Source organism: Cyclobacterium salsum, from assembly GCF_010119245.1.
GTDB lineage: Bacteria > Bacteroidota > Bacteroidia > Cytophagales > Cyclobacteriaceae > Cyclobacterium > Cyclobacterium salsum.
In genome coordinates, this window is sequence record NZ_WNKG01000003.1 from 57672 (window position 1) to 173014 (window position 115343).

71 protein-coding genes (2 of these 71 cut by a window edge) are annotated in these 115343 nt (G+C 45.4%); 52 read left to right on the plus strand and 19 right to left on the minus strand.

The features are described from left to right. From GJS45_RS05800 to GJS45_RS05930, 27 genes are all read left to right on the plus strand, one after another. A protein-coding gene (locus tag GJS45_RS05800; protein ID WP_162340536.1) for an RNA polymerase sigma factor crosses the window boundary here: on the plus strand, window positions 1-126 show its end. It extends 495 nt beyond the left edge of the window; the window shows 126 of its 621 coding nt (coding positions 496-621); the start codon falls outside the window, past its left edge; it ends in the stop codon at window positions 124-126. 75 nt (window positions 127-201) lie between these two features. Next, complete coding sequence (locus GJS45_RS05805) at window positions 202-1290, plus strand: FecR family protein (protein ID WP_162340537.1); 1089 nt, start codon at window positions 202-204, stop codon at window positions 1288-1290. A 174-nt stretch (window positions 1291-1464) separates the two neighbouring features. Next, window positions 1465-4896 carry a SusC/RagA family TonB-linked outer membrane protein gene (locus GJS45_RS05810; protein ID WP_162340538.1) on the plus strand — a complete coding sequence of 1144 codons (3432 nt, stop codon included), beginning with the start codon at window positions 1465-1467 and terminating at the stop codon, window positions 4894-4896. 18 nt (window positions 4897-4914) lie between these two features. Beyond that, window positions 4915-6363 carry a RagB/SusD family nutrient uptake outer membrane protein gene (locus GJS45_RS05815; protein ID WP_162340539.1) on the plus strand — a complete coding sequence of 483 codons (1449 nt, stop codon included), beginning with the start codon at window positions 4915-4917 and terminating at the stop codon, window positions 6361-6363. A 209-nt stretch (window positions 6364-6572) separates the two neighbouring features. After that, complete coding sequence (locus tag GJS45_RS05820; RefSeq protein ID WP_162340540.1) at window positions 6573-7997, plus strand: sulfatase-like hydrolase/transferase; 1425 nt, start codon at window positions 6573-6575, stop codon at window positions 7995-7997. 20 nt (window positions 7998-8017) lie between these two features. Next, the gene (locus tag GJS45_RS05825) at window positions 8018-9439 is read left to right on the plus strand and encodes a sulfatase-like hydrolase/transferase (protein ID WP_162340541.1); all 1422 of its coding nucleotides are present in this window, start codon (window positions 8018-8020) and stop codon (window positions 9437-9439) included. Between the two features lie 103 nt (window positions 9440-9542). Then, the gene (locus GJS45_RS05830; RefSeq protein ID WP_162340542.1) at window positions 9543-12368 is read left to right on the plus strand and encodes a hypothetical protein; all 2826 of its coding nucleotides are present in this window, start codon (window positions 9543-9545) and stop codon (window positions 12366-12368) included. Between the two features lie 23 nt (window positions 12369-12391). Continuing rightward, on the plus strand, window positions 12392-13993 hold the full coding sequence (locus tag GJS45_RS05835; RefSeq protein ID WP_162340543.1) for a sulfatase: 1602 nt from the start codon (window positions 12392-12394) through the stop codon (window positions 13991-13993). Further along, the gene (locus tag GJS45_RS05840) at window positions 13971-14171 is read left to right on the plus strand and encodes a hypothetical protein (protein ID WP_202928041.1); all 201 of its coding nucleotides are present in this window, start codon (window positions 13971-13973) and stop codon (window positions 14169-14171) included. The genes GJS45_RS05835 and GJS45_RS05840 overlap by 23 nt, the downstream gene beginning before the upstream one ends. 301 nt (window positions 14172-14472) lie before the next feature. After that, window positions 14473-15057, plus strand: coding sequence for an RNA polymerase sigma factor (locus GJS45_RS05845; protein ID WP_235954627.1), 585 nt, complete (start codon window positions 14473-14475; stop codon window positions 15055-15057). A 178-nt stretch (window positions 15058-15235) separates the two neighbouring features. Next, window positions 15236-16225 (plus strand): FecR family protein, encoded by a 990-nt coding sequence (locus GJS45_RS05850; RefSeq protein ID WP_235954629.1) that lies wholly within the window; start codon window positions 15236-15238, stop codon window positions 16223-16225. A gap of 106 nt (window positions 16226-16331) precedes the next feature. Next, window positions 16332-19721, plus strand: a complete 3390-nt coding sequence (locus tag GJS45_RS05855) for a SusC/RagA family TonB-linked outer membrane protein (RefSeq protein ID WP_162340545.1) — start codon at window positions 16332-16334, stop codon at window positions 19719-19721. Between the two features lie 12 nt (window positions 19722-19733). Further along, window positions 19734-21167 (plus strand): RagB/SusD family nutrient uptake outer membrane protein, encoded by a 1434-nt coding sequence (locus GJS45_RS05860; protein ID WP_162340546.1) that lies wholly within the window; start codon window positions 19734-19736, stop codon window positions 21165-21167. Between the two features lie 71 nt (window positions 21168-21238). Continuing rightward, window positions 21239-22825 (plus strand): sulfatase, encoded by a 1587-nt coding sequence (locus GJS45_RS05865; protein WP_162340547.1) that lies wholly within the window; start codon window positions 21239-21241, stop codon window positions 22823-22825. 203 nt (window positions 22826-23028) lie between these two features. Beyond that, window positions 23029-24018, plus strand: coding sequence for a FecR family protein (locus GJS45_RS05870; RefSeq protein WP_162340548.1), 990 nt, complete (start codon window positions 23029-23031; stop codon window positions 24016-24018). A 106-nt stretch (window positions 24019-24124) separates the two neighbouring features. Next, on the plus strand, window positions 24125-27505 hold the full coding sequence (locus GJS45_RS05875) for a SusC/RagA family TonB-linked outer membrane protein (RefSeq protein ID WP_235954630.1): 3381 nt from the start codon (window positions 24125-24127) through the stop codon (window positions 27503-27505). A gap of 36 nt (window positions 27506-27541) precedes the next feature. After that, window positions 27542-29179 carry a RagB/SusD family nutrient uptake outer membrane protein gene (locus GJS45_RS05880; protein ID WP_162340549.1) on the plus strand — a complete coding sequence of 546 codons (1638 nt, stop codon included), beginning with the start codon at window positions 27542-27544 and terminating at the stop codon, window positions 29177-29179. Between the two features lie 5 nt (window positions 29180-29184). Continuing rightward, window positions 29185-31800 carry an alkaline phosphatase D family protein gene (locus GJS45_RS05885; protein ID WP_162340550.1) on the plus strand — a complete coding sequence of 872 codons (2616 nt, stop codon included), beginning with the start codon at window positions 29185-29187 and terminating at the stop codon, window positions 31798-31800. A gap of 35 nt (window positions 31801-31835) precedes the next feature. Further along, window positions 31836-33371: an arylsulfatase gene (locus GJS45_RS05890; RefSeq protein WP_162340551.1), complete on the plus strand. Its 1536-nt coding sequence runs from the start codon at window positions 31836-31838 to the stop codon at window positions 33369-33371. A 156-nt stretch (window positions 33372-33527) separates the two neighbouring features. Then, entirely contained in the window at window positions 33528-35849 is a 2322-nt protein-coding gene (locus GJS45_RS05895; protein WP_162340552.1) for a PSD1 and planctomycete cytochrome C domain-containing protein, read from the plus strand. 1257 nt (window positions 35850-37106) lie between these two features. After that, the gene (locus GJS45_RS05900) at window positions 37107-40244 is read left to right on the plus strand and encodes a SusC/RagA family TonB-linked outer membrane protein (protein ID WP_202928049.1); all 3138 of its coding nucleotides are present in this window, start codon (window positions 37107-37109) and stop codon (window positions 40242-40244) included. A gap of 85 nt (window positions 40245-40329) precedes the next feature. Then, complete coding sequence (locus GJS45_RS05905) at window positions 40330-41832, plus strand: RagB/SusD family nutrient uptake outer membrane protein (protein WP_394366575.1); 1503 nt, start codon at window positions 40330-40332, stop codon at window positions 41830-41832. A 104-nt stretch (window positions 41833-41936) separates the two neighbouring features. Further along, a complete protein-coding gene (locus GJS45_RS05910; protein ID WP_162340555.1) occupies window positions 41937-43298 on the plus strand; it encodes a Gfo/Idh/MocA family oxidoreductase in 1362 nt (453 codons plus the stop codon). Between the two features lie 230 nt (window positions 43299-43528). Continuing rightward, entirely contained in the window at window positions 43529-44881 is a 1353-nt protein-coding gene (locus tag GJS45_RS05915; RefSeq protein ID WP_162340556.1) for a sulfatase family protein, read from the plus strand. Window positions 44882-44916: 35 nt separating this feature from the next. Further along, window positions 44917-46356, plus strand: a complete 1440-nt coding sequence (locus GJS45_RS05920) for a sulfatase family protein (protein WP_162340557.1) — start codon at window positions 44917-44919, stop codon at window positions 46354-46356. A gap of 75 nt (window positions 46357-46431) precedes the next feature. Beyond that, on the plus strand, window positions 46432-48201 hold the full coding sequence (locus GJS45_RS05925) for an arylsulfatase (RefSeq protein WP_235954632.1): 1770 nt from the start codon (window positions 46432-46434) through the stop codon (window positions 48199-48201). 695 nt (window positions 48202-48896) lie between these two features. After that, a complete protein-coding gene (locus GJS45_RS05930; protein WP_162340559.1) occupies window positions 48897-49139 on the plus strand; it encodes a hypothetical protein in 243 nt (80 codons plus the stop codon). 70 nt (window positions 49140-49209) lie between these two features. On the opposite strand, the gene tnpA is transcribed toward GJS45_RS05930, so the two are convergent. The 5 genes from tnpA to GJS45_RS05955 form a co-directional block, all read right to left on the minus strand. Then, the gene (gene tnpA, locus GJS45_RS05935) at window positions 49210-49659 is read right to left on the minus strand and encodes an IS200/IS605 family transposase (RefSeq protein WP_162340560.1); all 450 of its coding nucleotides are present in this window, start codon (window positions 49657-49659) and stop codon (window positions 49210-49212) included. Between the two features lie 835 nt (window positions 49660-50494). Continuing rightward, the gene (locus tag GJS45_RS05940; protein ID WP_162340561.1) at window positions 50495-51631 is read right to left on the minus strand and encodes a DUF4221 family protein; all 1137 of its coding nucleotides are present in this window, start codon (window positions 51629-51631) and stop codon (window positions 50495-50497) included. Between the two features lie 462 nt (window positions 51632-52093). After that, on the minus strand, window positions 52094-52339 hold the full coding sequence (locus GJS45_RS05945; RefSeq protein ID WP_092176156.1) for a ribbon-helix-helix domain-containing protein: 246 nt from the start codon (window positions 52337-52339) through the stop codon (window positions 52094-52096). Between the two features lie 451 nt (window positions 52340-52790). Beyond that, window positions 52791-53471, minus strand: coding sequence for a porin family protein (locus tag GJS45_RS05950; protein WP_162340562.1), 681 nt, complete (start codon window positions 53469-53471; stop codon window positions 52791-52793). A 311-nt stretch (window positions 53472-53782) separates the two neighbouring features. Continuing rightward, window positions 53783-55117, minus strand: coding sequence for a sulfatase-like hydrolase/transferase (locus GJS45_RS05955; RefSeq protein ID WP_162340563.1), 1335 nt, complete (start codon window positions 55115-55117; stop codon window positions 53783-53785). Window positions 55118-55742: 625 nt separating this feature from the next. Between GJS45_RS05955 and GJS45_RS05960 the strand changes: the two genes are divergently transcribed. Genes GJS45_RS05960 through GJS45_RS05970 form a run of 3 tightly spaced genes read left to right on the plus strand, consistent with a single transcriptional unit; the run spans window position 55743 to window position 60687 of the window. Beyond that, a complete protein-coding gene (locus tag GJS45_RS05960; protein ID WP_162340564.1) occupies window positions 55743-58844 on the plus strand; it encodes a SusC/RagA family TonB-linked outer membrane protein in 3102 nt (1033 codons plus the stop codon). Window positions 58845-58852: 8 nt separating this feature from the next. Next, a complete protein-coding gene (locus GJS45_RS05965; RefSeq protein WP_162340565.1) occupies window positions 58853-60286 on the plus strand; it encodes a RagB/SusD family nutrient uptake outer membrane protein in 1434 nt (477 codons plus the stop codon). Continuing rightward, window positions 60286-60687: a glycoside hydrolase family 25 domain-containing protein gene (locus GJS45_RS05970; protein ID WP_235954633.1), complete on the plus strand. Its 402-nt coding sequence runs from the start codon at window positions 60286-60288 to the stop codon at window positions 60685-60687. The genes GJS45_RS05965 and GJS45_RS05970 overlap by 1 nt, the downstream gene beginning before the upstream one ends. On the opposite strand, the gene GJS45_RS05975 is transcribed toward GJS45_RS05970, so the two are convergent. Continuing rightward, window positions 60666-64163 (minus strand): VCBS repeat-containing protein, encoded by a 3498-nt coding sequence (locus tag GJS45_RS05975; protein WP_162340566.1) that lies wholly within the window; start codon window positions 64161-64163, stop codon window positions 60666-60668. The genes GJS45_RS05970 and GJS45_RS05975 overlap by 22 nt on opposite strands. A gap of 403 nt (window positions 64164-64566) precedes the next feature. On the opposite strand from GJS45_RS05975, the gene GJS45_RS05980 reads away from it, so the two are divergent. Together GJS45_RS05980 and GJS45_RS24070 are read left to right on the plus strand one after the other, a co-directional pair. Then, window positions 64567-65703, plus strand: coding sequence for a DUF4221 family protein (locus tag GJS45_RS05980; protein WP_162340567.1), 1137 nt, complete (start codon window positions 64567-64569; stop codon window positions 65701-65703). A gap of 999 nt (window positions 65704-66702) precedes the next feature. Then, window positions 66703-66852 carry a GNAT family N-acetyltransferase gene (locus GJS45_RS24070; protein ID WP_394366576.1) on the plus strand — a complete coding sequence of 50 codons (150 nt, stop codon included), beginning with the start codon at window positions 66703-66705 and terminating at the stop codon, window positions 66850-66852. A 333-nt stretch (window positions 66853-67185) separates the two neighbouring features. Here the strand turns inward: GJS45_RS24070 and GJS45_RS05985 are convergent, their stop codons facing one another. Next, window positions 67186-67425: a hypothetical protein gene (locus GJS45_RS05985; RefSeq protein WP_162340568.1), complete on the minus strand. Its 240-nt coding sequence runs from the start codon at window positions 67423-67425 to the stop codon at window positions 67186-67188. A gap of 339 nt (window positions 67426-67764) precedes the next feature. Here GJS45_RS05985 and GJS45_RS05990 point away from each other — a divergent pair, with 339 nt between their 5' ends. Both GJS45_RS05990 and GJS45_RS05995 read left to right on the plus strand, forming a co-directional pair. Continuing rightward, window positions 67765-68637, plus strand: a complete 873-nt coding sequence (locus GJS45_RS05990) for a hypothetical protein (RefSeq protein WP_162340569.1) — start codon at window positions 67765-67767, stop codon at window positions 68635-68637. 598 nt (window positions 68638-69235) lie between these two features. Continuing rightward, entirely contained in the window at window positions 69236-70243 is a 1008-nt protein-coding gene (locus GJS45_RS05995) for a family 43 glycosylhydrolase (RefSeq protein WP_162340570.1), read from the plus strand. Here the strand turns inward: GJS45_RS05995 and GJS45_RS24075 are convergent, their stop codons facing one another. After that, complete coding sequence (locus GJS45_RS24075; protein WP_394366577.1) at window positions 70244-70594, minus strand: RES family NAD+ phosphorylase; 351 nt, start codon at window positions 70592-70594, stop codon at window positions 70244-70246. Window positions 70595-70714: 120 nt separating this feature from the next. On the opposite strand from GJS45_RS24075, the gene GJS45_RS06000 reads away from it, so the two are divergent. The 5 genes from GJS45_RS06000 to GJS45_RS06020 all read left to right on the plus strand — a co-directional run bounded on the left by GJS45_RS06000 (window position 70715) and on the right by GJS45_RS06020 (window position 79935). Continuing rightward, window positions 70715-72037: a PQQ-dependent sugar dehydrogenase gene (locus GJS45_RS06000; RefSeq protein WP_162340571.1), complete on the plus strand. Its 1323-nt coding sequence runs from the start codon at window positions 70715-70717 to the stop codon at window positions 72035-72037. A 491-nt stretch (window positions 72038-72528) separates the two neighbouring features. After that, entirely contained in the window at window positions 72529-73761 is a 1233-nt protein-coding gene (locus tag GJS45_RS06005; RefSeq protein ID WP_162340572.1) for a hypothetical protein, read from the plus strand. Continuing rightward, window positions 73758-75845 (plus strand): Kelch repeat-containing protein, encoded by a 2088-nt coding sequence (locus tag GJS45_RS06010; RefSeq protein WP_162340573.1) that lies wholly within the window; start codon window positions 73758-73760, stop codon window positions 75843-75845. Before GJS45_RS06005 ends, GJS45_RS06010 begins: the two co-directional genes overlap by 4 nt. Window positions 75846-76363: 518 nt before the next feature. Beyond that, on the plus strand, window positions 76364-78565 hold the full coding sequence (locus tag GJS45_RS06015; RefSeq protein ID WP_162340574.1) for a DUF5916 domain-containing protein: 2202 nt from the start codon (window positions 76364-76366) through the stop codon (window positions 78563-78565). 170 nt (window positions 78566-78735) lie between these two features. Continuing rightward, on the plus strand, window positions 78736-79935 hold the full coding sequence (locus tag GJS45_RS06020) for a PQQ-dependent sugar dehydrogenase (RefSeq protein WP_162340575.1): 1200 nt from the start codon (window positions 78736-78738) through the stop codon (window positions 79933-79935). A 129-nt stretch (window positions 79936-80064) separates the two neighbouring features. Here the strand turns inward: GJS45_RS06020 and GJS45_RS06025 are convergent, their stop codons facing one another. From GJS45_RS06025 to GJS45_RS06060, 8 genes are all read right to left on the minus strand, one after another. Continuing rightward, window positions 80065-80850, minus strand: a complete 786-nt coding sequence (locus tag GJS45_RS06025) for a PP2C family protein-serine/threonine phosphatase (RefSeq protein WP_162340576.1) — start codon at window positions 80848-80850, stop codon at window positions 80065-80067. Next, entirely contained in the window at window positions 80840-82171 is a 1332-nt protein-coding gene (locus tag GJS45_RS06030; protein WP_162340577.1) for a TolC family protein, read from the minus strand. Before GJS45_RS06030 ends, GJS45_RS06025 begins: the two co-directional genes overlap by 11 nt. Next, window positions 82168-83394, minus strand: a complete 1227-nt coding sequence (locus GJS45_RS06035) for an HlyD family secretion protein (protein ID WP_162340578.1) — start codon at window positions 83392-83394, stop codon at window positions 82168-82170. Before GJS45_RS06035 ends, GJS45_RS06030 begins: the two co-directional genes overlap by 4 nt. Continuing rightward, on the minus strand, window positions 83351-85777 hold the full coding sequence (locus GJS45_RS06040; protein WP_162340579.1) for an ABC transporter transmembrane domain-containing protein: 2427 nt from the start codon (window positions 85775-85777) through the stop codon (window positions 83351-83353). The genes GJS45_RS06035 and GJS45_RS06040 overlap by 44 nt, the downstream gene beginning before the upstream one ends. Beyond that, window positions 85761-86996, minus strand: a complete 1236-nt coding sequence (locus GJS45_RS06045) for a serine/threonine protein kinase (RefSeq protein ID WP_162340580.1) — start codon at window positions 86994-86996, stop codon at window positions 85761-85763. The genes GJS45_RS06040 and GJS45_RS06045 overlap by 17 nt, the downstream gene beginning before the upstream one ends. A gap of 116 nt (window positions 86997-87112) precedes the next feature. Continuing rightward, window positions 87113-87271, minus strand: coding sequence for a hypothetical protein (locus GJS45_RS06050; protein WP_162340581.1), 159 nt, complete (start codon window positions 87269-87271; stop codon window positions 87113-87115). A 413-nt stretch (window positions 87272-87684) separates the two neighbouring features. After that, complete coding sequence (locus tag GJS45_RS06055; RefSeq protein WP_162340582.1) at window positions 87685-88404, minus strand: outer membrane beta-barrel protein; 720 nt, start codon at window positions 88402-88404, stop codon at window positions 87685-87687. 463 nt (window positions 88405-88867) lie between these two features. Next, window positions 88868-90283: a sulfatase-like hydrolase/transferase gene (locus GJS45_RS06060; RefSeq protein WP_162340583.1), complete on the minus strand. Its 1416-nt coding sequence runs from the start codon at window positions 90281-90283 to the stop codon at window positions 88868-88870. Between the two features lie 479 nt (window positions 90284-90762). Here GJS45_RS06060 and GJS45_RS06065 point away from each other — a divergent pair, with 479 nt between their 5' ends. From GJS45_RS06065 to GJS45_RS06110, 10 genes are all read left to right on the plus strand, one after another. Then, window positions 90763-94149: a SusC/RagA family TonB-linked outer membrane protein gene (locus tag GJS45_RS06065; RefSeq protein ID WP_162340584.1), complete on the plus strand. Its 3387-nt coding sequence runs from the start codon at window positions 90763-90765 to the stop codon at window positions 94147-94149. Window positions 94150-94179: 30 nt separating this feature from the next. Then, window positions 94180-95760 carry a SusD/RagB family nutrient-binding outer membrane lipoprotein gene (locus tag GJS45_RS06070; protein ID WP_162340585.1) on the plus strand — a complete coding sequence of 527 codons (1581 nt, stop codon included), beginning with the start codon at window positions 94180-94182 and terminating at the stop codon, window positions 95758-95760. A gap of 157 nt (window positions 95761-95917) precedes the next feature. Further along, a complete protein-coding gene (locus GJS45_RS06075) occupies window positions 95918-97474 on the plus strand; it encodes a sulfatase family protein (protein ID WP_162340586.1) in 1557 nt (518 codons plus the stop codon). Between the two features lie 72 nt (window positions 97475-97546). Continuing rightward, a complete protein-coding gene (locus tag GJS45_RS06080; protein ID WP_162340587.1) occupies window positions 97547-98896 on the plus strand; it encodes a nucleoside hydrolase-like domain-containing protein in 1350 nt (449 codons plus the stop codon). Continuing rightward, window positions 98893-100299: a putative collagen-binding domain-containing protein gene (locus tag GJS45_RS06085; protein ID WP_162340588.1), complete on the plus strand. Its 1407-nt coding sequence runs from the start codon at window positions 98893-98895 to the stop codon at window positions 100297-100299. The genes GJS45_RS06080 and GJS45_RS06085 overlap by 4 nt, the downstream gene beginning before the upstream one ends. Before the next feature lie 131 nt (window positions 100300-100430). Then, entirely contained in the window at window positions 100431-102347 is a 1917-nt protein-coding gene (locus GJS45_RS06090) for a sulfatase-like hydrolase/transferase (protein WP_235954635.1), read from the plus strand. A gap of 397 nt (window positions 102348-102744) precedes the next feature. Further along, window positions 102745-103845 (plus strand): PAS domain-containing sensor histidine kinase, encoded by a 1101-nt coding sequence (locus tag GJS45_RS06095; RefSeq protein WP_162340589.1) that lies wholly within the window; start codon window positions 102745-102747, stop codon window positions 103843-103845. A 290-nt stretch (window positions 103846-104135) separates the two neighbouring features. Beyond that, window positions 104136-105914, plus strand: coding sequence for a sodium:solute symporter family protein (locus GJS45_RS06100; protein ID WP_162340808.1), 1779 nt, complete (start codon window positions 104136-104138; stop codon window positions 105912-105914). Between the two features lie 323 nt (window positions 105915-106237). Next, entirely contained in the window at window positions 106238-108586 is a 2349-nt protein-coding gene (locus tag GJS45_RS06105; protein ID WP_162340590.1) for a TonB-dependent receptor, read from the plus strand. Between the two features lie 5 nt (window positions 108587-108591). Then, window positions 108592-109509, plus strand: a complete 918-nt coding sequence (locus GJS45_RS06110; protein ID WP_162340591.1) for a DUF4249 domain-containing protein — start codon at window positions 108592-108594, stop codon at window positions 109507-109509. A gap of 494 nt (window positions 109510-110003) precedes the next feature. On the opposite strand, the gene GJS45_RS06115 is transcribed toward GJS45_RS06110, so the two are convergent. Next, window positions 110004-110618 (minus strand): DUF4230 domain-containing protein, encoded by a 615-nt coding sequence (locus GJS45_RS06115; protein WP_162340592.1) that lies wholly within the window; start codon window positions 110616-110618, stop codon window positions 110004-110006. A gap of 202 nt (window positions 110619-110820) precedes the next feature. Between GJS45_RS06115 and GJS45_RS06120 the strand changes: the two genes are divergently transcribed. Continuing rightward, a complete protein-coding gene (locus GJS45_RS06120; protein ID WP_162340593.1) occupies window positions 110821-112503 on the plus strand; it encodes an AMP-binding protein in 1683 nt (560 codons plus the stop codon). On the opposite strand, the gene GJS45_RS06125 is transcribed toward GJS45_RS06120, so the two are convergent. Together GJS45_RS06125 and GJS45_RS06130 are read right to left on the minus strand one after the other, a co-directional pair. Then, on the minus strand, window positions 112500-113075 hold the full coding sequence (locus tag GJS45_RS06125; protein WP_162340594.1) for a sugar O-acetyltransferase: 576 nt from the start codon (window positions 113073-113075) through the stop codon (window positions 112500-112502). The genes GJS45_RS06120 and GJS45_RS06125 overlap by 4 nt on opposite strands. Beyond that, the gene (locus tag GJS45_RS06130; protein ID WP_162340595.1) at window positions 113076-113615 is read right to left on the minus strand and encodes a DinB family protein; all 540 of its coding nucleotides are present in this window, start codon (window positions 113613-113615) and stop codon (window positions 113076-113078) included. Between the two features lie 172 nt (window positions 113616-113787). On the opposite strand from GJS45_RS06130, the gene GJS45_RS06135 reads away from it, so the two are divergent. Next, window positions 113788-115161, plus strand: coding sequence for an exonuclease domain-containing protein (locus GJS45_RS06135; RefSeq protein WP_162340596.1), 1374 nt, complete (start codon window positions 113788-113790; stop codon window positions 115159-115161). Between the two features lie 46 nt (window positions 115162-115207). Then, window positions 115208-115343, plus strand: partial view of an L-glyceraldehyde 3-phosphate reductase gene (mgrA, locus tag GJS45_RS06140; protein ID WP_162340597.1) — the beginning only. Its footprint extends 884 nt past the window's final position; the window shows 136 of its 1020 coding nt (coding positions 1-136); the start codon lies at window positions 115208-115210; its stop codon lies beyond the right edge, outside the window.

Sequence of the window (115343 nt, forward strand, 5' to 3'; positions counted from 1 at the left end):
GCCAAATTGATGGGGATCAATGTTCAGTCTGTCTATACATTGAGCTGGAAGGCCCTATGCAAGTTAAGAAAACTTTATATCCTCTTTATTTCGCTTTATTTTTCCCTTTTAAGCTACTTCAGTTAATTTTTTTGAAAATAGTCCAAAAATAAAGGATAGATTTTTGATTTATCCGACACCTATCCATGAAAACATGCCTAAATGGATATTTACAACGATACAGTCAAAGGCCTGGTGCTAAACCCGGAGTTTAGGAAATGGGTATTAAATCCAAATCCCGAACGTAATAACACCTGGAAGCACTATTTGTCCACTAACCCCACATCTGTGAAGGATGTGGAGCTGGCCAGGGAGCTTATTTTGGAGTTGTTTTCAAACCAATTCCCGCTTCAGGATAAGGAATATAAGGAGATCTGGGACCATATAGAGACCAAAACCACTAAAGAAGACCAACAAAAGCAATTTGCAAAAGTAGTGCCTATCAGGCAAGGGATGGTACAAGAGAAGCCCACAAGCACCCAGGATTCTTTTCAGATAGGCTATTTTTGGCGCATTGCCTCCATATTGCTGTTAGCACTGGGGGTAGGTTTTTTTGCGAGTCGCTATACGCTTCCTGAACCAACGGTAGAGATTCCCCAACCCGTAAAAAAGGTTGTTTTCAATAACCCTCCCGGTGTGAAGTCCAGTATTTCCCTGGCTGATGGAACAAGGGTAATGCTCAATGCGGGAAGCAGTTTATCCTATGAGGAGAGCAGATTCAAAGCCGTTCGGGATGTCTTTTTGGAAGGGGAAGCCTTTTTTGAAGTGGCACACGACCCGGGTCGTCCCTTTACAGTTAATGCAGGAGGAGTCAATACCACTGCCTTGGGTACTTCCTTTAATATCATGGCCTATAAAGATGAAAAACAAATGGTTTCCCTGGTTACTGGAAAGGTATCCATAGCGCTGCCAAATTCAAAAAAGGAAGAAATTTTATTGGCTCCAAAAGAGGCCATAAGTATCAGTCCGGACAAAATGCTGGTTTCCAGGACTAAATTTGATGAGGATGCCATCCTGGCCTGGACCAGAAAAACCATTGTGTTTGAGGATACGAAGTTGGTGGAAGCCATCAGGGCCCTGGAAAATTGGTATGGGGTCAGGTTTCATTTTCAAAACCAACCGAAACCCGGAAAGCGCCTTTCGGGGAAATTTCATAATGAGACGCTGGAAAATGTACTGGAAGGCCTGAGCTATACGGCAGGGCTTGATTTCAGGATCGAAAAGGACCAGGTCAACATAACATTCAACTAGTAACCCAAAACTTCACTGCCCATGGAAAATTAATTCAGATTAACATTAAAAAAAACCGAAGGTGCTGTAACACCCTCGGAAGTAGTAAAACATCGGGCCGTTTGACGCTAATCAGTACCCGATGCCCGTTTATTCAACCATTTACACAATAGCCAAAATAAACCATGTAAAGATATGAAAAATCTTATACTTAGGCATGTTATACGCATGAGCAAATTATTTACCTATGCTTTTCTTTTCCAGTGTTTGACCATGGGCTTTTTAGTAGCCTCGAATGGCAATGCCCAGATCAAAAGCATAGAAGAGGTGGTGGTCAGGCTGCCCCTGGAAGGAGTCCCGGTCAAGGATGCATTCAAGAAGATTGAAGGAGTATCCGATTTCACCTTTGTTTACCTTACAAGGGAAGTCAGGAATTTGCCTCCCATTACCGTTGAGGACAAGGACCAAAGCCTTTATGAAGTATTGGTGGAGATCGCCAGACAATCCGGATTGGATTTCAAGCAAATTAACCATAATATCCATGTACAGGCGCACCGGAAAGGACAGGAGAAACCCATTGTGTCCGTTTCTAACGTAGCGGTAGAAATAAGGGGAACCGTAACCGATGAAAACGGGGAGCCCATTCCCGGAGCCACGGTATTGATTGAAGGAACCACTACAGGTACCGCCACAGACATTGATGGCAATTTCAGTCTGGAAGCAGAAGAAGGTTCGGTTTTGTTGATTTCCTTTATCGGGTACCAGTCCCAGCGCATTACGGTGGGGAACCAAACGGACCTTTCCATCACGCTCCTGGAGGATCAATCGTCCCTGGAAGAAGTGGTGGTAGTGGGGTATGGAACCCAGCAGAAGTCTGATTTAAGTGGCGCCGTTTCTTCCGTAAAAGGCGAAGACATGCAAAAAACGCCTGCAAATACGTTGATTCAATCCATGCAGGGAAGAGCCGCAGGGGTGGATATAAGAGCAGCCTCAAATGCCCCGGGAGGAGGAATGAAAATAAGAATCAGGGGTACCAACTCTATTAATGCTTCCAGTGACCCCTTGTATGTAATTGACGGATTTCCGATCGATAATATTAATACAACCCCAGGTGGAGCAGGAAACAATGCGCTTGCGGCAGATCCGCTATCTTCTATCAGTCCCAGTGAAATAGAATCGATTGAGATACTAAAGGATGCTTCTGCAACTGCCATTTATGGAGCTCGCGGGGCCAATGGGGTGGTATTGATTACTACCAAAAGGGGTAAACTCGGAAGTGCAAAAATTGATTTTGATTATTCATTGAATGTCGCAAATGTTAGAAAAAAACTAGATCTGGCCAATGCTGAAGAACTTGCCATTCTTACGAATGAGTGGGCACTCAATAACAATCAACCATTAATCTATGACGGAATCAATAAACCATTACCTGAGGAATTGGGTGAAGGAACCGATTGGCAAGATCAGATTTTCAGAACTGCCCTGACGCATACCTATAATCTTTCTCTATCCGGTGGCACCGAAAATACCAAATACTTAGTATCAGGAAATTACATGGATCAGGATGGTATCATCATTGAGTCGAATTTTAAAAGAGGAGGGTTAAAATTCAATTTGGATCAAAAAATAAATGATAGGATCAAAGCCGGAATCAATTTAAATGTTAATAAATCCATTAATGATGCCGTACCCTCTGACGGAAGTGGATTTCAACATGATTCACCTCTTTGGAATGCGCTTACGACTACCCCGGTGATCTCAGTCTACGATGAAGATGGGAATTACCTGCATAATCATGATGAAACAGTTAAAATCCTTGAAAATCCTGTTTCCATTGCAAGAACACGTACAGATATAACTGAAACCACCAGGGTGTTAAGTAATGCATTTGTGGTTTTCAATATTTTGGATGGGCTTGACTTCAAGACTAATTTTGGTACAGATGTGGTCAATTCCAAACGTGATGTATACATACCTAATACAGCCGAAACACAAGCCCTTCCCAATTTGGGAGTGGCATCTATTGGGACCATTCAAAGTAATAACTGGCTACAGGAATATACCTTGTCATACAATCGTGAGGTTGGGTCAAAGCATAGGATAAACGGTCTTTTGGGATATACAATACAAACCAGAGAGACCGAAAGCGTATTGAGTAGAACAGACGAATTCTTTACCAATAAACTTAAATTCAATAATTTAGGAATTGGTGCCAATCCCAGGCCTTCTGAAAGCAATGCGGTGAATACGGCTTTGTTATCTTACATTGGGAGGTTAAATTACATTTTTAATGACAAATATATTTTTACTGGTACTGTAAGGAGAGATGGGTCATCAAAATTTGGAGATGAAAATAAATGGGGGGTATTCCCTTCAGCAGCATTTGCCTGGAGGCTGGGTGATGAAAATTTCATCAAACAGTTAAATACCATTGAAGATCTTAAGATAAGATCCTCCTATGGGGTGACGGGAAATGAAAATATCAGTCCCTATTCTTCATTGGCACTATATAATACCGTAAGACCGATCATCGATGGAGCACCAGTAATTGGGTTGGTTCCCAATAGGATACCTAACCCTGATTTAAAATGGGAAAAAACTGCCCAATTCAATGTTGGATTGGATGCAGCGTTTGCAGAAGGAAGGATTAATTTTTCCGCTGATTACTACATTAAGAAAACAGATGATCTTTTGCTTAATGTAACCATACCAAATCAATCAGGTTATGGAACATCGGTTCAGAATATTGGGTCGGTAGAAAACAGAGGTTTTGAGTTTCAAATTGGAATAAATAATACTTTTGGAGAACTGAGCTGGAATTCCTCCTTCAATATGTCCTTTAATAGAAACAAATTACTTTCATTGGCTGATGGAACGGAGCGGCTTCTTTTTGGAATAGGAAGAGGGGAGTCTGCACATGGGCGTACCATTGCTGAACCTGGCAAGCCTCTGGGTTTATTTTACGGATACAGGTTTGCAGGAATTTGGCAAACAGAGGAAGAAATTATTGCTGCGGGAAATACCGTTGGAGGCATAAACAGACCAGGTTTACCTAAATATGCCGATTTAAATGGCGATGGTTTTAGAAGAAATGATGATGACCGGGAAATTATAGGAGATCCCAATCCGGATTTTATCTATGGTTTTTCGAACGATTTTTCTTACAAAAACCTAACCCTATCTGTTTTTATCCACGGTGTTTATGGAAATGAAATAGCCGACATGAACAGGATAGGGTTATTGGCGCAGCCCCAAAAGCACAATGTTTACCAGGTTTTTTTCGAAGAAAGGTGGACGGGACCTGGTACAAGTAATACCATTGAGGCTCCAATAACCAATGCCGGTGAATGGAAAAATTTTAGCGACAGAGATGTATTGGATGGTTCCTTTTTAAGGGTCAAAACCATTAATCTGTCTTACAATTTACCTCCTGGTTTTCCAGGAATGAATCGTATCCGGAATGCACAGCTCTACGTGGCTGGCGACAATCTGTTCACCTTCACTGATTATACAGGTTTTGATCCAGAAGTGGATTTATATGCCTCAAGTAATGTACAAATGGGAGTTGACAATGGTGCTTACCCCATGTCAAAAAGTGTAAGGATAGGCGTTAAATTAGGATTTTAATTCAAGATGACTCAAATCATGAAAAAGACACTAAAAATTAAAATTTATATAGTTATTCTGTTCGTATTTCCTTTGAAGTCCTGTAATGACCTTTTGCAGGAAGACCCACCAAGTAATATAAGTTTGGCCAACTTTTATGAATCGGAGGAAGATGCGCTTGTTGGACTCTATGGGGCCTATAATAACCTTTATGGGTTGGTATCGATGGAGCCCAATTATGGTGAGATGATTGCTGATGATATGACCATCTCTCCGATTGTCCCGGATGCATTTGAATGGGATGAATTTACCTTCAATAGCGAAGTCACTGATGGACTTTGGTCTCTGTGCTATTCGGCCATAAACCGGACCAATGAAGTGATCCACTGCACAGAGGATATTGATTTTGAGGCGGGGAGAAAAGCAGATCTAATTGCAGAGGCGAGGGCTTTACGTGCTATTTATTATTTTCACCTGGCACGGGCAATGGGAGGTGTTCCATTATACGATTCACCCACCGTTGGTTTTGATAATATTTACGAATCAAAATCTACTGAAGATGCGATCTTTAATTTTATTATACAAGATCTCCAAATAGCAGCAAATGAATTGGAGCCTTCCAGTCCTCCAGGACGGATAAATTCGGACATTGCAAATAGCTTGTTGGCAAGGATCTATTTGTATAGAGGGGATTTTCAAAATACCCTTTCCCATGCAGAGATAGTGATCAATTCTGATAGGTACAGGCTGCTAGACGACTACGCAGACCTTTTCAAACCTGAAAATGATAACAGCTCAGAACATATTTATCAAATTCAATACCTGAGTGGAGAAAACAATAACCCATTACCCGGAAGATATGGACCCAGAGCTCCTTCAGGACCTTATGGTAATTCCTTTTGGGCAGGAACGACTATTCCTGGGTCTTACGCACCTTCTGCTGATTTTATAGCTCAAAACCCGGAATCATACAGAAGGTCTGTGACTATTGCCGATCATTACGAACATATTGATGGCGTATCCGGGACGATTACCATGCAAGAGGTGTATGGTGGGAGCTTTCCTTATTACATCAATAAATTTGACGATAGGGAGGGGGAATTGCAAAGCGGTGTGAATTATACGGTGATCAGATACGCAGACGTTTTATTAATGGCGGCAGAAGCCATGAATGAGACTGAACCGAATAATCCAAGGAAATATGAATGGATAAATAAAGTGAGGGAAAGAGCCAGAAATGGTATTGAATCTGATTTACCAGACTTGAATGCACTGACTCAAGATCAATTCAGAACTGCCGTATTAGAGGAAAGAAGATTCGAACTGGCCTTTGAAAACCAAAGAGCATGGGATTTAAAAAGAAGAAATATGTTTTTGGATAAAATGAGGGATCAAGGTAAAAATGTTGAAGACCATATGATGCTTTTCCCCATTCCTGATAGACAAACCCAATTAAATTCCAATTTGGAACAAAATCCAGGATGGTAATTTCTCTTGAAATCGAGCTGGCCTTCCGCAGGACGAAATCGTCAATCGGTGAGATGCCCCGATAGCCCCGATAACTATCGGGGGAAAAGCATACGAGATTCCCTGTCTGCCGATAGGCAGGCATCTGAACGCTTAAGAACAAATTGTAAACAGATGATATAGGAGTAGGTAACCTTGCTTGCTCCTATTTCTTTAGCCTATTTTATACTATGAGATATTTAGTTAAATGGATATACGCCGTGGTGGTATGTTTTTCCCTTACCGGTAATGCATATTCTCAGAATAAAACCCCAGATCCCCCCAACATCATCCTGATCATGGCCGATGACCTGGGCTGGGGAGATGTGGGTTTCAATGGAAATATCTTTATACAGACACCGGAACTAGACAAAATGGCACGGAATGGGTTGGTATTTAATCGTTTTTATGCCGCCTCCGCCGTTTGCTCACCCACCAGAGGAAGTTTTGTGACTGGAAGGCATCCTGAACGATATGGGATAACCCATGCCAATACCGGACATATGAAAGAAGAAGAGTTCACCCTTGCCGAATTGGTGAAAAAACAGGGGTACACCACCGGGCATTTTGGGAAATGGCATCTGGGAACCTTGACGGTGACGGAAAAAGATGCCAATCGGGGAGGCCCCAGGGGAGCGGCCCATTATTCCCCGCCCTGGGAAAATGGTTTTGATGTCAGTTTTTCCACCGAATCCAAAGTTCCTACCTGGGATCCCATGATCACGCCGGAACCGGAGGCGCAGGATATCGGAAACCGGGTACCGGGCGAACACTTTGGTACCTATTATTGGACAGGGGAGGATGAAAAGGTTACGGATAACGTTACCGGAGATGACTCCCGTATCATCATGGATCGGGTAATCCCTTTTATCGATCAGGCAGCAGAGACCTCGCAACCCTTTCTATCCGTTATCTGGTTTCATACGCCCCACCTTCCTGTAGTGGCAGGGCCTGCTTACCGTAGTTTGTATGCTGATTTTTCTGAAGACAAGCAACACTATTATGGCAGCATTACTGCTATGGACGAACAAATTGGTAGGTTGAGGAATTTCCTTCGGAAGAAAGGACTGGCAGAGAATACCATTATTCTTTTTTGCAGCGACAATGGACCCGAAGGTCCGGAACAAATCAACCGGACTCAAGGCTCCGCCGGACCGTTTCGTGGAAGAAAAAGAAGCCTGTACGAGGGAGGTATCCGCGTTCCGGCGCTGATCGAGTGGCCGGCAAAAATTGAGGCGGGAAAGAAAACCAATTTACCCGTTTCCACAAGTGATATTTTCCCAACCCTATTGGGTATATTGGGCATTGATAATCAAAACGGTGTAAAACCCCTGGACGGTGCCAATGTATTTCCCTTAATTCAAGAGAATAAGCAAACGAGAGCATCCACCATCGCTTTCCGGTTTCAAAACCAACAGGCCATTATGGACAACCAATTCAAATTGTATTCGGCGGACAACGGAGAAAATTTCGCTTTATTTGACTTGCTGAATGATCCTTCGGAATCTACCGATGTTGCTTTGGACAATCCCCAAAAAACAGCGGAATTGTCTCAAGAGCTTGAAAATTGGCTGATTTCCTGTGAGGAAAGTAACCAGGGAATGGATTACCAATAGAACTTCTAAAAAATAACCTAATGATGAATTTCAAAATACTCTTTCTGGGGATCACCCTGTTACTGGCCGGACTTGCTCAGGCCCAACAAGCCAGCGATGAAAAACCTAATTTCCTATTTATCTTTTCGGATGACCAACGCTATGACCTGATCGGTGCGCTTGGACATCCGGAGGTGCTTACACCCAACCTGGACCGCTTGGTAAACAATGGTTCCACTTTTACGCATGCCTTTAACATGGGTGCCTGGAACGGAGCCGTCTGTGTAGCCAGCCGGGCCATGATGATCAGTGGCCTTTCGGTCTGGGATGCCCGTGAGCAGGAAAAAAACTTCCAACAAATGGCCGATGAAGGCAGGTTTTGGCCCCAATTGCTGGAAAAAGCTGGCTACGAAACCTATATGACGGGAAAGTGGCATGTAAAAGCAGATGCTGAAAGTATTTTCCAGAACGTAGTACACGTTAGACCGGGCATGCCCAATCAAACCCCTGAGGGCTACGACCGCCCCAAAAGCAAGGCAGATACCACCTGGCAGCCCTGGGACCAAAGCTTTGAAGGATTCTGGAAAGGCGGCAAGCACTGGTCGGAGGTTCTCGCGGAGGATGCCCGGGGATTTCTGGATCAGGCGGGCAAAAGCGAATCCCCCTTTATGATGTATTTGGCCTTCAATGCGCCCCATGACCCCCGGCAGGCACCGAAGGAATTTGTAGACCTGTATCCGGTGGAAAGCATTGCTTTACCACCCAGTCATATGGACATGTACCCTTACAAAGACAGCATAGGACTTAGCGAGAATCTACGGGATGAAGCCCTGGCTCCTTTTCCCCGTACCGCCTATTCGGTTCGGAAAAATATTCAGGAATATTACGCCATCATTAGCCATATGGATGCCCAGATTGGAAAAATACTGGACGCTTTGGAGGAGACAGGCAAAATGGAAAATACCTATATCATCTTCACTGCCGATCATGGCCTGGCGGTGGGCCACCACGGCTTGATGGGTAAACAGAACATGTTTGACCATAGTGTGAGAGCACCATTGACCATCCTGGGTCCGGGCATTCCAAAAGGCAAAAAGTATCATCAGCAGGTCTACCTGCAGGATGTCAGTGCCACCATGATGGACCTGGCCGGGATTGAAAAACCCAAAACCACCGTGTTTAACAGCCTTATACCTTATATTAAGGAGAATGCGCCAAGTGCCTATCCCAACATTTACAGTTCCTATCTTAACCTTCAACGGATGGTACGGACAGACCAATATAAATTGATTTTTTACCCGAAATTGAATAAAATTTTGTTATTTGACCTGAAAAAAGACCCGGAAGAACTGAGGGACCGTTCGGCCGATCCGACGTATCAGGGGGTAAAGCAGCAGTTACTGACCTTGCTGGCGATGCAGCAACAGACTTTAAATGATCCATTGGGACCGATTAGCTTCTAAGTGTGGGACTTGGGTACATTAGGATAGGTAGTCAGCGCGTGGTGGTTTGCCCGGGAATCTTTTTTAGCTGAAAGAACTCCTAAACGCATTTAACTGCTTACCCATGAAGAAAATATACGTTCTGATTTACGTTTTCCTTGTCATCCACTTGAATACCCAGGCACAAAGGGATGTCGCAGAAGTAAGAAATGATCAACGGCCTCCTAGCAATGACTGGCTCCTCTACCGGTCCAATCAGCCTGCCAGGGTGCAGGCCAACGAAGAAGGACACCTGGTGCTGAGTAACGGTCTGGTGAGCCGCACCTTTGCAAGCTCGCCTAACGGAGCTACCATCGGACTGGAACACATGCAAACCGGGGAGTCCTTCTTGCGCTCCGTGCGACCAGAAGCGGAGATTCAGTTGGATGGAATTCGGTTCGAAGTAGGTGGACTTACCGGCCAACCCATTCACAATTATTTGCTGCCGGAATGGATCGCTTCCATGAAAGCCAATCCAGGGTCCTTCAAACTAGTGACTCATACCGTGGAAAACACCAAAGAGCGTTTTGACTGGAAAAAACGAGCCGAATGGATGCCGAAAGACATGCCCTGGCCCGCGCCGGGAAAGGAACTTGTTTTTAGTTACCAATTGGACGAGGAGGCCATACAGGTGCTCTCGGAACGATCAATCGCGGACGAAAGCCGCAAAACCCTATTTGAGGATTCCTTTACAATCTTAAATGAAAATTGGAAGCGGGTTGAATCGGACACCCATGAACGCAATTCCTTTATCAACGAAGGTAAGGCGGGGGAAATCATGGCCTTGGCCAATACAGCGGTGTATGCCGAGCAGCCGGTGCTTCCGGAGGCCAGGGTGTTTTTGGCGAAAATTGATCCGGGCACGGACCGGAGCAGCAGTTGGGGTCCGGGGCTCGGACTGGTGTTTTCCGACAAGGTAATCAAACTCAACCTTCGTTCCGGTAACCATGAGATCGGGTTTTATGACGGGCAGCAGGAACAACGCGTGCCCGGCCTGGAAAGCGGGAAACCTGTCTGGCTGCGGATGGAATTGGGAGAGGGGCAGCTACAGGCCACTTGGTCTTATGATAAAGAAGATTGGCAGCCAGTGGGTGCGGTCCCAATTCAGCAAGCTCCGCAAACAGTCCGCATTGGCAAAATGGATGCATCGGGCACCGATAAGGATCACACCGAAAAGGGGGAATTCGGGCGGAGCAAAATCGAAGTATTTTCCATGCTGGGGGAAATTTCTCCCGATGCAAAAGCTTCTGGCCTGGCATCCTACCGCTACCTATTGGGAATTACAGTGAACGTTCATTACGAATTGTACGATGGCCTGCCGGTGTTTAGCAAATGGATGACCGTTGAAAATCGCTCCGACCAGCCGGTAACGGTCAATTCGTTTACCAGTGAAATCCTGGCAGTGACGGAACCCGAAAGCACCGTTGACAGCCGGGAGCAGTGGCAGCTTCCCAATTTGACGATCGAAACCGATTACAATTTTGGCGGCATGACCTCCGAAAACGTGTTGCGCTCCAGCATTGCATGGAAACCGGACCCCCTGTACAAAACCCAGGTCAATTACGAACGTACCATGCCCGTTTTGCTGGAAGTATCGCCCAAATACGGCCCGGAGCAAGAGTTGAACCCTGGGGCTTCTTTTTCGTCGTATCGGGTATGGGAGTTGCTGCACGATAGCTGGGATCGCGAGCGAAAGGGGCTGGAGCACCGGCGCATGATGCGCTCGCTGGCACCCTGGGTCACCGAAAACCCCATACTAATGCATGTCCGCTCTGCGGAGACTGAAGCGGTGAAAAAAGCAATAGACCAGAGTGCCGAAGTGGGATTTGAAATGGTGATCATGACCTTTGGAAGCGGATTCAATGCCGAAGATGCAAGCAGGGAAAACCTGGACCGCATGAAGGGCCTGGCCGACTACGCCCATTCAAAGGGAATCGCCCTGGGCGGTTATTCCTTGCTGGCCAGTCGCCGTGTCGGCGGTGGAAACGACGTGGTGATGCCCGAGGGGATGACTCCCCGTTTTGGCAATTCGCCCTGCCTGGAAAGTGAATGGGGACACGATTATTTTGAAACCCTTTATAATTTATACAGCACAACCGGACTCGATATCCTGGAGCATGACGGCTCTTATCCGGGCGATGTGTGTGCGGCAACTGATCACCCCGGACACAAGGGATTGGCCGACTCCCAATGGAACCAGTACCGGCGGATTGCTGAATTTTACCAGTGGGCCCGTTCCAACGGGATTTACCTGAATGTACCGGATTATTATTTTCTGGCAGGGAGCAACAAAACCGGGATGGGTTACCGCGAGACCAATTGGTCGCTGCCCAGGGCCCAGCAGGAAATCATCGAACGTCAAAATATATACGACGGCACCTGGACCAAGACACCGTCCATGGGCTGGATGTTTGTGCCGCTGGTACAATACCATGGGGGAGGGGAAGAAGCTACGATCGAACCATTAAAAGAGCACTTGCCCCATTACGAGCAGCGACTGGCTAACCTATTCGGTGCGGGCGTACAGGCCTGCTACCGCGGGCCGCAATTGTACGATGCGCCCGAAACCAAAGCACTGGTCGAAAAGTGGGTAGGCTTTTACAAAAAACACCGGGAAGTGTTGGATGCGGACATCATCCACCTAAGGCGTCCGGACGGTAGGGATTGGGACGGTCTATTGCACGTAAATCCAACTGGAAAAGAGAAAGGGCTGCTCATGCTTTATAATCCCCTGAATAAAGAAATCACCCGGACCATTCAAGTTCCGGTTTACTATACCGGACTACACAAGCAGGTGCAGCTGGAAGACCAATCGGGAAAATCACAGCAGGTAGCAGTCAACCGGGATTTTAGCCTGTTAGTTGAGGTTACTATCCCTGAGCGGGGATATCGTTATTTTGTTTTAAAATAAACAGTCCACAAATTGTTCAAAAGATGAAAGGATTCTCGACCTGGCTTTTAAGTAGAATTTTAATCGATACCGCCTTGGCTGAACAAATACCTATGCTGATTAATGCCACAATGGATGTGGAAGAAGCCTTTTCCAAAGCCAGGTATTTCATCGTCTTTTTGATGGTCATGGTGGGGATAATTTCCTGTCAACCAAATGAGGGTCATGAAGAGGAAGTGAAGCAAAAGTACAATGTGCTCTTTATTGCAGTTGATGACTTGCGTACAGAGCTGAACTGTTATGGTGCCAACCATATTAAGTCGCCTAATATTGACCGACTTGCGTCTGAGGGAGTTCGGTTTACAGAGGCTCATGTGCAACAAGCCATATGTATGGCCTCACGTGCATCCGTCCTGTCAGGGATCAGACCTGATAAAAAGGGTATTTATACAGGTGAATCTGTAGCGGATTTAATGCCCGATGTACTGACCATGAATATGTTTTTTAAAGAAAACGGTTATAATATAGCGGCAGCAGGAAAAATTTATCACCATGCCAGGGACCATGAAAAGCAATTTGGAGAGGACTATATGATTCCCAAAAAATCCTGGACAGGAAGGGGTTATGTGACCGAGGAAGCGATCAATCAAATATCCCTCAATACGACGCATCAACGGGGGCCTGCCTATGAACGGGCAGATGTGCATGATACCCTTTATAAGGATGGTATAAATACACGTAATGCGGTGAGAAAGCTGGAAGAATTGAAAAAATTCGACAAACCTTTCTTTTTAGCGGTGGGCCTTTCAAAACCACACCTGCCTTTTGTAGCTCCCGCGAACTATTGGGATATGTATCCTGAGGCATCCATTGCCATGCCTGAAATCAGAGAAATGCCCGAGAATTCAAGCGAACATACCATGCGGTTAGGTGGTGAACTGGGCAACTACTATGGTATGCCCGCCAGGTACGAAGATATTGATGACCCTACCACCCTTATTTTAAGAAGGGCTTATTATGCCTGCGTTTCTTACGCAGATGCCCAGGTAGGATATTTACTGGACCAACTCGACAAATTGGGATTGCGAGAAAATACTATTATAGTGCTATGGGGGGATCATGGCTATAAATTGGGAGATTACGGCAACTGGTGCAAATGGTCGAATATGGACATTGATACCCGTATTCCATTGATATTCAGTGTTCCGGGTGGAAAAAAAGGAGAGGTTGCTGATATGCCGGTCGAAGCATTGGATATCTATCCTACTTTGGCGGCATTGTGCGGCATAGAAGAACCATCCCATCTTGAAGGAAAAAGTTTAATTCCTATATTGAATAATCCTGAACTTCAACCAGCTTCAAAGGAATATGCGTTTTCCATTTGGCCACATAATCGCTGGAATTACGATAAGACCATAATGGGATATGCTGTAAAAGACGGCCGCTTCAACTACGTGGAATGGGTAAAACTAAACACTGGTGAGGTTTTAGAAAAAGAACTTTATGACCATCAGACTGATCCGGGAGAGATCAGGAACGTCATCAATGAGGAGCAATACCAGGAGGTAATAGCTAGCTTGTCAGCAAAAATTGAAGAGCGGAAAGCTGCCACAGACCATGATCATGGATTTAAAACACTTCGATAAGGATATCTACATTTGGGATAAATGGCCCGTTGCTCATCCCTCGGCATTGTTTTCTGGTTTGGCTTATGGTAAAGCGGAATACATAGAAACCTATCTTACACTAGAAGCCTATCCTGTTCACACAGAAGTGGTAAGAAATCTTCCGATAAGACATCCCATCATTTGGTTAATGGATTAAAAATGCGTAAAGGCATACTATTTTCCTTTATGAAAGCCCCACCTGGCTCTTGAATTCAGGAGGTTTTTCCCGCTGATTTAATTTGTCATTGGTTTTTTACTGTTAATGGGGTAGGATTCATTTTACAGGTGCACCCGAAATAGTCGTGGGTAGATTTTAGCAGTGTTATTATTTTATTCATTTATTTTTTATAAATTGGATTATTGTAATTGAATCCTATACAACATACTTTGGTAAAATAGCTATCTTTCAGTTGTAGCGTATCTGAAGTATTTGTCATCAATTAACTTAAACCCGGATTTTGAGACCGCTTATTAACCAAAATGAGAAGGAGTTGGTACGTTCCCTTAGACAAGGGGATATGAAGGCTTTTGATGAATTGTATTACCGCTATTTGCCAAAGTTACTCGGTTTTGCCTACAATTACCTGAGTGATGAAATGGAGGCGGAGGAGACCGTACAAGTCATTTTTATCAAAATTTGGGAAGTACGAAATACGCTGGATGAAAACAGAAATTTCAAATCCTATTTATTTCAATCGGTAAAAAATCAGTTGCTCAATAAATTAAGGAACCAAAAGAGAAATTGCACCATTGAGGATATTCCGGAAATGTATTGTGTGAGCACGGAAAATGTTTTTGAAAAAATAACCTACAAGGAATTAGAAGACACTGCCGCAGAACTTATCAAACATTTACCCAAAGCCCAGCAAAAGGTTTTTGTTTTGAATAAGATCGATGGGTTGAGCCCCGAGGAAATAGCCATCCGGCTAAGTTTGTCAAAAAGGACGGTAGAACACCATATTTACCTGGCCACGAAGTTCCTCAAGGGGGAATTGATTCATAAAACCTCCCTTTACGGCCCCCTGCTCCTTCTTTTCTTTTAAGGAAGCGGACTTTTGACCTCCATTCTGCTGAAACAGACCCAAATTTTATAAATTATAGTATTTAGAATACCGAACTTAATTTTTTTATCAAGGCTAGCAACATCTGGGTTAAATAAAATTTATATTTTTTTTACGTAAAATGTTTGTTTCAGGTGTATAGCTTAAAAGAAACAGCATTTTGAAAGAGGAAAAGCTAATCAGATTTTTGAATAACCAAACCTCAGCGAGGGAAAATCGGGAGGTAATGGAATGGCTGGCTGAAAAGGGAGCAGAAGATAGGTTTATTGGCATGCTTCGAAGGGAGTGGGAAGCCGGGAAGCCTCGGACAGTAGCGGAGTCAAAGCAACGGCTCCTGCTGGAGCAGATTCATCATGCTACTTTGAAAAGCCAAAAGGAGAAACAAGAAAAGCTAAAGTTTAGTCAATTCCTTAAATTCGGCAGAATAGCGGCTACCTATCTATTGCTTGGCTTTTGCATCTTTTATCTCTATCAGACACTTATTCGGACGGAGACGGTTGAAACGCTGACCGAGGGTGCCCCCAGAAAAATCCAAAAACATACCGCTGCCGGGGAGAAATTGAAATTAACCCTGCCGGATCAGTCCGAAGTAATCGTCAATTCCCTGTCAACCCTTACTTTTTATTCCGATTTCGGAATTAGTAAAAGGGAACTTGAACTGGAAGGAGAAGCTTTTTTCGCAATTGCACCGGACAAAGAGAAACCTTTTCAGGTAAAAACCGGGCCTGTAAAAACGACGGCTTTGGGTACTTCCTTCAACATCTATTCCAGGGGGGAGGAAGTTAAGATTTCTTTAACAGAGGGTCGGGTGAATGTAACCAATGAGGAACAAATGCTTTCTCTTGAACCGGGAGAGATGGCATCAGTTCAAATGGACACCTTTTCGGCGTTAAGCAAAGAAAAATTTGACCTGGACCAAACGACCTTATGGAAGGAGGGGAAGATCCGGTTCCAAAGTAAACCATTTAAGGAAATCCTTCAAACACTTGAAAATTGGTACGGTGTACGATTTGAAACAAAAGCCTTAGACAACCGGAAAGTCACCGGTTTATTTAACAATGAAAGCCTGGAAGATATATTGACCGGCTTGAGTTTTTCCCTTGGGTTTGAATACCAGATCAATCAAAAAAATGTAGTCATAAAATTCTGATTGCCTATGAGATAAAAACAAAAAGCAGGATAAAATTCCCATCGCCAAATGAAACATTTTACCCTGCCCGCTTTAAAGAAATCAATTCAATAAAACGTTTAAAATTATGAAAAGAAAAATACTATACCTAATAACGATGGTATCCAAGAACCTGTTATACGGCTGTATATTGCAATGTATGTTTCTGACTACCTTGCTGGCCAATGATTCCAAAGCCCAGATCAAACCGATCGATGAAACCTTCCTACGCATGGCCAATAGGGAGTGGAGTTTAAACGAAGTTTTTACAAACCTGGAATCCAAAACGGACTACGTATTCATTTTTCCGGATGATTTGCTTACCGGCCGGGATCCGGTCGTTTTGAAATCCGGAAAACGATCCGTTAACGATATTCTGGTGCAGCTGGCGCAAGCTTCGAAATTAAAGTTCAGGCAGGTCAATAATGCCATCTACGTAGGTGGAACCAGCTCATCTGGACAGCAAAAGGAGATTTCAATCACCATTGAACTTGTGGAGATCACCGGTACGGTAGTGGACGAAGATGGGCAGCCCATTCCCGGTGCCACGGTATTGGTAGAGGGGACCAATACGGGCACCGTGACCGATATTGACGGGAAATTCACTGTGGATGCTGAGGAAGGATCGGTACTGCTTATTTCGTTTATTGGCTATGAATCTCAGCGGATTACCATTGGTAATCAAAGCAGTTATTCCATTACCCTGGCAGAAGATCAATCTTCATTGGATGAAGTGGTGGTAGTGGGTTATGGAACGCAACGAAAAAGAGATATTACCGGGTCTGTATCGTCCCTGGGCGAAGATGATTTCAATCCTGGAGTGGTGACTTCTGTAGATCAATTGATCGTAGGAAGGGCTGCCGGTGTCCAGATAACACAGGCCAGCGCCGAACCTGGAGGAGGGGTTAGTATCAGGATAAGAGGCGCTAATTCCATAAATGCCAATAACGAGCCCTTGTATGTGATAGATGGGCTACCCATAGATAACGGGGCATCTACCCCAAGCTCGGGGGTTATCAACAACCCTACACCAAGAAACCCTTTGAATTCCCTAAATCCAAGTGATATACAATCCATAGAGATTTTGAAAGATGCTTCTGCCACTGCTATTTATGGTTCCAGGGGAGCTAATGGAGTCATATTAATTACGACCAAGAAAGGACAGGAAGGTAAAATGAAGATCAATTATAATGGCTATTATGGTACACAAGAGGTTGCCAATCAAATTGATATGTTAGACGCAGGTCAATACATGGCGCTGCTAAATGATCTGAGAGCGGAAAACAACCAGGCACCGGAATTTTCTCAAACAGAGATCAGTGAAATAGGGCAGGGAACGGATTGGCAGAATGAGATATTCCGCACAGCCGCCGTTCAAAATCATCAACTATCTTTTTCAGGTGGAGATGAAAGCACCCGGTATTTTGCTTCCTTGAATTATTTTGATCAGGACGGGGTAGTGCTAAATTCCGGAATCAAGAGGTACACCGGAAGAATGAACCTGGAACATATTTCTGGAGAAAATTTCACTTTCGGCATGAATTTAAATACCAGTTTTATTGAAGATAACTTTGTGCCGTTTGGGGTGGCAATCAATGAGAATTCGGGCGTAATCAATTCCGCTATTTACCAGGACCCTACTATGAACATTTTTGACAGCGAGGGTAATTATTTTCAATCCCCGATTGTCAATTTGGAAAACCCTGTTGCTTTTGCCAATGAAGTATACGACATGGCTGAAACAAACCGGACTTTCGGGAATGTTTACGGACAATACAATTTCAATGATGAATTTTCAGTCAAATTAAACCTGGGCTCCGATCGGCAGACCTCACGAAGGGATAATTACGTTTCGACTGCTACCAGAAGGGGAGGATTTAATGGTGGCGTGGCGGATGTGCGCACTAATGAACGAAGTAATTATTTGCTGGAATTGACAGGCAATTACAACAAAGAAATCGACGATCATACGATCAGCTTCCTTGCCGGATACACGTACCAGGAATTTTTAGGCAGGTTCTTGAGGTCAAGTGGACAAAATTATCCCTCGGATGCTTTTCTTACCAATAATCTGAATGCCGGTGCTCAGGGAACCTATGCCATAGGCACCAATAAATTCAGAAACCAGCTATTGTCTTACTTGGGTAGGGCCAATTATTCATTTGCAGACAAATACCTGATGACGGTATCCTTCAGGGCGGACGGTTCTTCCCGCTTCGGGGAAAACAATAAATTCGGGTATTTTCCATCGGTTGCCCTTGGGTGGCGAATCATTGATGAGCCATTTATGAGCAATCAGGATTTGTTTTCAGAGTTGAAGTTCAGGTCCAGCTATGGCTTGACCGGTAACCAGGAAATTGGGAATTACAACTCTTTGATCTTGCTAGGAACTCAAGGTCAGGCACAGTTTGACGGCAATCCATTTGTTGGCATATCCACGACTCAGGCTCAAAACCCAAACCTAAAATGGGAGGTGACCAAACAGCTTAATTTAGGATTGGATTTCAGTTTTTTATCAGGACGAATTGACGGTGCAGTGGATTATTTTTATAAACAAACCGATGATTTGCTAATGTTCTTGCCGATTCCTAGGACTACGGGGTTCAACAGTTCGTTGCAGAATGTGGGAAGTATGGAAAATCAGGGTTTTGAATTCACCCTTTCCTCAAGAAATATTGTCGGAGATTTTTCATGGAATACCTCCTTGAATTTATCAGTGATCAGAAATAAAGTGTTAGATATTTCAGGCTTACCTTTCATTTTGCAGGGAGGTGCTGGCTTTACGCAAAATATTTCCATTATTCAGGAGGGGCTACCTCTAAATTCATACTACGGATTTGTGGTGGACGGTATCTTTCAACAAAATGACGACATCGAGAATTCCCCCCAACCGTTGGCACGACCGGGAGAATTGAAATACAGAGACGTGAATGGGGATGGACAGATAACTCCTGCCGACAGGGATGTCTTAGGTTCACCTTTTCCGGATTTTACCTATGGGGTGAATAATTCATTTAAGTACCGAAACCTGGATTTATCGTTCTTCATTCAGGGCGTACAGGGAAGCCAGATTTTCAATTTCAACAGAGTGGAGTCTGAAAATCCGATTTCATTTAGAAGAAATCGCCTGGCGGAATCCTATACGGATAGGTGGACTCCCCAAAACCCTACTAATGAAAACACGAATGCGCAGCCGGTAAATGTATCTTATGGAGGTCCTGTCAACAGCAGAGCCATTGAGAATGCGTCATTTGTAAGGTTAAGAAATATCCAATTAAATTATCGGATTCCGAACCTATCAGGTAAATACTTTTCCAATGCCAGCGTCTATATTTCCGGTCAAAACCTGATCACGATCACCAATTATTCGGGGATGGACCCTGAGGTAAGTTCCTTTGGAACCTCGAATGTTCGGGCGGATTACAACGCCTATCCCTTTACCAGAATGTTTACACTCGGCGTTAATTTGGAACTTTAAATACTGATAAAAATGAAAACCAAATATATAAGAATACTTGCAGTACTGTTCCTGTTTATTTCTATTCAGGGATGTGAAGATCTTTTGGAAGAAGAAGTTTATTCGGTATTAGGACCCACCAACTTTTTTCTTTCGGCGGAGGATGCAGAATCTATGCTCAATTCAGCTTACGCCTCAGACCAGCGGAGAAGCAGCAGGGATTACTTGCTATTATCGGAATTGACTTCCGATCTTTTGATCGAAAGAGGAGGGGGCTTACGAAGGGATGCCCAATTGATCGAAGATTTTACCTGGAATGCCACCCACTCGTTTTTGGATGTTCAATGGGGGAGGGATTATACGGCCATTTATCGGTCAAATTTAATTATTGACCGGGTTCCTGATATTGATATGAATGAGGAGCGTAAAGAGGAGATATTGGCTGAAGCCAGGTTCATCAGGGCCAGTAATTACGTTTACCTTTTTGATATTTTCGGTCCGGTCCCCCTAATCACCAGTAGTGAACTGGAAATTGAAGCCAGACCGGCCCGGGCCTCACGGGAGGAAATAGTCGGTTTTATTGAGGACGAATTGCTGGCCGCAAGCCAGGTATTACCGGTAGAAGCCAGAAATTATGGAAGGGCCAATAAAGGAATTGCCCTAAGTCTGCTCACCAAATTCTACCTGAACAATAAAAAATGGCAGGAAGCTGCTGAAACAGCCCAAATGGTGATGGAGCTCAATAAATATTCCTTATTTGATCAGGGTTCCAGAGACGCTCTTTTTGATATTGAAAATGAAGAGAATGATGAGTTTATTTACATCCGTCCCAATTTGCCCATTCCAGGTTTAAGCACTACCTATTTGGCACACGCTGCCCCCCCATCGTATCAATTCGCTTATCCCCCCAGGGCAAATTATGCAGCTCAATATCAGTTGTTAGATGACTTTGTAAATTCTTTCCATCCGGATGACCAGAGAAAAGAGGTGATTATTAAGGAATATATAGACGTTAATGGAAATTTGATAGACCTGGGCACCGACAATTCCAGAAGTTTTAAGTTTGGGGAGGATCCCAATGGGGTAGGCCAACATATGGGAAACGATTTCCCTATCATACGGTATGCGGATATTCTCCTATCCAGGGCCGAGGCCTTAAATGAAATTTCAGGACCTACGGAGGAGGCGATTTCGTTGATCAATGAAGTCCGTGAAGTGGCAGGAGTGCCAGCGCTTTCGTTAAATGATTTTAGCAGTAAAGAAGCCCTTCGGGACCATATACTGGATGAGAGGGCCTGGGAGTTCTTTACCGAAGAATTGCGCCGTCAGGATTTGATCCGGCATGGAAAATTTATCGAATTGGCCAATGAGAGGGGAAAAAGTGCTTTCGACTATCATGTGCTTTTCCCCATTCCTCAAAACGAGATCGATCGGAACCCCAATCTGGAACAAAATCCCGGTTATTGATCACATAACGAAATTATGGCTACTTCTGGTCCTTAGATTCCAGTCGAATTACTATATTTAATAAAAAAACAATGAAATTAAAATCCAATTGGATTCTGCTCGCTGCCCTGCTGATGGCCTCCTGTCAGCAGGAGCAAGTGGAGCAGACCGAAAAGCAAAAACCCAATGTACTCTTTATACTGGCAGATGACCTGGGCTATCACGATTTAAGCTGCATGGGAAGCGATTATTATGAGACTCCAAACATCGACCGAATAGCCCATGAAGGAATGGTGTTTACCAACGGCTATGCGGCCTGCCAGGTTTGCAGCCCCTCACGGGCAAGTCTGATGTCCGGCAAATTTCCGGCAAGACATGGAATCACCGATTGGATAGGTGCCAAAACCGGGGAAGCCTGGCGTGAAGCTGGAAGGTTTAATAAATTATTGCCCCCGGAAAACAAAGATCATTTAGACCTGGAATATACGACCCTTCCGGAAGCCATGAAAGCGGCAGGCTATACCACGTTTTTTGCCGGGAAATGGCACTTGGGAGGAGAAGGATCTTTGCCTGAGGATCATGGTTTTGACATCAATAAAGGCGGTTGGGATAAGGGGAGCCCCATGGGAGGCTTTTATGCCCCCTGGGAAAATCCCTATCTGGAAAGCGGCCGCGACGGAGAAAGCCTGACCATGCGCCTGGCACGGGAAACAGCCAATTTTATCAGACAGGAAAAGGATAAACCCTTTTTCGCCTTTCTTTCCTTTTATGCGGTGCATGCTCCCATCCAGACCACCAAAGAAAAATGGTCCAAATACAGAGATAAGGCCGAACAAGCCGGTATTGCGGAGACCGGATTCAAAATGGGACACTTTCTCCCTATCCGCCAGGTGCAGGATAACCCCGTTTACGGCGGACTGGTGGAAACCATGGACGATGCGGTCGGCCATGTGTTACAAACGCTCGATGAACTGGGTTTGGATGAAAACACGATTGTAGTTTTCACTTCTGACAATGGAGGAGTTTCTGCAGGAGATGCCTTTGCTACCTCCAATCTCCCCCTGCGTGGAGGCAAAGGCTATCAGTTCGAAGGAGGGATTTTGGAGCCTTATTTTATCAAAACCCCTTTTCTGGACAATGCAGGAAAAACCTCGGATGACCCCGTGACAGGTACGGATTTTTACCCCACCCTGCTGGAACTGATTGGTGAGGAATTAAAACCCGAAGAGCATGCCGACGGCGTCAGTCTGGTTCCCCTGCTTACCGGCGGAACGATCGAGGAAAGGCCGCTGATCTGGCATTATCCCCATTATGGGAATCAGGGGGGCGAGCCCTCCTCCATTATCCGGCTGGGCGAATGGAAGCTTATCCATTATTATGAAGATGGCAGGGAAGAATTGTACAACCTGGACCAGGATTTGGAAGAAGACCATGATGTGGCGGCTGATCATGTGGAATTGGTCGCTGAGTTGAGTAATCAGCTTTTTGCCTACCTGGAGGAAGTTGGCGCATTGTACCCAGAAAAAGACCCCCAGTATGATCCGGCAAAGGAACAGGAGTACCTGGACAGGGTCAGAAATGTTCGAATGCCAGCCTTGGAAAAACAGCGGATGGAATTCCTGTCCAAAGAGTTTGACCCCGGCAATAATTGGTGGGGCAGTGAGGTGGACCGTCCATAATATTGAAGGAGTTAATAACCAATCAAGACCCAATAATCATTTTTTTCAGATGTCTATGGTCGGAGGAAATGGTTCCATTCAGCTTCAACTTTTGGTGAAATAAGTCCGGATTTTTATTCCCAATAAAGTTTTTCTTAAATTTTTTCAACTTTTTCTAAGTAAAATGTTGGTTTCAGGTGTAATGCTTAAAATGAAATAATACCTTGAAAAAAGAAAAACTAATAAAATTTTTAAATAACCTTACCACAGCCAAAGATAATAGGGAGGTAATGGATTGGCTGAAAAAAACCGGTTCTGAAGATCGTTTTCTGAACCTGATTGAAAAGGACTGGAATTTCGGGAGGCCTGCAAAAGTAAGTCAATCTAAGCAGCAGCAAATGCTGGATCATATTCACAAGGCCACATTGAAAAATCAGGAGGTTCATAATGGGAAGGCAATTTTTCAGCAATTTCTGAAACTCGGAAAGGTAGCTGCGACGTTTTTATTGTTGCTGTTTTCCGTCTATTTTCTGTATGAATTGGGATTTTCAAAGAAGGGAGAACCCATTTTAGCGGAGGTTGCCCCAATGAAAATTCAGAAAAGCACTGCGGCAGGTGAAAAATTACGGCTGCTGCTTCCAGATAAGTCAGAAGTGGTCGTCAACTCCCTTTCCACCCTCACTTTTTATTCTGATTTTGGGATCGACAACCGGGAAATAATACTAGAAGGTGAAGCATTTTTTTCAGTAGCGCCAGACAAAGAAAAGCCATTTATCGTAAAAACGGGTGCTGTGGCAACCACTGCCCTGGGCACCGCCTTTAATGCTTATTCACGAGCAGAAGGAGTTAAAATTTCTCTAACGGAAGGACGAGTCAATGTTACCAAAAATGCACAGGTAATTTCCCTTCTACCGGGAGAGATGGCCTTAGAACAGTCTGAAATGGCTTCCGGTTTAAGCAAAGCAAAATTTGACCTGGACCAAACCACCTTATGGAAGGAGGGGAAGATCCGATTTCAGAGCAAACCATTTAAGGAAATCCTTCAAACACTTGAAAATTGGTACGGTGTACGATTTGAAACAAAAGCCTTAGACAACCGGAAAGTCACCGGTTTATTTAACAATGAAAGCCTGGAAGATATATTGACCGGCTTGAGTTTTTCCCTTGGGTTTGAATACCAGATCAATCAAAAAAATGTAGTCATAAAATTCTGATTGCCTATGAGATAAAAACAAAAAGCAGGATAAAATTCCCATCGCCAAATGAAACATTTTACCCTGCCCGCTTTAAAGAAATCAATTCAATAAAACACCTAAAATTATGAAAAGAAAAATACTATACCTAATCAAGATGGTATCCAAGAACCTGCTATACGGCTGTATATTGCAATGTGTGTTTCTGACTACCTTGCTGGCCAATGACTCCAAAGCCCAGATCAAACCGATCGATGAGAGTTTCCTTCGTATGGCCGATAGGGAGTGGAGTTTAAAGGAAGTTTTTCAAGTACTGGAATCCAAAACAGATTATGTATTCATTTTCCCAGACGACCTGCTTGCTGGCAGGAGTCCGGTAAACCTGAAAGCTGGAAGACAATCGGTCAATGACATCCTGGTACAGGTAGCCCAAACTTCCAAATTGAAATTCAGGCAGGTCAATAATTCCATTTATGTCGGGGGCTCCAAAACCACCAACCAAAGCGTGGAAGTCACTATTTCTTTTGATTTTATAGAAATAACCGGGAAAGTGGTAGACCAGGATGGAAGTCCCATACCGGGAGCTACTGTGCTCGTGGAGGGAACTTCCACAGGGACGGCTTCAGACATTGATGGTAATTTTTCCATCGAGGCACCTGAGGGATCCGTGCTGCTGTTTTCGTTTATTGGTTATCAATCCCAGCGGGTAACCGTTGGCAATCAAACCAGCCTGACGATTACCTTAACGGAGGACCAGTCATCATTGGAAGAAGTGGTGGTAGTGGGTTATGGAACCCAGAAAAAAGTAAACGTCATCGGATCGGTTTCGCAGATCACGGCTGAAAATATTGAAAACCGCCCGGTACAGCAACTCTCCCAAGCCATTACAGGTCAAATGCCGGGAGTAACGGTTATTCAAAGGTCTGGCAGGCCTGGCCAGAGTGGTGGCAATATCAGGATTAGAGGGGTAGGTTCCTTTGGAGCCACACCCAATGCATTGATCTTGATTGACGGCATACCGGGAAATATGAATGATATCAACCCAGATGATGTGCAGTCCATTTCAGTACTAAAGGATGCCTCATCGGCTGCGATATATGGGGCCAGAGCCGCCAATGGGGTTATTTTGGTAACCACCAAAAATGGATCTGACAAAAAAATGACGGTAAGCTACAATGGCTATGTGGGCGTTAATCAGCCGACTCAGCTACCTCAGTTTGTAGATTCCTGGGATTATGCTGCCATGTACAATATCGCCTCCGGTAGCAATAGTTTTACAGACGAGGACATAGCCAATTACCGGTCACAATCCGATCCGGATAATTATCCCAATACCCGGTTTTTAGACCATGTGTTTGCCGGAGATGGGGTCCAGACCGGCCATACCCTTACCTTGAACGGAGGAGATGAAAACAATAAATATTTTCTTTCAGGAGGTATTTTAAGTCAAGAGGGAATTGTACCCAAAAATAACTATAACCGGTATAATCTGAGGTTGAACCTTGAAAATAAGTTGGGGGAGCATTTTAAATTGACCACCAGATTATTTGGATCCATAGAGGAGCGAAATGAACCCCAGGCCACCGCAAATAAAGGTGGAGAGCTCGATGACCAGCTGATTCAAAATGCCATCAGGTATCCCGCAGTCTATTTGGGCCAGGCTTCAAACGGAGATTTTGGCATTGGTCCTGAAAGTGGAGGAACCCCTGTATCATGGCTGCAATCAGATTCCTACCTGACCAATCCCAGAACTCGTACTGGAATAAACATGAAATTGGATTGGACCCCGATAGACGGACTGGTTTTTTCGGCCATTGGGGGTTACAACTCATTTTTGCTCGAACAACGGTCTTACCTGGCTTCCCAGCGATTGAATGATGATGTTTTTCATGCACAATCCTACCTGAACCAATTCAGCAATAAGGAAATTTTCAAAACAGCCCAGCTAATCGGAGAATATTCGAAAAGTTTCAATAAAAATAATTTGGACTTTTTGTTGGGCTATACTTTCGAAAACCAAATCAATACCTATTTCAATGGCTACCGGCAAGATTTCCCCAGCAATGATTATACAGTAATCGGTATGGGAGGGGCTGATAATCAGAGAGTCGGTGGTTTTGATGCGGAATGGGCCATTCAATCCCTTATTTCAAGGGTAAAATTCAACCATGACGAAAAATACCTGTTTGAAACCACTTTGAGGTATGATGGTTCTTCCAGGTTTCCTGAAAATAATAAATATGCGCTATTTCCTTCCATGGCACTGGGCTGGAGACTTTCAGACGAACTTTTCCTGGAGAACTGGAATTGGCTTTCCGATTTTAAATTAAAAGCCTCTTGGGGAATTTTGGGAAATCAGAATATTGGAAACTACCCTTACCAAACCGTACTTAACTCCGGTAGGAATTACCCATTCGGTGGCAGTATTTCCACGGGGGCAGCCTATTCTGATTACAGGGATGCTAATATACGTTGGGAATCCACTGAAACGTTGGATTTTGGCGCTGAAACGAGCTTTTTGGAGGGTAAATTATCATTTAATTTCACCTATTTTAACCGCAATACGACTGATATCCTTTTTCAACCTACTGCAAGTGTGTCATCCATTTTAGGAGTAGGTATTGGAGAGATCAATACCGGAGCGGCTAAAAATAAAGGCTGGGAATTCGATTTTGGATATCGAAACCAAATCAATGAATTTCAATACAATGTTTCAGGGAATTTTTCCATTATCAATAATGAGGTCGTTACGTTAGGCCTGGGAAATGTGGAACAGCCTAATGGAATGGTAGGCAATGGATCTACCTTGTTTTTAGGCTTCCCAATGGAAATGTATTACGGATATGAATCAGACGGCGTTTTTATAACGGAGGAGGATATATCCGGTTGGCCCAATCAATCTGCCATCACACCAAACCCTCAGCCAGGCGATATACGTTATAAGGACATCAGTGGTCCCGACGGCGTACCCGATGGTAGGGTGGACCCCACGTACGACAGGACCTATTTGGGAAGCAGGATTCCTAAATATACCTATGGATTGAATTTTGGATCCAGGTACAAAGGATTTGACATATCCGTCTTCTTACAAGGCGTGGCTGGCGTAAGTGGTTTTTTGAATAACTACGCCGGTTGGGCATTTTTTAATCTGGGAAATATTCAAAAATGGCAGATGGATGGCCGGTTTGATCCCGATAGTCCCGAACGGTACCCGGCTTATCCCCGATTGGAGGTCATTACCAACAGCGGAACGCCCAATACCGTCATTTCCGATTTTTGGGTAACTAATGCTTCTTACCTCAGAGTAAAAAACCTTCAGCTGGGATATACACTTCCCGCAACTATACTTGAAAGGATTGGACTGCAAAACCTAAGACTCTATTTAAGTGGAGAGAATGTACTTTCGTTCACCTCCTATGCAGAAGGTTGGGATCCTGAAATCAATACGGGTGGGGCCTATTATCCCATTTTGGCCACCTATACCCTGGGTGTAAATGCCAGATTTTAAGTACAAATGAATTCAATCAATAAAAGGAATATTCTTATGAAAACGATATATAAGCCATTGTTAGTTATGCTCCTGCTAATTTCGGGAATCGCTTGCGATGATAAACTGGAGCAATTTCCCACCGATGCCTTCGCTAGCGGAACATTCTGGACTTCCGAATCCAATGCCCTGATCGCTTTGACCGGAATGTATAGAGGTAATATCAATTATGGAACCCAGGTCGTCCCCTCAGATTGGTGGACGTATTGTGGGATCGTTTTTTTGGAGTTTGCTACGGATAATGCCTATGATAGGAGAGGGGATAATTCGACTTATAACCGCCTGACAGATGGTACCTTGTTGCCTAATAATAATGTCGTAAATGGTTATTGGCAGGGATCTTACCGGAGGATAGCCATTACCAATGATTTTCTGGAAAACATTGATAACGTAAACATGCCCGAAGAAAACAAGCAGAGAATGAAAAGCGAAGCGCGTTTTTTAAGGGCAACCCAATACTTTTACCTGTCCCAGTTTTGGGGAGATGTACCCTTGGTTACGACTACCTTATCCCCGGATGAAGCCAATAATGTGGAGAAGTCAAGTAAATCGGTTATAGTGGATTTCACGATTCAGGAGTTAGAAGAAGCAGTAAATGGACTGCCCCGATTTTCCGATATTCCAGCTTCCGAAATAGGAAGGGCAAGCAAACAAGCTGCACTGGCCTTTTTGGGTAGGCTGTACCTCGCTGAAAAACGCTTTGATGAGGCATCCGAAGTGTACCAGCAAATCATTGATTATGGTGATAATATTATAGATACGGAATATGGCCCACTATTTACCACAGAAAATGAAGACAGCCGTGAAAATATTTTCAGTGTGCAATTTGTTTCAGGATTAGCCCCTAATGCCATGCCCCAGCATGCCTTCCCTGCTGCCTCCAGTGGTTGGCACATCATTAATCCATTGGGTAGCTTGGCTGAGGAATATGGTTTTGACGATGGCTCGGCTTTTTCTTATGATGATCCTAAGTTCATTCAGGAGGATATGGGAGCCAACCGAGATCAGCGCTTTAGAGATACATTTATTTGGAATGAATCTACTTTTCAGGGAAGGAGATATGTATGCCATCCTGATTCAACCCAATCCGTGGATCAGCTAACTTATTCCAAACAAGCGACGCGTACCGGATTTGGATTTAGAAAATATTTTGATGAATCGTTTAGTGGCAATCTGCGCAATGACTATGGTGGCAACATTCCGATCATTCGCTATGCCGAAGTTTTACTCAGTTATCTTGAAGCGGAACTTGAAGCGGGTAATACCATTACTCAGGAGTTGCTTGATCAAACTATAAATCTTGTCCGTGGAAGAGAATCAGTAAATCTACCTCCCATAACCGAAACCAACCCGGACCTACTTCGGGACATCCTTCGCAGGGAACGACGAATAGAATTGGCATTTGAAGGCTCCCGTTTATGGGATATTTTGCGCTGGGAAATTGGAGATGAAGTTTTAAATGGAGATTTTTGGGGAGCACCCTTTCCGGATTCGGAACGGTACCCTACCACGTCCATAAAACTGGATCCGCAGTCCAGGTGGTATGTCACCACTAAAAATTTCCGGCCGGGAGTCGATGATCAATGGCCCATTCCTGAATCTGAAACCAACATAAACCCAAATTTGGCAGAGTAATTATTATGAAAAGAAGACATGTAGTAAAAGCAATTGCACTCGGATCCATTACCCCGCATTTACTTGTTGGCGCATCCTCTAGTTTTGCGATTGCCCCAAAATCCAATAAACAATCAGCCCTGGCTGCTTTTCAAAGTGCCTGGCAGCAATGGCCCAACATGCCCTGGGTGGGGCCGGAATACTGGGGAAACCGCCTGCAGGACTGGGAAATTCGTAATGGTCGTGCCGTTTGCGTAATCTCCGACAAAAACCGTTCACTTCATTGCCTTACCCATCAACTGGGAACCGAACCCGGAGAATTTGCCTTAGAGGTAAAATTGGAATGGATCAATGCAGCCGCCAAAGGAATGCCGGAAGCCTATGCGGGTTTTCGCCTGGCGGCTAAGGGTAAATTCCCCGATTACCGCTCAGCAGCGGTTTTTGGTCAGGGACTGGATGCCGGCATCAACGGAGAGGGGCATTTGGTGATCGGTGAAAAAAAAGGGACTCAAGAAATCTCCCTGGAATCCGAAATGACCCTTCACCTGCAGGTAAAAGGAAACGAAATCCAATTAAAAGCCTTGGATTCGGATAATGGGAAACTGCTGGGCATGTTGACCTATACCCAACCCAACGCCAACTGTGAAGGCAATCTGGCCCTAATTACCCATTTTCCCATGGAGGCTACTGGAAGCCCTTCTGTGGCCTTTTCGGATTGGCAAATTTCCGGAGACAAGATCGTGGGTGCCCTTGCTCAGGAGTTTGGCCCCATCTGCTTTGCTCATTATACCCTTCACCGCAACACGTTAAAATTAGCCGCCCAGTTGGCACCCGTAGACCAGGTACCGGGTATGGAAGTAAGTTTGCAGGTAAAGAAAAACGGTCAATGGACCAGCCTGCAACAAGCCAAGCCGGATCCCCTTGGCCGGGTAGTGCATTTCCGGCAGGAAAACTGGAATGCTGAAGAAGCCGTTCCTTACAGGGTCAAATTGGACCTGCCGCTGAAATCAGGTAGCCAATCTTATTTTTACGAAGGCAGCATTGCCCGGGAACCTTCTTCCGAAGAAAAGGTGAAAATGGCGGTCTTTAGCTGTAATGCGGATTATGGGTTTCCAGATCAGGAGGTCAGTACTCATGTTCCGAAACACCAACCAGATCTGGCCGTCTTTCTTGGCGATCAGTTTTACGAAAGTACCGGAGGTTTTGGTATCCAGACTTCCCCGCTCGAAAAATCTAGCCTGGATTACTTGCGCAAATGGTATATGTTTGGCTGGTCCTACCGGGAAATTTTCCGACACATCCCCAGTGCCTTTATTCCAGACGACCACGACGTGTATCATGGAAACGTATGGGGCGAAGCCGGAAAGTCAGCGCCTACCGATGAAGGATGGGGCTATGTGGCCCAGGATCAGGGCGGGTATAAAATGCCCCCCGAATGGGTGAATATGGTGCAGCTGACCCAGACCGGTCATTTGCCCGATCCCTATGACCCCAGCCCGGTAAAACAAGGGATTACCACTTATTATACCGATTGGCTTTATGGCGGGATTAGTTTTGCTATTCTGGAGGACCGGAAATTCAAATCTGCTCCCAAAAATGTGTTGCCCGAAGAGGCTAAAGTGCTTAATGGCTTCATTCAAAACCCGGAATTTGATATCAAAGCGCATTATGACGTGGATGCGGACTTGCTGGGCGAGCGGCAGCTGGAATTTCTGGAGCATTGGTCTTCGGATTGGAGTCAGGGAGCGGAAATGAAAGCCGTATTGTCTCAGACCAATTTCTGTACGGTGGCCACCCTACCCAAAGGCAGCATTATTGATAGCATCGTTCCCAAATTACCCATACCCAAACCGGGCGAGTACGTATCTGGCGATGCCCCTACCACGGACATGGATTCAAACGGCTGGCCACAAAAGGGAAGGGATGAAGCCCTGCGACTGATCCGCAAAGCCTTTGCCCTCCATGTGGCCGGCGATCAACACCTGGCCTCCGTGGTGCATTACGGAGTGGAGGAACATGGAGATGCCGGATTCGCCTTTGCTGGTCCGGCGTTGAATAACCTTTTCCCCAGGCGCTGGTGGCCGGAAGTACCTGCCGGACATGTGCCATTGCCCGGGCGACCGGATTACACCGGTAATTTTGAAGATGGGTTTGGAAACAAATTGACCGTTCATGCCATCGCAAATCCGCATGTTTCCGGGAGGGAACCTGCTTTAATTTACGACAGGGCTACCGGTTACGGGATGGTCACCTTTGACAAAGTCCAAAAAAATATCCGGATCGAATGTTGGCCCAGATACGTGGATCCCGAAATGAATCCAAACGGGCAGTATACTGGTTGGCCGGTAACGATCAGCCAACAAGACAACTACGCCAGGGCATCGATAGGGACGCTACCAGAGCTGGACCTGAGTAAGTGCCATCACCCGATCGTTCAGGTAGTGGATGAGGATACCGGCGAGCTGGTTTATTCCTTAAGAGTACGGGAAACCAGTTTCCGCCCTAAAATATTCAAGGAATCCAATTACCTGGTTCGGGTTTGGGAGGATCTGCAAAGCCGGGAACAGGTTTTTCCTGGCCTGGCATTGGATGTCCACAATGAAAAATTGCTAGCGGTGAATCCCTTGCCGCTGAAAGCCTAAAAAAAACCTATTTCCGTACCGAACGAAAAACGAGAATGAAAATCAACTTTATTTACCTGGCCAGTGGCTTGTTTGTAAGTCTGTCCATCGCTTGTTCCTCCGAAACAGCCCCTCCAACCGCTCCTCCCAATATTATCTATATTTTGGCGGACGATTTGGGATATGGTGATTTGGGATGCTACGGGCAGGAAAAGATCGAAACGCCTCATATCGACGCATTGGCTGCTTCCGGCATGTTATTTTCCCAACACTATTCCGGTTCTCCGGTTTGCGCCCCGGCCCGTGCCGTGTTACTGACAGGAAAGCACAGTGGACGGGCACAGGTCAGGGGGAACGATGAATGGGCAGAACGGGGAGATGTCTGGAACTATCGTGCCATGCTGGCGGACAGCACGCTGGAAGGGCAGCGCCCTATTGCCGAGGGTACCACCACCATTGGAACCTTATTGCAAAGTGCCGGGTATACCACGGCAGTAGTAGGTAAATGGGGCCTGGGAGCCCCGCATACAGTGGGCGTGCCCAATCAGCAGGGCTTTGATTACTTCTACGGGTACAATTGCCAGCGGCAGGCCCATACCCTGTATCCGGTACATCTTTGGGAAAATGACCGGCGGGTGTACCTGGATAACGATACGGTTCCGCCCAATAAAAAGCTACCGGAGGGTGCGGACCCGAATGATCCGAACAGTTATGACGATTATTTTCTGACTGATTATGCCCCCGAAATGATGTTTTCCCGCATCCAGGAATTTATTGCCCAAAAGCGGGAAGCACCCTTTTTCCTATATTGGGCCACCCCGATTCCGCATGTGCCTTTGCAGGCACCCAGGCGATGGATAGACCACTATGTGGAAAAGTTTGGAGAGGAAGAACCTTATTTGGGGGAACGATCTTATTTTCCCACCCAATATCCCAGAGCTACCTATGCCGCCATGGTTAGCTACCTGGACGAACAGGTTGGAGCTTTGGTGCGACAACTCAAAGAGCAAGGAATGTATGAAAATACCCTGATTATATTCACGTCAGATAACGGTCCTACTTTCAACGGTGGGACGGATTCTCCCTGGTTTAACAGTGCCGGAAAATTTCGGGAGGAAAGAGGGTATGGCAAGGGATTCCTCTATGAAGGAGGAATCCGGGTGCCCATGATTGCTTCCTGGCCAGCCGAAATCGAGGCAGGTACACATTCTGATCACATTTCTGTATTTTACGATGTCATGCCTACTTTGGCGGAAATTGCAGAGGTTGAAGCTCCTTTTGATTCCGATGGGATCAGCTTTCTACCAGCATTAAAAGGTGAAAAGCAGCAGGAACATGCCTTTTTGTACTGGGAGTTCCCTTCCTATGGGGGCCAAATGGCGGTAAGAATGGGTAATTGGAAGGCCATGCGGCTATCCATTCACGAAGGGAATTCGGAATGGACCCTGTTTGACTTATCCACCGATCCCTTGGAAATGAACGACGTAGCGGGAGAAAATCCCGAGGTCCTTCAGGAGATTGAAACCATTGTAGCGGCAGAGCATGTTCCCGCTTCTAATTCCCGCTGGAGGTACTCGGCTTTAGGGGAATGAGGTTTCTGAATAATTGGTACTTGGTATACTTCCTGGGAAGTTAATACCCTTCTCGAATATTCTCCAACGAGCAGTAGAAGCCGAATTTTACAGGTACGGAATTGGTTATTTGCAGGATAGATTGTAATTTAAACGGATCATGAATTTATCCTTGCCATGCAGTTAAAAAAGGGCTCTTACTTTCCTACAGGTGTTTTATTTCCGTTGCTTGCCGGTGTAATGGTATACGCCTGTGAAGAAGCAGAAATCAGCGAAAAAATCCCGGAACAAGTCAGTTATAATTTCCATATCCGCCCCATCTTATCCGATAATTGCTTTGCCTGTCATGGTCCGGATGCGAACAAGCGGGAGGCAGGATTGCGTCTGGACCAGGAAGAGGGGGCCTATGCCTCCTTGAAAGAAAACCCGGAAAACCATGCCATTGTACCCGGTAGTCTCAGGGAATCAATGGTGTTTAGCCGGATTACATCGAAGGAGGCCGATCAGCTGATGCCTCCCCCCGAGTCCAACCTAAAACTTTCTGAGCGGGATAAACAACTTATCCGGAAGTGGATTCAACAAGGGGCGGAATACGAAACCCATTGGGCCTTTGACCCCCCAAAAAAACATACCCCACCCGAAAACAATCACCCGGGATGGTCTTCCCATCCCATCGATAAGTTTGTGTTTGCCGGCCTGAATTCCACGGGGCTGCAACCCAACCCGGAGGCAGCAAAGGCCTACCAGTTGAAACGGCTGAGCCTGGACCTTACCGGCCTTCCTCCAAGTACCGACGAGGTAAAAAGCTTTGTGGGTGGGGACCGGTCCTGGGAGGAAATGGTGGATTATTACCTGGAAAAGCCAGCATATGGAGAAAAAATGGCACTTCTCTGGCTGGACATTTCCCGCTATGCAGATTCATTTGGTTACCAAAATGATAATATCCGGACCCAATGGCCCTACCGGGATTGGGTGATTCATGCCTTCAACCAAAATTTATCCTACGACACCTTTTTGACCTGGCAATTTGCCGGAGATTTGCTTCCGGAGCCAACCAAAGAACAATTACTGGCCACGGCTTTTAATCGCAACCATAAAATCACAGAAGAAGAAGGGGTGATTGATGAGGAATACCGGGTAGAGTATGTGCTGGACAAAACCAATACCTTCAGTAAGGTAACGCTTGGGATAACCATGGAATGCGCCCAGTGTCACGATCATAAGTACGACCCGGTGTCTCAGCAGGATTATTTCAGCCTGTATGCTTTTTTTAATAATACCCCGGAGAAAGGTTTTGAAGGTGGTGCTGGTTCTCCTGTGAGGGCAAAAACCCCTTTGATTTGGGTAGAGGAAGAAGATACCCAGGGGATTTTATCCTTTGTTAATCATCCGGACACCGCCAAAGTGGCGGTTTCCATTATGAAAGACTTGCAGGATTCCATCCGGCCCACCCATGTGCTGAACCGGGGAGTGTACGATGCACCGACAGGTGATCCCTTGCCTGCTGCTACCCCTGGCGTTATCAAACCATTTGATCCCGATTTGCCCCCAAATCGATTGGGATTGGTTCAATGGGCGTTGGCAGAGGACCATCCGCTTACCTCCCGGGTTTTTGTTAATTTGATTTGGCAGGAAATTTTCGGTCAGGGGCTGGTTCCGTCGGCAGGTGATTTTGGCATGCAGGGAAAACTACCTACGCATCCTGAATTACTGGATTGGCTGGCCGTAGATTTTCGTGAAAACGGTTGGGATATCAAGCGACTTATCAAAGTGCTCGTTACCTCTGCTACATACCGGCAATCGGCTGTTATTCAACCTGAACATCTGGAAAAGGACCCAGATAACGTTTATCTAGCCCGTTATCCCCGTTTGCGGCTGCATGCCGAATTGATTCGTGATTACCTGCTATCCAGCAGTGGATTGCTGGTTCCGGAGATCGGTGGGCCCAGCGTAAAGCCCTATCAGCCGGAAGGGTTATGGGAAGCATCCAGCTCGGGTAGGGGAGAGCTGAACATTTACCGTCAAGATAAAGGCGATAAACTTTATCGGAGAGGGATTTATACCTTTATCAAATTAACCTTGCCACCACCCTCCTTATTGATTTTTGATGGCAGCAACCGGGATATTTGTCAGGTCACCCGCAGCCGAACCAACACCCCCTTGCAGGCCCTGGCATTGCTTAACGATCCCATGGTATTAGAAGCCTCCAGGGTGATGGCTGAAAACCTGATAACCACCCACAACTCACCGGAAGAAGCCATAGAGGAAGCCTTTATCCGTGTTTTGTGCCGGTTTCCCAAAGACGAGGAAAAGGAGGCGCTGCTGGCCTTTTTTCAGGAAGAATCGGAACACTATAAGGGGGATCCACAAGAAGCAAAGAATCTGCTGACTGTGGGAGAATCTCCCCAAAAAGAAGCCACGGCACCGGAAAGAACAGCTGCACTGATGCAGGTAATAGTCGCCCTTTATAATCTGGAAGAGACGCTTACCAAAACTTGAGCACGTTATACCCCTTTAACTGATTGGATTTAAAGCTTGCATGCCGGTATGCCTCGAAATGGGCTAATATTTTATTCTTTCGCACCGTCAATTGCTGTGACGTGCTGCTCTCCCAAAATTGGAATCGATGCTTGGTCCCTTATAAAGTTTAAACAAGTGAATTAAACGCCTGAGGAAGAAACAAAATATTCGATCCATAGGTTTGAGACCAAATACCAGTAGCTTTCCGCAAGCGATTAAGGAAGAGCAGGATAGGCGAGTATGCATTTTTTACCGCTCTGGTAACAAAAAATTAATTTTTATTTAAACCTTGGAATATAGGAAATATTTCGAATTAGTCTTAAATTGAGTTATTAAATTTGTAAGCTTATTAATTTGGTACATGTTTTATTTTCAGGCATCAGGTTTTGAAAAGGAGAAATGCGTTTCCTAACCAATTGCCAGGAGTAATGTACGTTGATTAACAGCTTTCTACGTAACCTTAAACCCGAAATCGGCTTGGTTTGCACCATTCCGGTCAGAATTAGTATAAAAGGCAGGTCTAATAATACATGGGATGGTTAAATTTATACTATGCTAGCTTCCTATCAAGGCCTGTTTTTGACGAATTCTAGCCTTTTTGCTGAAATTTTTGCATGATTCGGGTGAAATCAGAAGTTGGAATTCCCTCATTTTTCGGAATTTCAATAGGTATCCGTTCTTAAGAAACGGGTAACAAGGCCTGAATCTTTTGATTGCATTTCAAGATTGACACTAATCCTAGAGAATCCTTTCTTTTTTGGAAGGCTAGGTAGTTAGGTTAATCAGGAATCTTTTGAAGATAAACAGGTTTTAAAAACTTCTAAATATGGTTTTAATCAGATTGTAACCTTCAAAAATGTTAACCCAAGCCTGCAATGAATCTGGAAAACAGTTCCTAAACCCTCTCAAAGCTGCTCATGAGATGCCATTTCAAACGGGTCTTTTGATGCTATGATCAAATTTGACCATACTGTCTCGGAAGAAACTCCGTGTGTCAAGCAGCTTACTTTTCTTGATTGCCCCTATGGGCAAAATCAACCTTTTACCACGGAACTACAGGCCTGAAAAATGATTCCTGTTCCTGAATCTTTCATTAGGGACCGGGATTGATTTGACAGCCATCGCTCCCCGTGTTTGCTCACTAATCATAAACTTCAAAATCTAATGAAAAATAAATTACTCAAGGCAGGACTAAAACTGCTCGAAAGGGCAGGGTTTGTCCTGGCTATTCCATTGATGATCTGCTTGGTGCTGAATCAGCCAGTTCAGGCAGCAGCAATAGCAAAAGATAATTCCGGCTCAACGTTTCAGGAAGCCGATGTGACCATTTCCGGTACGGTGCTGGATGAAAACGGGCAGCCTTTGCCCGGTGCCACCATTTCCGTACAGGGCACCACTCGTGGTACAGTCACCGATCTGGATGGAAAATTCTCCATTACCGTTCCAGAGGAATCTTCTCTTGTAATTTCCTTTATAGGTTACGAATCTCAAACCATTAAAGCGGGCAATCAATCCAACATAACCATTCGCATGAATCAGGATTCTTCAGCATTGGAAGAAGTAGTGGTGATTGGTTATGGTACCCAGAAAAAGTCGGATTTGACTGGTTCGGTGGGTTCCGTAGGAGAGGGCGAATTAAACGAACGCCCTTCCCCTTCGCTTAATCAGGCTTTGGCAGGCAGGGTTGCAGGAGTTCAGGTAAACGTGAACTCGGGAAGGCCCGGAGGTAGAACCAATGTACGTATCCGTGGATTCAGTTCTATAAACTCCTCCAATAACCCACTATATGTGGTGGATGGCGTCCAGCTACCCATGAGCAACCAGGCTCAGGCCAGTAATGCCATCGATTATATTAACCCCAACGATATTGTCTCTGTTGAGGTATTGAAGGATGCTTCCTCTACTGCCATTTATGGGTCCAGAGGTGCTAATGGTGTAATCCTAATTACCACCAAAAAAGGTAAGTCCGGTGAAGGAACGCTGACTTACAATGTAGATTTCAGCGTAAATACCATCGGACCGAACAGACCAGAAGTTTTGAATGCAGCAGAATACATGGCTGTGGAAGACCTCGCTTGGAGAAACATGGAAAAATACGATCCAGAAGGTTGGAATGCGGGAAGGTGGGCCTATCTGAACCCCGCACTTAGAAGAACCGATCCCAGGGTGTTTGACAGTCAGGGCAACCCCTTGTTCGATACCAACTGGTTGAATGAGACGACTCAAAACAAATTGTCCCAAAACCATCAATTGGGATTTACCGGAGGCAATGAAAGGACGAAGTACTCTTTATCGTTGGGATATAGAGATGATCAGGGTTTGTTAAAAACGTCCTACCTTACCCGCTACTCCACCCGCTTCACCATTGACGATCAGGTCAAACCCTGGTTGAGTGTAGGCGGTACCATAAGTTATAATAATCAATCAGAAAACCTGGTGGATGTCAGTGATGCGGTGCCCAGACAAATTGTGGAGGATTTTCCGTTTTTGCCCGTAAGGTATGAAGACGGCACTTTTGCCAACAACCGTGATTATCCTTTTGCAGAGGGCACCATGAGTTCCATGCACCGCTTGTATGGCAGGAAGTACATATTGAATACCCAAACCACTCTGGGAAGTGCTTATTCCAATATAAAATTTGCAGAAGGATTGGAAATGCGGACAGTATTAGGGGTAAATATTTTAACTCAGGAGAATAACCAATCCAGCACACGGACGTTAGCCATAGGCCAATCTGGAACTGCATCCAAAAGTTTGCAACGGGACAGTTTCTGGTCGCTGGAAAATTACCTTACCTATAATAAAGTATTTGCAGAAAGACATGCTTTTACCGGATTATTGGGTATTTCCTGGCAGGAAAATACGTACTCCAGCATGAGTGCCAGTATCCAGAATTTTGCTACGGACTTCTTTACCTATAATAACCTGGGAGCCGGATCACAACTTCCCCGAGTGGGCTCCAATGCTTCACGACATGCATTGAATTCCTATTTTGCAAGGATAAATTATATCCTGGACGATAAATATTTATTTACTGCAACCGGTAGGGCAGATGGTGCCTCCAAATTCGGAGAGAATAATAAATATGCCATTTTCCCCTCTGCTGCTTTGGCCTGGAGAATGTCAGAAGAAGCGTTCTTAAAAGGAAACAGTACCATTTCAAATTTGAAGTTAAGAACCAGTTATGGCCTTACCGGAAACTCTGAGATCCCGCCTTATTCTTCCCTTTCCCTATTGAGCTCCAATTATTCGGCCATTTGGAATGAGACCCAAGTAGGTGGAACAGGTATCAACCGCCTGGCCAATCCTGACCTTAGATGGGAAAAAACGGCTCAGACCGATATTGGTTTAGAACTAGGTTTGTTTCAAAACAGGCTCACCCTGGAATTTGACTACTATTATAGAAAAACGACGGACATGTTGTTAGACTCTCCCGTTCCAAGAACAAGTGGATATGCAACGATTAGAAGAAATGTGGGTTCCATGGAGAACAAAGGGGTTGAACTCACTCTAAATGCCGTGATTGTAGAAAAAGCAGATTTCACCTGGAATAGTAGCTTTAACTTTTCTGCCAACCGTAATAAAGTATTGTCATTGGCTACGCCAGCAGATATTTTTGGTGTAGGCGGACCTAATTTTACCAACCAGACCAATATCATTCGGGTTGGAGAACCGGTAGGATCTTTCTGGGGTTTGGTGAGGCTAGGAACCTGGAATGAATCGGAAAGAAGTGAGGCAGCGGAATATGTCAGTTACAGAAATGGATTAACCATCCTTCCCGGAGACATCAAGTACCTGGACGTCAATGGGGATAAAGCCATCAATGATTCTGATAGAATGATTATTGGAAACGGCAACCCTGAATTTTGGGGCGCGCTTACCAATAATTTTCGCTTTCGAAATTGGGATTTGGCCATCGATCTTCAATACATGTATGGAAATGATCTCCTGGACATGAACCTGCACCCAAGTGAAGACCGGCAAGCACTTGCTAACAGTTATAGGACTGTTTTAGATGCCTGGACTCCGGATAACCAAAATTCAATGGTGGCTGAAATTAGGGATACCAGAGCTGGCTATGTTACTAATGTGGATTCCAGGTGGGTTAAAGATGCGTCGTTTTTACGTGGAAGAAACCTGCTATTAGGATACACTTTTCCCGTTGAGGTAGCAAATAGGCTTCGTTTGAGTAGGCTGAGGGTGTATACTTCGACCCAAAATTTCTTCCTTATCACAGGAGATGAAATCATTGGGGATCCTGAAGTGGCACCGATCCGGGGAGGAGATGGAAATAATGTATTTTCCCAGGGAATGAACTGGCACAGCTATCCTAAGCCAACCACTTATTTATTGGGTATTCAGGTTGCATTGTAATTTTGGGAAATAATTAATGAAACTAGAAATGAAAAATATAATAAAGAAAAGATTTTGGATCCATATAGGCATTAGTTTGCTTGGCATGGCTGTTTTGACGGGCTGTCAGGATTTTCTGAGCGAAGAAGATCCGTCTAACCTTACACCGGAAAGTTTTTATACGATTCCGGATCATGCCGAAGCAGCCTTGGCCGCCGTTTACGCAGACACCAGATTCATTGGAGACGGCGCAGGTATATTTTCCTCTACCTGGCAGCTTGTAGAAGCACCCACTGGAACTTCAACTACGGAGACTGCTCAAAATTCCGATTTAAATAACCTGTATGGGTTGATCTACGACGGGCGTACCCAACATGTGATCAATTGGTGGAATGGCTTATACAAAGTGATCGCCCAGGCGAATTTGGTATTGGACAAGGTGCCTGCCATTACACCTATGGATGAAGCGCAAAAAACAAAAATTCTTGGAGAAGCAAGATTCCTAAGGGCTTGGGCCTATTTCTATGCGGTTCGCCTTTGGGGGGATATCCCATTGATCACTGCCCCACAAACCGCCGCTGCTGAGGATTTTAGGCCTTCACCGGCTCCCCAATCCCAGGTATATCAACTGATTGTGGATGATTTGAAAGCGGCGGAGGCTGCTGGCCTTCCCTGGATGGATGTGAGCGGAAGGGCATCTCTTGCAGCTGTGAAAAGTCAATTGGCAAAAGTTTACCTGACCATGGCGGGATTCCCCTTAAGTATGGGCACTGAATACTATCAGATGGCGGCACAAAAATCAGCCGAGGTTATAGAATATGCCAATGCAAATCCCAATGTCATCAATTTGTTTCCCACCTATGGAGATCTCCATGATGAAACCAATGATAACTTATTGGAGCACATATTTATGTTGCAATACAACATCATTGTTGCCGGAAATCCGATGAATAACATGTTTCCAAATTTCAAGCCGGTAACCTTTCAGGGACCTTCCGGTACGGGAAGCACGGTACCTACCAATGATTTTTATAATTCCTATGAGGAAGGAGATTTAAGAGCCGTCAATCAGGAAGGTTTTTTCTACACCAGCTATTATACCAATGGAAGTGGAGAACCCTTTGATTTGGGAGCGCCGTATATTTTCAAGCATTTCAATCAAAGAGCTTTGGGATCAGAGGGAAATCCTGGCAACAGAGCCAATAATTTGAATGTTCCGTTGATTCGTTTTGCAGAAATATTATTGATTTATGCAGAAGCCCAGAATGAATTGGCGGGGCCTAATGCCCTGGCACATGAAGGCTTGAAAAGAATCAGGGATCGTGCTCAATTGGAGACGCCTGCTTTAGGGGATTTTACTACCGAAAGCTTCCGGGAAGCTGTTTGGAGAGAACGGTGGCATGAACTCGCCTACGAGCAGATCACCTGGTTTGACATGTTGCGGCTTCGCAAGGTTTACAACGAAATTACTAATGGTTTCGATAACTTCGTCGGTCACGAGAACCTAAGTTCTAACCAAACCTTGCAGGAAAGACATTATTTGATGCCATTTCCCTTGCCTGAAACGCAAAACAACCCGAATCTGACGCCCAATAATCCGGGGTATTAACCCGAAAATAATTTATATCTGAAAAGGGGAATGACTTTCCATTTGGAAGGTTATTCCCTATTTTTAGTAAATACAAACAAGTCACACCCAAAATAACCCAATAAATGAAGGAAAAGAACGACATTTCCCGCCGAAAATTTATCCTAAAAAGTGCTACTGCCGCGTTGGCCCAACCACTAATATTCCAACTTCCTGCTTTTGCAAAAAACAAAAAAGCCAAGCTCAGGCACGTGTGTGTCGGCGTAGGGGGCATGGGTTGGCACGATCTGAATCGGTTTAAGTCCCATCCGGAAGTAGAAATCGTAGCCCTGTGTGACGTGGACGAAAACCATTTGGCCAGGGCATCGGAGATTTTGCCGCAGGCCAAAACCTATACCGATTGGCGAACCTTATTTGCCAATGAAATGGGGAATTTCGATTCCATAAACGTCAGCGTGCCGGACCACAACCACTTCCCGATCATTTACCAGGCCATTCGGGCCGGCAAGCACGTATATTGCCAGAAACCCATGTGCCACGACGTAGCTGAAATCAGAAAACTCACCGAAGCTGCCAAAAAAGCTGGCATTGTCAGCCAGCTGGGAACCCAACATGCTTCGGGCAAAGGGGATCGTACGGCCGTTCAGTGGATTAAGGAAGGGCATATCGGAAAAATAAAGCAGGTGTATCTCTGCTCCAACCGGCCCGGTGCCACGGAGGCCTACCGTTTTGAAGGACCCCGGCCAGCGAATGGCGAAAATCCCCCCGCCCACGTTCATTGGGAGCAGTTTATTGGCACCGCGCCGATGCGGCCCTATGCGCCCACCATTTACCATCCCTCCAAATGGAGGGCCTGGCAGGATTTCGGTACCGGTTGGTCCGGGGATATTGGATGCCACATTCTGGACGCTGTCTGGAAAGGAATGGGATTGACCGCGCCCCTTTCGGTGACTGCGCGGGTGCAGGAATCCTGGGAGCAATCCCCCGCCCGCAGAGCAGATACCTGGCCACAGAGTAACCACATCACCTGGGTATTTCCGGGTAATAAAATGACTGCAGCCGATGAGTTAAAAGTAGAGTGGTTTGATGGGGAGTTTTATCCCCCCGAAGAAGTCCGGGCCTTGTATTCCCTGGAAGATTATCCAGCAGAGTCGGCCATGCTGATTGGTACCGAGGGAGCGCTATTGATTCCGCATACCAAAATGCCCGTGTTGTTGCCGGAAAGTAAATTTCAAGCGGTAGTCAGCCCCGATCTGGAAGAACGGGACCATTACCACCATTTTGTGGATGCCTGCCTGGGGAAGGTGAAGACCGAAAGCGATTTCGCCGTTTCCGGTCCCATGTCCGAAACGGTGATTTTGGGTACCGTGGCGATTCGCATGCCCAATACCCTGCTAACCTGGGATGCCCGCAGAATGAAAATCAGTGAACCGTCCGAAGCCAATCGCTACCTTTCCAGGACCTATCGGAAAGGCTGGGAGATTTGATTTAACTCGGCCAAAACGACGACTATATTTTCTTGGACGAATAGCCAGGACCGGTTTTGCCAAAAAAACCGGTTTTGGCTTTTTTTTGACGGCACCTGTGCGAGGCACTTTTGACGTGTAAGGGATCAAAAGAGTAACCGGTTCGCATAAAAACCGTACGTACATCGCCAACTTGTAAAATTATTCAGTAATTTAGGAATCGTGCTCAAATGACGTTTTCCGGCCCTCTTATGCGTTATAAAATTTTCCTTCTGGTACTGCCGTTCTTTTACTCCATTCACCTGGCAGGGCAATCCATAGTCCCGGAAAAACCGAATATTCTTCTTATTTTAACGGACGATCAGGGCTATCACGACGTGTCCTACTACGGAACGAAGGACATCCGAACACCCCACATCGATGCGCTCCGAGCGGACGGCATGCGGCTGGATAATTTCTACACCAACTCCCCTGTCTGCGCTCCTACCAGAGCTTCCCTGTTGTCTGGCCGGTATCCCGATCGGGTGGGAGTGCCGGGACTGATTCGCTCAATTCCGGACAATACCTGGGGCTACCTGGATCCCAAAGCAAAACTGCTCCCCTCCCTGTTAAAGGAACAAGGCTACCATACCGCGCATGTAGGCAAATGGAACCTGGGCCTGGAAACACCCAACCTGCCCAATGAGCGTGGTTTTGATCACTTTCACGGCTGGCTGGAAGACATGATGGACGACTACTGGACCCATCGCCGGCACGGAAGAAATTACATGCGCCTGAACGAGGCAACTATTGATCCGGGGGGTCATGCCACCGATTTGTTTACCCAATGGTCCGTTGACTACATTCATTCCAGGGAAACTGCTAACGAACCGTTTTTTCTTTATTTGGCTTACAATGCACCGCATTTTCCGGTACAACCCCCGGAGGAATGGTTGGAAAAGGTGAAACGCCGGGAACCCGGCCTTTCAGATACCCGGGCCGAACTGCTGGCCTTTATCGAACATATGGACGATGGTATTGGAAAGGTGGTGCAGGCACTCAAGGAAACCGGACAGTACGACAATACGCTTATTATTTTTACCAGCGATAATGGAGGGCATTTGCCCAGCCAGGCCAATAACGGGCCTTTGCGAGATGGGAAACAAAGCATGTACGAAGGGGGATTAAAGGTCCCAACGGTAATTTCCTGGCCGGGACACATACAAGCCGGATCGGTATCCACGCAGGTCAATCTGACCATGGATGTACTCCCTACTCTGGCGGAACTAGTGGATAGTAGCAGCCCTCCAAAAACGGATGGACGTAGTTTCTTACCAACATTGCTGGGCAGAGAGATGAAAGAAGCCGATCGCCCACTTTACTTTGTGCGAAGAGAAGGAGGAACCCGCTACGGTGGCAAAGCCTACCATGCCCTGAGGCTGGGGGACTGGAAACTGTTGCAAAACAGCCCTTACCAACCCATGGAATTGTACCACCTGGAAGAGGATCCATTGGAACAAATAAATCGCATAGAAGACGAGCCGGAAGTATTTCAGGAATTGCATCGATTGCTACGCCGACAAATCCAGGAAAGCGGAAAAGTCCCCTGGCAGCGACCGGATTGAAACGTAACCTTATAAAACCCAAAAATAAAATTTCAATGAAATCAGTTTTAGTAAAAACACTAACCCTTTCGCTAGGTCTTTTTAGCGGATTAATCTCGGTGAAAGCAAACCCGGATCCAATTAAAAATGAACCTCCCAATATCATCGTCATTTTTGCCGATGATTTAGGCTATGGGGATTTGGGGGTTTTTGGACACCCGACCATCCGTACCCCCAACCTGGATCGCATGGCTTTTGAAGGGCAAAAGTGGACCAATTTCTACGTGGCCGCTCCAGTCTGTACGCCCAGTAGGGCCGGTTTGCTTACCGGAAGACTGCCCATTCGCTCCGGCATGAGCAGTGATAAAAGGAGGGTGTTGTTCCCTGATTCCAATGGAGGCTTGCCGCAATCGGAGATGACCATTGCCAGGGCCTTAAAAGGCAACGGCTACCGTACCGCAGCCATCGGAAAATGGCACCTGGGTCACCAATCTCCTCATTTGCCCACCGATCATGGTTTTGACAGCTATTTTGGCATCCCCTATTCCAACGATATGGACAAGGTAGAGAAAACGGATCATTTTACGCTGGCCGATCAAGAAAGGTACCAGGCCTACAATGTTCCGCTTATGGAAGATAAGGAAATCGTCGAACGGCCTGCGGATCAGCGAACCATTACAAAGAGGTATACGAAAGAAGCCATTGGGAAAATTAAAGAATTCGGAGAGGAGCCGTTCTTTATTTACCTGGCGCATAACCTGCCCCATATTCCCTTGTTCCGATCGTCCGAATTCAAGGATGAATCCCTGGCGGGCATTTATGGAGACGTAATCGAAGAGATCGATTGGTCCGTGGGGCAAATTCTGGAAGCCCTGAAGGAAGCGGGTGTGGCCGAGAATACCCTGGTGGTCTTTACTTCCGATAATGGACCCTGGCATACCTTCCGCACCCATGGCGGTACGGCCGGTTTGCTCAGAGGAGCCAAAGGCGGCACCTTTGAAGGCGGGATGCGGGAACCCACGGTTTTCTGGTGGCCAGCGGGCATCAAACCGGGAGTGGTACGCGACATGGCCACTACCATGGATTTGCTACCAACTTTTTGTGCATTGACCGGTACGGAACTCCCTTCAGACCGGATTTACGATGGATTTGATATCAGTCCCTTACTGCGCGGTACGGGCAAAAGCGAACGGGAGACGGTGTTTTATTACCGGGGGCAACAAGTTTATGCTGTCCGTAAAGGGGATTACAAGGCTCACTTTATCACCCAACTGGAATACGGAAATCCTACGGCACACCCCGTAACCCAGCCTTCAGTGCCGCTGGAAAATTCCCCTACGATATTAGAAACCCCGCTATTATACAATGTCAATATAGACCCCGGTGAACGATTCAATATTGCCGCCGACCATCCCGAGATCATCGCCGAAATCAGGGAAGTGATGGAGGCGCACAAAGCCAGCATTGTACCGGTAGAAAATCAATTGGAAAAATAAACCGCTGTTCGGATGAACCGGGCCAACAGGTGGGTTGCATCACTATATGAACGAGGATTAACTATGAAGCAAAAAATGATCTACTTCCGAGTATTGGCGGCCTGCGTGCTGGGCCTTGCCGGACAGACCGAGGGGCTCGGATTCCAAAAGACTGAGCGCCCCAACGTCATATTGATCATCACCGATGACCAGGGGTACGGGGATCTGGGTTTGCATGGCAATTCCCATGTTCAAACACCCGTCTTGGACAAGCTAGGAAGGGAAAGTGTGCGCCTGACCAATTTTTACGTGTCACCGGTTTGTGCGCCAACGCGCTCCAGTCTGATGACCGGAAGGTATTCCCTGCGCACCGGCGTGCGGGATACCTATAACGGCGGCGCCATCATGGCTACCGAAGAACTGACCCTTGCCGAGATGCTGCAGTCTACCGGCTACCGAACGGGTATTTTTGGAAAATGGCATTTGGGTGACAATTACCCCTTTCGACCCGGAGATCAGGGTTTTGAAGAATCCCTGATTCACCTTTCCGGCGGCATGGGGCAACCGGGAGATTTTACCACGTATTTTCAGGGAGACCGTAGTTATTTCGATCCCGTTCTTTGGTACAACGGGGAGCAAAAGGCCTTTCAGGGCTATTGTTCGGATATTTTCACCACAGAGGCGTTGACCTTTATCGAAAAAAAGGCAGCGGAGCCGTTTTTCCTCTACCTTTCATTCAATGCTCCCCACACCCCCTTGCAGGTTCCGGACAAGTATTATGAACGGTACAAGGACCTGGATCCCTCGGCCGGATTTGACGAAGACGGCCGTCCCTTTCCGGAAATGAGCGAACGGGACAAAGAAGCTGCCCGAAAAGTCTATGCCATGGTATCCAATATCGACGATAACGTGGGGAGGGTACTGAATAAGCTGGAAGAACTGGATATTGCGGAGAATACGGTAGTGATCTTTATGACCGACAACGGTCCCCAGCAGGCCCGCTACGTGGGGGGGATGCGCGGTAGAAAAGGAAGTGTATTCCGGGGAGGCGTGCGGGTGCCGTTTTTCCTGCGGTTACCGGATCGGCTGGAGGGAAACCGAGATATTTCCACCAGCCTTGCCCATATCGACGTGCTGCCCACGCTCGCTGACCTATGCGGGGCGTCCCTTCCGACAGACCGGCAAATTGACGGCAAAAGCTTCTATCCCTTATTGCAGGGTAGGGATGCGGCCGGCTTTGACGAAAGGCCCCTGTTTTTTTATTGGACCCGCAGGTACCCGGAATTGTACACCAACGTGGCCCTGCAAAAGGGAAAGTATAAGTTGGTCGGGAATACCAATTTTGATGCGGAGCCGGGTGATTTCGACCTGTTTGATCTGAAGGAAGATCCATACGAAATGAACTCCATCGTAGATGCAAACAAGCCGCTTGCGAGCGCGCTAAAATCAGAAATGGACGAAATGATTGCAGACCTGACGCAATCTCCCCACCTCAACCAGCCCCAGCGGGTAATCATCGGCAGCGAGGAGGAAAACCCGGTTTACCTCAACCGCAATGATGCCGGAGGAGAACGGGGCATCTGGACCCAGGAGGAAGTGTTCGGGATGTGGAAGGTCAAAACCCTGGAGGGCAGGTATAATATCCGCTTCAAATTTATCAAACCCTTGGAAACGAAAGGGAAGATGGTATTGGAAACGAACTCGGTAATTATTCAGGAGCAATTCGAAGCAGTACCTACCGATGAAATCACCTTGGAGAACGTTTACCTGCCGGAAATGGAAGTAGACCTGATTCCCCATTACGTAACGGAGGGCCGGAGTATTTTCCCGCTATGGGTAGAGCTGGAAAAGATTACTGGTCCATGATATCCAAAAGCCCAGATTTAACAATTTTGGTAACTATTCTTTCAATAACCTTCTATATTTTCGAGGATTTATCGGAAAATCCAGGCCTGAAGGGCCTGAACAACAATAACCGTGGGTGCAGCCCACGGATATCGACCGCTAATCACATTCAACCCCGGATGGGGTTGAACCTGACGTAGATGCCTTTAAGATCAAATATTCTTGCTGGTACACCACCATTTCGAAGCTGATGGCATAGGAGAGCTTATCTCCGGATAGGACAGTTGGTTTGCAGTACCTTGTTCAACCCACTTCGGGGTTGCGGGTAGGATAGACCGGCTCATGATCCCCGGGTTTCGCCCGGGGTTATTGTTGTTGAAGCCCTTCAGGCTTCGGAGTAGAATAGGGCTTTTTTCTTTGGAAGTAATTTGGTACTTCATTAAAATATGGTTGGACCAAATGAACAGTAATTTTAGTAGATATCAAATAAGACTGTTGATGCTTTTCTCAGTAAAGGCAGGCCTGAAGGGCCTGAACAAATAACCGTGGGTGCAGCCCACGGAAAAGAAACCAAAGAAGTACCTCCAACGCCGGAAGGGGTTGAACCTATCGTGCCTACGTTTCAAAATAACTATTACAATAATCAAATCCTTATATCCACCCATGGTCAGCAGGGGAAAGGGTATTAGAAAAGGACATACCGTGTACGTATAAACGTGTTCAACCCACTTCGGGGTTGCGGGCAGGATCGACCGGCTCATGATCCCCGGGTTTCGCCCGGGGTTATTGGTATTGAAGCCTTTCAGGCTTCGGAGGCGAACGGAAGCTTGTTTCTGGGGAGTTTATGCGGGACTTCACTTCATCGGATTGGGCTAAATGGAAAATATTTTCTATGGACGTTGATTTTGACTGTTGATGAATCTCTCAGTAAAGGCAGGCCTGAAGGGCCTGAACAATAATAGCCGTGGGTGCAACCCACGGAAAGCAAACAAAGAATTGCCTCTAACCCCGGAAGGGGTTGAACATTTGTTATAAGAAAAGATAACGTTCGTCGAATTCAATACCATTTTCTTTCAACAATCGTTTGTATTCCTCCAAAAAGGATTCCTTTTTGTGATGTTCTTTCTGCCTTTTGATATAAGAAGTAATACGGTCTTTTTCTCCGTAGGTACAAGTAAATGCACCGTATCCCTTCCCCCACGCGTTCCAGCGGGGGAAACTCGTGTGTTCCTTCATCCATAAGCTGCTTGCTACTTTTATGTCTTTAATGAAATCGGATAAAGACAGGGTAGGATTTAAATCAGTCAATAGGTGAATATGATCGGCGATTCCGTTTATCTGGTAAAGCGTACAACCTTTATTTTTAACGATACCCCCAATGTAGCGGTACAGTTCTTCGCAATGAGTATTGGGAATTGTTTCGTTTCTGTTTTTAGTTCCTAATACAGTATGGTAGAGTATTTGTTTGTAACTGCTCACTAGATCAAAGAGTTAAGGTTTGAAGAAAGTTACGAAAAATAATTCTTTTTCGAAATGTTCAACCCACTCCGGGGTTGTGGGCAGGATAAATTGGCTTGTTGGCCCCGGGTTTCGCCCGGAGTTATTATTGTTGAAGCCCTTTAGGCTTCTGAGTTGAATAGGGCTTGTTTCTTTGGAAGTAATTTGGTACTTCATTAACATATGGTTGGACCAAATGAACAGTAGTTTTAGTAGATATTATATAAGACTGTTGATGCTTTTCTCAGTAAAAGCAGGCCTGAAGGGCCTGAACAATACTAACCGTGGGTGCAGCCCACGGAAAAAGCAAATAAAAAAGTACCTCCAACCCCGGAAGGGGTTGAACCTTGATTACATTCGTTGTAAAATTAGCGCTTCTGGAGATTGGGTCATACGATCAATTCCAGATCGGCAGTGGAGACCCCGCTGGCTGTAGGATCCACTACCCCCCATCTATCAAGAACGAATGTGGGTGATGCAATCGGCAAAAGGCCATTAGCAATGGCAAATAACACAACTTAAAAAAGAGAGATTCAAAAACGAATAGCCGCATCTTTTATGAAATATTTCAGCACCTTCAGCTTTCCGGTTCCCACCTTAACCGACACATTTGGGTGCCTAATGCCGGGTCATGGTTAGAAGAAAGGTAAGTTTCCCCTCTGGGTGTAGTATCCATTACGCCTCTCTATCAAGAACCTACTTGAGCAACGCAATTGTTAAAAGGTCATTTGCAATGGCCAAAAACTAGCCACAAGAGGAAAAGGTCTACAAAATGTAGGGCTCCTCATCTTGTAAAGTAAAACAACCATCGGTTATTTCATTCTAGACGAATCCTCACGAAGCCCAATTCATCATCTATATTTTCATACAACCAGATTTTGTTATCCGCAAAAAAGTGTTGGCGTGGATTTTTTGGGTATTGCTCCAGATACGTCTCACCGAGCATCGTTAAATCCTTGTCCAAAACGGTGAGGTATACTTCTGCGCCGGTTTCGATTGCTTGTCCGTATTCGTCCAGGTTTTCGGAAAATTGGGTTGTGAACGATAGCCGGATGTAACGCTGAGATACCGGGTCCCATTTAGGAGGTAAAAAATAAATCGACTCATTGAATTTCATATAATGTTCTTCCGCCTGCAGCAGTTCCACCGTTTTTGGGAGTTTGTATTCATTTTGGTTGGGTGTAAGCTGGCTTTCCCAGGTTTTCAGGTACAGGGAATCCAACCGGATATCGTACACATAGGCTTCATTGAATGCACCGTTGGTGATTACGATTTTGTTGTCCTGGATCGCGTGTGCTATAGGTTTTGGGCTGAACCCTCCTGTAGGTTTTCCCTCGTGTTCGATTTCCATCCGGTAGTCGTTGAGCTTCCTGGTCTCGGGCAACGGTATTTTTTCATACGACTCACTTTCCAGGTCAAACCGGATAAGAAAAAATTGGTGGTCCTGCCACTTGCCGTACAGCCCATAAAACTTGTTCGCGTCACTGGGATGCTCCATCAAGCGTATGGGAAATGTTTCCGGGCTCTCAATTTCCGGGGCTATTTTGGTCAACTTTAGGTCCCTGACTTTCTTGCCCTCCTGATCAAATAAAGCGTTGAGTCGATCAGACCAGACCATTACCTGGTCGAATCCGGTCAATGCATAGCCGAAAATATTTCCTCCCATTCCATCGGGACCTTCCTTTTCGTATTGGAGGGTCTCCTCCAATACCAAATCGGTCAGATTGACCTTATCAAACCTGGCCTCGCCATAGTTATAGTGATACAGGTAGTTACCATCGGCGGAAAGCTCGGGGTGGGTAAGACCGAATTTCAGGTTGATGATGCTGCCTTGTGGATCAATGACCACCGTATCCTGGGTCAATAAAAAATCAACATGGGCCGCTGGCTCGGATTTTTTTTCTGAGCAGCCTAAAAGAATAAGTAGACTGAATACAAGTACAGGAGTTTTCATTGGTTTGGATTGATTGCGGTCAACAACTAGGATTCTTTTTACGGGCGAATATCCTTCTTAAAATCTGGAAAACAGGAGTTTAAATATATTTAAAATTATAGTCTTATCGCACATTCATTGACGTATTTTAACTTCTTTTATTAAATGGAGCATGTCGAAGCGGCTGCATCCTGTCCCTAAAGATGATCGTTAAAATAAAGCTGGCGCTGAATAGACCATGTCTCATAAGGTCCACAAACGGACCGAAGGTTTCGGGTATGAAAAGGAATTGATTCGGAGTCAAGATTCCTTTCAATCCGACAGGATTTGATAATTGATCGATGTAATCCAATAGTCCGGAAGGGGTTAAATCGGAATTGCATGCCATGTAAGAAAAACGCTTCTGGAGTTTGAGTCATACAATCAATCCATAGAAATAAATTTCTATAAGATCTTCTTCAGCCTGACGTGTCAGTACGAACTTCATTGCCGATTTTTAGCTCGCTTCTTGGCCTCCTCCAACACCTCTGACATTGATTTTGAGGAATATCCGCTTTCCTCTCCCTTAATTAGTTCAGCACGTAACCAATTTCGTTGTTCTTCATGTTCTCTTTGCCTTCGGATCAAGTCATTGATCAGCTCGCTTTTACTAGCATATTCGTTGTCTTGAATTTTTTCCTTCATCCAACGGTCATTTGGCTCATTTACTGTTATTGTTTGTCTAGCCATTACGTCAATTTTGGTGTAAAAATACACCGGTTAACCTGCATAAGCAAGTTTTCCGATTAAGACCAGAAATTGGTATGGCCGGCAAATGCGCATTAAATGAGCGATTTCTATACATGGGCTCCATTCTTTGTGACCAGCCGCTGGCTGTAGTATCCATGACACCCTTCTATCAAGAACGAATGTAAATGATGCAATCGTCAAAAGGCCAATTGCAATGGCCAGCAACAAACCTCACGAGGGAAAGATTTACAAAATGTTTAGCAGAAAAGGAAAACAACTGGTTTATCGCTGAAGGTGTTGCATTTAGGAGCTTGTCATCTCCAATAGAATATATTAAGCGTTTTTCCCATCAACAATGGTGTCCTGCAACTAGGACGGATGGCTTGAGAAAAGCAATAAAAAAACCATGCCTTCAGAGAAAGCATGGTTACCAAAAGGAAATAAATTTGATTTAAAAACCGAAACCTAAGTAGATTTGACCTACCCCATTTTTAGAGTTGTCAGTCAGGTTTCCAGCCAGGCCATCATTTCCGACCTGCCTAAGGCCATAATTATACCGGGCGCCCACGTTTACATTCTTGATGTCAAATCCAACGCCGACGACCAGCCCGTAGTCTATCCGGTTAAAGTCATCCGTGTTTAATTCGCGAACCTCGGTGGGGCTGGTTTCGGATGATTTCCAGTTATTTACATTCGCAGAAAGCAAATAGCTCAGGTAGGGGCCTGCATGAACATTCAAAGGTCCCAGGTTGACCGCCAAAGCGATGGGTACCTGTATGTAATTAAGATTGAACCGGATCTCTCCACTCTCGATTCCAAAGACGCTTTCGAAATCGGAACCTCCATAAGAAACTTTGGAACCCATGTTGGTATACAATACTTCAGGCTGTACGGCGACGAAGCTATTGACAGGTATTTTTCCAAAAACCCCAAAATGAATACCGGCCTTCATATTCTCGTCTTGAACGTTGGGCTGATCCACGTACAGTTGTGATAAGTTAAGCCCTCCTTTGATGCCAAATTTAGGCCCTGGATTGTTGTTTTGGGCAAAAGTGCCGGAGATGCCCGCCAGGAAGGTCAAAAAGACCAGGGATACGGCGGTAACTATACGAATTGATGCTAAATTGTTCATGATTTTGTCCGTTACAATAATTATAAGGTTTATTAACAAGACAAATTTACTACTTATTTTTGTTAAAATATTACAATAAAAAATAATAATATTATATATTTTTTTGCTGTGCATTCCTGAAGTATAAAACGGCTTTTAACCCCAGTTTGATCAATGTATTTACCTGAAATGTGTATTTTGCCAAACGACATTCTTCTTGACCTAATCGGGCAGAGGAAAGTCAAGGTGTCCGAATACCGACCAATCGAATGCGGACAAATTCCTCCGGCGCAGTCAGGGGATTGCGTAAAATTTGTTAATCCGATAAAAAATTAATCCCGGTCGTCTTTTCGGTAGCTTTCCAACAACCCCATCAGGTGTTTGACTTTTTCCGGATGCTCTCGGGACAAGTCCCGGGTTTCTCTGAAATCGGCTTTTAGGTCATACAGTTCCTTACTTCCATCTTGCCGAACCAGGAGTTTCCAATCTCCCTCCCGCACGGCGGAAGCTCCCTTTATTTTCCAGTAAAAGGAACGGGTCGGTTGCGGGCTAGCCTCTGGGTTTTGCAGGTATTTCCAAATGGATTCCCCATCTATACGCTGCCTTTCCGGATTCGGAATTCCTACAAGTTCCAACAGGCTGGGAAGCCAGTCAGCCATATGGACAGGCAGGGACATTTTCCCGGAAGCGAGCCTGCCCGGCCAGTTGATGATTCCGGGAACCCGTATACCTCCTTCATAAAGGTCTCCTTTCCAGCCCCTAAGAGGATAGTTATTGCCCAATACTGAATGCGGTTTGTCTGCATACTTTCCCCGGTAGTGCTCCGTGCTTTGCCAGCTTTTTTGCCCGCCGTTATCACTCAGAAACAAAATGACCGTGTTTTCTCGCTGACCGGTTTCCTCCAAGGTTTTCAGAATTTTGCCAATGCCCTCATCCAGATGGGAAACACTGGCGGCAAATAACTTTCTGGAGGGGTGCATCTGCGGTTTGTCATCATACAGGGAAAGGTAGGCTTCCGTTTCCTCCAGCGGATAATGTGGTACATGATGGGCCAGATACAGAAAAAAGGGTTTTTCCCGCTGTTCCTCGATTATCCGGATGGCCTCGGCAGTAAGTAGATCCGTCACGTGCCCCTGCTCGTCCAGGTATTGATCGTTTCTATGCCAGGATCTTCTATCGGTTAGCTCGGTTTCTGTTTTGTATTCATGGGTGTAAGGGTCTATCTGTCCGTCAAAATAGCCATAGGATTGATCAAACCCGTACTTCAACGGGGTGTAGGGAGGAGAACCCAGGTGCCATTTTCCTACAATGGCGGTAAAATAGCCTGCATCCCGTAGCAAGGAAGGGAGTGTCGGTGTACCCAAATCGATCACCTCCCCATATGCCGGTGCCAAAACCCCAAACCTGCTGGGGAACTTTCCCGTCATCAGGCTGACCCGGGTCGGGGTGCAGGTGGGCATCACGTAAAACTGCTCCAGAATTTTCCCATTCCGGGCCAGGCGATCAATGTTTGGCGTGAGAATTTCCGAACCCTGGTATCCCACATCCGACCAACCCAGGTCGTCCGGAACGATCACAAGGATGTTTGGCTTCTGTTCGGTTTGTGCGGTGGAGGGGGTGACGAGTAAATAGAGAAGGAAAGGTAATACGGCGTATAGGTTTTTCATTTTGGGAAATTGCTTTTCGTTTGATACAAAGTAAGAAAATTTCATATAAAGTTCGCCCGTATCGGTAAGGGTTTTTGGTTGTTTTACTCCCATTAGCCGAGGCTATGAAACACAAGCAGGCATTATTATCAAGAAAGGCAGTTTTTGGGTAGAAAAGCCGGGCAAAGAAAGGGCTACCGGGATTTATCTTTAAGACCTCACCGGAATTGGTAAATGAAATTATCGTCCTAGCGATTTACTTTAAATAATTGTCAAGAAAAAAATTTTTAATTAATTAACTATTAAATTTCAATATTCATTTGAATAAATCACTATTTTTTTCAAAATTTAATAGTTGATTTAACAGTGTGTAAAAAAGTTTTATGAAGAGTGGTTTTTCGCTGATATGGAACTTGAAATAGCATTTGTTTCAGTACCTATAGGTGCCATAAAACTTTTTTTAGAGAAATAGAGATTTACTCCCCAAAACAGGCAAGCAAAACCAACTGCCGTGTTGCAAGGACCGAAGGCATTGACCCAAATCAAAACCTGGCTTTGTACTAGAATATTACCCTATTAAACCGGGATCTAATTATTAAATAGATCCAAGATTCAAACTATTTTACTACTAAATTTTAAAACTTTCATGAACGAAAAATTACCAATTAAACGGGGGACGAGAAATTTCCTGTTTGCTGTTCAGTTCCTGGCCCTGTTGGCGTTCTGCCTTCCCGGAACTTCGCAGGCGAATGAAATCCCCGAAAACGTTTGGGACCTGACCATTCAGGGCACCATTTTGGACGAGAATGGGCAACCCATGCCCGGGGCTACGATAACCGTAGCCGGAAGCAATACCGGGACGGTTTCCGATATTGACGGGAAATTTTCCCTTACCGTTCCCGATCAGGCAAGTATCGTGGTGTCTTTTATTGGCTATACCACCCAGACCATAGAGGTGGGTAACCGGACGGAGTTTACCATTCAGATGATCGCTGATGAAACCTCCTTGAATGAGGTTTTGGTAGTGGGCTATGGAACGCAGGAAAAGCGGGATGTGACCGGTGCGGTATCCTCCATCAAAGGCGGCGATATCCAAAACTTGCCCGTCTCAGGTGCGGCTCAGGCCTTACAGGGAAGGGCCGCCGGTGTCAATGTGGTTCGAAATGGAGGTGCCCCCGGCAATCAGGGCTCCATACGGATCAGGGGAACTGGTACCCTCAACAACGCAGATCCGCTGATAATCATAGATGGTGTACCAGGAGGAAATTTAAACGATGTGAATCCCAACAACATCGAATCCATTGAGGTGCTCAAGGATGCCTCGGCGTCTGCCATTTATGGAACCCGTGCGGCCAATGGCGTGGTGATTGTAACCACGAAAAGGGGAGATTTTGACCAACCCTTGAAATTTGAATTGAACGGATACACAGGGGTTTCCAATGCCATCAAAACCATTGATGTACTGGAAGCACCGGATCTGGCACTTTTAAAGCGGGAACGCTACACCAATGACGGCCTGGCCATCAATCCCATCTGGGAAAACCCCGCCTATCAAACCCAACAAACCAACTGGCAGGAAGAATTACTGGGACAGGGCAGCACTCGAAACATGGACCTGACTTTGACCGGAGGGAATAAAAATTCTTCCTTTATGTTATCGGGGGGGGTTTTTGAAGAAAAGGGAATGATTACCAATTCCAACTTTCGTCGGCTTAGTTTTCGGTTAAACTCCGATCACAAGATCAGCGATCGGTTTAAAATTGGCCAAAACCTGCAATTGGTATCCATCAACCAGGTCAGTCCCAATACCTTGTCCGCTCAAACGGGTGTTTTATGGAGCGCCATCCGGTTTCATCCGGGATTGCCGGTTCGCAATGAAGATGGAAGCTATAGCTCCTCCCAGATCTCCGGAGAATTTGGGGATATCAACAATCCCATTTTCACGCAGGAAACACAAGATAATAACAACACCAGCCACAAACTATTGGGCAATGTTCAGGCGGAATATGAGATCCTGGAAGGCTTGAAAGTCCGTGCCAATCTTGGCTTGGAGGGCGCCATTAGTGATGGCTATAATTTCAATATTATTGTCAATGATCAGATCAGGGCAAGTCCGCGCAATAGCTTGTCGAGAAGCTACAATGAGTATTATTCCCTACTGGCCGAATATTTTATTTCCTATGACAGGGTATTTGCCGATCTGCACAAAGTGAATTTTGTAGGAGGGTATACCACCCAAACTTTCAACTCGGATGGATTTAATGCCAGTAAGCTGGATTTTATTGATGAGTCCTTCGATCAGCGGTTTTTAGACGTGGGGCAAACCCTGAATTCCATCGGAGGCGGCAAATCGTACGATGCGCTGGCTTCTTATTTTGGACGGGTAGCTTACGATTACGACGAACGGTATTTGGTTACGGCTACTTTCAGAAGTGACGGATCATCGAAATTCGCACCAGGGAACCGATGGGGTTATTTTCCCGCCTTTTCGCTGGGCTGGCGGATTTCGGAGGAAGCCTTTTTCCAAAATGTGGGTTTTATCTCCAATCTTAAGCTTACCGGGGGCTGGGGAAGTCTCGGGAATCAAAATGTACCGGGCTTGCAGTATTTGGCCCTTATCAGCTCTGGAAGAAGGTATTCCTTTGGGGGTAACCAAACGGTGGGCGCGGCACAAACCCGAATTCCGAACCTGAACATTACTTGGGAATCTGCTCAGATGACCAACTTCGGTCTGGACATCGGTTTTTTGGAAAACCGGTTGTTGGCCAATTTTAATTACTTCATTAAGGATACCAAGGACATGTTGATTGCTCCTCCAACCATTGGTAGCATTGGCACGGCTCAGATACCGAACCAAAACATCGGGGAACTACGGAACCAGGGATTGGAGATGGAATTGTTGTTTCGGGAAAATAAAGGTAAGCTGTTTTATTCCGTCAGTGGAAACGCTTCTTTTATAAAAAATGAGGTAACCCAGCTGGCCGATGGTAATTTTATCGGTTCACGCCTATACGGTCGCTCCAGTCAGGAATTGTCGCGGACATACGAAGGGTTTCCGATTGCCAGCTTTTATGGATGGCGGGCAGATGGTATTTATCAAACCACCGAATCCATTCAAAACGATCCCAACGTTGCCAATGACCCCAGAAGGAGCGAAGGATTGATACAGCCGGGAGACGTTCGGTTTATTGACCTGAACGGGGATGGGCTGATTGACGAACAAGACCGGGAAGTCATCGGAAATCCGCATCCCAAGGTGGTGTATGGGTTAAACGCAGAACTAGGATACGGTAACTTTGATTTGAGTTTGTTCTTTTTGGGCAATGCCGGTTTTGATATTTATAATGCCGACCGGATGCAAGGCATCGACCCCACCTATCCGTTTAATATGTATGCCGAAACCATCAATCGTTGGAATGGGCAGGGAAGTAGCAACGAAATCCCCAGGATGACGACCAAGCGGGATAATCTCAATCACCGTACTTCTGATCTGTTTTTGGAAAAAGGTGATTTCTTCCGGCTAAAGAACCTGGTAGTAGGGTACACCTTGCCTGAAATGCTTACCTCTCGGGTAGGGGTGACCAAGGCGAGGTTTTATGTAACCGGCCAGAATGTCTTTATTCTGACGGGATACACCGGAATGGATCCTGAATTGGGATACACGGACGGAAATCTACAGTTAAATGCAGATTTTGCTCAATATCCACAAGCCCGAAGCTGGACGATTGGTACCACCATAACATTTTAAGTTAAGCCATGAAAAATTCAATTTTATACCTATTGCTATCTTGCACGCTGCTAGCGGCCTGTGAGGATAATATTCTTGAAACGGTCCCTTATGGCCAGTCTACCTCATCTCAGTTTTGGAGAAATGCCGACGATGCCGTGGCGGCGGCCAATGCCATGTACGAACCCCTGGTGGTGGAGGATTTCTATGGTCATGCCGAGCATACCTTTGACATCCCATCTGACGATCAGTTCCGGGCAGGAGATCATGGGGAAGACCAGGCCATTGAGTCGTTTACCTTTGATGCTGGAAACCCCCAGTTGTTTTACAGCTGGCGGCACAAGTACGAGGTAATATCCCGGGCCAATGCCGTGCTGATCAATGTGCCGGACATTTCCATGGATCAGAATCTCAAAGATCGAACTCTTGGTGAAGCCCATTTTCTGAGAGGATTTATGTACTGGCGCTTTTTGGTGATATATGGCGGAGTTCCATTGATTCTAGAGGAGGATGTCCTTGCAAATGAATACAACAAAGAAAGAGCCAGCATGGAAGAGATGCAGGCTCAAATATCCGCCGATTTGCTTGCCGCGGCAGATTTGTTGCCGGAATCGCACGATGCAGATGATTTGGGTAGACCTCATAAGGGATCTGCCAGAGGCTTGCTGGCAAAATTATCTTTATATCAGGACGATTTTGCCAATGCCATTGAGTACGGGCAACAGGTTCTAAATGGCCCCTATCCTCTGGCAGCAGATTTTGCCGATAATTTCAGGGTGGAAACCCAGAATAATCCCGAGATGCTTTTTGCCATTCAAAGCTTACAGGGCTGGCAGGAAAATACACACGTAATCTACACTACTCCAAGACCCTGGGGTGGCTGGGATTTCCACGAACCGGTGCAGGACTTGATCGATGAATTTGAGGAGGGGGATCCCCGCCTGGATTACACCGTTTACCAGCCGGGAGACATGGTGGATTTAGGTGGCGATAGAGGCGTGACCCCTTATACAGAAGATTTGTCCTCTACGGGATACCATTTCAGAAAATACAGCTCCTGGCGGCCACAAGGTGGTCTGAATATGAGTCACAATAGCCCCATTTTGCGGACCGCAGATGTCTATCTGATCGTAGCGGAGGCAAAAATCCGATCCGGACTAAATGGCGACGCAGAGATCAATGCTGTTAGGGAACGATCCGGCAGAACGCCGATGACCAATGCCACCATGGAAGACCTGATTCACGAAAGAAGGGTGGAGCTGGCCGGTGAAAATCAACGGCATCAGGACCTGATTCGCTGGGATAAAGCGGGCCTGGTAGACATTGTGGCCCTTTACCAAAAAGACCTGGGCCCCTTGAAGCCGCCCAGAAATTTTGAAAGGCCCAAACACTATCTGTTTGCCATTCCCCAAAGGGAAATTGACCTTAGTAACGGTGTTTTAACTCAAAATCCCGGATATTGATGCAGAAAATGGCACTTTTCCTTATCGGTTGCGCTGTTCTCTTTAGTGCCTGTAAACGCAGCACGGAGCAACAATTGCTGGGGAAATGGAAGTTGGATTCCGCTTATTACCATTACAATCAGTTTGGCTTTAGCAGTGGAGACTGGCACCAGGAGGAGGTGTATGAATTTCTTCCTTCCGGAGAAACCAGGACGATTGCCCAGAACTCCGTCCTATCCAATGAGTACGAAATCAAAGAGGGGCAGCTAAGGTATCTTGATGAGGAAGGCGTGCTGATAAACACCTACCAGATCCTTTTGGTCGACGGGAATCAACTGGTTCTACGGGCAGAAAAGGAGCCGCTGTTTAAAGGAAACAATCAAAACCGGTTTGAAGTACGCTATTTCTCCAAATTAGATTGAATCGGATAGGAATCCAACTGGTTTCCATCCAAATCAAAGTAGTCAATTCGAAGCAAGTCTTTTTCAAAAATGATTCTATTGGGTTGCTGGGTCAGGTATCCGGCTCCCCAATAGAATTCTTTTTTTCGGACTTTTCCGGAGCGGTAATGAAGCATGACAAATGCCGTGTTTTCTACCCTGGGGGGAGAAAAATGCGCCGGTGAAGCCGGAAAGAGGTTCAGCCATTCCAAGGCCTGGTTATTCTTCAACGCCAGGGCCAGCGTTTGCCCGCTTTGCTGCAAGGTGGCATGGGTTAATCCACGTTGATCTCCGGAGACCCAGGGATTTTGTTTCCGTACTTTTACGGTTCCGTCAGCATTTCCATGCAGCATTAGGCCATAAGAGGCATCGTAAGGACCATTGATCGCTTCTCCGGCAAAATGGTTGCCTGTCAGAAAAAGATCCGTTTGCCCGTCTCCGTTGAAATCCTCCGCCAAGACTCCATAAACGGGAGCAAGCTGGGCTTCATTTGGAAGTGGACTAATCTGGAATCCGCTATCGGTATTCATCAAGATGACCGATGCAAATTGCTCCACGGACAACTGCTTAGGCGCTTTCTCAGCGGTAGCTCCGATTAGGGATGCCATATCCGCCAAGGCATAGTCATGGTAGGTTGGATAGGTTTTTTTTAAGGAAGGAATCTGCTGGAAAAGATCGTCCCGCGGGTGCACGGGAACCCTCTTCCCATCCCTTACATGCGAAATAATGGCTTCCATACTGCCATTGGCATCAAAATCGGCCCAATGAATCTGAAGGGGTGCTTTCTTTCGGGTTCGGTACCGGCTGTTCAACCCCAGGTTGCCCAGCACATAATCCGTCCTTCCGTCCCGGTTCAAGTCGGTTCCGATGATGCTATTCCACCATCCGGAACTGCCTTCCAGCCCGGGGAGGCTTTCTTTTAGTATCAGTTTACCGTTTTGGTTTTCGAATAGGGTAATTTCCATCCATTCGCCTACTACCCATAAGTCCAGCCAGCCATCGTTATTATAATCGGACCAGAGTGCGGCGGTAACCATTCCTAGCGTATCCAATCCCGGAGCCACTTCCTGGATCACATTGGTGAATTGACCATTTTCATTCATTAAAAGCTGCGATGTTCCCGGGAGCGGATACTGATTGGGCGCTAACCTTCCTCCAATAAATAAATCCATATCCCCGTCTTTATCAAAATCCCCGGCAATCACGCAGGAGCCGCTTACCGGGTTTTCAGGAAGTCTGTCCGTTGAAAGGACGAGGTTTCCATCTCCTGTATTTAGGTAAAGGCGGTCCTGATAATAAGTAGACTCGGGAGGGAATTCATTTCCTCCTGAAACCACATACAGGTCTTGGTCGCCATCGCCGTCCGCATCAAAAAACAGGGCACCCATATCTTCGTAAAGGGCATCCTCCTTTGGAAGGGATTCGATCGTAAAAAGGCCATCGGAGTGTTGGATAAATAACTGCCCCGCCTGTCCGTGGGCTCCGGAGAAAAACAGGTCTTCCCTTCCGTCTCCATTAAGGTCGCCTACAGCGGCCCCCGGCCCTAATTGGGAATGTTTGTGCGGCAACAGGGGCTGAAGGTTGAAATCAGCGTAGTATTTTTCTTCATGGGTAAAAAGGGGTAGGTCCGGGACCTGCTTTTCCCTGGTTTCCGGGGCATCCGATTTTTTACCGGCCACCTTTTCCCCGGAACGTTTTTGATTTATTTCCAGGGTTTGGTCAGCTGAGATATCCCGGAAACGGCTGTTTTCCCCATCCGGCCAAAGCACCAGCAGGGAATCGATTCGGTCGGAATTTCCCAGTCCAAAATGGATTGTTTCGGATACCGAAGATTGATAGCCCCGGCTTAGGTAGTGTTCGTAAAATTGCTGAACGGAATCCGTCCATACATATACCCTGGCACCGATGGCCTGCAGGTTGGGAAGCTTTCCCTGCAGCTTGATTTGCAGGTAGTGTGCCCCTTGCTTCCGGGTGTTGTTCTTATAGACCGATGCGCTTGCATAGGTATTGGTGATGATCAAATCCAGTGCGCCATCGCCGTCCAGATCGGAAAAGGCCGCACCGCTGGAGTAGGAGGGGAGGTCCATGCCCCATTCTTTACTGACCTCTTTAAAGGTGAGGTCCTGTTGGTTTTGGAATACAAAATTGCGGATGTGCGCCCCCTCCAGGTTTTGCAGTGCTTCACTCACCTGCCTGCTATTGAGTCGTGAAAATCCGGAGCGGTAATCCACAAAATCCCGGTTGGTGATATCTCTGGGATATCCGTTGGTAATCAGTAGGTCTTTCCAGCCATCATTGTCCAGATCCAGCCAAAGCGGTGCCCAGCTCCAGTCGGTAGCACTTACCCCGGCCATATAGGCGATGTCTGAAAATAACGGTAGATTTTCCGGACTTTTTCCACGGTTTAGCTGCAACGTGTTGCGCATCAATTGGGGCTCATACCCGCTTTTGAGTTCGGATAGGTACCGGTCGTTACCTGTTTTTCCAAACATTAATTTTTGCCGGTAGGAGTCGGGGGGCAACATGTCCACACTGATGATATCGGGCCGCCCATCGTTATTAAAATCGGAGATGTCGTTGCCCATGGCAGAGTAACTGGTATGGGGAAAGACGTTTCCCGCTACGTTTTCAAAGGTACCGTCTTGTTGGTTGAGGTAGAGCAGGTCATTGGACAGGTAGTCGTTGCTGACATAGATGTCCGGCCAGCCATCCTGATTGATATCGGAGATGGAAACTCCCAGTCCGTAGCCTTCGATGGTAATGCCTGCCTCGGTGGAAATGTCGGTAAAGGTTTGATTGCCATTATTTCGGTACAGCTTGTCGGTATTCAGCATTTCCCCATGGATGCGCTTGGGCCGAATGATATTGGGACCCGTTTCATCGGTCATATTGTTGAGCAGGTACAGGTCCAGGTCCCCGTCCCGGTCGAAGTCAAAAAAGGCCGCTTGCGTGCTGAATCCCCGGTCCGCCAGTCCATAGCTTTCCGCCATTTCGGTAAAAGTCAGGTCACCCTGATTGATGTACAATTCGTTGGCGCGTTGGGGGGGGCCATAGGGTCCCGAGAAACAAATATAGATGTCCCGCAGGCCATCCTGGTTGATGTCAATAATGCTGACTCCGGTGGCCCATTTTCCCTGGGTAGCTATTCCGGACCTTGCCGTGCTATTTTCAAAGGTAAAATCCCCGGTATTGATATAGATCTCCGAGTTTCCCATGTTAGAGGTAAAGAACAGATCGTCCAGGCCGTCCGCATTGAAATCCGCTACGGCCACTCCGGCACCATTGTAGAAATACTCAAAGGTAAGGATGTTCATAAACTCGTCTTCGAGCAGCGTATTTTGAAAGTCAATCCCGGATTGGGAGGAAGGAATTTCCGAAAGCAGGCTGGGTTCCTGGCAAGAAAACCCCAAAAGCAGGGCCATCATTGCCGGAAACGAACGTACAGTAGGTAGCTTCATGGAGCGCAGGGTGATTGAGCCAATTTAAGGATTAAAGATACTGGATTTGGCAGGGGAATGGGAAGCGAGGGGGTTAATTTTTTGTGAAAATGGCAGTTTGGCGGTTGGCCAGGTTTCGTGTGACGGCTACCTGTTCATTTTTGCGAAGTGATTTTGTCTGTTTCTCGGGCTTTTTAATGAAATATTTAGTATCATTAAACCCTGACAGCGCAATGATTTTATCAGGTCAATCCAACTGTTGTGCCTCATGCTGAACAACTAACTAAATGACAAACCTCGGTAAACAGGCTGAATTAAAAACAGTACCGAGTTCTATTTCTTCAAAGAAGGCAAACTGTGGACTTATGTCAATATTGAAGACGAATTGGGCTTCGCCATATTCACTTTTAATTATTAATAATTTATGAAAAAACTACTTCTACTTTCATCTTTAGCCTTGCTTGCTTCCTGTAGTGCCAGAGAATCTGAAAAAGCAGAATCTGAAAATATTCTGGAAAATTTTTCCTTTTCCGTTGATACGCTTATAGTGGACGTAGGAGAGGAAATTTTCATGCCGGGAGCATATGACATGTTTGAATTAAGTGGGGATGGCGACCGGTTGTTTACCTACTTTGAGCCTGAGCTAGAAGTCCACGAGATCGATCTCAATGCTATCAAACTATTGAAGCGCCACAAATTCGAAAAAGACGGGCCGAATATGATTCCCATATATTTGAACTACATGCAGAATCTAAGCGAGACGGAGTTGTTTTTTGCAAGCTCCGTACAGGCCGGAATATTCAAAAAGAGTGGGGAAAAAGTAAAGTCTATTTCGCTAAAACCTGAGGATTATGCTGGATTAGGTCCTGACTTCCCTTTCTCTTTGGGAAATTCCATTGTAGTCAGCCCAGATCAGAATAAAGTACTAACTCTACCTAATCAAATTCTGGGAACGGCAGAAGGACTCGCGATCCTGGATATAGAAGATATGCGTGGGAAATTCCAATCTCTTCCGGCACTGGAAATTACTAAAAATTTCCGAGTGCTAACCAGGCGAGGTAATGGAGGAGCATCCCTTGGCGAAAGTCAGCGGGCCAAGTTGGTCAATGGACTAGTGATTATCGATAGCGGAGCGACTTCCGACACCTATATTTTAGACTTAAAGAATGACTCATTACAGCTGCTGACCTTTCCACATCAGCTAGTTCCAAAAGCAAAAACAGGAGAATTTCCATCCGAGGTTGATTCGAATGAACGACTTAGAGAGGTGACAAATGGAATTTACAGGCAGATCAGCTTTTCGCAATTTTTCTGGGATGATGGCAATCAGATATATTTCAGGATGGGCCGAATGAATAGGGAATTAAATGAAGCATTGAAAAAGTACACAGCAGATGTTTACCTCTTTGCTTACGACGAAGAATTTAATCTCATTGGAGAAACCGTGGTAGAGGGACTGGATTTTATGCCTACCGGTGGATTTACGAAAGGAAACAAGTTATATGTGGAATGGGTGGTAGATGAGAACCCCGCCTTTATAGAGTACACCTTAAACTTTTGAGGTTTTTATGAAAAAACACACAAAAGAAATGGATTTATTTTTTCTTGAGTTCAATTTCGAAGACCTGGAAACACTTCTAATTCCACCATTTTGGTTAAAGCCGCATTCGCATTGAAGTGGTTTTGGTTTAGGGACTGTTAAAAAGTTGCAATTTTAGGATACGTTTCGTGCCAAGAGTCCATCGAATAATTAAGTCCTGAAAGGGCGGAATATGTTCGATAGCCTTTCTTTTGAACCCCTTTTTTGTAGAATACGGGTACTTCCTAACTGTGGTATACCCCTTCCGAACCCCGATGCACTGGTACTGAGCAGCAACGTTTCGATTCGGAAACGCAACGTTCTGCCTCTACCATTCACCCGTCAACCTATTTTAGTTAACGGAGCACCTTTTAGGCGAAACGATCCATCTAAAAGGTGCAACAGCCCGGCAAAAACTGACAACGATTCACCTAAAAATCGAAACGTTGAATAAAATAAACTGACACGCCGAGTTCCGAACTCGATGGTTGGAGCTCAGAAGTACCCATTTTTCGCCATCCAGCAAAAATTTTCGGTAAAAATGTCAGGCTTTTTTGTTTTTGAACCAAATGCCTGTCATTTTTTAGCGAAAATTTCCGGTTTTGAGATTCAAAAGCCGACTTCCGAACCGCAACGTTGAATAAATTTTATTCAAGCCTGTCAGTTTTTGGTCGACGCGTGTCAGTTTTTAGTCCGCGCTTGCATGTATAAAGTGCGTGCGAGCATCTCGGAACTGCGCCATAGCGGTTAGGAGGTCCCTTCCGGGACTCAGAAACTACCCTTTATGAGTTTAGCTGCTGTCTATAGGTTTACTTTCCACTGAATGTTAAAAAAAAGGAACGAACGGTGCTGTGTTTGCCGCGCCTTCACGGTGGTCTTGGCGTGAAAGACCTGGTTAGGATACTTTTCCCAGAAAAAACCAAAACCTGGGAATCGATTGTCTCTACCGGGATAGCCAACAGGTATCGTTACCAAATAGCAATGCTTAAATGGGCTATAAATAGAGCAAAAGAACGGAATGCTCATTTACTACAATTAACGACTGACAAAAAACGACCGAAAGCGATTAAATTCTATGAGGACTTAGGGTTTAAAGCAACTCATGAAGGAATGAAAATACACTTTGAATAAAAAGCCTGTTGCTAATAACTAAGCATTCTGATGGCTGGACCAACCTAGTCTGAATACAGTGTTGAACCCGTTGACAGGCTCAGGGTAAACTTCATTTGGTCGCATACGGTGTGGTGGGAAATATGGGGAATGATTTCTCCTGTATTACTTTTTACTTGTTGGAGGACGAAAAAGTAGCTGGTTTTTGATCCTCGTTTGATTAGCTTTTATGCATTAGAATATGTCGACTTATGTTATGGTTTAGGAGTGAATTTCCATCGTTTTTACCATTTGGATAAACCTGGCACATTAAGCTAAATGGGTAAGATATGCGATGAAAATATTCTTTGGAGTTCAAGGCAAGAAATAAAAATTGGTAAATATCGGGCCGTTCAGGCCATCTGAAATAGAGTCAGTAACGGCCACACCGGCACCGCTGTAGAATTGCTCAATTTTCATAAACTCGTCTTCGAGCAGCGTATTTTGGAAATCCACTCCCGAGTAGGAAGAAGGAATTTCCAAAAGCAGGCTGGATTCCTGGCAGGAAAACCCAAAAAGCAGCACCATCAATGCCGTAGCAGTAGGTAGCTTCATGGAGCGCAGGGTGATTGAGCCAATTTAAGGATTAAAGATACTGGATTTGGTAGGGGAATGGGAGAGGATGGGATTCATTTTTGTGAAAATGGCGGTTCGGGGATTGGCTTTTTGTGGTTGGTTGTTGGCTGGGTTTCGTTTCCGGCTTCCGGTTCGTTTTTCACGAAACGATTTTGCTTACTTTTTAAGGCTTTTTAATGAAAAATTTAGTATTATTATTTCCTGGTAGAAAGACGATTCGATCTGGGGTATCCAGCTCGATCCGGGCGTATGAGCCTGACTCAGTCAAATTTATATATAGATTGGCTGCCATAATAAATAACGAAAACCTAAATTCAGATGAAAAGCAAATGGTTTTATAACAATAAATATTGGCTGGGAGCATTTTTTCTTACCATAATAGGGCTGATTTGTATAATTATTTCTTTTCGACTTGATTCAAAGGGTGAAGATTACAAATTGGCAGCTTCGACGATTGGCGGTATAGGGACAACTGTTCTAACCATTGGATTGATTTCTTTTATATACGAATTAATACTAAGGAATTCCTTTTTGCAACGAACAAGAGAAGCAGTTTCAGAGGTGATTCGTGAATCAATGCCAGCAAGATATACAAATATTAAAGATGCTGGAATAATTGACGCTTATAAAGGGCTAAAAATAGATAAGCTAAGAGAAAAATTCATGGAATGCAAAAAGTGCAGAATAAGGATTTTAAAAATATGGATACCAAACCTGCATACATTGGAAAATTCAATTGTAGACGCAATTAATAGACGTGAATGTTCAGTTGAGATAATATTATTAGATCCTTCATGCCAAGAAGCAATTCAAAAGAGGTCTTTAGCAATTCCCTACTACGAAAAGGAGGATATAATTTCCAACCTCAATTTGAATATCGCTGTAATTAAATCTATATGGGAAAGACTTCAAGACAAATCTAAATTGACCTTCAATCTACATAAAAGCTTTATTGGTGCATCTATTATTGGGTTTGGAGATACCATTATAGCAGGATATTATCTTCACAATAGGTTAGCTTCTGAAGGCATGTTGATTAAAGTAAATGATGTTACAAAAGGATTTTTCCATGAGCTGGACGAGCATTTTGAGACTCAATTAAAAAAGTCAGAACCATATGATTTTACCTCAAGTAAAGGGAGTGATAAAATTAGGGCAGCCAACAATGTGAAAAGCGGCAATACGACCTGACCGGGCTTACTCCGATTGCATCAACCGGTTTGCCCTGAAGCTAGAGCGCCTGATAGGAGCTCACCGATATGCTGATGTATGGAAGAGAGGATCACGATAAATCGGGTCGCTCTGCAGAAGAGACCTTTCGGGGGGGGCAAAAACGGCTCGTACTGCTGCATAGGTGGTGGTGAAAAATAGGCTTAAAAGCGGGAGGAAAGACTCCTGCCCTGGGGTCTAGATAAACTGGATGCAAGTGGGCGTAGGTTGTTACCTGGTCTTCGTAAGTACTAATGCAAAAAAACCATCCGGAAGAAGTTTAGGGAAATGGAGATTTACAAGCGCAGGATTCCCTTGAAGGACCTTGCAAAAAAGGTTGGACCCAATAATCCGTGGACTAATGAACGACTACTACAAATTTTGGCTAGCGGGAATGCGCCCTGTATGAAAATAACCGTCGACTGCTCAAATGGTTAATAGGGAGAAAGGACTTGTTCAAATAGGCGTCTGTTCACTGGCTCAAGAAGTAGGAGAAGCAGCGTCTGGGCAATTAACCGATCTCTTGATGGGAAGATCAGAAATAAACATTTAACTATGGTACGTTAAAAAAATGAGGAGCATGTATACACGCAATAGTATTGGGAAAAATTATTTATGCTATGTACCGGTACTATTCTGGTGTTGTTTTTCCAATCCGGCAGAAGCCCAGACCAACCTACTAACGAACCTAGACTCACCAATTATTTTTAAAGGAGATGATACCACGGCATATCGTGATCCCGCAATCCTATACGATAACGATATATTTTATCTGTTTTTCACCTTGGTGAAAACCGAAGATGGAAAGGTTTATTCCTACACAGCAGCGAGTCACTCGGTAGATTTGAAGAATTGGAGTCCAGCGAAAATTCTTACCCCTAAGGATCAAACCTTGAATTTTTCAAGTCCCGGAAATATTGTCAAGTACAATAATGAATGGATTTTATGTCTGCAAACGTATCCTCGTCCCGACCATTCAGCGGACCAGGAGATTCGCTACGGGAGTAGCGATGCGAGACTGTATACCATGCGCAGTAAAGACCTTACCAATTGGAGTGAACCTGAACTAATTAAAGTCAAGGGTCCGGATGTTGAAGTAGCCCAAATGGGAAGAATGATTGATCCCTATCTATTGGAAGATAAAGATGAAAAAGGAAAGTGGTGGTGTTTTTATAAACAAAATGGAGTAAGTATGTCATATAGTTATGATTTGCAAAACTGGACCTTTTATGGGTATACTGACTCTGGTGAAAATGTATGCGTTTTGATTGAGAGTAACGAATATGTTCTATTACATTCTCCTCCAAACGGAATGGCTATTAAACGTTCTTCGGATTTAACTAGCTGGAATGATTGGGGGGACCTCATCACGTTGGGTCAAAATGAGTGGAACTGGTCAAAAGGAAGAATCACAGCGGGAACGGTAATAAACCTAAAGGAACGCAAGGAATTTGGAAAGTACCTACTGTTTTTTCATGGTTCAGGTCCTAAATCCGAAAGGGAAGGAGATTTTGATAAAAATGCGTCGATTGGGATTGCCTGGAGCGATGATCTTCTCAATTGGGATTGGCCCGGAACAAATAGATAGTCACGCCAACTGGTAAGGTCTAAGACTGGCTGAAGCTAAAGCGACCGTGCAACGAACGTTAGAACCGGTCCACCCATTGGAAAATGGTTCAACGATACGTAACTCACCGGGACGAAGAATCCTTTTATCAAAGGGAAAGTCCACTACGCTGATTATTTTAATTTTTCCAAACTCCTTATGACAAGGGTTTATTAAAATATTGAAATCTCCCTTTACTACCGCAGAAGGGACTTTTAATAGGCATTCGTCAGAATCGATACAGTCATCCCCAATTTTCTGTTTGCTGCGGTTGGGTGGATGGTGATTCCAATTTTCAGGAAGGTCCGGTATGCTAATTTCCTTTATTGTCAGCTAAGCTATTGGTATGGTCCGGTCAGCCCCGAAAAAGGCCAGGAAAAGGAATAATATTTGTAGTTAAGGGGTATTAGCTGTATATTTAAGTTCATTCCAAACTGAAAACCAATAAAAACCATGAATTTTACCCAAAGCTTGTACACTTGCTTGATGGCGGTGCTGGTAATGGCTGCCTGCGGCAGTCCAACCGAACAGACGGAAACCCCATCCCCTTACTTTACGGCTGATGAAGACCAAGGTGGCCTAAATCTGGGTGCCGGACTACAGGCCTACGTAGTAGCGGAGGACCTGGGAAGGGGCCGTCACCTGGCCGTCAATGAAAATGGCGACATTTACATGAACCTGCGCGAGGCCACCGAAGAAGGCGGAATTGTTGCCCTGCGGGATACAGACGGCGATGGCCGGGCAGACGACATCCAATACTTTGGCGATTTTGGCGGTACCGGCATGGCCTTTTACAAGGGTAACCTTTACGCCTCAAACGACAGCACGGTGTTCCGGTTTACCTTTTCGGGAGACAACCTGATTCCGGATAACGCCACCGCACCCGACACGATTGTTTCGGGTCTGCCCGTGCAAACTTCCCATGCGGTGAAGCCCTTTACCTTTGACGAGCAGGGTCACATGTACGTCAACGTCGGCGCACCGTCCAATGCTTGCCAGGAGCAAGACCGTACCCAGGGATCCCCTGCAATGGATCCTTGCCCGCTATTAGAGCGGCACGGCGGCATTTGGCGCTTTGATGCCGAGCAAACAGGACAAACGCAGCTGGAACACGGTTACCGGTTTTCTACGGGTATTCGAAATGCCGTGGCACTGGACTATAATGCCGCGGATGGCCACGTGTATGTGGTTCAGCATGGGCGCGACATGTTACACGGGCTCTTCCCGGATATGTATACCGAAGAGGAAAGTGCCGAACAGCCAGCGGAGGAAATGTTCCGCTTAAGTGATGGTGCTGATTTTGGCTGGCCGTATTGCTATTATGATCCTTCTCAGGACAAAAGGGTGACGGCTCCGGAATACGGGGGCGACCGGGAGCAAGCCGATCGCTGCGAAGGTACCGAAGGGCCTGTAATGACCTTCCCTGCCCATTGGGCACCCAATGACCTGTTGTTTTATACCGGTGATCAATTGCCGGAAACGTACAAAGGTACCGCTCTGGTAGCCTTTCACGGTTCCTGGAACCGGGCACCTCTGGAGCAGAAGGGATATTTTGTGGCTGCTGTACCGTTTGAAAATGGTGCGCCCACTGGAACCCACGAGGCTTTTGCAGAAGGGTTTGCCGGAGTGGAAACCATAGAGGCCCCCAGCGATGCCCAACACCGGCCCACGGGTCTGGCACAGGCTCCGGATGGAACCGTATTGATTTCCGACTCGGTAAGCGGAAAAATATGGCGGGTATTTTACCAGGAAGACGAAACCATGGCCATGAACTAGAACCGGATTAGTGGCCTGGGAAAATAGGTTTCCCAGCTGAAAAATCTTTTCATGCCGACTCCCTTTTTTGGGGGTCGGCATTTTGTGTTTATCATATTATAACGAAATATCAAATAATTGGCCGTTTATGGTCAGGTGCCTGAAACAAGTAATACACCTGCGAATGGTGGTTTTTAGAGCCTTGATCTCGTTTAGGTCCGTTTTCTTTTTTGAAAACCAGCGTGAGTAGGGTGGCCTGTTGATTGATCATTTATGAGACCTAAAAAATAAAAGATGCATCCTTCCTGTTTTTTTAATTTTTAATCTTTAAACTTGCGTTGAAATTTTCTAAAAGACAGTAGTAGCGTTGAAATGGGTGAAGATTGGAGCTGTGAATTTTTTTAAGTTTTTGATCCAAATTTTCTTAGAAGTTGCCATTCGGGCTGAACGCATCAAGCCGCGCGAGCACTTTTTTATAGAATAATTATTTAGTTATCAATGTTTTATTTACGATGAAAACAGCCAAATTTTTGATTATTGGCATTTGCTATTGGGTTTTTACGTATGCGACGGTACATGGACAAGGGACTCCGACCGACTACATCATTACAAATGATGGAGCAACACGTACGGGTACCATAGCCCGGTCCTTCGATTTCAACAATGCCAGGACCATTACATTTCTGGACCCTGAGGGAAAGGAGTTTCGTTTCGGACCCAAGGACCTAAAAGGTTTCGTTTTGGCCAACGGAAGAACATTTGAAAGCCGCAGGCTACCAGGACAAGAGGAGAAGGAGTTGTATTTTATGCAGGTGATCTTACGCGGGAAGGTGAGTCTTTTTTCATACAACAGTCGTTTTTTTGTGGAAAGCGAAAAAGACTATTTGGAGCTGTCAAAAACATCTGGCCCAAAAACGATTCAGGGCAATGTGATCATGACAAGGCGCAAGCAGATTACCGGAATCCTCAATTACATGCTATACGGTCCTTGCGGGTTACAATTGCGGGAAAGGATAGCAAGAACCGTTCATTCCGAGGGTGGATTTATTGACATTATCATGATGTACCATGACTGTGAAAACCTGCCCTATGAATTGTTGGTGGAAGAGATTCCGGTCCTAAGGTTGTCTTGGGTAGGCATGGTGGGGGCTTCTTTGTTCCAAACCTATCCGGTTCCCATGACCGACCGGACAGGGCATGTATTTGATACCAACGTTGCTCCATTTGTAGGGGTAGGAATCAAGTTGGATCAGTGGCGCCGCAGCCCAAGAGTTGCTTTTGACATCGGGATTGGCTTTTCCTGGATCAAAAATACGCTGAACGCCCAGTTGAATAAGCAAAATTACTTCTACACGGCAAGCGAGGAATTTGCTACCACGACCGTCTCGGTACCCGTATTTATTGATTACTTGGTGTTTCGGTCTTCAAAGCACGAATATTACCTGGGGGCAGGTGCCAATCTTCGGTTTAATTCCTTTCAAAGCACAAGCAGTATTATCGATTTCAAGACCAAATCCGAACCGGTCGTGGTCGAGTTATACGAAGAGCCGATTTACATCCATTCGCCGGTTCAGTTTTCACCGGCTTTTAAAGCGGGAACGCATCTACTGTACAAGGAAAAATGGGGGATGGTATCGGAATTTCAGTTGGAGTATACCCGTAAAGGCTATGGCCTATCGCTCGGCTCAAATCAGTTTCAATACAATCAACTTGTTTCCACTTTTATCCTGGGGTTTAGGTTATGAAAAAGTACCTACATCATTTGGTCACGATCCTGATACTACATTTGTTTGGCTGCGTAAATCCGGAAATGACGCCCAGGACCAATCCACGCTTCAGTGTGGCTTTTATTCAGGAAATAGACGAATCCGGAGCGGAATTCGCCGCAAACGTATACGATTTTGGCAGCGAGGAGATCCTGGAATACGGATTTCTTTACAGTACCCATTGGAATCCAAGACCGGCCTATGCTGAGGAATTGAAACAAACCGGAAAGCCGGAAAAGTATTTTATCCTCAAGGCCGAGCACTCCATGGCGAAGGGTGAGATTTACTACGTAGTGGCGTACGTAAAAACCTTGTCCGGGGTGGTGTATTCGGAACCCCACCCCTTTGTCAGTAAAGGAACAGTTGGTTTTATTTTTGAAAAATTTGACTACAATCAGCCCTTGTTTTTTGGCGATACAGTGGCCGTTTATGGAGAGAACCTGAGTAGCGTTATTGCTAATTACAAGGTCACCTTTCAAGGAGAAGAAGCGCGTGTAATTGAGGTACAAAAGCATTTTTTCAAATTTATTATCCCGGATTTCCAAAATTTTGACCGCTACAGCGAACCGGATGTTTTTCGCATTTCCATGGAAATCGTAGACAAGGAGATGGAGATGAACGTCCTCATGCCGTTTCGTGAGCCGGAGTTTGCCGACATGGCGATTCAGCAAATCGACTATGGAGGTACCGTCGAAATTCTAGGGGATTATTTGGTCGACCCTAATTTGGTCGTGACCATATCACCCCAACCTTCCGAATATCCCATTCGCGGTACCGTGACCATGGTGTCTGCGGACCGGAATAAAATTGTATTCAAACCCAATCCAGTATATGCTGGTGAAGAAAATGTCATCGAGCTGGAAATACGCGGCAAAAAATACAACCTGGGATCCGGTGTTTTCAAGTACAATCCGACAGAACTAGACCCTGGGCAACATATCGTAACCGGTTACGGGGATCAATTCAGCATCACGGGAAAAAATATCAATTATGCGGCGCCTTACTATCACAGAGGCGTATTGAATGGTCAGACCTATGAAATAAACTACGAACAATCGAATAGTGAAACCCTATCCCTTCGATTCGTAACCCAGGGCTACCTATTCGATCGAATCAACGACTTCCGGGTTCAAACATTTGACAACGTTTCCCAAAACTCGGCAACGATTGAGCTGACCGATCCGGATATCCCATTTATGAGAAAGCCCATCCCTTCCATTGCGCTGGCAGAATATTTACGCTTTGGAAACATGACAAGTTTCGAAGGAAAAGGATATGCACTTGGGAATAAGGAGATCTTCGAGGTAGCCGTAGCAAGCAGATCGATGACTCCCCTGCGTGCCCTTCAACTTGGAACCTATCGTCTTTCGTTTACTTTTTCGGTTGCACATGGAGAAAATTGGTACCTTGGTGGGGGGCAGACGACCGATTTAAATCCGTCCAATCGGGCGTTTTTTGTCTTTAATCTACGCAGTGGTGAAATTAGACGGCTTCCGGATTTGCCGCTGGACCAAAGAAACCCCATGCTGGTGCATGTCGTCAACGATCACTTGTATGTGGAGGGGGGGCATACGCCTGAGAGAGGGGAAGACCACCGCCTACGGTATAAATTCGATATCCGTTCCGAAAAATGGGTGCGCCTACCGGATAAAGAAGAAGGCCGGATGGTCGTTGGCAGGACCGTTCCGTTTACATTTAATGGACGCCATCTTGCTTTTGGTGAGCCGGATGGAACCGGAGACGAGCATTCTGGACTTTTTGAGTTCGATTTGACCACCGAACGGTGGAACCTGGTGAAGCGGTTTTCGGACATAGGACGGATGGGCGTGAAAACAGATGAGGTGTTTATCGTTGGAAACAAAGCCATTCTCATGGGTATCGAAATCTTTGTCCTGGATTTAGAAACCATGGAAATGAGCCAGGTAACCAATCTGTCCCATCCATCGTACCTTACCTGTGAATTTTTACGTGTAATGGCCTTTATGGCCAATGGAAAGATCTACGCATGGGATTGCAACGAGACGTTTTGGGAAATTGACCCCGAAAGGTTCGACAATTGGTAAACTCTGGGTTTTGGATGAGGATTTTCCCTTTTTCGATCGGTAAAAACTAAATACAGATTTACCTTAGCAGAGACTAGCTAAAGACAAACAAAAAATCGGAGACCCTTTTCCGATTTTTTGTTAGTTTAACCGGCCTTTTCGTCCTTTATTGCCTGCTCTCTTTTTTCATTGGCTATGGTGTTTGGGACGCGCATGTTCCTGCACCGATCGGCTTTTTCTGAACCTTCGTCCGGGAAATTGTGCCAATACATGTACCAGGAGAACCCGGTTACGTGCCTATCTTTTGATGAACGGTTACATTTTTTGTTAGCAAACATTTACTTTTAAGCGGAATAAAGAGAAAAAGTTTACGAATAAATTAAATGTGGGTTAATTTTCACCCATTACTTCCATTTAAAACAAGAAAAAAATTAATTTTTCCCACAGATGATGGGTGTTTATTGATTTCGTTGGTATTCCCCGCCTTAACCACTTTCATTTCATTGATTCCGCTGACCATATCAAGCACCCATAAACGAATGAAGATTCCCATTCTTTTCTTTTTTGTACTCCTGATGCGAGCTACTTTTCTATTTGGCCAATCGGATACCGAAATCTTGTCCAATTACCAATTACACATCCAAAGAGCAACAACACCGATAACACTGGACGGGGTATTGGATGAGCAGGCCTGGTTGGAGGCAGATGTGGCGGATGAATTCTGGATGCAACAGCCGCTGGATGGTAAAAAAGCCGATCCCCGTACGGAGGTAAGGGTGACCTATGATTCGGATAATGTCTACATTTCCGCCATTTGCTATGATGTGGAGGATTATGTCGTACAAACCTTGGAACGAGACAAAAGCTTCTTTGAAGGGGATGGATTTGGAGTAATCATCGACCCGGTGAATAGCCGAACCAATGGCCTGTTTTTCGGGATCAGTCCCTTTAATGCCCAGTCTGAGGATTTACTTGGTCCCAATGCGCCGAGAGAGTTGACCTTTAGTTGGGACAATCGATGGTTTTCTGCGGTATCCAGACTTCCCGACAGGTACATTGTGGAACTTGCCATTCCTTTCAAAACCCTGAGGTTTAAAAAGGATATATCGACCTGGGGGATCAATTTTATCCGGAACAACATGTCTCAGAATGAATACTATAGCTGGACACCCATTCCCGTCAATTTTCAGTTGTACGACTTGGGCTACACCGGCAATATGGTCTGGGACAAAGCCCCCGAAAAAACAGGGACGAACATTTCCCTTATTCCCTATGTCACGGCCGGGACGGTTCGGGGTGCTGAAAACGAAACGACCGCAGATGTGGGCATGGATGCGAAGGTGGCACTCACATCTTCGTTGAACCTGGACCTAACGATAAATCCGGATTTTTCACAGGTTGACGTGGATGTGCAACAGACCAACTTAACCCGATTCAACCTCCGGTTTCCCGAGCAACGGGGCTTTTTTCTCGAAAACAATGACCTTTTTACGGGATTCGGACCGAATTCGGCCAAACCGATCTTTACAAGGCGAATTGGGCTTGATGTGAACAACCGGCCGGTGCCGATTGCTTACGGGGCCCGTTTGAGCGGGAATCTTAACCCAAACTTCAGGATTGGACTGATGAATATCAAGACCAGGCCTACCGAAGCCGGGCCGGCCCAAAACTATAGCGTGGGGGTCTTTAACCAAAGTTTATGGGAAAGATCCGTCTTAAGGGGATATGTCACCAACCGACAGGCGCAGACGGTAGGTAATGGGTTAGACAAATTTGATTTTGGGAGGAATGCCGGTTTAGAACTCAACTACCTGAATGAATCCGGTACCTGGAATTATTTTGGGTCCTTTCACCTTTCGGAAAAATCGCAGATCGGCATGGGAAACTACCGGCAGCTGGGCTTTGAATACGGAGGAAGAAAATGGAATTTCCGGTTGAATTACTACGGTATGGGGGACGATTACCATGCGGATATGGGATTCATTCCCAAAATGAGTAACTACGATGCCTTGAATGATACCTTATATCATTTGGGGTCGGAACATTTCCATGCACGGATTGGGTACACCTTTCGTCCCGAAAATCGCGGCAGCGTTATTTTGCATGATATTCAGCTCCGGAATACCGTAAATTATTATACCGATTGGTCATTGATGGACAATGAGTATCGGCTGGATTATGAACTCAGGTTCAGAAACACGAGCAGAATCACCTTTCAGGCTCAGGCCCTGGAAACCCGCTTATTGTTTCACACCAGATTTACTGATGGAGAACCATTGGAGCCAGGGCTTTACCGTTACCCTCGTGCCAACCTTTCCTACAGCTCGGATGCCAGAACCTCCCTGCCTTTTCGGGCAGAAGTGGAAACAGGGTTGTTTTACAACGGCCACCTGACTACCTATTTAATGGAATTGAATTTAAGGCGGCAGCCCTGGGGCACCTTTTCACTTGCCTGGGAGCAAAATATCCTCTCTCTCCCGGAACCTGCCGGAGCATCAACCCTAACCCTGATCAATGCCCGGAGCGAAGTGAATTTCAGCACTCAGTTATTCTGGACCACCTTTTTACAATACAATACCCAGCAGGAAAATTTCAATATCAATAGCCGGTTTCAGTGGAGGTACCTGACCATGTCGGATTTATTTTTGGTCTATACCTACAATTATTCCATGTCACCCTTTATCGAAACCAGGCAAAATCAGGCGCTTTTGTTGAAATTTACGTATATGTTCAATATATAACAGGCTGCATATTCTATCGTTTACTGCAAGGTCCCGATGAGAAACCAATGCTGGCTTGCGTCCTATGTAAGCACCACCGGCTATTTCCAGCTCGTTTTTGGGCTTTTCACCGGCTGGCATATGGTTTGCAGCGTGTTTACCTTCTTGGTTTATAACATACGATCCGTTTTATGATTTCTAGTTCACGCTTACTTGCCTGCTGTTTTTTGACCGGTTTGATCTCCTTTACTGCTTGTGTTCAGGAGGATCCTGATCCCGCTCCCGATCCCGGAGAAGATAAAGTCCTACAATTGGTTGAAGCTTTTCCCAACCTTCCATTCAACCGACCGCTGGAAATCCTACATGCCGGAGATGACAGCGACAGGATTTTTGTAGTAGAGCAAAGGGGACTTATCTCCGTTTTCCCTAACCAAGCAGAAACCGAAGAGAAAGGTGCCTTTTTAAGTTTATTTGGTCAGGTGAATGATTCCGGAAACGAAGAAGGCTTATTGGGGCTTGCCTTTCATCCGGAATATGCCGACAATGGGTTTTTTTATGTCAATTACACCGCTTCCAATCCGGCACGAACGGTAATTTCCAGATTTAAGGTTTCGGCTTCCGATCCGGACAAGGCCGATGCGCAAAGTGAAACGGTTCTTTTGGAAATCGAGCAACCGTTTACCAATCACAATGGGGGCAAGCTTGCTTTTGGTCCCGATGGGTACCTGTATATAGCCGTGGGAGATGGAGGTTCCGGGGGAGATCCACAGGGCAATGGTCAAAACCGGGAAACCTTGCTGGGATCCCTATTGAGGATTGACGTAGATGTACAGGCAGGAGATTTGAATTATGCCATACCGGAAGACAATCCATTTGCGGGTAATGATGAAGGCTTTCGGGAAGAAATTTTTGCTTATGGCTTGAGAAATGTTTGGAAGTTTAGTTTTGATACGGAATCCAACCTCCTTTGGGCGGCAGATGTAGGACAGAACCGTTACGAAGAAATCAGCCTGATTGAGAAGGGCGGGAATTACGGCTGGAATACCATGGAGGGTTTTGAATGCTTTGAGCCTACATCTGCCTGTGAAACGGAAGGACTTGAGCTTCCGGTGTGGGCCTATGACCACAGTGAGGGAGACGGTTCTGTCACAGGTGGTTATGTATACAGGGGTTCGGCCCTGCCGGAACTGGCAGGAAGGTATATTTATGCCGATTTTATTTCCGGGAGGATTTGGGCACTGGACGTTACGGATAGGAGCAATCCCACCAATACCGAATTAGTGCAGGCTTCGTTTCCTGTCGCCGCATTTGGATTGGATCCATCCAATGAGCTGTTAATTTGTGGATTTGATGGGGAAATTTACCGGCTGGAATATCAGGCGGCGGATTAATTTCTATTTAACAATGCTATCAATGAAAGGGTAGCGTTTTTGGTTAGGAATATCCTATTAGCTGATTTGGGCAGCCGGATACCTTCTGGAATTAGCTTTTGGAAATGGTAAGGGGACAAAAGGATTGTTTTAATCTCCATCGCTATTTGCACGTTTGATTTTTATCAGGATCATGGAAAAATTGTCATGGGTTTTCCCCATGCAATGGTCCAGGATTTTTTCTTTGATCCTTTCTGGCTCCTCTTTTTTTACAAGCCACTTACTAATGTGTCGGTCAGTGAGCCTTTCCAATAAACCGTCAGTACAGAGCAAAAAGTAATCATCTGTTTGGATATCGCTAATCATTTTCAATTCAGGAATGCGCTCTGATTTCGCTGTTCCCAAGGTTTTGGTAATAATGTTTCGTTTCGGGTGGTGACGGGTTTCTTCTACGGTTAGAAGACCTTGCTCTACCAATCTGTTTACATAGGAATGGTCCCAGGTTTGGTAAAGGATTTCACCATCCCTGACCTGAAAGATTCTCGAGTCCCCCATCCAGGCAAGAGTGGCCCCCGCCTGATGAAAACTAACAGTGGTCAGGGTGGTTTTCATTCCCTTACTTTCGGGCTGCTTGTTTTCATAGGCCATCATTTTTTCCCTCGCAAATGCAACGACATTTTGCATGAACCGAGCATCGTGAATGGTATTGGGGTAATGGTCAAAGTATTCGGCTATGGAATGGCAAGCAATCTTGGAGGCGATTTCTCCGGAAGGCGCACCGCCAACCCCGTCACAACAAATAAAGGCCTGGAATTCATCGGACAGGCACTCCTCATTGGGAAAAAGGTAATCCTCATTAGCTGGCTTTTCGCCAATTTCGCTGAAGGAAACGGCTGGTAGCAGATCGATTGAGGTGTATAAGGGTTTAAATTTCATCCATTAATTTTAATAGTACGTTGCTGAAATACAAGGTTAATTTTGATTGTAAAAAAGCAGCATTGGATTTATTCAGGATATCTCTGGCTGTCAGGAGTTCCACCGAACTGATTTTCCCCAGCCTGTATTTTTCTTCCTGAAGGGCGTAGGACAATTTGTTTTTTTCCCAGGCTTCGCGGGTGATTTTATACAGTTCTCTGGACGTGTCAAAGTCATTGATCAGTTGAAGGGTAACAGAGGCGATGGCGTTCTCTGTCTCCGCCAATGCTAATTTGCTGTTATGCAATTTGATTTTTTCCTGTTTCACCTGATTGGCATTTCCCATTTGAGTGAAAACCGGGATGCTGAGGTTAAAGCTCAGGTATTGCCCCAGATTATTTTGGATTTGCCTGGGCAATATAAGTTCCCCGTTCTGATCGTTTCCTAAATTTACGTTGTAATTGGAAAAAACACTACCTCCTATGCGTAAGGTTGGGAAAAAACTGCGATTGGCACCTTTTAATATCATTTCCGATACCTGATTCTGTGCCTTTGCCTGTTGTAATTCCGGATGGTGCTGACCTACATGCCGGAGGATTTCTTCCCTATAAATGGGTTTGAAGTAAATTTGTTCCACTTCAGCGGTATCCACAGGTGCCAGGGTAAAATCGGTGTCATAGCTTAGGTTTAACAATTCCCTGATTTGCTGCAAAACCAATGTCGATTCATTTTTTACTTTTATGAATTCCGCTTTCTCCGTACTAACCCTGGCTTCGAAAGTGTAGGCTTCGTATTCCGAAAGTCTTCCTATTTTGATCTTTTCATAGATGATCTCCAATTCATTTTCCAGGGTGCTAATATTGTTTTGAATCACTTTTATTTGTTCTTCCAGCAGGATTTGATCCGCATACAGTTGAGTCAATTTAGTGAGCAGTGCCAGTTCAGCCGATTTTTTGGCGTATTGGGTTTCCCGAACACCGAATTCCTGTTCTCTGATGGCAAGTAGGTTTTTGAAACCTGAGAATAGGGTCATGCGTAAACGGAGCCCCATTTCCCCTCCGCTAAACTGCTCAAATGCAAAGGAATTGGTCACGGGATCAATGTTTTTTCCAAAGGAAAAATAATGATTCATGTCATAGGTCAAAGAAGGTAACAGTTGATATTGAGCGGTCGATTTTTCAATTTCCTGAATTCGGACTTCATTATGCATTTTTTGAAGGTTCAGGTTTTGATTGATGCCTATCCTGAAGCAGTCTTCCAGGGAAAGAACCGTTTGTCCCTGGACCTGCAGGATCAGAGGGCCTATCCATAAAATTGTCAGGATCGTTTTTTTTACATTCATGAGCCGTCGATTTTATTGAATATTTTCTTGATAAATACCTGGTAAATGGACATCCTTTTGAGGATGATTTCACCCCTTACTGCATATCCCGGCCTAAGGGTCAGGTCGTTATTTTCGGGGAGTTTGATATGTGCATAGTATAGTTCGTTTTCTTTCCTTTCCGCAATAAAATCCAGTGTGCCTTCCAGCGTTCCAAAGCCATATTGGTTAAAGGCATTCAATTTTAGCCTGGCCCTCAAGCCTTTTTCTAGAAAGGGGAGTTCTTTTTCGGGGACAGAGACTTTTGCGTAATAGTTGGAGGTTTCCGGAGCGATGCTTACCAAAAGGTCTCCTTTCAGGATCAGGTTACTGGAAAGCTTGGTGTTAAATAGGAAATTGACTGTCCCTTTTTCGCTGGCAGTAATGTATTGCAAGGCGAGGTCTTTTGTGAGCTGTGTATAGGTGGCCTCTGCTTGTTTGATTTGGTTTTCCAATTCTATTTCGGTCTGGTGAAGCGTATTTAGGTTTTCTTCCAGCTCCAATTTTCCAAGGATCAGTTCGTTTTCCATCTTCTCATAGGCGTTTCTTGCCAACTGTTTTTCTCCGCCATAGGTCATGCTCTCATCTTCAAGTTGCACGATGCTTTCTTTCAGTGACAGGTAGCTGTCCCTGGCATCATTGAATTCATATTTGCTTAACATGTTTTTATGGTACAAAATAGAATCCCCTTCGTACTTTTCTTTGGCGGATTGTAAACGGCTGTTCATCAGCTCAGCCTGATAGGCTGTCATCTCCATGTGGCGTTCCAGAAGTTGGGTGTCCAGTGCCAGTTTTTGTGAAGAAATCCGGGTGCTGCTGGCATAGGTATTTAACTTTGTTCTCAGGCTGGACCTCAACTCCGAGATGGTTTTGGCCCTGGCTTTCAGGTAGGCCAGTTCATTATCTACTTGGTTTTTTTGGGCTTCCAATTCCCGGTTTATGATGATGACCAGGGTATCTCCTGCATCTACCGACTGCCCTTCTCTGGTCAGAATGGCTTGCAATTGTCCATCAAATGGTGCTTTCAGGTCTTTCTGAGGGTTATCTGCAATGATTTCACCCTCGCTAATGGTAACCGACTCATTGATTTTGATGGTGAAAACCAAAACCAAAACCATGAGGGTAATGAAAATAAGACTTCTGAAAAACCAAATGGTAAATTTATGCTCCCTGATACTGTAATTGTAGTTGTTCGATACTTCCATTTTTTACGATCAGTTTTTTGGTAAATTCAACATGCTCCAGTGGCTCATGTGAAATAATGATAAAGGAACGGTTTTCCTCTTTATTGATGTAGTTCTCAATTTTTTCTCTGGATTCGCGATCAATACCGGATAGGGTTTCATCCAAAATGATCAATTCTGCTTTGGATAAAAATGCCCGCATAAGCAATATTTTCTTCCGCTGACCGGTAGATAAGTTTCGACCCTGCTCATTGATAATAAAATCCAGCCCCTCCGTTTTCTCTGAAATGAACTCGTAAAATCCCAGTTCTTTTGCCAATTCCAATACTTTTCTTGTATGGATATCGTATTGAAACGCCATATTATAGCCAAGGGTGTCATTGAAAAGGATGTCTTCATTGCTTACCAGCAGGATTTTTTTTCGAATGGATCCTTGTTGGTAAAAGGAAAATTTCTCTCCATTCAGGAAAATCTCACCGGTTTCCGGTGGATAAAGCAGCGATAGCACCTTACAGAAGGTACTTTTGCCGGTTCCATTGCGACCCTCCATATGAATTTTCTCCCCCTTGAAAATCGTAATATTCAGGTCACTGAAAATCGGTTTGTGAGGCAGGTAACTGAATCCTACCTGTTGAAATTCAATGGATTCTATCTGATCAATTTTGATTTTCTGGTGGATGGATTTAGATTCCGGTTGGCCTGCCTTACTAAAATCAAAATACCGGCGTAGGATGATCTCATTTTCCTGAATGTCCAGGCTTTCGTCCAAAATGCCCCTTACTGCTGAAAAGACTTGCGAAGAAAATGCAATATAGGTGATGATCTGACCCGCTGTGATGTCCTGGTATAAAATGGCACTTCTGGATAAAAATAGCATGATCATGGCGGAAGCTATGGCAATCACCATATGAATCACTCCCGAGTTTAACAGGGCGACATACCTCACCCTTTTTTGAGTCGCCAGTATTTGTTTTATTTTCGGTATCAGCCTTTGTAAAAATGCCGTTTCCATCCTGAATGATTTGATGACCTGAAGCCCATCAATATTTTCAAAAAGTGCGGAAAATAAATTTGATTTTTCGAAAAAACGCCGGTTTTCGTTCGACCTGATATGGGGGGTGATTAAGTAAAACCATATGATAAAGATAACCAATACAGCCACTACGATGAGGGTGACTTTCCAGTGTATGGCAAACATCAGTGCCAACGCAGCTATACTGACAAAAGCGTCAATCAATATTCTTGTAAAAAATTTAATAAAGAATGACTTTAACTTGAGACTGTCTTTGATCCGTTCGGTAAGATCTCCGCGGCTGAAAGTCTGGATATAGCGGATGGGTAGCATATTCAGCTTCTCTGCAAAAGAAGTCAGAAAATAGTTATCGAAAATATTTCCCAAGTGAATGGCAATGTATTTTTTATAAATGCCGATCATCAGGTTAAAAATCTTGAAAAACATCAAACCAAATGCAAAAAACAGTAGCAGGTTCAGGTCCTTGTCCGGGAGCACATGGTCGATCAAAACCTGACTTTTGAACAGGGTAAACTGGCTGAAAAAAGAAACTAAGATCGCAGTAACAATATAAATACTCCATAGCCTGTGGAAAGGTTTCATTTCCTTAAATAGCCGGAAATAGGGATTTTTAGATCGTTCGTCGGTGGCTTTTGCTTCTGTTGAAATCTGTACCCCAGCCCCCTTTTTAATGGTAAGGACCACAGGTACTTTTAACCTGATTTTTGAAGATTTGATTTTCATTGCCCGGAACTGCTTGGGCAACATGCTCAGGTCCTGATGGAAAAGTAAATCTGCCAAAAAATCCTTTTCAGCACCTTCATTGGCAAACCCAAAATTCTTTTTCAGATAAGAAAAGTAAGTCAGTTTATTGATTATGGTGTCCTTGTCCATCTCCTCGACCTTTTCCACAGAGATGCCATAAGGTTCCAGTTCCTGGGAAACTATTTGTTCGATAAGGTCATGATTATTCACAAAATCATAATTGACACTGGCATAATGGGCTCGGTGCATCAATTCTGAAAATGACCACCGATAGCTTTGTCCGTCTGCCGGATCGAGAATTTTGAGCTTTTTGTTTTTCAAGCCCTCTATTACCACAAAATGTAATCCTTTCCTGTTTTTAATGGATAGGATGCAGGGCGTAGCGTCTTTGATCTTTTGGGCATCAAATTTAAGGCTGTTGACATCCAGCAGGTTGAATTTTACATCAAAAGATTGATTTGAAAAGAAATCCTTGATGTCGTGAAGGCTGGAACCCGTTTCTGAGATGAAAATATTATCTTCAATGTATTCCCTGCCTACAGGAATGTGGTGCAGATTGTAAATAATCTTTGCTGCGCTGATGCCACAATCGTTGTGCTTGAGTTGTTGTTCATTCACACCACGCATAGTATTTTTTTTCTTGTCCTGTCTTTACGATTGCTGTTTGCTTAAAACTGGCCAATAAATCCCCAGCATCCCGGTACCTTTGTTCAGGATTTTTGGAAACACAGCGGGAAATGATACCTTTCAATTCAGGGTTTAATTCCCTTTTCCAAACGGTTTTCTCTGGAACAACGAAATCGTCGTTTTTTATGCTATGGGACAAATCCTCCCATATAAATCCCTTAAAGGGCTCATTTCTAAAAAAAATAAAATACATGACCAGGCCTAATTGATAGACATCCGAATAGAAATCAGGGAATTTGGTGAATTTATTAATGGTGGTAGTATTGATCCGTTCGGGAGGCATGTAGTACATCACGCCACCTTTTTTTACCGTTTCCGAAGCCGGGTGATCATGGGTAAGGGCCAGACCCAGGTCGATGATTTTTACATTTTGTTTTTCACCCACCATTATATTCGAAGGATGAATGTCCCCATGTATTATTTTAGCCGAATGTAGTTGGGCAAATCCCTTTAAAATTTCAAATACCAATCCATAGGCCTCATTTTCTGTCAATAGGGGATGGTGCCTTAGAAACCTGGGCAAGCTTTCTCCTTCTATCCATTCCATGACGATATAAGCATATTCATTGCCTACCTGCTCAAAATGATAAGCCCTACATAAGCTATTTACCCTTTCGCCTTTGCACAACAAATGGTATTCGTGCTTGAATTGGGAAAGTTCTTTTTGAAATTGTTTTGGGTTTTCTGTCTTTTTGCTACACAATAATTTAATGACATACGTTTGAAGTCCCCCACTTTTACGAACCTTATAGAGGTCCACAAATTTTTTATTGGATATTAAATGAAGGATGTCAAAAACCCCTAACGTATCACCTGCCTCAAAATAGGGTAACCTGGGCTGTGGATTCTCGGCTGCCTTTTCACTCACTAAGAAGCTTCTTTTCTTAAAAATTTTAAAAATGGTTTCACAATGTGCCATTAAGTTGTTTTTCTCCGTTCCCAGTTCCCCTGCAATCTCATCAACTACCTCGTCCAACGTTTTAGGTGAACTAAATTTCTCAAGGAAATACCTTACACTGGAATTGATTAAAAAACCTTTTTTTAGATGGCCTGCAGTGATTACATGATGATTTTCTTTGAAGCGTTCAGGACACAATTCCCGATTGTAATCCATAGGGGAAATGATATGCAGGCTTTTTGAAATCTGGTATTTTTCCATTTTGGGGCTATTTTGATGTAGTTGGTTTCCAGAAGTATAATTTTGACACTCCGCATTGAAAAAGAAAGATGACCCGGCTAGGATCAACCTGCCAGGCCATCTTTGCTTAACTTGGATTAAGAACTGGAAGAACTTTCAGAGCTCACAGAGCTCAAAGAACTTTCAGAGCTTTCGGAGCTTTCACCACTCATAGAGCTGGCACTGCTACCTGCTGCTACGATTTCATTGATGTTTTCTCCTTTCAATTCAGACATGAATTTTTCTAAAGTAATCATGATGATAAAATTTAGGTTAATTGGCTACTCTGTTATGTAGGGTTTTCACCGTACCCCTCCAGGTACCATGGTCTGGTTTTTACAAAACTTATTGGTGGGTTTTATGCTAGCTGCCAATAAGTCATTGTACTGAGTAATCGAAGCCGAGGTATTATTTGTAACTATTATTTAACAAAAAATTAATATTAGCTCCTGATATAGGGCGAATTGGGTCCAGTATTTTGTTGTAAAAATTAATTTTATTTTGAAAAAGGATTAAAAAATTAGCTTTTTTATGCCGTTCATTTACATTTAAAAAAATATGAAAAAAAGACCTTGATTTTGGTGTTTGACGGCTGGCTATTTTAAAATTTAAAGAGGGTTAAAAAAATAAATCTGCCTTCTTTGGTTAATTGTTAATTTTAAAAAGTGCCTTATTTTTTCCAATTGTCCGTGTTTAGCCCAAAGCCGATAAACAGGCTGGTGTACGAGCTCCTGCTGCTGCCAGCTACCCTTACTTCAGGTTCACCGGGCCTGGAAGTAGTTTGTACCATTTCATCTGTTACCCTTAGACCCTGTTGATGCCTGATACCCACCATAAAGTAATTTTTGTTTCTGGTATACCTTTTTATACCTGCCTCAAGCCTGAGTCCCAGACCATAGGGGCTGACTTGGTCTACATCCCTGTTAAAGTTGTCATGAAGCTCGTTAAAAGCGGTAATTGGGTTTCTGATCTCCTGGGGAAGCAGTGTGAAGCCAACGGAAGGCTGCAAATAAAAGCCATATTTTTCTTTTTCAATAGTGTACCTGGCTCCTAAAGCAAAAGTAGGCATTTCATAGTTGGTCGGACCGAGATAGGTAAACCCACCAGTTCCAAAATCCCCGGAATTCCTCACCGCCATGGACCTGACAAATAATTCCGCCTGGGTAATGAGTTGCCAATGGTCTGATAAACGGGTAAGGGCTCCCAAACCAAGGTGATAACTTAATTGGTTATAAGGTTCGTTTTGGGGCTGGATATCGGAAGGGCTTGTTTCAAAATCCATGTAAGAAAGGGAAGGCCCTCCATATACTTCTAACCTTATCTGAGCTGAAGAATGCAGGCTAACGATAAAACAACCTATGAAAAGTAATAAATGTAGTTTTTTGAACATGGTAATATAAATTAAAATCCATAAATAAATACATCACCTAATATCCATATAAACGTTAGTTTAAAGAAATTTTTTAACATATTTTATAGTTTGTTCTGGTAAATGGGGCCCGGAATAACCCTTGAGGTCTTTGAGACCTCGAGGGTTTTTTTCGAGCACGCGCTGCGGAAAGACCTTCGGGGTTGGGAAAACCCCAAAGGTCAATGCCTGTAACCGTTGAGGTCTTCGAGACCTCGAGGGTTTTTTCGAGCACGCGCTGCAGAAAGACCGTCGGGGTTGGGAAAACCCCAACGGTCGATGTCTCTAACCCTTGAGGTCTTCGGGACCTCGAGGGTTTTTTTCGAGCACGCGCTGCAGAATACGGGGTTGGGAAAACCCCAACGGTCAATGTCTGTAACCCTTGAGGTCTTCCCGACCTCGAGGGTTTTGATACGTGTCCGTTCGGCGAGGAGACCGTCCTTTATCAATTTCCATCCATTTCCCGCTCCCAGCGATCTCGCGATTGCCTTAGTTCACGGAGGATTGCCGGGAAATCAGCTTTCAGGTCCCGGCTTTCTGCCAGGTCCTGCTCCAGATTATACAAACTCAGGGTGCCAGCGCTCCGGTCTTCCAGGAGTTTCCAGGGACCCCTCCTCACCGCAATGGCCTCCGGAGTTCTCCAGAAAAGGGTCCTTTCGGACATTTTTCCTCCGGAGGTAAGGATGGGTAGCAGGCTTTTCCCGTCCAGTCGGTCCGGTCCTTCCGGGTCGGGCAGCGGCTGTCCCGTCACCGCCAAAAAGGTGGGCAAGAGGTCAAAGGTGGCCAAGGATTCGTGAGTCTGACTCCCCGCCGGAATTTTTCCAGGCCACCAGGCGATGGCCGGTACCCGGTGTCCACCTTCATACAGATCCGATTTTTCACCCCGAAGCAAGCCATTGGATCCCACGACAGGCCAGGTTTCGCCCTGGTAATCCAGGTATTGCCCATTATCCGAGGTAAAAAACAACAGGGTGTTTTGATCCAGCCCTTCCGCTTTAAGATAAGCTAGCAGTTTCCCGACGTTCCGGTCCAGTGCTTCAATCATGCTTACCAGTACGTCGGGGACTTCTTCAGGTGCATGCGGGCCCAATTTACTGGCAGGTCCGGGAAGGCTGGAGGTGTAATCGACTCCTTCCTGGCGGGTTTCCAGTTGGTTATCTGCTGGCGATTGCCAGGGAAAATGGACCCCTAAATGGGCCAGATACAGGAAAAATGGTTGCCCTTTGTTCTCTGCTATAAATTGAATCCCATTGTCGGTGATGACATCCGTGGTATATCCTTCCTGGAAAGACAGGCGTTCATTGTTCCACCAGTCCGGATAACCGAAGCGATCCAATTTGGAGAAGTAGTCCCCATCACCCGAAGTCAGGCCGCGGAAGGTGTCAAAACCAAAATTCCGGGGATTGGCATCCGGATGGTTGCCCAGGTGCCATTTGCCAAAAAAAGCGGTGGCATAACCGGCTTTTTTCAGGTAATCCGCCATTGTCGGTGTAGAATACAGGTCCTCCCGGGCAATTCCCTTAATGGCTCCAATCCCTTTTTCCTGCCAATCTCCCGGTAGGGGATCTTCTATGCCGAGCCGCTGCTGGTACCTTCCGGTCAATAGGGCCGCGCGGGTAGGAGAACACATGGCGCCGTTGCTGTGAAAGTCGGTAAAAAGCATGCCTTCTTTTGCCAGGCGATTAAGGTGAGGGGTGTGTGCGTTACCGCCATAAAAGCCCCCTAAATCCCCATAGCCCAGGTCATCTGCCAGAATGACGATAATATTGGGAGCCGAACCTTCAGGAAGCCGATCTTGGGCATGGCCCGGATTCAGCCAGGTAAGCAGGCAGATCAGGAATAGCACTATTTTTACCTTCATCTCGCAATGTACTTTATTTAGTATACGTGCCTGATAGCATATTGGGCCATTTGCCAGGGAAGTGGAATGGCTTTCCTCTCAACTCGGACTCCTTAATAGTAGGAAAGGCATGGCTTAGATTCCCGAAATCCCGCTACCATCGGCGTTGGAGGAGCATGAAGAGGACCGGTTGACGTATAATTTTCGGAGAATTAAACAGACTTTATGCTGCCATTTGCAGATTTTACTTTGGATTTTAAAAAAATACTGGTTATTAAAATAAAAAATTTAGGTAACTCCTGGATTTAGACAAAAAAAATTATAAAATTGAACTTCTAAATCAATCAATGTAATTTTATACCTTGGAAAAAAATGCTATTGCCTATGTAACAAAGAAACCGACAGTCACCTAATTTTATCGGATTGTCAAAAATTAAGTAACCATTTTATCAAAATGTTCATGTATTGCAAATGCTTACCTGAACCTGACCAATCAAAAAATGAAGAATGAGAAAAAACTACTAGAAAAAACCGTTGGAATAAAGAGAACTATCTTCTTTTTGTTTCAAGGTATTGTGCTGACCTGTTTGTTGGCAAGCCAAACCCTGGCAAATTCCAGCCTGGGAGCTGCTTCGGCAGTGGAATCAAATGCAGTGGAGGCGCAGGTGACAGGAACTGTCACAGATGATAACGGGGAGCCGATGCCGGGAGTAACCATCACCGTGCAAGGTTCATCCACGGGAACGGTTACGGATATCAATGGAGAGTACATCCTTGAAGCTCCGGAAGGTGCCACGCTGGTATTTTCCTTTATTGGCTTCGAAACCCAAACCATCCGGGTAGGAAACCAAAGTAGCATTGATGTGACCATGCAGGAAGACGTGGCAGGCCTGGAGGAAGTGGTGGTGACTGCATTCGGTCAGGAAAGAGATCGAAGAGCCCTGGGTTATGCCACCTCTAATATTAAATCAGACGAACTGGTCAAAGTGGGAACCCCTAATTTGGCGACGGCCCTTTATGGAAAGGCGCCAGGCGTTCGGATTCAAGCGGGAGCTGGTGGAGCTACCTCCGCAGTAAACATTACTATCCGGGGAATCAACTCCATCACCGGTAGAAACCAGCCTTTGATTATTTTGGATGGTATCCCTATCCGAAATGAGGAAGTAAACAATAACAATTACTGGGGCGATCAGCGACTGAGGGGAAATGGCTTACTGGATATTAATCCGGAGGACATCGCCGATATTTCCATTTTGAAAGGAGCTTCAGCCGCTGCATTGTACGGATCCGAGGCGGTGAATGGGGTGGTCCTGATCACTACCAAAAAAGGAACTACCAAAGGGTTTAAAGTGGATTTCAATGCCAATTATGCCATGGATAGAATCGCTTACCTTCCTCGCTACCAGAATGTAAGAGGGCCAGGCGCTCCGAGCCATGTTTTTGACTTTGGTCAGAATGAAGAGGGTTTTATTACCTATCCGGACGGTTCCACTGGACTGCCGGCAACCAATCTTAATTTCGGAGCTCCCTTTGATGGGCGGCAGGTGATGGCCTGGGATGATCAGGTAAGGCCTTATAGGGCACAGGAAGATAATTATTCTGCCTTGTTCAACGATCCTATCAGTTCGCAGATAAACGTAGCCATCTCGAACTCCACCGATGTGGCTGATTTTCGTTTTTCGCTAACCCGCCAAGACAATGAAGCGTTGAGTTTAAATTCCAAAAACAGCAAAAATATTGCGAATTTGAATGCTACGTTCCGGGTTACCGATAAGTTAAAAACCGATGTGTTTATTAACTACATCAATCAGTATACCGCAAATCGGCCTTATTCGATCGATCGAATGATCAATAATTTTGGGGGGATGATGACCCGTTTCGATAATGGTGCCTGGTACCTGGATAAGTACAAGACCAGCAGGGGCTATCGATTTGTAACCGGAAACGGACAAAGCCTGACTCCCGATGAGAACATCACAAGAAATGGTTTTCAAAGTGCGATCGCTGATTACGTGTGGCGGGTAAATGAGCAAAGAGCATCCGAGCTTAGTAACCGGGTGATTGGTAGCATTACCAATACCTATGCTTTTTCCGATGAATTGAGTCTGAGAACCAGGATCTCCACTGATTTTACCTACAGAGAAAATGAGAATGAGAGTTCAACTACCCGACCTTTAGCCTTCGGTCCTTCAGGAGGATTTAGCATGTCCAACGAGATTTTCAGTATTTTGTATGGGGACGTGTTCCTGTATTACGATAAGAAAATTACAGAGGATGTAACCCTGAGTGCCACGGCCGGCTATACAGCTGACAAGGAAAATTTCTCCTCTATATCCAGAGGCACAAATGGAGGTTTAAGTACGGAGAATTTATTTGACGTAGTGGCTTCGGTCAACCTGCCCAATAACGGATCCAGGAGAACTTCAAGGGTCATTGATGCTGCACTTGGAACTTTAAACCTGAATTACAAAGGGTTCTTATACGTGGAAGGAACGATTCGAAGGGACCGTACTTCCACCATGAATCCGGATAATAATTCCTTTATTTATCCTTCAGCCAATACCAGTTTCATCTTATCGGACGCGGTTGAATTGCCTTCCTGGATCAGTTCTTCCAAGCTTAGAGGATCCTGGGGTATTGTGGGTAATTATCCGGACGTATACCGAGCTAATATTGCCTACAATCAAAATACGCTAGGAGTTCAACAGCCTGGTGGCGCGCCGGTACTGTACACCAATATTTCCAGCAGCTTTGGAAACGACGGTATCCGGCCCGAGCAGAAGCATGAATTCGAGTTTGGAACAGATAGCCAATTCTTTAATGGCAGGTTGTCGTTTGAATTTTCATACTACAATGCTCAGATCCGGGATCAGATCTTGCCGTTGACACTTCCTGCCACCTCCGGTGCCACATCTGTCCTTGCCAATATTGGTACCCTGAGAAACAAAGGGATCGAGATTGCTTTGAGCGGAACGATTTATCAGAGCCGAGGTTTGAACTGGTTGGCGGGAATCAATTTTGCCCGAAACAGAAATGTGGTAGAGAAATTGGCCAATAATGCTACCGAGTTACTGCATGCTGACTATGATGGGAATGCTGCCCAACTAAGATCTGTAGTAGGTCGTCCTATGGGTGATTTCTTCGCTCGTCCGGTAGAAACCAATGCCAATGGAGAGAAAATCGTTCAGCCAAATGGAATGTATAAAATTGATCCCAACGAATGGATCCTGGCAGGTAATGCCATGCCGGATGCCGTAGGGGGTATTTTCAATAACCTGAACTACAAGAATTTCTCCCTGCAGGTATTGGCGGATTTCCAGATTGGTGGTAGTGTGATGCCTACCGGTGTCAACTGGATGATCAGTAGGGGATTGACGGAGGAAAGTTTAAACAACATGAATACCGAAAGAGGAGGGTTGTCTTATTACGTTAATGCCGACGGACAGGGGGTACAAACGACCAGCCCTCAAGGCCCCAACGGAGAACCGGTGTATGATGACGGTATGCTTATGGATGGCGTTACAGCAGATGGAAATCCGAATACCAATGTCATTTCGCAGGCCTTGTACTACCAGCGAACCTATAACTGGGGAGGTCCCCAATACAGCCAGGCCAGATACGAGCTATACATTAAAGACAACACTTACCTGAAATTACGGGAACTTTCTCTAGGGTATGATGTGCCTTCTACCTTCGCGGAGCGATTGGGAGCGAACAGCATCAATGTTTCTGCCTTTGGAAGAAATTTATTCTTCTTCTATCGAAATATCAAGGATCTGGATCCTGAAGTGTTGACCGGTGGTTCCCGATGGGCACAGACCTTGACCAATGCAGGTACCAATCCAGCTACCCGAACCGTAGGTTTAATGCTTAGGGCTAGCTTCTAAGTGGTGTTTCTACTATTAAATCAAAGTATCATGAAAAATAAAATAATATTACTGACCTTGGTAGCCCTTACCAGTCTGGCAAGTTGTGAGTACTCCGAGTTTGAGGAGAATTACACCGATCCTTCCAAGGTTTCAGAAACTTCCGTAGAAAAGCAATTTACCGGTTTTATTATTGCCAACCGGAATTACGTACTCCCCAGTTATACAAATTACTTTGTTAATTTGAGGATTACATTAAACCGCTACACCCAGGCTACAGGCTGGGTCAATGAAGAGAACCAGTACGTTCCCGGATCGGCTGCTGTCAGCGGCCGTTGGAATGACTATTATCAGTTTCTGGCCCAATACCGGGAATTAGAAAAAGTGTATGCGGGCTTGAGTGATCAGAACAAGGAAGATAACCGGGTCTTTATGATTACGGCAGCTACTTACCTTTATGATCATACCCAGAAAATCGTGGACCTTCATGGCGCCATACCTTTTTCGGATGCAGGCATGCTAAGTACCAACGGGGGTGATTATAGCGAATCGTATCCGGTGTACGATGAGCCGGATGCCATTTACACGAAAATGTTGGACGATCTGGCCGGATTTGCGGATGAGTTGAGAACCCTGGATATTAATCCGGGCATATTAACCGGTTTTGAATCTCAGGATTTGATCAACCGGGGCGATATCGACATGTGGTTGAAATACATCAACTCCTTGCGAATCAGAATGCTCACCAGGGTGAGTGGCATTCCGGCATTCTCAGATCGTGCAGCTACCGAAATCAATACGATTTTGTCCAATCCTACCAATTATCCCATCGTGACCACGAATGATGAGAACATTACCTTTCGTATCCACGAATTGGGTACGCTAATAACGGCAAATGGTTTTCAAAGTGGTTTGGAAGATTGGGATGGCAATGTGGCTGGTAAAGCAATCGTGGACCATATGTTGAATAACGAAGATCCTCGACTTACCTATGTGTTTGAGCCTGGTGAAGAAGCCGAAGGAGAGTTTCTCACGCTGGATCCCCTTTTAAGTTCGTCCGTTCAGACCGAACTGATCGGATCCAATACCATGACCATCTACAATCGGACCACGTTAAGCCGAAACCAGTATTTCCCTGGAATGTTAATAAACGCCAGCCAGATTCACTTTATGGTTGCGGAATATTACCTAAAAGAGGGACAGGATGCTCAGGCTAAAGAACATTATGAAAGTGGGGTCAGGGAATCCATTCATTATTACGAAATGCTTCGAGGCATGAGTAATAACTTGATTTCTCCCGAGCCAATGCCGATCACAGCAGCTGGCATCGATACCTATTTGGCCGATGCAGATATCAGTTGGGATGCGGCTGCCGGAGATATGGAGAAGATGAGGCTTATCGCCGAACAAAAATGGCTTCATTTCAACGTGGTACAGCCCAATGAAAACTGGGCCGAGTTGAGACGAATCGAAATGCCGGATTTAGTATTCTGGGAAGATCAGTCCAATCAGCAAAGTCTTCCTCCCAACAGGTGGATATATCCTGGTTCGGAACAAACCTACAATACCGAGAATTACCAGCAGGTACAGCCTAATGATAATCTGACCAGAACGTTGTTTTGGGATAATTAATCAGGAAATCGGTTTATAATAAGAAGTTAAGAGGGCACCCAGTGGGTGCCCTTTTTTAATTATTAAAAAATGGAAAAGGAAAAGGCAATCGCAATGAAATAAATATTTTTTTTTATCTTGACTTCAAACTCAATTCTATTTTAACAACATCCCATCTATGACCCGCCTTTATCTCGTGCTCTCACTACTTGTTAGTTTTCTTCTAGTACCTTTTTCTGGTTGCCAGACCGAAAAAAGGGAGGAAGCCAGCCTCGCCAAAAAACCTAACATCGTCATCATTTACATGGACGATTTGGGGTATGGAGACATGAGTGCCTACGACGCGGGTACCCTGGAAACGCCCCATATGGATTTCCTGGCAAATCAGGGAATGAAGTTTACAAAAGCCTATGCGGCCTCCGCCACCTGTACTCCCAGTCGCTATGCCTTACTTACCGGCACCTATCCCTGGCGAAATAAAGATGCCAAAATTTTGCCCGGAACCGCTCCCCTGCTGATTGGTACGGAACAGCTAACCGTTCCTAAAATGCTAAAAAAGCAGGGCTATGCCACGGCAGTCGTGGGTAAATGGCACCTGGGACTAGGCGAAGGAGATGTAAATTGGAACGAACAGGTAAGCCCCGGACCGAACGAAGTGGGTTTTGATTATTCCTACATCATGGCGGCCACCCAGGATCGGGTACCCACCGTTTACCTGGAAGACGGCCTGGTGCAAGGCTTGGATCCGGAAGATCCCATTGAAATCAGCTACCGCGAAAATTTTGACGGGGAACCCACCGGAAAGGATAACCCTGAACTACTGACCATGAATTGGCACCACGGCCATAATAATAGCATTGTAAACGGCATTCCCCGCATCGGATTCATGAAAGGCGGAGAAGAGGCCAAATGGGTGGATGAAGACATGGCGGATCATTTCCTGGAAAAAGCACAGGAATATGTTAAGGAAGAAAGGGAGGATCCTTTTTTCCTTTATTATGCTTTTCAACAGCCACACGTGCCCCGTACGCCGCACCCTCGTTTTGCCGGAACATCCGGAATGGGGCCCCGGGGAGACGTGATTCTGGAAGCTGATTGGTGCATCGGGCAGTTTATGGAAACCCTGGAAGCAGAAGGGCTGCTGGAAAATACCCTGGTAATTTTCAGCAGTGACAACGGTCCCGTTTTGAACGACGGTTATTACGACGAGGCGGTGGAAAAACTAGGGGATCATACCCCATGGGGTCCATTCAGAGGAGGGAAGTACAGTTTGTTTGAAGCCGGTACCCGCTTGCCTTTCATCACCTATTGGAAAGGTACCATCGAACCCGGGGAGTCGGATGCCTTGATCAGCCAAATCGATATTCTGAACTCCCTGGCTGCACTGACCGGCAGCAGCGAACGAAGTGCCGATGGGCAGAATTTCATGGATACCTTTTTGGGTCAGGCAAATCAGGGAAGGGAATCCCTGGTTTTGGAGGCCACTACCCGGACAGCCTTCCGGCAGGGAGATTGGGTGCTTATCCCACCCTATAAGGGTCCGGCGGTTAACACTCATGTAAATATTGAATTAGGAAATGAGGCTGACTTTCAGCTGTATGATTTGAGTCAGGATAGGGGACAACAACAAAATCTGGCCGACCAGCATCCCGAAAAGGTAAAAGCCATGCTGGAGGATTTCATCGCCATCCGTGGCGAAGAATTTGTCAACACAGAAGCCCTGGAGCTAAAGTAATTTCGGCGACAGATTTACTTTGCGCTGCTTATTAGGTAATGTGCTGTTGCCCTTTTAATAAGGAAATTGAGTATGAAAGTAATCGTATACCTGTTTTTTGGGTTGCTGATCAATTGCCTTTTAATCAGCAATGGATTTACACGCCAAAAACCAAAAGTAATTTTACTGACCGATATTGGAGGGGATACGGATGATGAGCAAAGTCTGACGCGCTTTTTATACTATGCGGACCATTTCGATATCAAGGCTTTGTGTGCTACCAGCAGGTTAGGGCATGGTCAGGACATTCGCCCGGAAATCATCGAGGGACATTTGCAGGCTTACCGGGAAGTGTACCCCAACCTTCGCCTGCATTCGGAAGATTTTCCGAATCCGGAGGTACTCCTTTCTTTGGTCAGGAAGGGGCAGGGAAATTCCGAAGAGATTGGAGAAGGTTTTGATACCGAAGCTTCAGAGGCCATTATCCAAGTGGTAGATGCGTCGGAAACCTTGGTTCATATTCCTGTTTGGGGTGGTTTGCGGGAACTGGCGCAGGCATTGTGGAAGATAAGCCAAAACAGATCTCCGGAAGAAGTAGCCGCTTTTTGCCGCAACATCCAGGTTCATGCCATTGGAGATCAGGACGGACACCGGGAGTACCTACTTAGCGAATTCAAGGAGCTAACCTTTATTGCTAATGGTTACGCCTGGTATGGGTTTACAGGTGTGCGTGAACTGTCGACCTTTAGAGGCATGTACATGACCGGCAATCAGCAAATGCAGGATGCGGCCTGGATCAGGGCAAACATTCACGGAAACGGTCCGCTCAGCGAGCGCTACCAATTGCATGGGCATGGCACGAATGGAATGAAAGAAGGGGACAGCCCTTCTTTTTTGGGCTTGATTGGCAATGGGCTTAATGTGCCCGAGCGTCCGGATTGGGGAGGTTGGGGTGGTAGGTATCGCCTGCTTAAAGGAAAATTGTATATCGATGCGCCGGATTACCTGGAGGGCACACTAAACGAACGGCATTCGGTGGCACGGTGGCGAACGGCTTTCCAATCCGATTTTATGGCCCGTGTGCAGTGGGCGCAGCTCCCATTTGAGCAGGCCAACCATAATCCGGTAGCAATAGTAAATGGCGACATGGCCAGGACACCACTATCTATTTCCGCGAAACCAGGGGAACGAGTGCAACTGGACGCCAGTAACAGTAGTGATCCGGATGGACAGGAGCTGGCCTTTCACTGGTGGGTGTATGAAGAGATATACCGTCCCACACAACCTCTTCCGTTTCAATACGCTGAAAATAGGAGCAAAATATCCTTCGAAATGCCGGTGGTTGCTCCGGGAAAGGCCATCCATTTGATCCTGGAAGTGAGCGACCGGGGGCAGCCTGCCCTGAGCAGTTACAAACGCATCATCATAAACCCAAATCCATGAAAACAATTCACATAAAAACACTTCTTTGCGCTGCGCTGCTGATATTCGGGTGTGGGCGGACTCCCTCCGGACAGCAGGAACAGGAAAGCAGCACCGGTATCCGACCCTGGTCGGAAAACCCGGCTTACTGGGAATACAAGGGAGAGCCAGTTTTGTTGTTGGGCGCTACTGATAACGACAATTTGTTTCAGATGGGTAATTTGAAGTCCCATTTGGACAGCCTGCAAGCGGTGGGCGGAAATTACATTCGGAACACCATGAGTGATCGGGACCCCGGTGATTTGCGGGCATTTGCCAGGGATGAGCAAGGCAAATACGATTTGAATGCATGGAACGATGCGTACTGGCGACAAATGGACAGTTTGCTGCATTGGACAGCCGAACGGGATATTGTGGTGCAAATTGAAATTTGGGACCGCTTCGACCATTCCCGGCAGGAGTGGTTATCCGATCCCTATCACCCTGCGAATAATTCGAATTATACCTATGAAACGGTGAAACTGGACAGCCTGTACCCCAATCATCCCGGGGCCAACGAGCAACCCTTTTTCTATACGGTTCCGGCCCTGGATGACAATCCGGAATTATTGCGCTACCAGGAATCGTTTGTACGGAAACTCCTGAGTCACACACTGGCTTATGATCACGTTCTCTATTGCATTGACAACGAGACCAAAGGAGAAGACGATTGGGCACTTTACTGGGCTGAATTCTTGAAAAATGAGGCTGGAGATAAGGAAATCATGATCACACAGATGTGGGATGATTGGGATATAACCTCTGACATGCACCGGAGAACATTGGATCGCCCGGGAATTTATTCCTATATCGACATGTCCCAAAACAGCCACAATACCGGTCAGCAAAATTGGGATAATGCCCGCTTTATTTTTGATTACCTGCAAGCTAATCCGAGGCCCGTCAATAGTACTAAAATTTACGGCAGCCGGACCAGTCCCTGGACCAATCGTGGGATCAATGAGCAGCATGCCGTGGAAACGTTTTATCGCAATATTATGGGTGGATTTGCTTCCAGCCGCTTTCACAGACCTCCCGCAGGACTGGGCTTGAGTGCTCCTTCGATTCTGGCCATTTCATCCCTGAGAAAAGTGGAGGAAAGGGTTAAGCTTTGGGAGGTGGATGCCCGAATGGATTTGCTATCGGAAAGAGCAGAAAACGAAGCGTACTGTGCCGCAAGGGAAGGCGAGAAATACCTTATTTATTTGCCGGGGGAAGGAGAAGTGGTGGTGGATCTTAGTAACTTATCAGGAGCGGCTACACTTCACTGGCTTTCCTTATCCGATGGAAAATGGCTTTCCTCAACCGAGGTTAAAGGAGGGCGAGAAATCAATCTAATAACGCCGGTAAACAATGGCAGTATGGCAGTGATCGTGAAAGAATAGGCAACAGAAACCGGGGTTTGGATACGATAACGAAGGCTATAATAGTGGCGACAGCAGCTAAGCGAAACCAGGTAGTACTGGAAAGAAAATTAAATCAGTAAACGTTGGAATTCAAATTAAAATAAAAGGCAATGATAGAAATGTCGGTTTCTAGTGGTCGCAACGTATATGCCCTTCTGCTCCTGATATTACTGGGATTAATGGCATGTGGAGCGAATGAAGAATTACCTGAACACCCCAATATCTTATGGATTTCCCATGAAGACCTGAGTCCCATCTACGGATGTTACGGAGATGCCTACGCCCGAACCCCCTATATCGACAGCCTGGCTAAAACAAGTATTCGCTTTACCCAGGCATTTTCCAATGCTCCCATTTGTGCGCCAGCCCGGTCTACTTTAATTACGGGAATGTATGCCAGTTCCCTGGGAACCCAACACCTTCGCTCGGAAATACCGGTTCCGGAAAACCTGAAAATTTTACCCGAGGTATTAAAGGAAGCGGGCTATTACACCAGCAATAATGTCAAAACCGATTACAACTTTGATCACCAGGGACGCTGGGATGAAAGCAGCAGGGAAGCGCATTGGCGAAACCGGGCAGAGGGGCAACCTTTTTTCGGTGTATTTAATTTTATGATGACTCATGAAGGCCCAACCAATGCCCTACGGGAAAGCGATACCGAGTCGCTGGAGGTGTACAGTGATCCCGATCAGGCGGTTTTACCCCCTCACCTTCCGGACAGTCCCAAAATGAGAGAGATATGGGCGCATATGTACGACCTGCTGGCGGTTTTTGATCAGCAAGTGGGCAAATTGCTCGGACAGTTGGAAGCTGACGGCTTGCTGGATGAAACCATTGTGTTCGTTTTTTCGGATCACGGTCACGGCTTACCCGGCCATAAACGCTGGCTGGACAATGCCGGATTGCAAATCCCTTTTATTCTGCACGTCCCGGACAAATACAGCCATTTGGCAAGCAACATTCAAGCCTCCGTAACCGACAGAAAGGTAGGATTTGTAGATTTTGCCCCCACCGTGATTCGGTTGGCGGGTGCTGAGGTTCCGGAGATGATGGAGGGAAAGAATTTTTTGGGAGAAGCAGCGGAAGAAAAGGAGTTTGTGTTTGGATACCGGGACCGGGCAGATGATTGTTACGAAGTATCCCGATCCGTATATGACGGGAGGTATTTATACGTCCGGCATTTTATGCCCCAATTGCCTTACTACCAGAACGCTTTGATTTTCAACAAGGGTGGGAGTTATGCGGAAATCAATCGCTTGCGGGATAGGGGGCAACTGTCGGAGTCTGTCTTACAACTGTTTGCTCCCAAGCCAGTAGAAGTCGTATACGATTTGGAAAACGATCCTTTGGAACAACATAACCTGATCGACCAACCGGAACTGGCAGGACGGATCGCCGGCTTGAGTCAAGCACTGGACGAATGGATGATCCGGCACCGGGATACCGGTTTGATTACGGAAGGAATCATGATGGAGCAGGCGAAAGCGGCAGGCAAAAGTGTCTACGAAATAGCGCAGGGGTATTCTACGGAGGCTTTCCGTGAAATTCTGGAGGTGGCCCGAATGACGGGAGAGGTGGAGGAGCCGGAGGCGTTGATTCCATTTTTTGAATCGGAGGAGGCTTCTGCTCGATTTTGGGCGTTGGTGGCATTGGATTCCTATTCCGGAGATATAGAGGCGGTTTTTCCTTATTTGAGCCAATTGATGCAGGATGGGGCACCGGCGGTAGCCATCAAATCGGCAGAGATTGTGGCGAAGAGAATGAATGATCCTCGAGCCTTTGAGGTATTGGAACGAATGCTTAAACTGGATGATGAGGTGCAGGTATTGCAGGCGGCGATCAGTGTGCGACAATTGGGTGATAAAGCACAGCCCTTGCTGGAAGTGATTCAAGAGGAAATTTTCCCGAGGTATTCCGGGGAAATTTGGGGCCGCTACAAAAGCTGGAGTTACCCCATGTTTATTGGAATGGCATTGGATCAAACCCAGATCAACTGTGGTAGGGTCATAGATACACACAAGTAATTGTTTTATCTAAAATAACGATATTGCCTATAAGAACGGATTTATTGGAGATTAGTAAAAGAGAAAGAAGACCGGAGCGGGTAAATGAAAACAAATGGATTTTAATTTTAATATGGGGCCCGCTTAAAGCCACGTTTTTTAGTTAAGTGTTAATAGGACTAAAAAATCTTTTTAAACCAAAAAAATTGAATTTTATCACAGAAGAATTAGATTAATTGTTTATTTTTTTACAAAAGTTGATACATTGGAATAGCCTTTTATAAAATTTAATGCGTATTGTAATAGATTAATTAAATTATTTGATATTTTTATTGCTGGAAACAGCATGTATTTGAAACAAAAATTGTCAAAACATTTATTTCACATGATATTTTTACGGTTCAATTTTTAATCAGCTATGGATTGTTACTCAAAAAAAAAGAATTTCTACGAAACGACTTCGTTTAAAATGGAGTTGTTTTTTGACTTATCCCTGGATTTGTTTAGTGTGGCAGGCTTTGATGGGTATTTTAAGCGTATTAATCCGGCGTTAAAAAAAGTGCTGGGGTATCCGGATGAAATTTTATATGGAAGGCCTATCAATTCCTTTGTACATCAGGAGGACCTGGAGGCTACGGTGGAAACCCGGAATTATATCATATCAGATGGAATTCCCCTGCTTAATTTTGAAAACAGGTACATCACCCATTCTGGTGACATCATTTGGTTGTCCTGGACCTCTGTACCGGCAAAAGAAGAAGGGCTAATCTATGCGGTAGCCAAAAACATTACGCACAAGAAGAAATTGGAAGCAGATAGAAATGCGCTAATTACCAAACTCACCCAATCCAATGAAAAATTAAAGGAGCTTACTTTCACGACCTCCCATGATTTAAGGTCGCCTGTTAATAACCTGCTTTCCATTTTTAGTATTTTAGAAGAATCAAATATGAAGCCTTCTGAAATTCTTGAGTTTATCGAATTGATGAAGCATTCTACTGCAGGTCTGAAAAACACACTGGACACTTATGTTGACAACCTGAGTCAGAAAGATGTACTGACTGTACTGCTTGAACAACTTGATCTCAATGAGGTGATGAGCAAAGTGAAAAATTCTATTAAATCACTGATTGAAACTTCCAATACCAAAATAATCTCCGATTTTTCTGCGACGGATCAGGTGAAATTCAATGGTGCCTATTTGGAAAGTATTTTTTTAAATATGTTTACAAACTCGATTAAATATGCCAAGCCTGGCAACCATGCCATTATATCGGTGTCCACCAAGATTAGGAATGGTTCTACCCAGCTGGTTTTTGAAGACAACGGGATCGGTTTTGATATGGACAAAATTGGGGACAAGGTATTTGGTTTTAGGGAAACGTTTCATTCCAACACGGACAGTAAAGGCATTGGATTGTACCTGGTACACAACCATGTCACCGCGTTGGGAGGGAAAATAGAAATCGACAGTAAGCCGGGGCAGGGAACCCGATTCACCATTAGTTTTAAGGGGTAATTGCCGGACAAGACAAGTATCTAATTATCCATCCAAACCTTGTTTTCAGCGGCGCACCGAATTAATTCCCACCGCTGCGGCGGAAGGCGAGGGGTATCGAATGTCTTATACTTAAAACTACTCCCTTTATTGGTATTTACGATAAAAAATTCTTCCCAACTCTGGTCGGGACCGGCACGTATCCATTTCCAGCATACCATGGGTATCGATCAGCATTGTTATCTCATTATATGCTGTTGTTTTAGGGCATCGTTGCTACTTTTTTAAGGTTAATGTCTTATATTCCGGCCATGTTATTACAGGGAATAGACTGGCTGATACTCGTTTCGTTTTTCGCGTTATCCCTGGGGATTGGAATTTACAGCTCCAAAAAATCGGCTCAAAACATACAGGAATTCTTCAAAGCCGGTGGTAATCTCCCCTGGTGGGTGCTGGGAATTTCAATGGTTGCCACTACTTTCTCAACGGATACGCCCAATCTGGTGACGGATATTGTCCGAAAAAATGGCATTTCCGGAAATTGGGTATGGTGGAGTTTTTTGTTGACCGGAATGCTTACCGTTTTTTTCTTTGCCCGGCTTTGGAAACGGTCCGGGGTGTTGACGGATATTGAGTTTTATGAATTGCGGTACAGCGGCAAGCCCGCCTCTTTTCTTCGGGGATTTCGAGCCATTTACCTGGGGATTTTCTTTAATGTGGTCATTATCTCCGGCGTATCCCTGGCAGCCATTAAGATCGGCGGTGTATTATTGGGGCTTAGTCCCCTGCCTGTGTTGCTCATCTCGGGATTTGTGACGGTACTTTACAGTAGTCTGGGAGGCTTGAGAGGCGTAGTGTTTACCGATTTTATGCAGTTTGGGATTTCCCTGGCGGGTGCCATAGCTGCCGCTTGGGTTTCGGTTCATCATCCGGCCATTGGTGGACTGGATGCACTACTTCAGCACCCTGAAGTAAGCATAAAACTTGATTTTATTCCTGACATTAATAACTGGGAGGTATTTTTAATTGTTTTCCTGATTCCCGTTTTCATACAGTGGTGGTCGGTCTGGTATCCGGGATCGGAGCCAGGTGGCGGAGGATTTATCGTTCAGCGCATGCTAGCTGCCAAGGATGAAAATCACGCCCTTTCTTCGGTGTTGCTATTTACAATCGTACATTACGCCATTCGGCCCTGGCCTTGGATCATTGTGGCCCTGTGCAGCATCATTGTTTTTCCAGATCTGGATGCCTTAAGGCAGGCCTTTCCGGAAGCAGATGTATCCATTGTTCAGGATGATATGGCCTATCCGGCCATGCTTTCCTTTATGCCCGTCGGCATCATGGGGCTGGTGGTTACTTCCCTGGTGGCTGCCTACATGTCTACCTTGTCGACCATGCTGAACCTGGGGTCTTCCTACGTCGTAAATGATTTTTACCAGCGGTTTATTCGGCCCGGTGCTTCTCAAAAACACCTGATAGGCATGGGCAGGCTCACCACCCTGCTCATCATGGTGATCGGTGGCTACGTAGCCTTACAATTAGAAAATGCCCTACAGACCTTTGCCATTTTACTGCAGATTGGGGCCGGAACGGGGCTGATTTACATATTGAGATGGTATTGGTGGCGGATCAATGCCGTCAGTGAAATGGTGGCGATGGCCGTTTCCTTTTTGATGGCACTATATTTTGCTTTTTTACATACAGCCCTTTTTGAGCCCCTGACAACGGCCGCCGAGTTGCTTATAGGCATCGTGGTCACTACCCTGAGTTGGGTAGCCGCAGCCTATTGGACACCGGATACGGATGGTAAGATATTAATGGCATTCGTTCAAAAAACAAAGGCTCCGGGTCCTGGGTGGCGACGAATTCATAAACGTATGCGGGCAAATGGACAGCCGATAGCAAGTTCTCTAGCCTTTGATTTTCAGGCCTCCCTGCTGGCTTTTGCAGCCGGGGTCACCGCCGTTTATGCTTTTTTGTTTAGCACAGGATATTTTTTGTTTGGAGACCCACTTAGTGGTGTTTTGTTGATGGGATTGGCAGGTATTGGCTTTGGGGCGGTATTTATCTTGAGAAAAAGGTTGAGGTAAGCGGGTTGTTTCAAGAAAAGCTACTACGAAATCCCGGTTAGGGAGCCCCAACATTTTTTTCGAAAAACCCTGTAGCATTTCGCAGGTTTTAAACGTCTCGTAGTAAGGTAGGGTAGGTAGTAGCAGTGAAAAGGAAAAAGAGGGCATTTGGTTTTCCGTCTATTAGAATAACGTTAGGTCCATACTATTGGCATTCAGATGTTTATAAATAGTAATTAAATTTATGTTAATTATACCTAATGTTTTCATTTGATTCAAAATTTCAAATATATTTGCGAAATTTTATATAAATCGATTCGCTCCCCATATAAGGCATTTGCAAAATGAAAAATCAAATTTTTAGTTGTTTTTTACTTTTATTCAGTTTAAGCGGATATGCCCAAAAAGTAGTTGTGAGTGGGACGATTACAGAGGCAGGAACCGGCGAGCATCTGATAGGAGCCAATATCTTTGATAGGGTTGCTGAAAAGGGAGCCGTTGCCAATCAGTTTGGATTTTACAGTTATACCAGTAGCAGCGATAGCCTGGATCTCTATGTTAGTTTTGTAGGGTTTCAGACCAAACGGCTTCAGTTGAACGTGCAGGGAGATACGGTCATTAATGTGGAGCTGGTGCCGGATGGCAACCTGGAAGAGGTGGTGGTATCGGCCAGCGATATGGACAAGATCCAGGAGGTCAGCCGGATGAGTTCGATTAACGTTCCCCTCAAACAGATCAAAGAATTACCGGCTTTTATGGGAGAGGTGGACGTGTTTAAGGTACTACAGTTGCTGCCCGGCGTGCAATCGGGCACGGAGGGAGGAAGCGGCCTGTATGTTAGGGGAGGAGGTCCTGACCAAAACCTGATTTTGCTCGATGGGGTGCCGGTTTACAATGCCTCCCATTTATTTGGGTTCTTTTCCATATTCAATGCGGATGCCATTAATAACGTCGAGCTGATCAAGGGAGGATTTCCAGCCCGGTACGGGGGGCGATTGTCTTCGGTAATTGATATCAGCATGAAAGAAGGCAACATGCAGGAGATAAAGGGGGAAGGCTCGATTGGCTTAATTGCATCTAAAGTGACCGTAGAGGGGCCCATTAAGAAAGATCAAACTTCTTTTATTTTTTCAGCCAGAAGAACATACCTGGATCTATTGGCAAGGCCCCTAATCAAGGCATCTACTGGTGGTAGTGAAAATGTAGGGTACTACTTTTACGACCTGAATGGAAAAATCAACCATAAAGTCAACGATAAAAATCGGATTTATCTAAGTGTTTACTCAGGCGATGACAAAGCATACTCCAGGTATAACGACTACTATGTTAATGATAACGAACGGACGGATTATGATGAAGAATTTGGCCTGCGTTGGGGTAACTTCATCACGGCCCTTCGTTGGAACAATGTCATAAACAATCGCTTATTTAGCAACCATACCTTTACCCATAGCCGGTATAAATTTGATCTTTTCAGCAACTACGAGGAAAATATTTCAGGATTTGGTGTGGACGAAACCAATGTTTATTCGGAGCGATACTTTTCGGGGATCAGAGACTGGGCCTTCAAATCCGATTTCGAATTTATTCCCAATCCGGATCATTACCTTCGGTTTGGCGGGCAGGTGATTTTTCATAAATTTTCTCCGGGAGTATATGCCAGCAAAAGCAGCGAATCCGAAAACGATTTAAGGTTGGGAGCCGACGAATTGAATTCGATGGAGTATGCCGTCTATGCAGAGGACGATATTAATCTCAGCCCACGACTGAAGGCCAATCTGGGCCTGCATTATTCTGGTTTCCTTACCGAAGATCAACACTACAATAGCCTACAGCCGAGGATTGCTGCCCGGTATATGGTGAATCCGGCTACTTCCATAAAAGCTTCCTTCGTCACGATGACCCAATTTATACACTTGCTCACCAATGCAGGATTGGGCTTGCCAACGGATCTTTGGGTACCAGCGACACCCAGAATCGGTCCGCAAGAATCCATGCAGGTAGCTTTGGGAGGGGCTAAAACCATCCGAGGCTTCGAAGTCAGTCTGGAAGCTTATTACAAAACCATGGACGGGTTGATTGAGTATAAGGATGGTGCCACCTACCTGAACCTGGACCAGGACTGGCAGGATAAAGTGGCCGTCGGGGAGGGAAAGAGTTATGGTGCCGAGTTCCTGGTGCAGCGAAAAGTAGGAAAAATTTCCGGTTGGCTGGGCTATACCCTTTCCAATACCGAAAGGCGGTTTGATGAGATTAATTTTGGTGAGTGGTTTCCCTACAAGTACGACCGAAGGCATGATATCAGCCTGGCCCTGACACACGAATGGAAGGACAATAAGGATTTTTCTCTGGCCTGGGTTTACGGAACCGGAAATGCAGTATCCTTACCGACGCAACGCTATGAGGGAATGGAAGTGAACCGTTACGGGGGATTTTCCAGACCGAATATAAATTATTATGAAAGCCGAAATAATTTCAGAAACAGGGACTACCATCGACTGGATTTGAGCTTTAGCTGGTGGAAAACCAAAAAATGGGGCGAACGGAAATGGACACTGGGAATTTACAATGTGTACAATCGGATGAATCCGTTCTTTATGGATCTGGGTAATGACCGGCAGGGAAACAGAAAGGTCATTCAATACAGCCTTTTCCCCATTATCCCCTCCTTTTCTTATGGGTTTAAATTCTAATTTTAATGAAAAAGAACAAACTGTTGACTTCGATTTTTCCCGGCCCGCTAAAGCTCGTTGGGTTTGCGTTTTTGCTTTTTGCCTGCGAGACCACCGTGGATATCGACATACCTTTCGAAAAGCCGCAGATCACCCTGAACTCCAGTCTCAGACACAATACCTTTCCCAGCGTAAGGCTTAGCTACAGCAAGCACATTCTGGATAATAACTGGGAGTTTGTTCCCATCAAGGATGCAGCCGTAAGGCTGATTCATGAAGGAGAGACACTCCCACTTTCATTCGTTGAAGAAACGGGCGAATATACAAATCTAAACAGACTGCTGACGCAAGGAAATGAATATACCGTTGAAGTAGATGTGGAAGGATATGAAACCGTGCGAGCGTCAGAGGTTATCCCCATTTCTGTTCCCATAAAAGATTTGATTTACCAGGGGACGGTGCAGGTGGATGCCTGGTCCTCCAATGACGATGTGACGCTTATCTTTGATGACCCGGAAGGAGAAAATTTTTATGAGATTTCCGCAGAATTTTACCGGCAGTATACCTATACGGATGAGAATGGAAATATGGTGTACTACGAGGACAACTACCCGCTTTACCTGGAGCCCAAAAACCCAACCTACGAAAAAGACTACAATACCGATGGGGAATTACTGATTGACGATAAACTTTTTGAGGGAAGAGAAGCCGTCATTGATCTCTTTCTTAATGGTAGTTATTTTTCGGACGATATGGAGGGTGAAATTAAATTTACCTTGAAATCTGTTACCCGAAACTATTACCTGTTTCATTCCACGTACGGCTTGCAATGGTGGAATGAAGGGGATCCCTTTGCTCAGCCGGTGCAGGTGTATTCCAATATCTCGAATGGGATAGGTATCGTCATGGGGGAGAGTATTTCCGTAAAGAGAATCGATCCGTAATTAGCTAAGGTTGATTAATTTTGGTGTTAAAAAGGCGCATTACAGATTACTCAGATTAACAAAGAAAATGGATCATTACTGGGTGAGTATGCCACTTCACCCCCATATCTATGGTGCTATGAACAAATAATAGCTGCCAAAAAGCCATTTGTAATGGCTTATGGTATGCATTTTAAAGCACACTTTTCGTTACGGTCGGTCTTTGATTTCCGGCATTACAAATGCCTCATAAACCAAACTAATCGGATAGCTGGGATGAAGTTGCAAATTTTCAGAAAAACTCTTGCTCTAAAAGATAGTAACTACACCAAGAGACAGCCAACCACACCCAGAGAGGGTTTCGGGGATTGCAAATCCCCTTTATCTGAACCACGGAATTACAAATTTCGCGGAGCGGAGCTGTTCGACATTTGTAATGTCGAACTTCAGATAAACAGGATTTGCAATCCTGCTTTCGTAAACAAATTGGAATTATAGCGTATTCCGGTACAAGGTCAAAACGCCAAACCCTTCAGCTCTTCGGGAGAATTGATGCTGGTTTCCTCAAAATGCAAAGTCCAGCCCATCGTACCCGTAAGCAGGTAGATTTTTGACAATTCGGTGAGCAAGCGTTCTCTGGCATCTTCTTTTAGGTCGGACTGTTGGATCTTGTCCTCCAGAATCTGGTAAACGCTGCCTTTTATTTTATTGTAATCCGCTGCGTCGAATTTATTGAAGTAATCCTGGCTGACATCGTAATATTGCAAATCCGGATAAATATTAATTTCCGGTTCGGGGATACTAATGATACGAACCTGCTTTGCCTCCTGGTCTATTTCGGTTTTAAGTTGTCTCAGATCGTAGGCAACCGTAACTTTTGCATTGATAATGACCAGGGCCTTTTTGTTGGCCGAAAAAATATCAAAATAATTTTTCCGGGTATTTTTATAACTCAATACCTGAGAAAAATGCCCCTCGGTGACCAACAACTTGCCCACTTGTTGGATTTGTTGCTCGAGCAAGGCCGTATTTTGTTGGATTTCCTGCTGTTCACTATTTTGACGGATAATGAATTGAATCGCCCCGTAAAGCAACAATGCGGTAACTATTCCAGCCAAAAATCGATACATCTCTCGGTGTTTTTTTAAATCACATCTATGATCCTGTAAAAGAAAGGAGAATTAGCAGAAGGTCCAACAAAGGAGCCGCTGAACGGTAGCATTTATTTTATAGGGTCGGTTCGAGAATTAAATTAGCCAAATCATTTTAAAAAAGCGGTACATTGAATATCTTAGTAAAAAAGCCCAAGTCATTAACCAAAAAAAGCCAACCATGCAGGAATCTCCCTGGTTTAAATTTTACCCGAAAGCGGTGCCTACTGTCATTGATCCCGAAGAGTTCGGTAGCGTTGTGGACCTATTTGAAGAAAGCATTCATAAATTTGGCGATGCCGTAGCCTATGAATGCATGGGTAAAACCATCTCGTTTAATGAATTGGATCGATTGTCGAATCAGTTCGCTGCTTTTTTACAGCAGAAGTTGGGATTAAAAAAGGGGGACCGTATTGGAATCCAAATGCCCAATCTGCTCCAATACCCCGTGGTCATGTTCGGTGCCTTGCGCGCAGGGTTGGTGGTGGTAAATACCAATCCCCTGTATACCGCATCTGAAATGAAGCATCAATACACCGATTCGGGGGTCAAAGCAGTGGTCATTTTGGCAAATTTTGCCCACAATCTGGAGAAGATTAAGGAAGAATCGGGTGTGCAGCATGTGGTCGTGACCGAAATTGGGGACCTTTTGGGAGGATTGAAGGGAATGATCGTTAATTTAGTAGTAAAATATATTAAAAAGATGGTACCGGCCTATTCCCTTACGGGAGCCTGGAATTTCAAAAAGGCAATGGCAGCAGGAAATCCGGCGGCTTTTGAGAAGCAAACCTTGCAGGGGGCTGATCTGGCTTACCTGCAATACACAGGAGGAACTACCGGTGTATCCAAAGGAGCGATGCTGACCCACCGTAACATTGTGGCCAATATGCAGCAGATTTCCGCTTGGATGAAGCCCAAACTTAAAGAGCGGGAAGAAACCGTCATCACTGCCCTTCCCTTGTACCATATTTTTGCGCTGACGGTTAATTGCCTGGCTATGATGAAGATCGGAGCGCATAACGTGCTCATCACCAATCCCAGGGACATGCCCGCTTTTTGCAAGGAATTGAGAAAACACCCTTTTAGCGTTTTTACGGGCGTCAATACCCTTTTCAATGGCTTGTTAAACCAAGAATCCTTTCGTTCCCTGGACTTTAGTTCGTTAAAAATTGCCGTAGGAGGCGGCATGGCCGTACAGCAATCCGTGGCCAGGCGCTGGCAGAAGGTAACTGGAACGCCATTGGCAGAAGGTTACGGACTTACCGAGACCTCGCCCGTGGTTTCCTGCAATCCCATCGATGGTACCGAAAGGCTGGGAACCATAGGGGTGCCCCTACCCAATACCGAGGTAAAAATTGTAGACGACGAAGGCAAGGCGCTTCCCATCGGCGAGCGGGGCGAGTTATGTGTCAAAGGACCGCAGGTAATGCCGGGATATTGGCAGCGACCTGAGGAAACGAAAACGGCTTTCTACGAAGATTGGTTTAAAACCGGTGACATCGCCATGCAGGATGAAGATGGGTTCCTTAAGATCGTAGACCGGAAGAAGGAAATGATTCTGGTTTCCGGCTTTAACGTGTACCCCAATGAAGTAGAAGATGCCCTTGCCGGCCACGAGCAGGTAGATGAGGTGGGTGTCATTGGCATACCGGATGATAAGTCTACCGAACGGGTCATTGCCTACGTGGTCAGTACCAACCCATCGCTAACTGAAGAAGAGCTGATCGCTTTTTCCCGGGAAAGCCTGACCAGCTACAAGGTTCCCAAAGAGATCTATTTTGTGAAAGAACTGCCCAAGTCCAATGTCGGTAAAATTCTCCGAAGAGTCATCCGGGAAAATCATGAGAAAAAACAGCAGGCTTAGGTCTGCTGCCTTGGCTTGTCCAGGTTTTTGATGATTCTGGCTGGATTGCCACCCACCAGCACATCCGAAGGCACCTCTTTGGTCACTACTGCTCCTGCGGCGATGATGCTACGGGAACCAATATGCACCCCCGGGCAAATAATAGCCCCACCGCCAACCCACACGTCGTCTCCGATACGGACCGGCTGGCCAAATTCCAACAAAGAACCTCTGATTGAAGATTCTAGGGGATGAGTGGCGGCATAGATTTGTACATTAGGACCAAATAAGCAGCGATTCCCGATGGTAATCGGACAAACATCCAATAGGGTACAATTGAAATTGAAAAAGACCTGGTCTCCCACCTCAATATTATAGCCATAATCACAGAAAAATGGCGGTTCGATGCCAAAATCCTTGCCAATTTTACGGAATAACTGCTCCATGACTTGTTGCCTCAGTAGGAGCTCATCCGGGGCACTGTCGTTGAGTTTTTTTAGCAGCATGCGGGCATGCAACCTTTCCTGGGAAAGTTCCCTGTCCGAAGCCAGGTACAATTCGCCAGCCAGCATTTTTTCTTTTTCGGTCTTCATTTATTCGGACGATAAGAGGGCCTTTAATTGAGTAAGATGCCGCTGCTCATGCGTGAGCATGATTTCGATGGTGGCATCCAGTGGATACACAATCCATTTGTTAGCCGGGGAGGCAATCATTATTTTCTGATTAAAATAGGGGTCAAGTTTTTGAATGTACCCCGAAAGTTGGTGTTGTACTTCAAAAAACCTGTTCAACAGGTCCTGGTTGTGCATGCCTGCCGTTGGTTCCCAGCGTGCAAAGGTTTTGATTTTTACAGGCTTTTTATTGGCAGAAAGGATGAGTTCACCCATTTTCTGGCCGTAGAATGGTAGTTTACCCAGTAGCGGGTTTTTGTAATTCCCCTGAATGATTTGATCGAAAACGGTGAAATAAGATTCATTTACGCGCAGCAGATGCTGCAGGATTTCCATAGGGCTCCATTTTTCCGGATTGGGCTTTTGGTTCAGGGTAGTAAGGTCGTTCGCTTTTACTAGTTTGTCAAACTCCCAGGTAAGCTGAGTCAGTTCCATTTGCCAGGTATCGGCTTGTTCGTTCATAGGGTTTTATTTCTAAAGCTGGATTGATTTACCTGATGCCTGGGTGCCGTTCAATGGCAGTTTCCCATCACCAAAACTTAATATTAACCAATTGGAGACTGGAATTCAAGAAAGAAATAAAAACAATTCCTTTTGATTCTCCGGCCAATTGGTTTTATTTTATATTTCACTTATGTATGCGATCGTAGATATTGAAACTACCGGGGGATTCTCGGCTCAGCACCGGATCATTGAGATTGCGGTGGTGTTCCATGACGGAGAAAAAATCACCGGACATTACGAGCGGCTGCTCAATCCCCGTAGAAGTATTCCCTCTTTTATTACAGGTCTTACCGGTATAGATGCCCACATGCTGTCAGAAGCCCCTGATTTTGCACAGGTAGCGGATGAGTTGTGGACATTGTTGGAGGGGAAAATTTTTGTCGCCCATAATGTAAGTTTTGATTATAACTTTGTCAGACAAGCTTTTGAACAGGAAAAGAAATCGTACAAGCCCAAACGCCTGTGTACGGTAAGGCTGAGTAGAAAAATTTTTCCCGGCTTGAGAAGTTATAGTTTGGGCCGTCTGTGCGAATCCCGGGGAATCACGGTGACTGATAGGCATCGTGCGTTGGGAGATGCCTGGGCTACTGCCTTGCTGTTTGGCCAACTGCTACGGGAAGATGGTACCGGTGAGATTGCCAGGTCAATCAAAGGGAAAGAAAAAGCACTTACACTCCCGCCGAACATTAGCCACGAACAGTACCGTCAAATTCCTTGCGCTACAGGGGTGTATTATTTTCATGATAGGAATGGAAAGGTAATTTACGTAGGGAAGGCAGTCAATATCAGAAGCAGATTTGACAGCCATTTTTCGGGAAAATCGAAAATCAGCCTTAAATCCGAGATTTGCGATATCAGCTATGAACTGACGGGTAGTGAGCTGCTGGCATTGCTGCTGGAAGCCATGGAAATAAAGCGACTTTGGCCCAAATACAACCGCTCGCTGAAGGTAAAGGCCACTTCATGGGGGATATTTGCCTACCAGGACCAGCAAGGATACCAGCGTTTTCAGGTGAGTAAGATTTTTCCGGGAATAAAACCGCTGATGACCTTTACCAGCCACACAGAGGCCTGGAAACTCGTGTCGGACAAAACGGAGGAACTGGCGCTTTGCCCCAAATTATCCGGTATTCAGAAAACGTCTGGAGCCTGCTATGACTATCAGTTGGGAAAATGTACCGGTGCCTGCTGCGGGGAGGAATCGCCAGATGCCTATAATCAAAAAGCAGCCCAATTATGGAGTGGAAGGTCCAGCCAGCAAGGAGAACGGTTTCTGATCAAAGATCAGGGAAGGAACCGGGAGGAAGAGGCCGTATTGCTTGTGGAAGACGGGTTTTTGGCAGCGTTCGGATACATCGATCAAACGGCCCAATGTCAGGAAATTGAGGAAGTAATGCATTTTCTTAAACCAGTAAAAAGAGTGGTAGAAACACAGGCATTGCTCCAGTCTTACCTGACTAAACTCCCGGCGGACCGGATTATTCCCTTGAACGGGATGCAATAAAGTTAGTAGAAACGTACCTTTAGTAAAATAACCAAATTAAATAACTATGAAAATTAACGATCAAGATCCGCTTTTGCCCTATCAACCTGAATCGAAACGGTACGAATCCATGACGTACAGAAGGTGTGGCAGGAGTGGTCTGGACCTTCCCCTGATTTCGTTGGGTCTTTGGCATAATTTTG

Bases quoted from the DNA above. Each gene is read 5' to 3' on its own strand.
- GJS45_RS05805 (WP_162340537.1), top strand. From the start codon at position 202: ATGGATATTTACAACGATACAGTCAAAGGCCTGGTGCTAAACCCGGAG.
- GJS45_RS05810 (WP_162340538.1), top strand. From the start codon at position 1,465: ATGAAAAATCTTATACTTAGGCATGTTATACGCATGAGCAAATTATTT.
- GJS45_RS05815 (WP_162340539.1), top strand. From the start codon at position 4,915: ATGAAAAAGACACTAAAAATTAAAATTTATATAGTTATTCTGTTCGTA.
- GJS45_RS05820 (WP_162340540.1), top strand. From the start codon at position 6,573: ATGAGATATTTAGTTAAATGGATATACGCCGTGGTGGTATGTTTTTCC.
- GJS45_RS05825 (WP_162340541.1), top strand. From the start codon at position 8,018: ATGATGAATTTCAAAATACTCTTTCTGGGGATCACCCTGTTACTGGCC.
- GJS45_RS05830 (WP_162340542.1), top strand. From the start codon at position 9,543: ATGAAGAAAATATACGTTCTGATTTACGTTTTCCTTGTCATCCACTTG.
- GJS45_RS05835 (WP_162340543.1), top strand. From the start codon at position 12,392: ATGAAAGGATTCTCGACCTGGCTTTTAAGTAGAATTTTAATCGATACC.
- GJS45_RS05840 (WP_202928041.1), top strand. From the start codon at position 13,971: ATGGATTTAAAACACTTCGATAAGGATATCTACATTTGGGATAAATGG.
- GJS45_RS05855 (WP_162340545.1), top strand. From the start codon at position 16,332: ATGAAAAGAAAAATACTATACCTAATAACGATGGTATCCAAGAACCTG.
- GJS45_RS05860 (WP_162340546.1), top strand. From the start codon at position 19,734: ATGAAAACCAAATATATAAGAATACTTGCAGTACTGTTCCTGTTTATT.
- GJS45_RS05865 (WP_162340547.1), top strand. From the start codon at position 21,239: ATGAAATTAAAATCCAATTGGATTCTGCTCGCTGCCCTGCTGATGGCC.
- GJS45_RS05875 (WP_235954630.1), top strand. From the start codon at position 24,125: ATGAAAAGAAAAATACTATACCTAATCAAGATGGTATCCAAGAACCTG.
- GJS45_RS05880 (WP_162340549.1), top strand. From the start codon at position 27,542: ATGAAAACGATATATAAGCCATTGTTAGTTATGCTCCTGCTAATTTCG.
- GJS45_RS05885 (WP_162340550.1), top strand. From the start codon at position 29,185: ATGAAAAGAAGACATGTAGTAAAAGCAATTGCACTCGGATCCATTACC.
- GJS45_RS05890 (WP_162340551.1), top strand. From the start codon at position 31,836: ATGAAAATCAACTTTATTTACCTGGCCAGTGGCTTGTTTGTAAGTCTG.
- GJS45_RS05895 (WP_162340552.1), top strand. From the start codon at position 33,528: ATGCAGTTAAAAAAGGGCTCTTACTTTCCTACAGGTGTTTTATTTCCG.
- GJS45_RS05900 (WP_202928049.1), top strand. From the start codon at position 37,107: ATGATCTGCTTGGTGCTGAATCAGCCAGTTCAGGCAGCAGCAATAGCA.
- GJS45_RS05905 (WP_394366575.1), top strand. From the start codon at position 40,330: ATGGCTGTTTTGACGGGCTGTCAGGATTTTCTGAGCGAAGAAGATCCG.
- GJS45_RS05910 (WP_162340555.1), top strand. From the start codon at position 41,937: ATGAAGGAAAAGAACGACATTTCCCGCCGAAAATTTATCCTAAAAAGT.
- GJS45_RS05915 (WP_162340556.1), top strand. From the start codon at position 43,529: ATGCGTTATAAAATTTTCCTTCTGGTACTGCCGTTCTTTTACTCCATT.
- GJS45_RS05920 (WP_162340557.1), top strand. From the start codon at position 44,917: ATGAAATCAGTTTTAGTAAAAACACTAACCCTTTCGCTAGGTCTTTTT.
- GJS45_RS05925 (WP_235954632.1), top strand. From the start codon at position 46,432: ATGATCTACTTCCGAGTATTGGCGGCCTGCGTGCTGGGCCTTGCCGGA.
- GJS45_RS05940 (WP_162340561.1), bottom strand. From the start codon at position 51,631: ATGAAAACTCCTGTACTTGTATTCAGTCTACTTATTCTTTTAGGCTGC.
- GJS45_RS05945 (WP_092176156.1), bottom strand. From the start codon at position 52,339: ATGGCTAGACAAACAATAACAGTAAATGAGCCAAATGACCGTTGGATG.
- GJS45_RS05950 (WP_162340562.1), bottom strand. From the start codon at position 53,471: ATGAACAATTTAGCATCAATTCGTATAGTTACCGCCGTATCCCTGGTC.
- GJS45_RS05955 (WP_162340563.1), bottom strand. From the start codon at position 55,117: ATGAAAAACCTATACGCCGTATTACCTTTCCTTCTCTATTTACTCGTC.
- GJS45_RS05960 (WP_162340564.1), top strand. From the start codon at position 55,743: ATGAACGAAAAATTACCAATTAAACGGGGGACGAGAAATTTCCTGTTT.
- GJS45_RS05965 (WP_162340565.1), top strand. From the start codon at position 58,853: ATGAAAAATTCAATTTTATACCTATTGCTATCTTGCACGCTGCTAGCG.
- GJS45_RS05970 (WP_235954633.1), top strand. From the start codon at position 60,286: ATGCAGAAAATGGCACTTTTCCTTATCGGTTGCGCTGTTCTCTTTAGT.
- GJS45_RS05975 (WP_162340566.1), bottom strand. From the start codon at position 64,163: ATGAAGCTACCTACTGTACGTTCGTTTCCGGCAATGATGGCCCTGCTT.
- GJS45_RS05980 (WP_162340567.1), top strand. From the start codon at position 64,567: ATGAAAAAACTACTTCTACTTTCATCTTTAGCCTTGCTTGCTTCCTGT.
- GJS45_RS24070 (WP_394366576.1), top strand. From the start codon at position 66,703: ATGCTTAAATGGGCTATAAATAGAGCAAAAGAACGGAATGCTCATTTA.
- GJS45_RS05985 (WP_162340568.1), bottom strand. From the start codon at position 67,425: ATGAAGCTACCTACTGCTACGGCATTGATGGTGCTGCTTTTTGGGTTT.
- GJS45_RS05990 (WP_162340569.1), top strand. From the start codon at position 67,765: ATGAAAAGCAAATGGTTTTATAACAATAAATATTGGCTGGGAGCATTT.
- GJS45_RS05995 (WP_162340570.1), top strand. From the start codon at position 69,236: ATGTATACACGCAATAGTATTGGGAAAAATTATTTATGCTATGTACCG.
- GJS45_RS06000 (WP_162340571.1), top strand. From the start codon at position 70,715: ATGAATTTTACCCAAAGCTTGTACACTTGCTTGATGGCGGTGCTGGTA.
- GJS45_RS06005 (WP_162340572.1), top strand. From the start codon at position 72,529: ATGAAAACAGCCAAATTTTTGATTATTGGCATTTGCTATTGGGTTTTT.
- GJS45_RS06010 (WP_162340573.1), top strand. From the start codon at position 73,758: ATGAAAAAGTACCTACATCATTTGGTCACGATCCTGATACTACATTTG.
- GJS45_RS06015 (WP_162340574.1), top strand. From the start codon at position 76,364: ATGAAGATTCCCATTCTTTTCTTTTTTGTACTCCTGATGCGAGCTACT.
- GJS45_RS06020 (WP_162340575.1), top strand. From the start codon at position 78,736: ATGATTTCTAGTTCACGCTTACTTGCCTGCTGTTTTTTGACCGGTTTG.
- GJS45_RS06025 (WP_162340576.1), bottom strand. From the start codon at position 80,850: ATGAAATTTAAACCCTTATACACCTCAATCGATCTGCTACCAGCCGTT.
- GJS45_RS06030 (WP_162340577.1), bottom strand. From the start codon at position 82,171: ATGAATGTAAAAAAAACGATCCTGACAATTTTATGGATAGGCCCTCTG.
- GJS45_RS06035 (WP_162340578.1), bottom strand. From the start codon at position 83,394: ATGGAAGTATCGAACAACTACAATTACAGTATCAGGGAGCATAAATTT.
- GJS45_RS06040 (WP_162340579.1), bottom strand. From the start codon at position 85,777: ATGCGTGGTGTGAATGAACAACAACTCAAGCACAACGATTGTGGCATC.
- GJS45_RS06045 (WP_162340580.1), bottom strand. From the start codon at position 86,996: ATGGAAAAATACCAGATTTCAAAAAGCCTGCATATCATTTCCCCTATG.
- GJS45_RS06050 (WP_162340581.1), bottom strand. From the start codon at position 87,271: ATGATTACTTTAGAAAAATTCATGTCTGAATTGAAAGGAGAAAACATC.
- GJS45_RS06055 (WP_162340582.1), bottom strand. From the start codon at position 88,404: ATGTTCAAAAAACTACATTTATTACTTTTCATAGGTTGTTTTATCGTT.
- GJS45_RS06060 (WP_162340583.1), bottom strand. From the start codon at position 90,283: ATGAAGGTAAAAATAGTGCTATTCCTGATCTGCCTGCTTACCTGGCTG.
- GJS45_RS06065 (WP_162340584.1), top strand. From the start codon at position 90,763: ATGAAGAATGAGAAAAAACTACTAGAAAAAACCGTTGGAATAAAGAGA.
- GJS45_RS06070 (WP_162340585.1), top strand. From the start codon at position 94,180: ATGAAAAATAAAATAATATTACTGACCTTGGTAGCCCTTACCAGTCTG.
- GJS45_RS06075 (WP_162340586.1), top strand. From the start codon at position 95,918: ATGACCCGCCTTTATCTCGTGCTCTCACTACTTGTTAGTTTTCTTCTA.
- GJS45_RS06080 (WP_162340587.1), top strand. From the start codon at position 97,547: ATGAAAGTAATCGTATACCTGTTTTTTGGGTTGCTGATCAATTGCCTT.
- GJS45_RS06085 (WP_162340588.1), top strand. From the start codon at position 98,893: ATGAAAACAATTCACATAAAAACACTTCTTTGCGCTGCGCTGCTGATA.
- GJS45_RS06090 (WP_235954635.1), top strand. From the start codon at position 100,431: ATGATAGAAATGTCGGTTTCTAGTGGTCGCAACGTATATGCCCTTCTG.
- GJS45_RS06095 (WP_162340589.1), top strand. From the start codon at position 102,745: ATGGATTGTTACTCAAAAAAAAAGAATTTCTACGAAACGACTTCGTTT.
- GJS45_RS06100 (WP_162340808.1), top strand. From the start codon at position 104,136: ATGTTATTACAGGGAATAGACTGGCTGATACTCGTTTCGTTTTTCGCG.
- GJS45_RS06105 (WP_162340590.1), top strand. From the start codon at position 106,238: ATGAAAAATCAAATTTTTAGTTGTTTTTTACTTTTATTCAGTTTAAGC.
- GJS45_RS06110 (WP_162340591.1), top strand. From the start codon at position 108,592: ATGAAAAAGAACAAACTGTTGACTTCGATTTTTCCCGGCCCGCTAAAG.
- GJS45_RS06115 (WP_162340592.1), bottom strand. From the start codon at position 110,618: ATGTATCGATTTTTGGCTGGAATAGTTACCGCATTGTTGCTTTACGGG.
- GJS45_RS06120 (WP_162340593.1), top strand. From the start codon at position 110,821: ATGCAGGAATCTCCCTGGTTTAAATTTTACCCGAAAGCGGTGCCTACT.
- GJS45_RS06125 (WP_162340594.1), bottom strand. From the start codon at position 113,075: ATGAAGACCGAAAAAGAAAAAATGCTGGCTGGCGAATTGTACCTGGCT.
- GJS45_RS06130 (WP_162340595.1), bottom strand. From the start codon at position 113,615: ATGAACGAACAAGCCGATACCTGGCAAATGGAACTGACTCAGCTTACC.
- GJS45_RS06135 (WP_162340596.1), top strand. From the start codon at position 113,788: ATGTATGCGATCGTAGATATTGAAACTACCGGGGGATTCTCGGCTCAG.